The sequence below is a fragment of the Nostoc sp. genome (assembly GCF_036917315.1).
Classification (GTDB): Bacteria; Cyanobacteriota; Cyanobacteriia; order Cyanobacteriales; family Nostocaceae; genus Nostoc.
Genome location: NZ_JBALDR010000001.1, coordinates 1 through 115,343, shown reverse-complemented (window position 1 = coordinate 115,343; position 115,343 = coordinate 1). Strand labels below are relative to the sequence as shown.

The 115,343-nt window shown below is 41.8% G+C and carries 95 protein-coding genes and 1 pseudogene; 47 read left to right on the top strand and 49 right to left on the bottom strand.

Annotation, left to right across the window (positions count from 1 at the left end; all coding sequences use genetic code 11):
- Positions 1 to 190: 190 nt before the first annotated feature.
- Positions 191 to 382: a CbtB domain-containing protein gene (locus tag V7K84_RS00470; protein WP_334835353.1), complete on the bottom strand. Its 192-nt coding sequence runs from the start codon at positions 380 to 382 to the stop codon at positions 191 to 193.
- A gap of 702 nt (positions 383 to 1,084) precedes the next feature.
- Here V7K84_RS00470 and V7K84_RS00465 point away from each other — a divergent pair.
- The 5 genes from V7K84_RS00465 to V7K84_RS00445 all read left to right on the top strand — a co-directional run bounded on the left by V7K84_RS00465 (position 1,085) and on the right by V7K84_RS00445 (position 5,717).
- On the top strand, positions 1,085 to 2,110 hold the full coding sequence (locus V7K84_RS00465; protein WP_334835351.1) for a multicopper oxidase domain-containing protein: 1,026 nt from the start codon (positions 1,085 to 1,087) through the stop codon (positions 2,108 to 2,110).
- A 171-nt stretch (positions 2,111 to 2,281) separates the two neighbouring features.
- Entirely contained in the window at positions 2,282 to 3,319 is a 1,038-nt protein-coding gene (locus V7K84_RS00460; RefSeq protein WP_334835349.1) for a helix-hairpin-helix domain-containing protein, read from the top strand.
- 157 nt (positions 3,320 to 3,476) lie between these two features.
- The gene (locus V7K84_RS00455; protein ID WP_322663110.1) at positions 3,477 to 3,911 is read left to right on the top strand and encodes a ferritin-like domain-containing protein; all 435 of its coding nucleotides are present in this window, start codon (positions 3,477 to 3,479) and stop codon (positions 3,909 to 3,911) included.
- Between the two features lie 120 nt (positions 3,912 to 4,031).
- A complete protein-coding gene (locus V7K84_RS00450) occupies positions 4,032 to 5,000 on the top strand; it encodes an FTR1 family iron permease (RefSeq protein ID WP_334835339.1) in 969 nt (322 codons plus the stop codon).
- A 279-nt stretch (positions 5,001 to 5,279) separates the two neighbouring features.
- Positions 5,280 to 5,717, top strand: a complete 438-nt coding sequence (locus tag V7K84_RS00445; protein WP_334835337.1) for a hypothetical protein — start codon at positions 5,280 to 5,282, stop codon at positions 5,715 to 5,717.
- 717 nt (positions 5,718 to 6,434) lie between these two features.
- Here the strand turns inward: V7K84_RS00445 and V7K84_RS00440 are convergent.
- The 4 genes from V7K84_RS00440 to polA form a co-directional block, all read right to left on the bottom strand.
- Positions 6,435 to 7,052, bottom strand: coding sequence for a transposase (locus tag V7K84_RS00440; RefSeq protein WP_334835335.1), 618 nt, complete (start codon positions 7,050 to 7,052; stop codon positions 6,435 to 6,437).
- On the bottom strand, positions 7,049 to 7,381 hold the full coding sequence (locus V7K84_RS00435; RefSeq protein WP_334835333.1) for a helix-turn-helix domain-containing protein: 333 nt from the start codon (positions 7,379 to 7,381) through the stop codon (positions 7,049 to 7,051). Before V7K84_RS00435 ends, V7K84_RS00440 begins: the two co-directional genes overlap by 4 nt.
- Positions 7,382 to 7,679: 298 nt before the next feature.
- Positions 7,680 to 8,615, bottom strand: coding sequence for an ABC transporter substrate-binding protein (locus tag V7K84_RS00430; protein WP_334835331.1), 936 nt, complete (start codon positions 8,613 to 8,615; stop codon positions 7,680 to 7,682).
- Between the two features lie 117 nt (positions 8,616 to 8,732).
- The gene (gene polA, locus V7K84_RS00425; RefSeq protein WP_334835329.1) at positions 8,733 to 11,678 is read right to left on the bottom strand and encodes a DNA polymerase I; all 2,946 of its coding nucleotides are present in this window, start codon (positions 11,676 to 11,678) and stop codon (positions 8,733 to 8,735) included.
- A gap of 552 nt (positions 11,679 to 12,230) precedes the next feature.
- On the opposite strand from polA, the gene V7K84_RS00420 reads away from it, so the two are divergent.
- Both V7K84_RS00420 and V7K84_RS00415 read left to right on the top strand, forming a co-directional pair.
- Entirely contained in the window at positions 12,231 to 12,932 is a 702-nt protein-coding gene (locus tag V7K84_RS00420; RefSeq protein WP_334835326.1) for a PEP-CTERM sorting domain-containing protein, read from the top strand.
- 315 nt (positions 12,933 to 13,247) lie between these two features.
- Positions 13,248 to 14,099 carry a Cof-type HAD-IIB family hydrolase gene (locus V7K84_RS00415; protein ID WP_334835324.1) on the top strand — a complete coding sequence of 284 codons (852 nt, stop codon included), beginning with the start codon at positions 13,248 to 13,250 and terminating at the stop codon, positions 14,097 to 14,099.
- A 180-nt stretch (positions 14,100 to 14,279) separates the two neighbouring features.
- On the opposite strand, the gene V7K84_RS00410 is transcribed toward V7K84_RS00415, so the two are convergent.
- Positions 14,280 to 14,951, bottom strand: a complete 672-nt coding sequence (locus tag V7K84_RS00410; protein ID WP_334835322.1) for a DALR anticodon-binding domain-containing protein — start codon at positions 14,949 to 14,951, stop codon at positions 14,280 to 14,282.
- A 525-nt stretch (positions 14,952 to 15,476) separates the two neighbouring features.
- Between V7K84_RS00410 and V7K84_RS00405 the strand changes: the two genes are divergently transcribed.
- Entirely contained in the window at positions 15,477 to 16,196 is a 720-nt protein-coding gene (locus V7K84_RS00405; RefSeq protein WP_012412419.1) for a Crp/Fnr family transcriptional regulator, read from the top strand.
- Positions 16,197 to 16,275: 79 nt separating this feature from the next.
- Here the strand turns inward: V7K84_RS00405 and V7K84_RS00400 are convergent, their stop codons facing one another.
- The 5 genes from V7K84_RS00400 to V7K84_RS00380 all read right to left on the bottom strand — a co-directional run bounded on the left by V7K84_RS00400 (position 16,276) and on the right by V7K84_RS00380 (position 22,876).
- Positions 16,276 to 17,322 (bottom strand): PstS family phosphate ABC transporter substrate-binding protein, encoded by a 1,047-nt coding sequence (locus tag V7K84_RS00400; RefSeq protein WP_334835320.1) that lies wholly within the window; start codon positions 17,320 to 17,322, stop codon positions 16,276 to 16,278.
- Positions 17,323 to 17,614: 292 nt separating this feature from the next.
- Positions 17,615 to 19,012, bottom strand: a complete 1,398-nt coding sequence (locus V7K84_RS00395) for an ABC transporter substrate-binding protein (RefSeq protein WP_334835318.1) — start codon at positions 19,010 to 19,012, stop codon at positions 17,615 to 17,617.
- A 66-nt stretch (positions 19,013 to 19,078) separates the two neighbouring features.
- Positions 19,079 to 20,125, bottom strand: coding sequence for a substrate-binding domain-containing protein (locus V7K84_RS00390; RefSeq protein ID WP_334835317.1), 1,047 nt, complete (start codon positions 20,123 to 20,125; stop codon positions 19,079 to 19,081).
- 28 nt (positions 20,126 to 20,153) lie between these two features.
- On the bottom strand, positions 20,154 to 21,557 hold the full coding sequence (locus V7K84_RS00385; RefSeq protein ID WP_334835315.1) for a serine/threonine-protein kinase: 1,404 nt from the start codon (positions 21,555 to 21,557) through the stop codon (positions 20,154 to 20,156).
- 305 nt (positions 21,558 to 21,862) lie between these two features.
- On the bottom strand, positions 21,863 to 22,876 hold the full coding sequence (locus tag V7K84_RS00380; protein ID WP_334835313.1) for a LysR family transcriptional regulator: 1,014 nt from the start codon (positions 22,874 to 22,876) through the stop codon (positions 21,863 to 21,865).
- A 212-nt stretch (positions 22,877 to 23,088) separates the two neighbouring features.
- On the opposite strand from V7K84_RS00380, the gene V7K84_RS00375 reads away from it, so the two are divergent.
- The 4 genes from V7K84_RS00375 (at position 23,089) to V7K84_RS00360 (ending at position 28,186) form a co-directional block, all read left to right on the top strand.
- Positions 23,089 to 23,805, top strand: coding sequence for an NnrU family protein (locus tag V7K84_RS00375; protein WP_334835310.1), 717 nt, complete (start codon positions 23,089 to 23,091; stop codon positions 23,803 to 23,805).
- 607 nt (positions 23,806 to 24,412) lie between these two features.
- Positions 24,413 to 24,799 (top strand): thioredoxin family protein, encoded by a 387-nt coding sequence (locus V7K84_RS00370; protein WP_334835308.1) that lies wholly within the window; start codon positions 24,413 to 24,415, stop codon positions 24,797 to 24,799.
- 200 nt (positions 24,800 to 24,999) lie between these two features.
- Positions 25,000 to 27,099 (top strand): NAD(P)H-quinone oxidoreductase subunit 5, encoded by a 2,100-nt coding sequence (locus V7K84_RS00365; protein ID WP_334835306.1) that lies wholly within the window; start codon positions 25,000 to 25,002, stop codon positions 27,097 to 27,099.
- A 217-nt stretch (positions 27,100 to 27,316) separates the two neighbouring features.
- Positions 27,317 to 28,186: an effector-associated domain EAD1-containing protein gene (locus V7K84_RS00360; protein ID WP_334835303.1), complete on the top strand. Its 870-nt coding sequence runs from the start codon at positions 27,317 to 27,319 to the stop codon at positions 28,184 to 28,186.
- A gap of 266 nt (positions 28,187 to 28,452) precedes the next feature.
- Here V7K84_RS00360 and V7K84_RS34225 read toward each other — a convergent pair whose 3' ends face one another.
- Genes V7K84_RS34225 through V7K84_RS00350 form a run of 3 tightly spaced genes read right to left on the bottom strand, consistent with a single transcriptional unit; the run spans position 28,453 to position 29,202 of the window.
- The gene (locus V7K84_RS34225) at positions 28,453 to 28,662 is read right to left on the bottom strand and encodes a ParE family toxin-like protein (RefSeq protein WP_442940911.1); all 210 of its coding nucleotides are present in this window, start codon (positions 28,660 to 28,662) and stop codon (positions 28,453 to 28,455) included.
- Positions 28,659 to 28,889 (bottom strand): hypothetical protein, encoded by a 231-nt coding sequence (locus V7K84_RS00355; RefSeq protein WP_194000940.1) that lies wholly within the window; start codon positions 28,887 to 28,889, stop codon positions 28,659 to 28,661. The genes V7K84_RS34225 and V7K84_RS00355 overlap by 4 nt, the downstream gene beginning before the upstream one ends.
- Before the next feature lie 49 nt (positions 28,890 to 28,938).
- Positions 28,939 to 29,202 carry a hypothetical protein gene (locus V7K84_RS00350; protein WP_334835297.1) on the bottom strand — a complete coding sequence of 88 codons (264 nt, stop codon included), beginning with the start codon at positions 29,200 to 29,202 and terminating at the stop codon, positions 28,939 to 28,941.
- Between the two features lie 349 nt (positions 29,203 to 29,551).
- Between V7K84_RS00350 and V7K84_RS00345 the strand changes: the two genes are divergently transcribed.
- Positions 29,552 to 31,129, top strand: coding sequence for an NAD(P)H-quinone oxidoreductase subunit 4 (locus V7K84_RS00345; protein ID WP_334835295.1), 1,578 nt, complete (start codon positions 29,552 to 29,554; stop codon positions 31,127 to 31,129).
- 149 nt (positions 31,130 to 31,278) lie between these two features.
- Here the strand turns inward: V7K84_RS00345 and V7K84_RS00340 are convergent, their stop codons facing one another.
- The 3 genes and pseudogenes from V7K84_RS00340 to V7K84_RS34220 form a co-directional block, all read right to left on the bottom strand.
- The gene (locus V7K84_RS00340; RefSeq protein WP_334835377.1) at positions 31,279 to 32,256 is read right to left on the bottom strand and encodes a DUF4351 domain-containing protein; all 978 of its coding nucleotides are present in this window, start codon (positions 32,254 to 32,256) and stop codon (positions 31,279 to 31,281) included.
- Positions 32,257 to 32,283: 27 nt separating this feature from the next.
- Positions 32,284 to 34,884 (bottom strand): ATP-binding protein, encoded by a 2,601-nt coding sequence (locus tag V7K84_RS00335; protein WP_334835293.1) that lies wholly within the window; start codon positions 34,882 to 34,884, stop codon positions 32,284 to 32,286.
- Between the two features lie 39 nt (positions 34,885 to 34,923).
- Positions 34,924 to 35,061, bottom strand: a pseudogene (locus V7K84_RS34220) (IS982 family transposase); the annotation flags it as partial.
- A gap of 229 nt (positions 35,062 to 35,290) precedes the next feature.
- Here V7K84_RS34220 and V7K84_RS00330 point away from each other — a divergent pair.
- The 3 genes from V7K84_RS00330 to V7K84_RS00320 all read left to right on the top strand — a co-directional run bounded on the left by V7K84_RS00330 (position 35,291) and on the right by V7K84_RS00320 (position 37,242).
- Positions 35,291 to 36,013, top strand: coding sequence for a Uma2 family endonuclease (locus V7K84_RS00330; protein WP_334835291.1), 723 nt, complete (start codon positions 35,291 to 35,293; stop codon positions 36,011 to 36,013).
- A gap of 150 nt (positions 36,014 to 36,163) precedes the next feature.
- Positions 36,164 to 36,814: a hypothetical protein gene (locus tag V7K84_RS00325; protein WP_334835289.1), complete on the top strand. Its 651-nt coding sequence runs from the start codon at positions 36,164 to 36,166 to the stop codon at positions 36,812 to 36,814.
- 194 nt (positions 36,815 to 37,008) lie between these two features.
- Positions 37,009 to 37,242 carry a DUF433 domain-containing protein gene (locus V7K84_RS00320; RefSeq protein WP_334835287.1) on the top strand — a complete coding sequence of 78 codons (234 nt, stop codon included), beginning with the start codon at positions 37,009 to 37,011 and terminating at the stop codon, positions 37,240 to 37,242.
- A gap of 119 nt (positions 37,243 to 37,361) precedes the next feature.
- On the opposite strand, the gene V7K84_RS00315 is transcribed toward V7K84_RS00320, so the two are convergent.
- From V7K84_RS00315 to V7K84_RS00295, 5 genes are all read right to left on the bottom strand, one after another.
- Positions 37,362 to 38,450, bottom strand: coding sequence for a hypothetical protein (locus tag V7K84_RS00315; RefSeq protein WP_334835285.1), 1,089 nt, complete (start codon positions 38,448 to 38,450; stop codon positions 37,362 to 37,364).
- 443 nt (positions 38,451 to 38,893) lie between these two features.
- Entirely contained in the window at positions 38,894 to 39,112 is a 219-nt protein-coding gene (locus V7K84_RS00310; protein WP_334835284.1) for a BrnA antitoxin family protein, read from the bottom strand.
- A gap of 11 nt (positions 39,113 to 39,123) precedes the next feature.
- Positions 39,124 to 39,387, bottom strand: a complete 264-nt coding sequence (locus tag V7K84_RS00305) for a DUF433 domain-containing protein (RefSeq protein WP_334835281.1) — start codon at positions 39,385 to 39,387, stop codon at positions 39,124 to 39,126.
- A 13-nt stretch (positions 39,388 to 39,400) separates the two neighbouring features.
- Positions 39,401 to 39,676, bottom strand: a complete 276-nt coding sequence (locus tag V7K84_RS00300) for a LapA family protein (RefSeq protein ID WP_069068625.1) — start codon at positions 39,674 to 39,676, stop codon at positions 39,401 to 39,403.
- Between the two features lie 138 nt (positions 39,677 to 39,814).
- Positions 39,815 to 41,239, bottom strand: a complete 1,425-nt coding sequence (locus V7K84_RS00295) for a phosphoglucomutase/phosphomannomutase family protein (RefSeq protein ID WP_334835278.1) — start codon at positions 41,237 to 41,239, stop codon at positions 39,815 to 39,817.
- Between the two features lie 146 nt (positions 41,240 to 41,385).
- On the opposite strand from V7K84_RS00295, the gene V7K84_RS00290 reads away from it, so the two are divergent.
- From V7K84_RS00290 to V7K84_RS00275, 4 genes are all read left to right on the top strand, one after another.
- The gene (locus V7K84_RS00290) at positions 41,386 to 42,249 is read left to right on the top strand and encodes a PD-(D/E)XK nuclease family protein (RefSeq protein ID WP_334835276.1); all 864 of its coding nucleotides are present in this window, start codon (positions 41,386 to 41,388) and stop codon (positions 42,247 to 42,249) included.
- 97 nt (positions 42,250 to 42,346) lie between these two features.
- Positions 42,347 to 43,063 (top strand): hypothetical protein, encoded by a 717-nt coding sequence (locus V7K84_RS00285; protein ID WP_334835274.1) that lies wholly within the window; start codon positions 42,347 to 42,349, stop codon positions 43,061 to 43,063.
- Between the two features lie 64 nt (positions 43,064 to 43,127).
- The gene (locus V7K84_RS00280) at positions 43,128 to 43,823 is read left to right on the top strand and encodes a hypothetical protein (protein ID WP_334835272.1); all 696 of its coding nucleotides are present in this window, start codon (positions 43,128 to 43,130) and stop codon (positions 43,821 to 43,823) included.
- A 73-nt stretch (positions 43,824 to 43,896) separates the two neighbouring features.
- Positions 43,897 to 44,595 (top strand): hypothetical protein, encoded by a 699-nt coding sequence (locus tag V7K84_RS00275; RefSeq protein WP_334835270.1) that lies wholly within the window; start codon positions 43,897 to 43,899, stop codon positions 44,593 to 44,595.
- A gap of 87 nt (positions 44,596 to 44,682) precedes the next feature.
- Here the strand turns inward: V7K84_RS00275 and V7K84_RS00270 are convergent, their stop codons facing one another.
- A complete protein-coding gene (locus tag V7K84_RS00270; RefSeq protein ID WP_334835268.1) occupies positions 44,683 to 46,353 on the bottom strand; it encodes a transglutaminase family protein in 1,671 nt (556 codons plus the stop codon).
- 445 nt (positions 46,354 to 46,798) lie between these two features.
- On the opposite strand from V7K84_RS00270, the gene V7K84_RS00265 reads away from it, so the two are divergent.
- The 4 genes from V7K84_RS00265 to V7K84_RS00250 all read left to right on the top strand — a co-directional run bounded on the left by V7K84_RS00265 (position 46,799) and on the right by V7K84_RS00250 (position 53,185).
- Positions 46,799 to 49,657 (top strand): cation-translocating P-type ATPase, encoded by a 2,859-nt coding sequence (locus V7K84_RS00265; protein WP_334835374.1) that lies wholly within the window; start codon positions 46,799 to 46,801, stop codon positions 49,655 to 49,657.
- A 127-nt stretch (positions 49,658 to 49,784) separates the two neighbouring features.
- Complete coding sequence (gene recF / locus V7K84_RS00260) at positions 49,785 to 50,906, top strand: DNA replication/repair protein RecF (RefSeq protein WP_334835266.1); 1,122 nt, start codon at positions 49,785 to 49,787, stop codon at positions 50,904 to 50,906.
- Between the two features lie 643 nt (positions 50,907 to 51,549).
- On the top strand, positions 51,550 to 51,828 hold the full coding sequence (locus V7K84_RS00255; protein ID WP_442940910.1) for a hypothetical protein: 279 nt from the start codon (positions 51,550 to 51,552) through the stop codon (positions 51,826 to 51,828).
- A gap of 238 nt (positions 51,829 to 52,066) precedes the next feature.
- Positions 52,067 to 53,185: an acyltransferase family protein gene (locus V7K84_RS00250; RefSeq protein WP_334835264.1), complete on the top strand. Its 1,119-nt coding sequence runs from the start codon at positions 52,067 to 52,069 to the stop codon at positions 53,183 to 53,185.
- Between the two features lie 132 nt (positions 53,186 to 53,317).
- Here the strand turns inward: V7K84_RS00250 and V7K84_RS00245 are convergent, their stop codons facing one another.
- Positions 53,318 to 53,776 carry an MgtC/SapB family protein gene (locus V7K84_RS00245; RefSeq protein ID WP_334835262.1) on the bottom strand — a complete coding sequence of 153 codons (459 nt, stop codon included), beginning with the start codon at positions 53,774 to 53,776 and terminating at the stop codon, positions 53,318 to 53,320.
- 702 nt (positions 53,777 to 54,478) lie between these two features.
- On the opposite strand from V7K84_RS00245, the gene V7K84_RS00240 reads away from it, so the two are divergent.
- The gene (locus tag V7K84_RS00240) at positions 54,479 to 56,830 is read left to right on the top strand and encodes a putative PEP-binding protein (RefSeq protein ID WP_334835260.1); all 2,352 of its coding nucleotides are present in this window, start codon (positions 54,479 to 54,481) and stop codon (positions 56,828 to 56,830) included.
- A 33-nt stretch (positions 56,831 to 56,863) separates the two neighbouring features.
- On the opposite strand, the gene V7K84_RS00235 is transcribed toward V7K84_RS00240, so the two are convergent.
- From V7K84_RS00235 to V7K84_RS00190, 10 genes are all read right to left on the bottom strand, one after another.
- On the bottom strand, positions 56,864 to 57,682 hold the full coding sequence (locus V7K84_RS00235) for a hypothetical protein (RefSeq protein ID WP_334835258.1): 819 nt from the start codon (positions 57,680 to 57,682) through the stop codon (positions 56,864 to 56,866).
- Positions 57,683 to 57,732: 50 nt separating this feature from the next.
- Complete coding sequence (locus tag V7K84_RS00230; RefSeq protein ID WP_334835256.1) at positions 57,733 to 58,905, bottom strand: baeRF3 domain-containing protein; 1,173 nt, start codon at positions 58,903 to 58,905, stop codon at positions 57,733 to 57,735.
- Between the two features lie 229 nt (positions 58,906 to 59,134).
- A complete protein-coding gene (locus V7K84_RS00225; protein WP_334835254.1) occupies positions 59,135 to 59,791 on the bottom strand; it encodes a DUF1361 domain-containing protein in 657 nt (218 codons plus the stop codon).
- 185 nt (positions 59,792 to 59,976) lie between these two features.
- Positions 59,977 to 60,201, bottom strand: coding sequence for a hypothetical protein (locus V7K84_RS00220; RefSeq protein WP_334835252.1), 225 nt, complete (start codon positions 60,199 to 60,201; stop codon positions 59,977 to 59,979).
- Between the two features lie 78 nt (positions 60,202 to 60,279).
- Positions 60,280 to 61,479, bottom strand: coding sequence for a hypothetical protein (locus V7K84_RS00215; protein WP_334835250.1), 1,200 nt, complete (start codon positions 61,477 to 61,479; stop codon positions 60,280 to 60,282).
- Between the two features lie 149 nt (positions 61,480 to 61,628).
- Positions 61,629 to 63,536, bottom strand: a complete 1,908-nt coding sequence (locus V7K84_RS00210) for an iron uptake porin (RefSeq protein WP_334835248.1) — start codon at positions 63,534 to 63,536, stop codon at positions 61,629 to 61,631.
- Between the two features lie 223 nt (positions 63,537 to 63,759).
- Positions 63,760 to 64,236 carry a hypothetical protein gene (locus V7K84_RS00205; protein ID WP_334835245.1) on the bottom strand — a complete coding sequence of 159 codons (477 nt, stop codon included), beginning with the start codon at positions 64,234 to 64,236 and terminating at the stop codon, positions 63,760 to 63,762.
- A 169-nt stretch (positions 64,237 to 64,405) separates the two neighbouring features.
- Complete coding sequence (locus tag V7K84_RS00200) at positions 64,406 to 65,170, bottom strand: energy-coupling factor ABC transporter ATP-binding protein (RefSeq protein ID WP_334835242.1); 765 nt, start codon at positions 65,168 to 65,170, stop codon at positions 64,406 to 64,408.
- A gap of 65 nt (positions 65,171 to 65,235) precedes the next feature.
- Entirely contained in the window at positions 65,236 to 65,889 is a 654-nt protein-coding gene (locus V7K84_RS00195) for an energy-coupling factor transporter transmembrane component T family protein (RefSeq protein ID WP_334835240.1), read from the bottom strand.
- A complete protein-coding gene (locus V7K84_RS00190; RefSeq protein ID WP_334835238.1) occupies positions 65,882 to 66,805 on the bottom strand; it encodes an energy-coupling factor ABC transporter permease in 924 nt (307 codons plus the stop codon). Before V7K84_RS00190 ends, V7K84_RS00195 begins: the two co-directional genes overlap by 8 nt.
- 925 nt (positions 66,806 to 67,730) lie before the next feature.
- Between V7K84_RS00190 and V7K84_RS00185 the strand changes: the two genes are divergently transcribed.
- The 3 genes from V7K84_RS00185 to V7K84_RS00175 all read left to right on the top strand — a co-directional run bounded on the left by V7K84_RS00185 (position 67,731) and on the right by V7K84_RS00175 (position 73,825).
- The gene (locus V7K84_RS00185; RefSeq protein ID WP_334835236.1) at positions 67,731 to 68,969 is read left to right on the top strand and encodes a glycosyltransferase; all 1,239 of its coding nucleotides are present in this window, start codon (positions 67,731 to 67,733) and stop codon (positions 68,967 to 68,969) included.
- A gap of 102 nt (positions 68,970 to 69,071) precedes the next feature.
- The gene (locus V7K84_RS00180) at positions 69,072 to 70,931 is read left to right on the top strand and encodes a glycosyltransferase family 39 protein (RefSeq protein ID WP_334835234.1); all 1,860 of its coding nucleotides are present in this window, start codon (positions 69,072 to 69,074) and stop codon (positions 70,929 to 70,931) included.
- 365 nt (positions 70,932 to 71,296) lie between these two features.
- Positions 71,297 to 73,825, top strand: coding sequence for a mannose-1-phosphate guanyltransferase (locus V7K84_RS00175; RefSeq protein WP_334835232.1), 2,529 nt, complete (start codon positions 71,297 to 71,299; stop codon positions 73,823 to 73,825).
- Between the two features lie 146 nt (positions 73,826 to 73,971).
- On the opposite strand, the gene ileS is transcribed toward V7K84_RS00175, so the two are convergent.
- Complete coding sequence (gene ileS, locus V7K84_RS00170) at positions 73,972 to 77,121, bottom strand: isoleucine--tRNA ligase (protein WP_334835230.1); 3,150 nt, start codon at positions 77,119 to 77,121, stop codon at positions 73,972 to 73,974.
- Positions 77,122 to 77,797: 676 nt separating this feature from the next.
- On the opposite strand from ileS, the gene V7K84_RS00165 reads away from it, so the two are divergent.
- The 5 genes from V7K84_RS00165 to V7K84_RS00145 all read left to right on the top strand — a co-directional run bounded on the left by V7K84_RS00165 (position 77,798) and on the right by V7K84_RS00145 (position 82,603).
- Positions 77,798 to 78,166 carry a Crp/Fnr family transcriptional regulator gene (locus tag V7K84_RS00165; protein WP_334835227.1) on the top strand — a complete coding sequence of 123 codons (369 nt, stop codon included), beginning with the start codon at positions 77,798 to 77,800 and terminating at the stop codon, positions 78,164 to 78,166.
- Positions 78,167 to 78,333: 167 nt separating this feature from the next.
- A complete protein-coding gene (locus V7K84_RS00160; RefSeq protein ID WP_099101269.1) occupies positions 78,334 to 78,699 on the top strand; it encodes a Lin0512 family protein in 366 nt (121 codons plus the stop codon).
- Between the two features lie 566 nt (positions 78,700 to 79,265).
- A complete protein-coding gene (locus V7K84_RS00155) occupies positions 79,266 to 80,624 on the top strand; it encodes an aromatic ring-hydroxylating dioxygenase subunit alpha (protein WP_334835225.1) in 1,359 nt (452 codons plus the stop codon).
- Positions 80,625 to 80,890: 266 nt separating this feature from the next.
- Positions 80,891 to 81,229: a hypothetical protein gene (locus tag V7K84_RS00150; RefSeq protein WP_334835223.1), complete on the top strand. Its 339-nt coding sequence runs from the start codon at positions 80,891 to 80,893 to the stop codon at positions 81,227 to 81,229.
- A gap of 441 nt (positions 81,230 to 81,670) precedes the next feature.
- Complete coding sequence (locus V7K84_RS00145) at positions 81,671 to 82,603, top strand: polysaccharide deacetylase family protein (protein ID WP_334835221.1); 933 nt, start codon at positions 81,671 to 81,673, stop codon at positions 82,601 to 82,603.
- A gap of 236 nt (positions 82,604 to 82,839) precedes the next feature.
- On the opposite strand, the gene V7K84_RS00140 is transcribed toward V7K84_RS00145, so the two are convergent.
- Both V7K84_RS00140 and V7K84_RS00135 read right to left on the bottom strand, forming a co-directional pair.
- Positions 82,840 to 88,248, bottom strand: coding sequence for a translocation/assembly module TamB domain-containing protein (locus V7K84_RS00140; RefSeq protein ID WP_334835219.1), 5,409 nt, complete (start codon positions 88,246 to 88,248; stop codon positions 82,840 to 82,842).
- 708 nt (positions 88,249 to 88,956) lie between these two features.
- Positions 88,957 to 89,157, bottom strand: coding sequence for a hypothetical protein (locus V7K84_RS00135; RefSeq protein WP_334835217.1), 201 nt, complete (start codon positions 89,155 to 89,157; stop codon positions 88,957 to 88,959).
- A 643-nt stretch (positions 89,158 to 89,800) separates the two neighbouring features.
- Here V7K84_RS00135 and V7K84_RS00130 point away from each other — a divergent pair.
- Both V7K84_RS00130 and V7K84_RS00125 read left to right on the top strand, forming a co-directional pair.
- Positions 89,801 to 91,066, top strand: coding sequence for a DUF4912 domain-containing protein (locus tag V7K84_RS00130; RefSeq protein WP_334835215.1), 1,266 nt, complete (start codon positions 89,801 to 89,803; stop codon positions 91,064 to 91,066).
- Positions 91,067 to 91,151: 85 nt separating this feature from the next.
- Positions 91,152 to 92,078, top strand: coding sequence for a phosphodiester glycosidase family protein (locus tag V7K84_RS00125; RefSeq protein ID WP_334835213.1), 927 nt, complete (start codon positions 91,152 to 91,154; stop codon positions 92,076 to 92,078).
- A gap of 213 nt (positions 92,079 to 92,291) precedes the next feature.
- Here the strand turns inward: V7K84_RS00125 and crtR are convergent, their stop codons facing one another.
- Positions 92,292 to 93,353, bottom strand: coding sequence for a beta-carotene hydroxylase (gene crtR, locus V7K84_RS00120; RefSeq protein ID WP_334835210.1), 1,062 nt, complete (start codon positions 93,351 to 93,353; stop codon positions 92,292 to 92,294).
- Positions 93,354 to 94,091: 738 nt separating this feature from the next.
- On the opposite strand from crtR, the gene V7K84_RS00115 reads away from it, so the two are divergent.
- Positions 94,092 to 94,514, top strand: a complete 423-nt coding sequence (locus tag V7K84_RS00115) for a lysozyme inhibitor LprI family protein (protein WP_334835208.1) — start codon at positions 94,092 to 94,094, stop codon at positions 94,512 to 94,514.
- A gap of 232 nt (positions 94,515 to 94,746) precedes the next feature.
- Here V7K84_RS00115 and V7K84_RS00110 read toward each other — a convergent pair whose 3' ends face one another.
- The 6 genes from V7K84_RS00110 to V7K84_RS00085 form a co-directional block, all read right to left on the bottom strand.
- Positions 94,747 to 95,454: an actin-binding WH2 domain-containing protein gene (locus tag V7K84_RS00110; protein ID WP_334835206.1), complete on the bottom strand. Its 708-nt coding sequence runs from the start codon at positions 95,452 to 95,454 to the stop codon at positions 94,747 to 94,749.
- Between the two features lie 42 nt (positions 95,455 to 95,496).
- On the bottom strand, positions 95,497 to 96,201 hold the full coding sequence (locus V7K84_RS00105) for an actin-binding WH2 domain-containing protein (protein WP_334835204.1): 705 nt from the start codon (positions 96,199 to 96,201) through the stop codon (positions 95,497 to 95,499).
- A gap of 23 nt (positions 96,202 to 96,224) precedes the next feature.
- A complete protein-coding gene (locus tag V7K84_RS00100) occupies positions 96,225 to 97,772 on the bottom strand; it encodes an FAD-binding oxidoreductase (RefSeq protein WP_334835202.1) in 1,548 nt (515 codons plus the stop codon).
- 258 nt (positions 97,773 to 98,030) lie between these two features.
- Positions 98,031 to 99,998 carry a pentapeptide repeat-containing protein gene (locus V7K84_RS00095; protein ID WP_334835200.1) on the bottom strand — a complete coding sequence of 656 codons (1,968 nt, stop codon included), beginning with the start codon at positions 99,996 to 99,998 and terminating at the stop codon, positions 98,031 to 98,033.
- A 75-nt stretch (positions 99,999 to 100,073) separates the two neighbouring features.
- Entirely contained in the window at positions 100,074 to 100,277 is a 204-nt protein-coding gene (locus tag V7K84_RS00090) for a hypothetical protein (RefSeq protein WP_334835197.1), read from the bottom strand.
- Positions 100,278 to 100,358: 81 nt separating this feature from the next.
- Positions 100,359 to 100,589: a hypothetical protein gene (locus V7K84_RS00085; RefSeq protein WP_334835195.1), complete on the bottom strand. Its 231-nt coding sequence runs from the start codon at positions 100,587 to 100,589 to the stop codon at positions 100,359 to 100,361.
- 137 nt (positions 100,590 to 100,726) lie between these two features.
- On the opposite strand from V7K84_RS00085, the gene V7K84_RS00080 reads away from it, so the two are divergent.
- The 6 genes from V7K84_RS00080 (at position 100,727) to V7K84_RS00055 (ending at position 107,492) form a co-directional block, all read left to right on the top strand.
- Positions 100,727 to 100,912: a hypothetical protein gene (locus V7K84_RS00080; RefSeq protein WP_334835192.1), complete on the top strand. Its 186-nt coding sequence runs from the start codon at positions 100,727 to 100,729 to the stop codon at positions 100,910 to 100,912.
- Positions 100,913 to 101,283: 371 nt separating this feature from the next.
- Complete coding sequence (locus tag V7K84_RS00075) at positions 101,284 to 103,161, top strand: NAD(P)H-quinone oxidoreductase subunit F (protein ID WP_334835190.1); 1,878 nt, start codon at positions 101,284 to 101,286, stop codon at positions 103,159 to 103,161.
- A 51-nt stretch (positions 103,162 to 103,212) separates the two neighbouring features.
- On the top strand, positions 103,213 to 103,926 hold the full coding sequence (locus V7K84_RS00070) for a carbonic anhydrase (protein WP_334835188.1): 714 nt from the start codon (positions 103,213 to 103,215) through the stop codon (positions 103,924 to 103,926).
- 133 nt (positions 103,927 to 104,059) lie between these two features.
- Positions 104,060 to 105,556 carry an NADH-quinone oxidoreductase subunit M gene (locus V7K84_RS00065; protein ID WP_334835186.1) on the top strand — a complete coding sequence of 499 codons (1,497 nt, stop codon included), beginning with the start codon at positions 104,060 to 104,062 and terminating at the stop codon, positions 105,554 to 105,556.
- Positions 105,557 to 105,592: 36 nt separating this feature from the next.
- Positions 105,593 to 106,183, top strand: a complete 591-nt coding sequence (locus tag V7K84_RS00060; protein WP_334835184.1) for a CDP-alcohol phosphatidyltransferase family protein — start codon at positions 105,593 to 105,595, stop codon at positions 106,181 to 106,183.
- Position 106,184: 1 nt separating this feature from the next.
- On the top strand, positions 106,185 to 107,492 hold the full coding sequence (locus V7K84_RS00055; protein WP_334835182.1) for a CO2 hydration protein: 1,308 nt from the start codon (positions 106,185 to 106,187) through the stop codon (positions 107,490 to 107,492).
- 256 nt (positions 107,493 to 107,748) lie between these two features.
- Here the strand turns inward: V7K84_RS00055 and V7K84_RS00050 are convergent, their stop codons facing one another.
- The 4 genes from V7K84_RS00050 to V7K84_RS00035 form a co-directional block, all read right to left on the bottom strand.
- Complete coding sequence (locus V7K84_RS00050) at positions 107,749 to 108,966, bottom strand: glutathione S-transferase family protein (protein ID WP_334835180.1); 1,218 nt, start codon at positions 108,964 to 108,966, stop codon at positions 107,749 to 107,751.
- 489 nt (positions 108,967 to 109,455) lie between these two features.
- Complete coding sequence (gene chrA / locus V7K84_RS00045) at positions 109,456 to 110,676, bottom strand: chromate efflux transporter (protein ID WP_334835178.1); 1,221 nt, start codon at positions 110,674 to 110,676, stop codon at positions 109,456 to 109,458.
- Between the two features lie 2 nt (positions 110,677 to 110,678).
- The gene (locus V7K84_RS00040) at positions 110,679 to 111,113 is read right to left on the bottom strand and encodes a beta-lactamase hydrolase domain-containing protein (protein WP_334835175.1); all 435 of its coding nucleotides are present in this window, start codon (positions 111,111 to 111,113) and stop codon (positions 110,679 to 110,681) included.
- A 50-nt stretch (positions 111,114 to 111,163) separates the two neighbouring features.
- The gene (locus tag V7K84_RS00035) at positions 111,164 to 111,316 is read right to left on the bottom strand and encodes a hypothetical protein (protein WP_334835173.1); all 153 of its coding nucleotides are present in this window, start codon (positions 111,314 to 111,316) and stop codon (positions 111,164 to 111,166) included.
- A gap of 377 nt (positions 111,317 to 111,693) precedes the next feature.
- On the opposite strand from V7K84_RS00035, the gene V7K84_RS00030 reads away from it, so the two are divergent.
- Positions 111,694 to 112,236, top strand: a complete 543-nt coding sequence (locus V7K84_RS00030; RefSeq protein ID WP_334835170.1) for a GNAT family N-acetyltransferase — start codon at positions 111,694 to 111,696, stop codon at positions 112,234 to 112,236.
- Between the two features lie 58 nt (positions 112,237 to 112,294).
- Here V7K84_RS00030 and V7K84_RS00025 read toward each other — a convergent pair whose 3' ends face one another.
- Entirely contained in the window at positions 112,295 to 113,557 is a 1,263-nt protein-coding gene (locus V7K84_RS00025; RefSeq protein WP_334835167.1) for an RNA polymerase sigma factor, read from the bottom strand.
- A 172-nt stretch (positions 113,558 to 113,729) separates the two neighbouring features.
- Here V7K84_RS00025 and V7K84_RS00020 point away from each other — a divergent pair, with 172 nt between their 5' ends.
- From V7K84_RS00020 to V7K84_RS00005, 4 genes are all read left to right on the top strand, one after another.
- Positions 113,730 to 114,089: a YciI family protein gene (locus tag V7K84_RS00020; protein ID WP_334835165.1), complete on the top strand. Its 360-nt coding sequence runs from the start codon at positions 113,730 to 113,732 to the stop codon at positions 114,087 to 114,089.
- Positions 114,090 to 114,124: 35 nt separating this feature from the next.
- Positions 114,125 to 114,568, top strand: coding sequence for a YybH family protein (locus tag V7K84_RS00015; protein WP_334835162.1), 444 nt, complete (start codon positions 114,125 to 114,127; stop codon positions 114,566 to 114,568).
- A gap of 22 nt (positions 114,569 to 114,590) precedes the next feature.
- Positions 114,591 to 115,001, top strand: coding sequence for a VOC family protein (locus tag V7K84_RS00010; protein ID WP_334835160.1), 411 nt, complete (start codon positions 114,591 to 114,593; stop codon positions 114,999 to 115,001).
- A 92-nt stretch (positions 115,002 to 115,093) separates the two neighbouring features.
- Positions 115,094 to 115,252: a VOC family protein gene (locus V7K84_RS00005; RefSeq protein ID WP_334835158.1), complete on the top strand. Its 159-nt coding sequence runs from the start codon at positions 115,094 to 115,096 to the stop codon at positions 115,250 to 115,252.
- The last annotated feature ends 91 nt before the right edge of the window (positions 115,253 to 115,343 follow it).

Genomic DNA, 115,343 nt, shown 5'->3' with positions numbered 1-115,343 from the left:
TGTGCATCTTCATACAGAATTGGTATCAAGTTAAGGTGATGTAGAGATGATAAACAAAGCATCTCTACAAAACCTAAAAGTTATTTCCCAGCAAAAAACTGGCGCGAAATTTGCACTATTTTAGCGTCGTAACTTTGTTATGTGATGTCGCAAAGCTTCATGCACCTAAAAATCTTGGGATTATGATAATTTAGTGACATGCAACGCCTAATGTGTGGTGACGCGCTGAGTGTGCTGTGTTATGAACTGCAGGATAGGTGGAGAACAAAACAGTCCAGATAACTAAAGAAGATAGCATCATATAAAGTGTTACCTGCACAGGTTTGGATAAGGTAATACCTGCGGTCTTCTGCAATAGTGAAATATGAGAAAAATTAGTCATTTTTGACCTCCTAATAATAAATTTCGGTAGTTCATCAATCAAAAGGCATAACGCCGCTTGATTGCAAAAAGATATACCATCAACTTTGTATTTGACAAGTGTGTATCAAATGTATTGTGTAATTCGACTTTAGTGAATACTATACTATCCTTTGACATCGGCCGATCGCGATGCAGAAATCTACACATAAAGTCCATACAAATAACAAAAGAATGACACATGATTTTGAGTGACGGCATTTTCAGCGCTGCTAACACGAAGGTAACAGATAAAAATTAAAAATTAAAAGTTCTTACGTTGCCAAGCATTCAAAAATCCTTGAATAAAGGTAACTTATGTTATCTCTAAACCAATTCAATACACTAGAGATTAGCAATAGTTTTTTGCTTGTGTCCATATTCAAGGTGTTATTATACTCATTGTTTATACTGTAAGTATTGCTGAAGCAATAAGTATATCAGGAATATGTATGAAACAGCTAGTTTTGTGTGAAGGTTATTTATACATAACTAAGCGTATAACTACAGTTAAAATCACGAAAATATTGCGATAGTTTTTAGAGTTCGATCTAGATTCAACAACTTAACTGGCAATTTAGAAGCACTGAAAAATTATTGACAATGATTATTAATTCCTCTAATATCTAAAAGCAATTGCAAATCTTTTGCAATTCTTTTTTGGCGCTAACTGTAACTAAATGTCATGCCCAACAACTTCGCTCTAGGTAACGGAAAACCTTGGAGCCGCCGTCAATTATTGCAGCTGGGACTAGCCGGTGCTGGAATAACTGGTGCAGCTGGACTTTGGCAGATGCTAAATCTACCAAGTAAGTCAATCGTTAAAGTGCCACCATTCGATAGGTCAGCACCAGACGATGTTACTAACCCAATGAAGATGTTGAGAGATTTTGATTATGGGACGGTAAAGCAAGAAAATGGGCGGACTATCCGGGAATTTCAGTTAACTGCTGGTTCTTCCATCATAAAACTCAATAGTGCTGTCTCTTACAACATCTGGGATTTAAACGGTCGCATACCAGGGCCAACGCTACGGGCAAAACAGGGCGATCGCATCCGGGTACTATTTCTCAACAACGCGGGACATTCTCACTCTTTGCATTTTCATGGCGTTCATCCAGCGGAAATGGATGGTGTTCGCCCAATCAGCAATGGTAATGCCACAATCTACGAATTTGATGCTGAACCTTATGGCGTTCATTTATACCACTGCCATATTGAACCAGTGACCCGTCACATTGCCAAGGGGTTGTACGGAATGTTTATCATCGATCCACCGACTCCCCGTCCCCCAGCTGATGAAATCGTACTAGTGATGGGTGGGTATGACGTGAATGATGATAGCCATAACGATTATTACGCCTTCAACGGTCTGCCCCACTATTACATGCATCATCCCATTGGCATTTACAAAGATCAGTTGATTCGGCTGTATGTCCTCAACATCATTGAATACGATCCAGCTGTGACGTTTCATCTCCACGCCAACTTCTTTGATGTCTATCGCTATGGCATGACTATGACTCCTAGCGAGAAAGCAGATGTGATTACGATGGGTGTCGCAGAAAGGCACATCTTAGAATTTGCTTTTCGTTATCCAGGTAAGTATATGTTCCATCCCCATCAAGATGCGATCGCAGAAAACGGTTGCATGGGTCAATTTGAAGTACTTGCTGAAAGTAACTCTCAAAATAATGTTAAACATTCCTGACAATATTATTAGTAATTTGTAATTAATTTATTAAAGTTTCCGTAAGTAGTTGATAAAAAATCTCATTATATGCAACAGTAAAATCTATGACAATCTGTCAAACAAACTACTTTCTAGATAATAGTTTGAAATGTTTCAATTAATACCTTTTAATTAGTGTGAGGAGCAAAAATGATAAAACTTCGTTATATATGTTTAGCAGCAGCAGCAGCGGTAATAGTTACCTTGAGTTCCTGTAGTAATACCCCAACCGCAGAAAATCCATCAGCACCAGTTGCTAGCACTCCAGCTACAGAGGCAGTAAGTAATAACAGTCATAGTGGTCACAGTAGCAAGGAAAAAATTAACATTAATAGTGCTATCTTGTCAGAATTAGATAAGTTTGAAGCCAAACTTGGTGTTCCAGCTTTATCTAACAAAATCCAGGCAGGTCGTCCTTATGGAAAACCAGAAGATTTAGTTACTAAAAAAATAATTACTCAAGAACAGTTCGACCAAATTAAAGACCAGGTTGGCGTTCAGGAAGTGGTACTCACAGGTGAGGCAAAAGATGTTGATTATATGTCTAAATTAGGCTTAATGAAAGGGCATCTTTTGGTAGCCAAAGAACTGCTAGATCAAAATCAGCCGAAACAGGCAGAACCTCATATTGGTCATCCAGTAGAAGAGATTTACGTTGATGTGGAAGATCAACTTAATGAACGTAAAGTCAAAGAATTTAAGACAACTTTAGTAAGTTTGCAAGATTTAGTGAAATCTAGTCCGAAGGATAGCAAAGTTAAGACTAATTTTACTTCTTCAATGCAAGCAGTTGATGGAGCGATCGCAGCTTTGCCAGAAGCTCAACGCTCAAAACCAGGATTTACACTACAGGTAATTAACGAACTATTAGATTCAGCCAACTCCGAATATGGCGCGGCGATCGCAAATGGTAAAGTAACCGCGCCAATTGAGTATCAAGACTCCCGTGGTTTTGTCTTTTACGCCAATGAATTATACAAAGGAATTTCTAGTCAAGTAGCTCAAGCAGATCCCGAAGCACACAAAGCGATCGACACTAGTTTTGCTGAACTAATAAAAGTTTGGCCCGCCGCCATCCCACCAGCAAAAGCAGTAAAAATTCCTAATGATGTTACCAAGCTAGTGAAAACCATTGAGGAAAACTCTCAAAAAGTGGTTGACAAATCCAATACCCAAGCACAGCGATAACACTTTAATTTAATGGGAAGTATAGGTTAAAGAGTTTAAACTAGTAGGAGTTAGGAGTTATGAATTATGAGTTATGAATCCCAAAATACTAACTCTTAGCTTCCAACTCCTCACTCCTAACTAATTACACTCCCTTCGTTACTTTAACTAACAACTGATGCAAGAACTTGACCATAAAAAGACTATTGACCTGCTGAACGCCATCATGGAATTTGAACTAGCAGGAGTAGTGCGCTACACACATTATTCTTTGATGGTAACTGGCCCTAACCGTATTCCAATTGTGGCTTTTTTCAAAGCACAGGCAAGTGAATCTTTACTTCATGCCGAACAAGTGGGAGAAATTCTCACCGGTTTAGATGGGCATCCCTCCCTGAAAATCGCCCCAATGGAAGAAACCTACCAGCATAAAGTCAAGGATATCTTGGAAGAAAGTTTATCCCATGAAAAAAAGGCATTGGATCTGTATAAAAAATTGCTCGAAACCGTCACCAATGCCAGCATTTACCTTGAAGAATTCGCTCGCGGTATGATTGGACAAGAAGAGATGCATAATCTCGAACTGAAAAAGATGCTACGCGATTTTGGTTAATAGTCATTAGTCATTAGTCCTTAGTCATTAGTCATTAGTCAAAAAGAAATTCAAAGGACAAAGGACAGATGACAAAAGACAAAGGACTAATGACAAAGGACAAAAGACAAAGGACAAAAGATGAATTTTAGTACTGCTCTACCTACTTTTGTAATAACACTTCGAGAAGGAGTGGAAGCTGCCCTTGTTGTTGGCATTGTGCTAGCTTTGCTGAAAAAAGCTAAACAATCCCGACTCAATTCATGGGTATATGCTGGTGTCGGCGTTGGCATTGTCGTCAGTGCCTTAATAGGCGTGTTATTCAGTTGGATAATTCAAGTACTGGGAGCCGCGAATCCTCAATACACCACCGTAGTTGAACCAGCGCTAGAAGGTGTATTTAGTGTATTAGCGATCGCAATGCTCAGTTGGATGCTAATCTGGATGACTAAACAAGCCAAATTCATGAAAGCTACAGTTGAGGGAGCAGTAACAGAAGCACTGACACAAAACTCAAATGCTGGCTGGGGTGTTTTTACTTTAATTTTAATTGCCGTTGTCCGCGAAGGGTTTGAAACTGTTCTCTTCGTTGCAGCTAATTTTCAACAGGGATTAATGCCAGCCTTGGGCGCTATTGCTGGTTTAGTAGCGGCATCTGCCATTGGAGTGCTGCTATTTAAATGGGGTGTCAAAATTAACATCCGCCAGTTTTTCCAGGTAATGGGCGTTTTATTAGTGTTGATTGTCGCTGGGTTGGTAGTTTCAGCCTTGAAACACTTTGACGAAGCAGTAGCTAACCTTGCCCTTAGCAGTCGTGCCACAGAAAACCTTTGTTTCTATTACGAACGTTTTACAAAAGTCCACTCCTGTATTTTGGGGCCTATGGTTTCCAATACTTCCACAATCTTACCTGACGAACAGTTTCCTGGGATTATTCTCAAATCTTTATTTGGCTATAGAGACAACCTCTATCTTGTGCAAGCAGTGGGATACGTGGGATTTTTACTCACCATTGGAGGACTGTATTTCCGCAGCCTTGGGGGTGCTTCTTCTGAAGGTAAAAAGAATGTCCCTTTTGGTCAAAAACCAATTAGTTCTGCAAAAGATTAAAAGCACAGTCAGTTACCTTGTTTGCAGTCTCCCTTATTCCCAGTCTATGGCTGGGAATCGCCTTTGGATAGCTACACTAATGTCGATTTAGAAGTAGCTACCTTAGTTAAAACCACAGTTAATATTTTTGCCATTGTAATTGAATACAAATATTTTCAAGTAATACCAATTTGAAAAAATAATGCAACAAATCAACTATTTGTAGAGACGCGATTCATGGCGTTTTTAGCCAAGAACGTGTTGCAATCACTAATTGAATTGGTGTCATCAAAAAAGTAAATGAGCAAAGTTTTTATATTAAATTCCTTATTGTTACTTTCTCAAATACCCAATCAAGAAACAAAATTTTTAGATTTAAAAAATAAATTAGAAAATAAAGGATTTCAGGTAATCATTGCACTACCACTAAAGCGAGGAGCCTATGGTTTACTAAGAGAAACTGACAAAAAAATCTGGATTAATCCCGTAGTGTTTGAATTACATATTGGAATTCAAACACTAATCCATGAAACTGTTCATGCAGCCCAGGTATGTGCCGGAAAAGGAAAAATAAAAACTTTAGGTTTAGACATTCAACCAAGCAATTATGCTCGACCATTTTTTAGGCGCTATACCGATGTCAAACGACAAGATTTAGAAAAAGAAGCTTATGCAGTGCAAACTCAACCTAATAGTTTTGAATTAGCTATATCTCTTCTTCAACAACACTGTAAATAGCTAGTTTAGTAGATGCAAAAGCTAAAGCGCCTTTCTTTAACTGCTTTCTAATAGAAAGTGTTGTTGAGTAATAATATTGAGTACAAAGAATGCTTTAAAACACGAATTTATTAATGATTTTTTAATACAAAATAACAATAAAGATGCTTTGCAGCAGTTTCAAATTAATTTGAATGTTGAAGTAATCATAGTAATTGTCAAATTCATGTTGTCTTACTATCTATCGAGTACACGCATTTATTAAGACGGTTTGGAAAACTAGGTTCTCTAGTATTAACTTGACACTCCTTTTTTCCAACTTTCCTGCTGTTTTTGATAACTCCTATAAAAATTCTCTCTTGTTGTAACTCAAATCGGCAAATAGCGTCATCAGAAGTGATGAAACTCGGTTCAAAGTTCTCATAAACACTAAAATTTTTATCATTTGGACATTCTACTCGCTCAACAAGATTAATATGATTACCTAGAGCGAATTGTACGATAAACACAAAAAGAATGAAACAACCAAAAAATCCTGTTACTAGAATACTAAAAAATTTTAGCAAGTCTTCTTTGAACAAAAAGCTATTGATAAATAGTAATAAAGGTGTGATATAAAAATATAATGTGGTAATTTTATTGAATAGGTCAAACTCAAAAATAATTTTGCTTGACCAATTTAAATGCCAGTTAAAAATGAGCGGTATTAGACTAATTATAATACAGCATCTACGGCTGTTATGAGGTACAGTAGCAGCAACTAGCAAACCAGTTTCTTAAATGTTGAGGATTTATTAATTGGAGTGCAACTGAGATTAATCTATCAACCATTTCTGTTGTAGTTGGAGCAAAACTGCGTAAAAAAGATTTAAGTTGTGACCACCATAATTCAATTGGATTAAAATCGGGGGAGTATGAGGATAAACAAATAACTTTCGCACCTACAGCTTCAATCATTGGCACAATTGAATCTAATTTATGTGCGGATAAATTATCCATTACTACTACTGCTCCTGACCATAAATGTGGCACTAAAAACTTCTCAATAAATAATTCAAATGCAATGCCATCCATTGAACCATTCATTGTCATTAATGCAACTACTTTTTTAATACTAATTGCTCCAATTACTGTAACTTTTGAGCCTCTATAGAAGGGGTTAAGAGAGTAAGCTCTCGTTCCCATTTGTGAACGGGCATGAGTCCTCGTTAACCCAAGTAGGACACCAGTTTCATCCAAAAATACTAAGTTTTCTGGCTCTATATGTTTGACCTTTTCCCAATAATCTAATCTTAAATTTAGGACTCTCTCTGTCCCCGCTTGGGTGCTCCGCTTTGTTTTTTTTTCCGATTTCATCCTAATTTCTGTAACGCACGGCACATTGCACTTTGACCTACCGAATTTCCAGTCTTGTCTGCAAATAATTCACATAACTCTATCAATGTTGCATCTGGATGTGATTCAACTAATTCTCTCAACTCTATATCAGCATTTGTTAAATGGCTAAATTGTGGCTTTCCTCGTGGCTTGGATTGTAAATTACCTTCAAGTTTTTGTTGTTTTACAAGCTTTTGCACTAAACTCTTTGAAACGGAAAAAATGTTAGCTACTTTCCTGATTGAGATGTTTTTCTGAAGATGTGCTGCAACTATTTTTTCTCGAAGATCGATAGAGTAGGACTTCATTTAAAAATATTTATCTTTTAATCTAGTGTACCTCATAATAGACGCAAGTGCTGTAACCACTAAGTTGTCTGAAGGTCTATCAAGTCTACTTATCAATAACAAACGAATCCATCGCAAAAAGTTTTTGAGAAGTTTCGCAATCTGCATTTTGAAATACTGGTATCTATAAATAATACTCCTTAATATAGCACTGAGATTTTATTTTTGACAACATACTGAAAAGCCTGTTTGATCGGGGTTTTATCTAAAATTACCTCCGATAAATGCATCCTTGATTGACTGTTCTCCCAGTATCGAGCTAAGTACCCTGTGGTGCAAATAACGCTTGCTTAAGCTGCTGACAAGCCTTTTCTATTGCATCTATACTACCTGGATTCACCAAACCAAAATAATCAAACACATAGACTCGGTTATTTTTAGTTGCTTGTAGTTGCTGCCAAAAAGCTTCTTTTTTCAACGAATCTAAAAGCGCTGCTTCCGAATTTCCTTGTGGAGGATTAACCAAAATTATCACTTCTGGATTTGCTTCTAAAACTTTCTCAGCCGAAAGCGTTACATAGCCACCAACTGGACTTTTACCTTGTAAATCTGCTGCTATATTTTTCGCCTGAAACTTCGCCAGCAAATCCCCTGCCCAACTATTTTTGTTTGGCGCTAAAATTGGTTGACGACTGACCAGTGCTAGAGTAGAAGGACTCTGAGTTGGCTTATCTGGCAAAAAAGTTTTATAACGGTTTAACAAAGGCTGAGGATCGGCATTAATTAACCCAGCCAGTTTTTTAGTAAGTTCTTCTAGCGATTCCCAGTTATTCACCTTAGTGAGCAAAGTCGCAATTCCTAGCTGCTGAAGTTTTTGAATTGGAATGTTAGAAAAACCTTCAGCACCAATAACTAAATCTGGTTTGAGTGCTACCACTTTCTCTAAATTTGGCGGACTTTGTCCTTCACTAACGCGGGGAATATCCTTGAATCTGGAGTCATTCTTAAATAATCTACTCCCAGTAATTCCAACAACTTTTGTTGACTCGAGTCGAGAGATAATATCAGCAGAAAGAGAAGAAAGAGCAACTACTCTTTTTACCGATCCTTTTGGTAATTGCTGAGAGTTCGTGTTAGTCGCCTCAGTGGTATTTTCCACTTGGGTTTGTGGTTGCTGAGTAGTTACAGTGGTGCAAGCAACTAAAACTATACTCAACAAAATTGCTAAAGCAGATAGGAGCCAACGACGATACATATTAAAATTCCTTCTGGGGTAATAATGGTATAAAATTGATATAGAGTAGGGCTGTTGTAATTACTAAGACAAATGTACACCCATACTAATGTAATTCTTCCAATCCCCCAGTTAAACTTATTTGGTCTCCATCCAATTTTCACCGACACGTGCATCTACTAGTAACGGTACACTCAACTGCACTGCATTTTCCATCACTGACTTAATTTGTAGTTGTAATTCTTCCCACTCATTAGGGGGAATTTCAAACACTAATTCATCGTGAACTTGCAACAACAAACGCGCCTGATATTTCTTCAAAACCTCGTGCAATCTCACCATTGCAATTTTGATAATATCAGCGTTAGAACCTTGAATTGGTGCATTAGCTGCAGAGCGTAATAAACCCGCATCGAAAGCACCCAAATTCTTCAATTTACTCAGATCGATATCTTCTGGGTTACTGTCTTTTAATTTGCGTAAACTGTTATTAGTAAAGTCAAAATAACGACGACGACCGAAAATAGTTTCTACATAACCAAGAGCGATCGCTTCTTTTTTCACTCGCTCCAAATATGCAAAAACTTTCGGATATCGTTCATTAAACCGCTTAATGAACTCGTTGGCAATGTTTTTATCTATCCCAGTTGAGCGCGAAAACCTGAGAGAACCCATTCCATAAATCACGCCAAAATTGATAGTTTTTGCCATCCCTCGTTCTTCGGAGGTGATATTTTCTTTTTCAAACACTAATCGCGCGGTAACAGTATGAACATCTTCATTTTGCTGATATGCTTGCACTAATATCGGCTCTTGACTCAAATGAGCCAAAATTCGTAATTCAATTTGTGAGTAATCAGCAGCCACCATTAACCAACCAGCTTCAGGCAAAAATGCCTTCCGAATTTGGCGACTAAAAGCTGTACGAATGGGGATATTTTGCAAATTCGGATTAGAAGAAGATAACCTACCCGTTGATGTTGCTGCTTGATTAAAATCAGTATGCACTCGCTGGGTATCTGGACGCACCAATGCAGGTAATGCATCAACATAAGTAGACTTTAATTTAGATAGGGTGCGATACTCAATTATCGCCTCAACAAACCCAGTGTTATCATCTTCTTGAAGTCTTTCCAGAGTTGCTGCATCTGTAGAGAATCCTGTTTGAATTTTACGAGAATGTCTAGTACTTAACCCCAATTTTTCAAACAATATTTGGCTCAATTGCTTAGGAGAACCTAGGTTAAAATTTTCTCCAGCTATTTCAGTTGCTTCCTCTTTTAACCTGGCTAACTCTGTTTCTAAATGCTGCGAAAGTTCTTGTAAATAAGCTGAATTAATGCGAACACCTGTGTATTCCATTTCGGCTAAAACTGCTTCTAGTGGCTGTTCCACTTCTGCTAATAGCTTAGACAAAGACGGAACTTTCTCCAGATCCTCACGCAATTTTGCCACTAAACCAAAGGTAGAATAAGCATCCATCCCACAGTAGTCAGCTACGGCGGGAATATCTATATCAGCGATGGTTTTGCCTTTAGGAACTAAATCTAAGTAACTTTTGGCCGTCAATCCTAAATATCGCTGCGACAAATCCATCAAATTATGGCTTGAATCTGGATTTAGAATGTAACTTGCCAGCATGGGATCAAACACTACTCCTGCCAAGTTAATTCCTTGACACCTGAGAACTAAGCGGTCAAATTTGGCATTTTGTAAAGCTTTGGGGTAATCGGCACTTTCAAGAATTGGGCGTAATGCTTCTAACACCAAATCTTTATGCAAATTTTCTCCAGTTTTGTGCCCCACAGGAATATAGGCTACTTCATCTGGTTGCGTTCCCCAACAGCAACCAATTCCTACTAAATCAGCATCTCTTGGTTCTAATGCGGTGGTTTCAGTGTCCCAAGCAACGGGTGTTTCTGGGTTAGTAAATTTTTGCAAAAGTTTCACTAACTCACTGAGTTTGGCTTCGGTATTAATGATGCGTGGTGTAATTGGAGAAGTAGATTGTTGTGGAACTGCGGCTGTATCACTGGCACTGAAAAACCACAAATCATTATCTTCATCAGCGCTGAATTCTAAGTTATTAGAGTTGGGATTATTTGCGTCTGTTTTGGTTTCTTGATTTTCTTCAATTTTCCCACCAAAACGTTGCTGAAGGTCGTTGATCCTGCCTAAAAAAGACTTAAATTCTAATTTTTCTAAAATTGGTGATAAGACGCTTGTATCAAACCCTTTTAATTTGCAATCTTCTAAATTAAATTCTATAGGAACATCTAAAACGATGGTTGCCAAATAGCGAGACTTCTCGGCATCTTCTTTACCGACTGCAAGTTTTTTCTGAGTTGCGCCTTTAATTTCATCTAACGCAGCATAAACATTCTCAAGTGAACCATAGGTATTCAGCAGCTGCACTGCTGTTTTTTCCCCAATTCCCTTGACACCAGGAATATTATCCGATTTATCACCACAAAGAGCTTTGAAATCAACAATTTGTGAAGGTAAAACGCCCATCTTCTCTTTAACTTGTTCTGCTTCAAATTCCGTGATGCTATTTGTAGAGCGCTTTAGGGCATCTGGACTAAAATTGAGAACAGTGATTTCTTTCTCAGAGTCGATTAGTTGAAATAAATCGCGATCGCCAGTCAGAATTTTCACCCTATAACCAGCCGCAGTGACTCGCTGTGCTAAAGTTCCCAAAACATCATCAGCCTCAAAACCAGGGGCAGTGAAAAAGGGTAGATTGAAGCCATTTAGCAACTCATGCAGGTTTTCTAAGTCGGGAATAAAATCTTCTGGCGTTTCTGGGCGATCGGCTTTATAAGTCTCGTCTGCTTCGTGGCGAAAAGTTGCCTCAGCCAAATCAAAAGCGATCGCCATTGCTTGAGGCTGTTGTGTTGCCATTACCTCCAACAGGCACTTCACAAAACCAAAACATATACTCGTAGGAATCCCTGCTTTAGTACGCAGTCCTCCATCTCGCCCTTTGGCGAAAGCAAAGTATGAACGATAAGCCAGCGAGTGCCCATCTACGAGGATGAACGTGGGGCGTGTTGCAGTTGCAGAAGTGAAAGTTTCAGACATAGCCCTATTTTAGCCAGAAGCTTTGTCACATAGTTAGCAATTTCAGATGCTTGTTCTGCTTGGCTTTGGTGACAATAGCCCAGTTTTTGCGTACCAATTGCTCTTGAGTATGATTTTAGACAAATTTATATTTACGCATTTGCAACTTTAGTACGGAAGGCAAGTAGAACCAACTTTTGGCAGAGATACCAGCTCAATTAAGTACGTGAGTATAAGCATAGTAACCGGATAGTAACTCAATCCTCAACTTATCACCAGAAGCCGGGAATCTATCTCCTGAGCGTTTTATGTTTAATTAGGTTGACCTAGCTTACATCTCAGGAACCAACAAAAACTAGCTTAATATTTCGACATAATATTACTACCATCAAAACCTCTTGCCTTAATAAAACTTTATATGTACCAATCAAAAAGTCTATTTATCGAAGGAATTTGAACATAATAACTTTACATAAAGTTACGTGTATTTATCAAGACTACAAGCAAAGTTTCAGAGTTAGAAATAGGTTAGTAATCCCGTAATGATTCGTTTCAGAAAAGCATATTCTATCCATGACAACAAAACTATTCAACACTCTAGCTGCTGCCACAACCTTGGCAGGAATTGTTGCAACATCTGGAGCAGCTAATGCAGCTTCTTTCTCCTACGCTAGTTCCACTAATTACGATTTCACAAATATCATTGATGCACCTCTGAGCGTCCAAAAATTTAACTCATCTCTGGGTACACTCAAGGGTGTAACGATAAGTTTTACTGGCGACATACTTGGAAATGCAGGTTTTGAAAACAGGAGTCCAACCCCGACTCAGGTGACAGTAAATCTTGCTAGTCAACTCAGCTTAAAACTAAATAATCAGTCTCTGTTTGCGCTCAATCCACAAGATATATCGAGTTATCAAGCTGCTAAATATGATGGTACTACTGATTATAGTGGCACCTCTGGAAAGACTATTTCTAACTTAACTGCCACACAATCTGCAACTCAGTCTTTCACCAATACCCAATTCTTGCAGTCTTTCACTGGTAATGGCGACATAGACTTTTTGTTCTCAGCTTTAGCCAATTCAGTAGTTACGGGTTCGGGCAACATGAGATCCTATATTGATACATACGCTAAAGCAGGTATCAAAGTAACTTATGACTACGATGCTCAAGCAGTACCGGAATCCTCTACAACACTTGGAATTGGTTTAATTGCTGGGCTTTGTCTGTTGTCACAACGCAAAAAAAGCTGGCTCAAGGTGTCCAACTAATAGACTTTCTTGAATAGATAGGTTTTTCTCATCCTATCTATCAGGCTATCTAATTTAAATAAGAAACCCGATTCTCGAAAAAATCGGGTTTTTTATTGCGCTATTAGCCATAATTTTTAAGACTTTTGAAGTAAATCCAAAATCCTCAAAGCAAGTGTATTGCTCGCTGGGGTCAATCTAAAATCTAAAATTGTGTAAGTCAACATCCTCACCGTAAGGATATTGGATTGACTAGAAATGCCAATTTTTTCTACTACTCCCCACTGGTCGCTAGAGCCTGTTAACCTCTTACTGGAACTTAAAATCTAGGAAATCATGCAGAAAGCATCTACTGACAATCAGGCTGCTGCAAAAGACATTAAACTACTAGTTTTGGATATAGATGGCACGATCGCTGGACACTCTAACACTATCAGCGAACCTGTAAAGCAAGCAATCCTTGCGGCGCAAGCACGAGGAATTCAAGTGGCGATCGCTACAGGTCGAATGTATCGTTCAGCCTTGCGCTTCCACCAAGATATCGGCTCTACGCTACCATTAATGGCCTATCAGGGAGCCTGGATTCAAGACCCGAACACCCAAAAAATTCATCGCCATTGGGTTGTTTCCAGGGAAATCGCCCACCAGTTACTCGACTATTTTGAAAAGCCTGAGTTGCGATCGCTTCTATCTGTTCACTTTTACATCAACGATCGGTTATACGTTCGTGAGTTAACTAAAGAAACCAAAATTTATGCAGAACGTTCTGGTGTTATCCCAATTCCCGTGGGTGATTTGCGTCAAGCCTTAACGAATGAACCGACAAAAATTCTTGCTTTGTCTGATGACATTGACGTAATCGATAAGCTATTGGGAAATTTGCGCCGCCAATACACACCTGCTGAACTTTATCTCACAACATCTGTTGCTACCTTTTTTGAAGCAACTAACGCCTCTGTGAATAAGGGGACTGCTGTCCGTTATTTAGCTGAAGAATTGTTGGGATTAGAGTTAGCCAACGTTATGGCGATTGGCGATAACTTCAATGATGTGGAAATGCTGGAGTATGCCGGTCTCGGTGTAGCTATGGGCAACGCACCATCTGGAGTGCAAGCGATCGCTAAGTGGGTAGCTCCTAGCGTAGAACAAGATGGGGCAGCAGTAGCAATTGAAAAGTTTTTGCTATAGTCAAGGCATTTTTTCAAATCTAACCCATACAAATCAGAAAGGACACCGACGACTGGCCGTGTTTCGTCTCGGTGCCCTAGCTGGTTCGCTCCTCACACACCTGCTAATGTATCCGAGGTGGTGCATTGAGTCAATAGCTAGATAAAAAGTTTTTATTTTTGCCTAAGGGACATTACCGATTTATAGCTCCAAAGGCGCAAAAACCCCCAGATTTTCCTCTAGGACAAATTTTAATACTGACTGAGTAGCCATGAGCAATCCGAGTCTTGCTTGAGCCAGTTCTGGTGACGTAATTTTCACCTCACCCCAAATCCGGCAATTAGACCAAAACTTTTCAAAAGCTTGGCTCAAATTCAGCGCTACTTTTTCCCATTTCACAGAACCGCTAACATCAGGGCACTCTATGGTGTCTACCACTTGTATTAATTCGCCAATTAAACGACGCTCATCTGGGTGATTTAGTTGTAGTGTTCCGTCGCAATTAAGCCAAGGTAGTGGGTTAGGAGAGATAACATCCCAAAAAGCTGGACTAGTATTTGGAACTGGTTCTTTCAGTTTAATCAATCCCTCTCGATGAGCCAGAAGCACTAGCGAACAGCAGCGTGCATGAGCATATTCAACAGCAAACAATGAATTGGGCATTGGGGATTGGGCATCAATTGTCTCCTCTGCTCCCCTGCTCCCCTGCTCCCCTGCTCTCCCCAAACTCTCCACTACGAGACTTTGTAACCAAGTCGCTAAGGTTGAGTGAGTTAATTCAAAATGTATCCAACCAGGGGGAACTATTTGGATGCTAAAAACGTCCTCACAAATCCCTGATAAATCTGAAGCGATCGCACTGGCAAGCTCCATCGCTTTTCGATTCTGAGATTTTGATAGTTGCAGAGACACACTTGAGGTATAGAAAAATCTATTACCATATCTACCTTTATATAGAGGAATTTTTTCACCTTTTATGCATACATTTTCTTGATTATAAGTATCAATGCTTAGTGATTTTATTAGATAACTATACAATAGCTGTTTTATTGACGTATATTTGCTAACTGGTAATTTATAATGCACGTAATATTATTTAAATAGTCATGTAAAATATATTTGTTACATTTCTGTCATCTGTCTTGCGGTATAAATTTAATTTAGATGAAGAAAAATGAGAAGAGGATAAAATTTGATGAATAATCGATGAATAGTAAGTAAACTTTACTACCACCATTGTACAGTAGGAAGTATAACAAAAGAGTAGAGAGTAATTTGCTTTCTATTCTTTGGATTGGCTGGCGCTGTTAGGCGTTAAGCCTGCCTCGTCAACACAAAGACACTCCTTGCACCCTTTTATTTACGTCTTTGTCTTCAGCCGAACGCTCTTTGTTACCTATGCAATCTCCATCCTCCTTTTCTGAGGCATCACGGCCTTTTTTGACTTGGCAACGCATTCTTGACTGGGCTCAAGAACACTATCGCTGCCGCACCTTTAGCAAAGATGAGCGCATTCCAGCCCGGCCTGGATTGCTGTATTTGGTGCAAAGGGGTGCGATCCGCATGGTAGGAACCGCCCAAGTTAGTGCGACTGCTAGTCAGCTAACGTCTCGACGAATCAACAGAACCCCAGAAGAAGCGTTCTTGGGTTTTGTAGGAGCGGGACAGCCATTTGAAATTGTTGCCCAATCACCATTCACACTCCAGGCTTACGCCCATGTGGATCAAACTGCGGTGCTGTGGATGTACTGGCACGATTTAGACAATTGGCCTCACTTCCGTCGCGAAGTTATGGATGCCTTTAGGTATCAGCACCAGCGTAAGCTGCTGTGGTTGAGTGCCTTGGGACAACGCCGCACAATTGACCGACTCTTAGGATTTCTCACATTGTTAATTGAGGAATATGGAGAGCCAGCAATGAGCGACACCGATCCTGATGTGATTCGCGGTTATTGTCTGCCCTTTCCCCTCACTCATGCCCAAATTGGTAGCGCGATTGGTTCCACTCGTGTCACCGTCACCCGCTTGATGGGTAAGCTGCGTCAACGTGGTTTAATCTTGACTCAAGGGGATAATCTCATTTGCTTGCCAGCAGAGTCGATTAATAGAGCTGGTTAAGGTACAGTTCAGAGCGGCGATTTCCGCCACTCTGTCTTGAGTGCGATGGGCTACGCCCCGCCGGAGGCGATCGCAGGTGTCAGCGAATTTTGACAAATCCCGCTTGGGTAATCAGCTGCTGTCCCTGCTCAGTCAGCAGTAAGTTGGCGTAAGCGACACCTGCTTGCTGCTCATTCTGACCATTCTGTTTGACCACCACAAACAGATTGCGGGTAATCGGGTATTTTCCTGATTGGAAGGACTCAATGTTCAACTTGTTCCGTTTACCAGGACATTCAGACGGGAGGACAGAAGGTTCTTGGTATGGAGCAATGTATTGTCCTTGCGTGCGCCCCAACGGCAAGGCCTTGATTGAGCATTGAGGAATCACCTCTGGGGCAGAAGCGTAATAGATGCTACCAGGACTATCAGCCAATTTTTGCAAGGCTTGGGTGGTTGTGGAGATAAATTCTACATTGGAGCTGAAAGCTTGACCACCCAAGATGTCTTGGACAAAAAGTTCGACAGTACCGCCATCAGCAATGCGGCGGGAATAGGGCTTGATCGGGATATTGGGGCCGCCCACCTGGCTCCAATTATTGATTTTGCCTGTGTAAATTGACTTTAACTGTTCTACTGTTAGTCCTGGAATATTCAGGTTGGGGTTAACTGCAACCGCTAAACCATCAATTGCCACAGGAATTTGTTTCAAACTGAACCCACGCTGCTGGGCACGGCTTAATTCCTGATCTAGAACTGGTCGGGAGGACTGGGCAAAAGCTAGTTGACCGTCTATCAAGGACTGAATGCCAGTACCAGAACCAGGCGATGCATTGCTGGGTTCTACATAGCGCAGCCGTAACTCTGGCCGCGCGGCTTGAATTGCTGGATCGACTACTAGTCGAATCGGTGCCCAAGATGTACTGCCTCCGTAATTGAATAATCCTGTAGGAACATCCTTTATTGAAGTGAAAGTATTGCCACTAGGTTGTTCCGATCCGGGTTGGAGCGTTTTGGTACTACCAGGATTAATTGTATTTAAATCGACACCAGATTTTCTCGTAAACCACCAAAAACCGCCAGCTATTAGCCCGACGGTAATGAGGATGGATAATACAAGAATAGTTGTTTCATTTTTTTGGGACATAGTATAATTACCCGCGCGTCCATTCAATATAAGTGCTTGACTTGACAAGTGCTTGCTACTTGAGATTGTATTTGGAGGACGGGGATTTTGTTAGCAAATCCTAACTTCTGAGTAATTTAGAAATCAAGGTATAATAAATTTCATTTCATCTGGATTATTCGTCTCTTATCTCAAGGTTTGAGTGGTGATAAAAATAAATTGACAGTAAGATTTTTCCCCATAAAATTCAATTTCCCATCTTGAGAGGTTTTCCAGGTTAAGTATTGGTTAATTTTTAATTTTTTATTGCTGATTAACGCACTGGTTCAAAGTCATAACCAGTGCGAGAGCGAGAACCAGGAACAATTTTTACAAGTTGGACTGGCGCATTGCGATCGCCTGATGCTAAAAACCGAATTGTACCAGAAGCGCCAGTGGCAGAAAAGTCAGATGACACTAATGCTTGTTGGACTCCAGCTCGCGTGGGATTACGTCCTAATGTCGCAATTATAGCTACAGTGGCATCATAGCTGAGGGCACTTCGCCAACTCACATCACCGCCCCATAACTGCCGCGATTTCTGGGGAAAATCTGACTTAGGATCGCTATCAATATGCCAGGGAACAGCTACTACCATCCCCACAGCTTGTTCTCTGCCAATTTCCAAAGTTTTAGCAGTGTAAACATCATCTCCCGCCAACAAAGTTAACTTTTTCTGATTAATCTGAATTACTTGCAGCGCTTTATCCAAAGTTTCAGTGTTAGCAGCCAACATCAACACTTCTGCACCTTGTTTAGTTGCTTGTTCTACACTTTTAGCTGCACTAAAATCCGCCTTGGATAAGTCAAATTCGCTGGCTACTTGTCCACCCTCTAGGGAAACAGATGAAACAAACTCCGACTTTAAAGACTGGCTATAGTTACTCTGAGAATTAAAGAAAACCACTGCATTTTTTTTCTGCAAGGTTCTCACCATATAGTTGGCTAAACTTCTCGCAGCCATAAAATCACTGGGAACTGTCCGAAAAACGTAGCGGCTAAAGTTAGAAATTTTGACAGATGTACTAGTCGGAGATATAGCTACAAGTTGTCCAGAAGTATAGACAGCACCAGCGGCTAAGGTGGAATCGCTAGTATTCGGCCCGACTACACCTAATACTTCGGAATTGCTGACTAGGGTAGAAGCGATTTGCTTGGCTATTTCTGGATTGTCGTCGTCATTAGCTATCCCTACCCTCAAAAATACTCCCTTGATTCCTCCAGAGCTATTAACTTGATTTTGAGCTTGGGCTATCCCACGTAAAATTTCTAAAGCAGCATTGGGGTCAGTGCCGAATGGTACAGAAGCCATGATAGTGTAGCTCTTGGAAGAACCGATGCGGGCATTGTTAAGAAAAATTAATGCTTCTGGATCGTTACGGTTGAGTTTTAGAGCAGCTGTGAAATTGGCGATCGCTTTATCATAACTTTTAGCTGCGATCGCCTCTATTCCTTCTTTTTTTACTGGAGAAATATCACCTGGAGTAAAAGATTTTTCCCCAAAACTAATACGGTCTTGCAAGGATGAATTGTTGCCTGGTTGTTGATTTTGAATGTTGGTATTACCAATTCTGACCCCATTGTTAGTAAACCACCAAAAACCACCGCCAACAATGCCAACTGTCAGCAGCAGGGCCAAAGCTAAAATTGTGGTTTCATTCTTTTGTGACATGAACAAGTTTCAATAAAGTAAAAATATTTATATATTTGATTATTTGGCTACATATAACGATTTTGCTCATTTAATTCTAACGAATCCAGCTTTTTCAATCAGTTCTTGACCTTGAGGTGTCAGCAGCCAATTTGCATAAGCTTCGCCAGCTTGCTGATCTGTTTGACCATTCTGTTTAACGATTACAAATAAATTGCGGGTAATTGCATAGTCTCCACTACGAAATGCTTGACTATTCAACTGGTTACGTTTCCTGGGACATTCAGATGGAGATACAACAGGTTGTTGGTAAGGAGGCACAAATTGACCGCTGATTCGCCCTAATGGTAGCGACTTAATAGTACATTGTGGTACAACCTCTGGGGCAGAAGCATAATAAATTGCGCCACTATTCGCGGCTACTTTTCGTACTGCTTCTGTGGTTGTGCCAACATAACTAACGTTAGTACCAAAATTTTCTTTATTTAAAACATTTTCGAGAAAGAATTCTACTGTACCGCCAGCTTCTTTGTTGCGAGAATAGATTTTGATTGGTAAATTTGACCCACCCACTTGTTGCCAATTAGTAATCTTGCCAGTGTAGATGTCTTTAAGTTGGGCGACGGTTAAACCAGGGATATTGAGATTGTAGTTAACCGCGATCGCAATCCCATCAATCGCCACAGGAATTTCTTTCAAACTAAATTCTTTTTGTTTAGCTTCGGTATTTTCTTCAGCTTTAACTGAGCGGGAAGATTGAGAAAAAGCTAGTTGATTATCTATCAACATCCTAATACCAGTTCCAGATCCTGCTTGACCTGAAGCAGGTTGAGTATACCGTAAAGTAAATTGAGGACAAAGGCTTTCTAGTACGGAGTCTACGTCTTTACGGATGGGTGCCCAGGTTGTACTACCACCATAGTTGAATGTCCCTTCTGGAAGGTTTGGGACGTTGCATCTGTTGTTGACAAACTGGTTTATGGGATTACCTGTGTTACCATTTCCGGAAGTTTTAGCAACAGTTCCAGTTAATTGCGCCCATCGTTCCATAAAAAACCATAGACCACCAAAGATTAAACCAATAGTGATGACAACGGCTAAAAAAAGACTAAGTGTTTCGTTTTTCTGAGACATTTATGTAGCTGTTAGCACCAGAAGTTTTTTAAAGTAAGAGAGATAATAATTTATAAATAAGTCGAAATACGGCTGTCAATGAAATAGCTACTAAGCCTGCTCCAACTGCTAAAATGACAACTGACGGAAGGTCAAGACCTCCCCGTAAAAAGGGAACAAAAAAAATAATTGCAAAAGTAATTGTGGGAATAATTAATAAATCGAACTTTTCAATCCACCGCCTGGTTTGAGCAAAAATTAGTATACCTAAAATCAGGGCAGAAGTAGTCAAAGTAACTATTGGTGATTTTACTAGACTGAAGAGAGCGATCGCGATCAATGCACCCTCAAATCCACTAAATCCCGCCCCTCCCAATAATTCCAATGTCGAAAACGCTGGTTGAGTTGATGGACGACGGGGAACAACAGGGTTAGAACCTTGGGGTGGTTGTGGCGGGAGGGTTACAGAGGGCGAATTAAGTTGTGTAGCGACTTGAGCCGCCTGTGAGTTAAGTGCGCGTAGAACTTCCTGGGCTGACTGGAAGCGCTGATTAGCCGCAGGTAATAGCATCTTGTCTAAAATGTCAGCAAGGTGAGGGTTGATATTTACTTGAGATCGCCATTTCCACTGGTTACTATAAGCATCAAATAGTTGAATTGCTTCCTTATTTGTTAACAAGGTAATCAGAGTTACAGCTAAAGCGTATAAATCCGTAGATGGAAATACTTGCCCCCCAGCCATCTGTTCAGGCGGTGCAAATCCCATAGAATAAATTCCTGTGGAAGAAGCCGCAGAACCAAGTGCAGCATTGGTTACTTGCTTCACTGCGCCAAAGTCTAGTAAGAAAAGTTTACCATCACGACGACGCATAATGTTTGAAGGTTTGATATCTCTGTGGATAATGCCTCTGTCATGAACAAACTCTAGTACCCTCAGAATTCCTTGTAATACTTCTAATACTTGTTGTTCAGAAAACTTGCCTTGTTGAGCTAATTCTTCTTCTAGGGTTTGCCCATTGATGTATTCTTGCACCAAGTAAAAAAATTGGTCTTGCTCTCCTGGTTGCAAGCTATTAACTATTACTGGAAAGAAAGCAAACAAGTCAGGAATTTGCTCGTGATCGTTACCAAGCTGTGCTAAAACTTCTGCTTCTCTTTCAAACATTAACTGCGCTTGTTGCAGTTGAGTTAAGGTTAAATTTCCCGATGGTTGAAACTGCTTAACCACGCATTGACGCATTCCTGGTATTCGGCGATCGCGTGCCAAAAATGCTGCTCCAAACCCGCCCCTTCCCAGCAGTTTACTTGGCACATATCGACCATCTAGCATCAATGGCATACCACAGGTAGTGCAATACTTTTGCTGGGTTGTTTTTAGTGTCGTAACATCATCTAAATCGGCAAAATAGTTTTGTGGGCGTGGACAACGCGGACGAGTGCAGTAAACTTCCATTTTCCTGATTAGTCAAAATAATTCGCAATTGATAATACTTGCCTTCTCTACGAGATGCTACGCGAATGGCAAGAAGCAAGCTACGTAATTCGTAATTAGTTCAGGTTACAGAGAAACTAAATTTGTTAATGAGGAACACGAAACTTTTTTCCTGATGTCAAACCCTTGGCTTGCCTACAGCACCCTGCACGAACACAATGGGTTCATAATTACGAATTAAGTTAGCGACAGAGGAGCGTGATTACGAATTATTTGGTCATTTACAAAAAACGAAGGACAAATGACAAGGGACTAATAACCTGATTTTAGTCTTCGCCAGATGACGTGGGTGTTGCTACCTCCAATGTAGTTAACACCAGACTTTTTTGTGTTAATTTTAACACATCTTGATTCCATCCTGGGTTAGCAAACTGGGGCAAAATTTCTTGACTAAAGGCTTCTGCGGCCTTGGATCTATAGCGATTGGGATTACAAATCAGCCACAGCGTCCGTTTGACGACAACGCCTTCAATGGGAGTACGGTGCAAAACGCCCATTTGTAACTCTTTAGCGATCGCACTAGTTGAGACAAAAGCAGCCCCTAAACCAGATTGCACGGCATTTTTAATCGCTTCAATGGAATTCAATTCCATTTCAACTTTAAAACGTCTGGTATCGATTTCACAGCGTGCTAGCACTTGGTCAATGACTTTGCGGATAGTCGATTGAGAATCTAGAGCAATGAATTGTAATTTATATAGGTCTTCTTTCTGGATTTTTTCAAGTTTGGTAAAAGGATGAAAGACAGGTAAAATCAGCGCTAGCTCGTCCTCAGCGTAAGGAATCACGTCTAAAGATTCTGACAGTTCGCCGGGAATTTCACCACCGATAATTGCCAGATCGACTTGTCCGTTAGCAACACTCCAAGCAGTCCGCCGGGTAGAGTGGACGTGTAATTGCACTGCCACATCTGGATATTTTTGTCGGAACATACCGATCATTCTGGGCAAAAGATAAGTGCCGGTGGTTTGAGAAGCACCGACAATCAAAGTACCACCTTGGAGATTTTGTAAATCCTCGATCGCGCGGCAGGTTTCCTGACAGAGACTGAGGATTTTTTCACCGTAGTTTAAGAGTAGATGCCCGGCTTCGGTTAATTGGGCGCGTCGTCCTCCGCGATCGAATAAGGGGACATCGAGCTGCCGTTCGAGATTTTGGACTTGCAAACTAACAGCGGGCTGGGAAACGTAAAGACTATCAGCGGCACGCTTGAAGCTTCCTTCTTGAGCGATCGCTTTCAGGATACGTAACTGATCTAAAGTGAAAGGAAGGTCAGACATAAGGCTCAACCCACAAACTTTTAAAGGAGCAGATGCACGTAATAAATCCGGTTTGGCAGCAATCAGCCGGACATGATTTGTTGCATATTAAACTTGAAGGCTTGACTCGAAAAAGACAGTAGCACAACATCTTGACTAAAGTCCCCTTTTGAATACTTTGTGGTATTGGTTGTACTGAATTCAGTTTTCTTTAAATTACTTCACCTGTGTATATGCTGCTGATTTCTTGGTTGACACCCAGTCATTTTGTCATACTGGGGTTACAAATAGTTTTTGCGATCGCTCACAGTGGAGGCGCTGCTTTACGCCCTTGGGCAGAAAAATACATTGGCCCAAGGTTTTATCGCATTCTCTTTGCATTAGTCAGCCTACCGTTGGCTGTGATATTAATTATTTACTTTTTTGGGCACCGTTATGATGGTTTGCAAATTTGGCAGGTACAAGGGGTGCCAGGAGTCCGAGAATTTGTTTGGCTGCTATCAGCAATCTCGTTCTTGTTTTTATATCCTGCTACCTTCAATCTACTAGAAATTGCTGCTATTCAAAAGCCCCAAGTTCATCTCTACGAAACAGGAATTATTCGGATTACCCGTCATCCCCAGATGGTGGGACAAATAATTTGGTGTGTTGCCCACACTCTCTGGCTGGGTACTACCTTTACCCTTGTGACTTCCATTGGATTGATATTGCATCACTTGTTTGGGGTTTGGCACGGGGATCGCCGCCTGAGCGATCGTTATGGCGAAGCTTTTGAAATTGCCAAACAGCGGACTTCAATTATTCCCTTTAAAGCAATTATTGACGGGCGTCAATCTCTCAAATGGCAGGAATTTCTCTGCCCTGCCTATTTGGGAGTTACGATTTTTATCGCTTTGCTTTGGTGGTCACACCCTCTGTTACTGGAAGTAACTAGTAGGGTAGGATGGTAACTTTAGACGATCCCCAGTGTCAGGAGAAAATCCGAAATAGATGGAAATTTCAGCTTATCAATTGCCCCAAATCAATGTAGGATAAATTCAAACATGTATTCAGTGGAGGGTGCGTTCAGTCAGCTTAAGATTTTATATTGGTAGTTGTTGGTCAGTTGCCTTTCCTTGAAAGAAAGTGGCAGATTCAGTCAAATCCTCAGGCAGTCACGGCAATCAAGAGTTTAAGATCCAAAAAAACCAACGCGACTTCTAAAGTGGCTTTTCTGTCAGAGACACATTAACGCGCTCAATTTTTGCCAATTATTCTGTGTCCTGAATATTTGTGTCCTGAATCCATCTATCGGCAGTTACTGACTTGCCAATCCTGCACTGAAGCAGTAGCTGAGTCCTGAGTCCTGAGTAAAAGCAAGCAACTTAGTATTCATTGCTTGGCAATTAGTCCCAATCCCCGCTTTGCTCTAAGAAGAAAAAGAAACGAGTTCCTCATTCAATCCGCTAACTTTTAGTTATGGACTTCTACTCAGCAACCAGAACTCGGAACTCAGCACTACTCAATTCAGTACTGATAGCTAGTTTGATATAAAAACCTTATAATCCAAGAGGCGTCATGGTGTTCTCGGTTAGTGAGCGGACATTTACTCAAGAAGTTTTACAATCTCCTATTCCTGTTTTAGTTAACTTTGAAGCACCTTGGTGTGGCTTGTGTCGAGTTATCCACCCGCTCTTGTTGGAATTTCAGTCCCAGTGCGGGGATGAAATTAAATTAGTCGGGGTTAACGCCGATCAAAATTTTAAATTGTCTACTACCTATAGGCTAAAATCACTACCCACTTTACTATTGATTGAAAATGGCACTGTTCGCCATCGCTTGGAATGCTTTCGCGGCAGGGAAGATTTACGTCTAGCTTTAGAAGAGATAAAGTCCAGCTACAGCAATTACCCCAAAATCTACAAAAATTCAAAAACAGTGGATTTAGAGTATCGGTCAGCCTGAAGAGAGTACCCAGTCGTGAGTAATAATTAAACTCAGGACTCAGCACTCAGCACTCAAAGGTATTCTAGGCAAATCTAAAACCATGCTTAATACCCCACCCAATCAGTCTTGGGTGGGTTATTTTATCCTAAAGGGTGTGTGTCACAATTATTAACAGTTTCGACACGCTAAATCAAGAATTCTAAAAGTAGGCGTCAGTGATGGAAGTAATCTATCAGTATGCCTGGCTGATTCCGGTGTTCCCTCTTTTTGGGGCGATGCTGGTCGGTCTAGGGTTAATCTCGTTGAATCAGGTGACAAACCGCCTACGGCAGCTTAACGCTGTGGTGATTATCTCCATGATGGCAGCTGCTATGGGGCTGTCGTTTGCCTTGTTGTGGAGTCAAATTCAAGGACATGCGTCTTATATTCGCACCTTTGAGTGGGCGGCAGCAGGTAATTTCCACCTGAGCATGGGCTACACTATTGACCACCTGACAGCCCTAATGCTGGTGATTGTCACAACGGTAGCCTGCTTAGTCATGGTTTACACCGATGGCTACATGGCTCACGATCCCGGTTATGTGAGGTTTTACGCCTATCTCAGTTTGTTTGGCTCCTCAATGTTAGGTCTGGTGGTCAGCCCCAACCTAGTACAGATTTATATATTCTGGGAACTTGTGGGGATGTGTTCCTACTTGCTGGTCGGTTTTTGGTACGATCGCAAGTCAGCAGCAGATGCCGCTCAAAAAGCGTTTGTAACCAACCGCGTGGGCGACTTTGGTTTGTTACTCGGCATTCTGGGGCTATTTTGGGCGACAGGAAGCTTTGATTTTAATATCATGGGCGATCGCCTCGCCCAACTCGTAGAATCAGGTTCCATCAGCAATTTTCTCGCTGTCCTGTTTGCGATTTTAGTTTTCTTAGGGCCAGTTGCAAAATCAGCCCAATTCCCTCTCCATGTCTGGCTACCAGACGCAATGGAAGGCCCCACCCCCATTTCTGCCTTGATTCACGCGGCAACGATGGTGGCAGCGGGGGTTTTCCTGATTGCGCGGATGTACCCAGTATTTGAAGACGTTCCAGCCGCAATGAATGTCATTGCCTTTACTGGGGCGTTTACGGCGTTTTTGGGGGCAACCATTGCCATTACCCAAAATGACATCAAAAAGGGCTTGGCTTACTCCACCATTTCCCAACTGGGTTACATGGTGATGGCAATGGGAATAGGTTCCTACAGTGCTGGACTATTCCACCTGATGACCCATGCCTATTTCAAAGCGATGCTGTTCTTGGGTTCAGGTTCCGTAATTCACGGTATGGAAGGTGTTGTTGGACACGACCCCGCCTTAGCTCAAGATATGCGCTTGATGGGTGGACTGCGAAAGTATATGCCCGTCACGGCAACTACCTTTTTGATTGGTTGCTTGGCAATTTCTGGTATTCCACCCTTTGCTGGTTTCTGGTCAAAAGATGAAATTCTGGGTAAGGCTTTTGAGGCTAACCCATTTCTCTGGTTGATTGGCTGGCTAACTGCCGGGATTACAGCTTTCTATATGTTCAGAATGTATTTCATGACATTTGAAGGCAAATTCCGGGGTACTGACGAGAAAATCAAGGAAAAACTCAAGAAGGCGGCGACAATTGTTCTGGAGTTAGAGTCAGAAGAACTAGCCCCGAATTTTGGGCCTGGGGCAATGAAGAAAGGAGAATTGGCTGCCACTGGTGAACACCATGACTCTCATGACTCCCACGGACATCACAGCGACTCGCCTCACGAATCGCCGTGGACAATGACTCTGCCATTAGTATTTTTGGCTGTGCCTTCGATTTTCATTGGTTTGGTGGGAACTCCCTACGCCAATTATTTTGAAGAGTTTATCTTTCCTCCTAGCGAAACTCTCACCGAAGTTCTAGAAAAGGCTTCCGAGTTCAATCCGACGGAATTCTACATTATGGCAGGTGCCTCAGTGGGAATTTCCTTGGTTGCGATTACCTTAGCTTCGCTGATGTATTTGCGCCGTAAAATTGACCCGGCTGCGATCGCTGCTAAAATCCAACCACTTTACGAGTTATCCCTCAACAAGTGGTACTTTGATGACATTTACCATCGGGTTTTTGTCCTCGGCTTGCGTCGCCTAGCTAGACAAGTTATGGAAGTTGACTTCCGCGTTGTTGATGGTGCTGTTAACCTCACAGGCTTTTTCACCCTTGTTAGCGGTGAAGGTCTGAAGTACCTAGAAAACGGTCGCGCTCAATTCTATGCCTTGATTGTGTTTGGGGCGGTTTTGGGCTTAGTGATTGTTTTTGGTGTTACCTGATTTTAATCGGGGTGGGCGCTCGTCCACCCCTAGATTATTTTTTGTCTAAGGCAGAGGCGCAGAGAGGAATTGAAAGCTAGGTCTAAAAAGATGATAATATTTTTTAATACAAACCATTTATAGGACTAATATTTGATTTTTGGAAAAATCTCAGTAGGGTGTTTCAAAAATCAAATACTAGTGATAATACGTTTACTTGATATTGGTTAATCTTAATATGAATCTCTCTGGAAAACAGCTTAACGAAGTATATGAAGCTTTAATTGATGCTTATCCCAATAAGTTTGCATTACAACAATTGTTAAGATTTAAATTAGATAAAAACTTAAACGCTATAGCAGGTGAAGATACTTTACAAAATATCGTTTATAGATTAATAGAAACAGCGAGATCAGAAGGATGGCTTCAAGATTTAGTTTCTAAGGCTTATCAATATAATTCTGGGAATTTATTATTGAAGGCTGTTGTTCAAGATTTACTAATAATAAATACTCAAGTAGAATCGTCAACACAACCTGTTCAGCAGTATAAAGTTTTGATTTTGGCAGCGATTCCTGAAGGTCTACGTTTGGATCTTGAAATGCGTAAAATTAGAGAAGCTATTGAACGTGGTGCAAGACATGAAGTATTTAAAATTGAAGTAAGAACTGCTGTACGTTCTCAAGATATACGTCGTGCAATTGAAGAGGAGAAGCCTCAAATCGTTCATGTTTGTGGACATGGGAGGAAAGATGGCAGTTTGTTGTTAGAGGATGATGGAGGAAACAGCATACCTGTATCACCACAAGGATTGGCATCATTGTTTAGATTGCACATGAATTATGTTAAATGTGTCTTGCTTAACACTTGTTATTCAGAAAAATCGACTATTGCTATTAGTCAATATATTAATTATGTGATTGGTATGAACAATTCAATTCAAGATAAAGCCGCAATTGCATTTGCTCAAGGTTTTTATGATGGTTTGGGTTACAAAACTGCGGACACTCAAGATGTATTTCAACGAGCCTTTGATGAAGGGATGATTGCTATTGAAATGGAACATAGTTCACAGGAATCAATACCATTTTTTAAAATAAAAACATAAAAATGATAACACACGATAATAACCTAAAGTTTATTACTTTAATACACATTTCGCATTCTACATATAGCGTTTCTCGACCTAGTTAGGTACACCCGGAAAGGCACGGCAGTGCCCCTACACCTAGCGATATAATGTTGTACCGCATCTGAATGGGAACCGCTATAACAATTATCAAGTTATATTTAAAAAATAGGTGGCTTTAACCAATATGAGTTTATCTGGAAAACAAATTGAGGAAATACATCATGCTTTTTTGGATGCTTTTCCTAGTCACCTTCCAAAACCCCAATTGCTCGATAATTGCGAGTTATTCTGACAGACCAAATATTCTCCTCGTTATTTATACATTTGAAATGCAAAGACGGATGAAAAGGATTTTCTCTCCATAAGTGATAAGCTTTTCTTGCACTCTGTCTAACTTGCTTTTCAAGAGACTGATATTTATCCCAAAAAGAAGGAAGAGTTGCAGACTTCATAAATTTTCATAGTTCATTGGTTTTGCAAGTCCTTCTGCAATCTCTCTTTTAGCAGATTGGGCAGATGCAATCAATTGTTGTTGAGTTTTCTTAAATGATTTATTCCATTTCAATTCATCTTGCAAATCTTCTAGGTACTCTCGGAGATGTTCTGCAACTCTTTCTTGCACATCTTCAGATAAAGATTCCATCATCTTAATTACAGTAGCGATCGCTGGAGATGACATAATCGAATTTTCCTTATCAATTTTCCCTATCTATTTTACTAAAAAAAACTCAATCAAATCGCTTACTGTAGTCCCAAAGCTCTGAAACTGGGAAGGTTTGTCCTACTGCTGCTTGTCGCACTGACTCTTGCAAATCGGCTAATATTTGTGCTTTTGGCTCTTGTTCATTAATCCAAGCTGAACCACTGACGTTATCAGAATTTATGGAACTTATAAGCTGTTGCCAAGCTTCTACAGGGACGAGTACATCTGTTGTTTCTCCATTTACGTTGGTCACATAACGAATCTGACTTTCAATTTGTGCGATTATCATAGTGTTATTTCTCCTGTGATGCTTTTTTGTACCGAATCAACACTAAACAGCATCTTGTATTTTTAGAGATGCGGTAGGCTACGCGTAGACGCGGAGCGGCTTGTCGTAGACATCGCACCACTAAACTATAATTTTACCGGCTTTTTTAGGGTAAATTTTTAACTTGACCGCGAGTATCACAACCCACATTCCGCACACCCAAAGGTCAAAAGAGACTCCCAACAGCAGAAATGGGGGATTGCTAATTTAATTAAATCAACCTAACGAGGAAGACGAAATCCCCAAAAAGCTGTTACTTAATAACTAGTGACTTTTTGCCAAACATGATTTTGATAGCAGACGAATTGTGATGAATATAGCTAATTTTCCGTGGCTGACGACGATTATTCTGTTTCCGATAGCCGCGTCGCTACTTCTTCCCGTCATTCCTGATAAAGAAGGCAAAACAGTGCGCTGGTACTCCCTTCTCGTGGGGCTGATAGATTTTGCACTAATTGTTTATGCTTTTTATACTGGGTATGATTTCTCCAATCCAGATTTGCAGTTGGTGGAAAGTTACCCTTGGGTACCACAATTGGGTTTGAATTGGTCAGTAGGGGCAGATGGCTTATCCATGCCCCTAATTATTTTGACTGGATTCATTACCACGCTGGCGATTCTAGCAGCTTGGCCTGTCACCTTCAAGCCCAAGCTATTTTACTTCTTGATTTTGGCGATGTATGGCGGTCAGATTGCCGTGTTCGCCGTCCAGGATATGCTGTTGTTTTTCCTGGTGTGGGAACTGGAACTAGTACCGATATACTTTCTGCTGTCGATTTGGGGAGGCAAAAGACGGCAGTATGCAGCGACTAAATTCATTTTATACACAGCAGGCGGTTCGCTGTTTATTTTGCTGTCTGCCCTGACAATGGGATTTTACGGCGATACGGTGACGTTTGACATGCGATCGCTCGCCTTAAAAGATTTCGCCCTGAATTTCCAACTTGCCCTCTATGCTGGCTTCCTAATTGCCTACGCCGTCAAGTTGCCGATTATTCCCTTGCACACGTGGCTACCTGATGCCCACGGTGAAGCTACAGCCCCCGTACACATGTTATTAGCAGGTATTCTCCTGAAAATGGGCGGTTACGCCTTAATTCGGATGAATGCCCAAATGCTCCCCGATGCCCACGCTTATTTTGCACCAGTGTTCGTGGTTTTGGGGGTAGTTAATATCATCTACGCTGCTTTGACATCCTTTGCCCAGCGCAACCTGAAGCGAAAAATTGCCTACTCCTCAATTTCTCACATGGGCTTTGTGATGATTGGTATTGCCTCCTTCACCGATTTGGGATTGAGTGGGGCAGTATTGCAAATGGTTTCCCACGGGTTAATTGGGGCGAGTTTATTCTTCCTGGTTGGTGCAACTTACGATCGCACCCACACCCTAATGTTGGATGAAATGGGTGGTGTCGCTAAGAGAATGCCGAAGATTTTCGCCATGTTCACTACCTGTTCAATGGCTTCTTTGGCATTGCCAGGGATGAGCGGTTTCGTGGCAGAATTGATGGTATTTGTGGGCTTTGCTACTAGCGATGCTTATAGCTCTACCTTCAAAGTGATCGTCGTGTTCTTGATGGCAGTGGGAGTGATTTTAACTCCGATTTATCTGCTGTCGATGTTGCGAGAAATTTTCTACGGTAAAGAGAACGAGGAATTAGTTTCTCACCAAGCTTTGATAGATGCCGAACCCCGTGAAGTATTTATCATTGCCTGTTTGTTAATTCCAATTATTGGTATTGGTTTTTATCCCAAATTGCTGACTCAAATGTACGACGCTACAACTGTACAATTGACGGCAAGATTGCGTGATTCCGTGCCGACATTAGCACAGCAACAAGACGACGCACTAAAGGTTTCTTTGAGTGCGCCGGAAATTGGTAATTAAGTTGCGATCGCTAGTTTAGTTGAAATATTTATTGCTTTGAGGGTGGGTTTTGTACCCGCCCTTTTTGTTACTCACTGAACTAAGTTAAAAAAATACTGTATGGGGTAAGCGAGTAGAGGTGTTTTTTACAATTTTCATAAAAATAGATTTTAAGCTGATTGATTTGTTTGCAACCAGTTAAGTAAATCTTCCATAGCAGTAAAATCTAACAAAGCTTCGCCAAGGGTTTCTAATTGATTTAAAGAAAGAGATTGGATGCGCTCTTGCAATTCTGGTGATAATTCTCCCACTCGTCTTTGTAGTAATTTTAAAATCAGCTGTTGTTCACCTTCTTTTTTACCTTCTTGTTTACCTTCTTGTTTTCCGCGCTCATAGCCGATGCGCTCACCTGTAGTTACATATCTCATAGTCTGCTCCTGCTCAAATTGTTTAAATTCTTCCCAAAACTGATTTTCTAATGCCTTTGGTAATATCATAACCCAATCAATAAATCGATACAGGTTGCGAATATCTTGCTCTTCTAAGCCCAAGTCATATAGTCTGCGAATTAAGCTAAATTTCCATATTTTGCGTTGTTCGGGTGATGAGCGTGTCTGTTGTGTTTTCAAATGCGCCATGACAACAGTTGCAAATGGATTATCACTATTTTCTAACTCGTGAAAGCGATTTTCGTAATCTAAAAGTTTAACACTACCAAATTCAAAATTTAAGCGAGTATTGGGATAATTGTAACTGTAATTGCTTGGTCGCCATTCGCGGTTTGGATCGCAGAGAATTGCAAGGCTAATCGCTGGTCGATCGAAGCGGTCAAATATGCGAAAGTTGTAAGTAAACATCCGCTTAGGAAAGTTATCTTCTTTTTGTGCCTGAATTTCAACATGGATTAATAACCAAAGTTCTTCCCCTTGGGTTTGCCAAACTTTGACTAATTGATCGGCATATCTTTTGCCCTGTTCAGCTTCACGAGCTATTTGTTGAAATTCTTTATCTAGAAATTCATAAGGACGTTCCCAATCAATTAATGCATAAGTTTCTGGAAAAAAGAAATACATTGCTTGGGGAAAATAAGCTTCTATAATTTCCTTCCAAGGGCTATCAAAATCAGCGCGTTCGCTATCACTAGTCATGTCATTTTTCATTTTTCCAGAGTAGCATCAAATTCTGGATAGAGTCGCAGTACTCGCAGTAGCTAGTTTAGAACTTTGATTAATCGGAATCTCAACCCAAAATTCTGCTCCTTGTCCGGGTTCTGAAATACACCAAATAGCTCCGTTGTGTTTTTCTGTGACTATCTGAGCGCTAATTGCTAATCCTAATCCAGTGCCTTTACCTGCCGCTTTTGTGGTAAAGAAAGGATCAAATAATCTTTGCTTAACTACTTCGTTCATACCAGGGCCATTATCCGCAATTTGCACAGTTATACGATCCAAGTTGCGTAACTCAGTACGAATTACAATCTGGCTGGGTTTAGCTTCTATCTCCTCAATAGTTCGCTTACTGTTATAACTATCCAGGGCATCAATGGCATTACCAATCAGATTCATAAATACCTGATTTAATTGTCCGGCATAGCATTCTACTAAGGGAATATCACCATATTCCTTGACTATTTCAATTCCGGCATTTCCAGGCGTTTGTTTAAAGCGATTTTGTAAAATCAGTAGTGTGCTATCAATACCTTCATGAATGTTGACAGGCTTCATATCCGCTTCGTCAAGTCGAGAAAAATTCCGCAAGGAAAGAACTATTTCACGGATGCGATTAGCTCCCATTTTCATTGAAATTAATATTTTAGGTAAATCTTCAGCCATGAAGTCAAGGTCGATCGCTTCTATATGAGCTTCTACTTCAGGTGTTGAATGAGCATTAGATTGTTGATAAAGTTCTACCAGTTCCAACAAGCCCAGTGTATATTCACTTACATGGGTCAAATTCCCGTAGATAAAGTTAACTGGGTTATTGATTTCGTGAGCTACTCCAGCCACTAATTGACCTAAGCTTGACATTTTTTCGGTCTGAATCAGTTGGGCTTGGGTTTCTTTGAGATTGTGCAGAACTTGGTTAAGTTGTTCCGCCTGAGTAGTCGCAGCAGCAGTAGCAGCGCGGCTTTGATTATACAATTGGGCTTGGTCAATGGCGATCGCTAACTGGTCAGCCACACCTCGAATAATTTCCACCTCATCATCACTCCAAGGACGAAGCTCTCTACTATGTTCGCAGACAATCACACCCAAGCGACCCGACTGAGTTTGAACTGAAACTGTTAGTAGAGACTTAAAGCCCAATGTCACCAATAAATTGCGACTTTTGAAATCAAGCCATGAATCTGTCGCAATGTCATCAAAGCAAAGCAAATTCCCTTGGATAGCAGCTTCACTCAAGGCTTCCACGTTCTGGATAGGAGAACAGCCTAAAGGTTCTGTTAAATCGGGAGCGCAAGCTTGCTGACTCAGTTCCAAGGTAGTAGATTCATCTTCTTGATGACACCAAAAAAACTGGCATCGATCGATCTGTAACAATTCCCGAACTTCAACTACTACTGTACTCAAAATCGTATTTAGATCCAGCGAGTTGCGAATTTGACTAGATAGACGAGTTTTAAGAATTTTTTCTCGCTCAACTAGCTTTCGCAATTCAAGTTCAGATTGCCTTAACTCTAGCTGGGCCATATTACGATTGACACTAGCTCTTGCTAGTAGCCAAGAACCAATGCCAGTTAATCCTACTAAGCCAGCATATAGCAGTAGCAATTGACTCAAAAATCGGTTTGATTTGGTTGTCAGCGTTTCTGGTGACACCCATGAAACAATCTTCCAGTGATAGGATTTAGTATCAATTTGATTTTGGCTTGGTGCAAAAGCCTGTCCTGCTCCGGTACTAGATTTTTGCCCTTCGACAAGTGGGTAGACTGTAGTAAAAGTGAATATTCCTTCAGCAGTTTGGAATTGTCCCGATTCTTTTTGAGAAATCTGCTGCCATGCTTGGGAAAAAGCTTGGCCAAAAGTGCGGTTTTTGCGATCGGGAAACATAAATCCCCATTCATCCTCAGGCTTCGCCCCTTTTAACCAGTAGCCATCGGCATTCAGTAACATTCCCTGGCTAGAGGCGTTAGCGAAAGCTTGATTAAAATTGTCCAGCAGTTTTGTGCCGAAATAATTTAACACTACAATGCCTCGTTTCTCTCCACGGCGATCAAAAACGGGAGTGCCAAAGCGGATCATTGGCTTCAAAGGTTGTTCAACCTGACCTCGTTCGATATTGAGGTCAAGGGGAGAGACAAATACTTGTCCTTGGTTTAGCTGCAAAGTGTCATTAAACCAGTAGCGCTTGGCTTGAACTTGCAGTTTTTCTTCGGGGACAATCGCAGGTTCACCCTTATTAAAGTTGACTCTGACAACTTCCTTACCCGATCGATCCAAAAAGCGAATTTGGTCGTAAAGTTTTTTATATCCAGAAAATAATAAAAATTCTTGGGAAAGTGCCTGTTGTTGTCCATTTACTCCCTCTAAAACTCTTTGTAGCTCGTTTTGTTTAGAGATAACCATCAAATCTGAGACAACCGAGTGAAAGTCTCCGCTAATGACTTTAGTTTCTAAATCTACCTTACGGAGTTCATTTGTTTTGAGCAGAACTTGCTCGGTTTGTACCTGTTGGTAATAGATAGTCCCAATAACAACCCCAACTAACGCTGACAACGGCAAAAAAACCGTTAGGAAGTTTTTGATTAAAACTCGTGAATGGATCTGTGGTGACATATCGGATACTTAGGTACAACTCAAAGATCGGGCTGGAAATTAGCTAATTTCCAGCTGCGCCACGTTTTCTGAGTCAGGGTTGAGAAAAGACTTTTTCTCCTGGTAGGTATAGGTAATCAGCCCAGCTACCAAATTCACCATGAAATTGAATACTCTGCGACTTCTGGAATGTTCTAGTTAAACAATGTTCCGCCCTTTTTTGCTATTGTCAGTTAGACACTCTGATAATCAGTACCGAAAAACCACGAATCTGATGTAAAGATTTTACACTTATAAGTATTTTGATACTGAGAAGAGAAACATCAGGCGATGTCTACGCTAAAAATGGTTTTTCATTCTTGCGCTGCAATCGCACATCAATAGATTACGTACAATCTATCTAGAATCAGATTTGGCAAAACCGCTCATGTTAAACTACAATCCACTCCATTGTTTGCCATCTTCCGAAGAACTACCCGACTCAGATGATACTGCTGTGGATAATGAACTCCAAAATTTAATTTCCGGCTTGCTAAAAACGATACTAGCTTTGGTTTGGTGCGATCGCTGGGATTGGTTCTTTGGTGTTGACATGGGTATTTATTATCACCCAGACAAACCAGCTATTGTCCCTGATGGGTTTCTCAGTTTAGAAGTTAAACGCTTCGTTGATGAGGATTTACGCCTAAGTTATGTGCTGTGGGAAGAAAAGCAACTGCCAATTTTAGCGCTAGAAGTTGTTTCCCAAATATATCGAGAAGAATATAACATCAAGAAAGAATTTTATGCCAAAAATTTAGGAATTTTGTATTACGTTGTGTATAGTCCCCTGCGGCGTAAAAAGTCGCCTTTAGAAGTGTATCGCTTAGTCGATGGGGAATATATCTTAATGTCAGGAAATCCCGTTTGGCTACCAGAAATTGGTTTAGGAATTGGGCGAGAACGAGGAATTTATCAAGGTATAGTGCGGGAGTGGTTGTACTGGTATGACGAAGAAGGACAAAGATTGCTGACACCAGAAGAACGCATTAGGGAAGCGGAAGAACGCACAGCTTTTGAAGAACAGCGACGGGTGGAAGCAGAGCAAAAAGTGAAAATGTTAATTGAAAGGTTAAATGCGCTAGGTGTCGATCCAGAAACTTTGTTATAGATTCACAAAATTTTGTAATTCTTGCTGCCTTAATGTTAATTAGCTTCCTGGCTGGGGAATTATATATATAAAGTAACTCAGAGCTTGACGGTACAAATCGTAAAAGCTGGTTGCCTCAATAAATATATTTACCAAAACCTACATCAAAATATGGAAGTTAAATTAGGATTTGGAGCAGTCCCAAAACCTCAATATGTCTTTGTCAGCAAAGAATCCGATCGCTGTTGGTATATGCTTGCTGAAGATGAAAAACGCATCCCAATATATGATAGAGCTTTGACTGGGGTAATTACAGAGATAGAAGTTAATAAAAAGGTTGAAACTAAATTCGGGCCAGTTGAAAAGAACGATTTATATATTTTGGCAGACAAACCTTATATTATCCGTTCAGGTAGCGACTCCTTCTTTTCCAAAAGTTTATTGTTATCTTTAGATGCCCTTACTTATAAAGAATTGTGTAATCCACTAACGATAGCCGTTAGCCCTGGAGAGAGTAATGTAGTTTTTTGCAAAATTTACGATCCAATAACTTATCGTTCTGTAGGTGTTAGTTGGGATGGACATAAGGAATTAGATTGGCAAGCTTTAGGACAAAGACTAAGTTTAAAAATTAATAATATTCATAATTTTAATCAAGATAAAAATCAATCTCAATCAGAAGCAAGTGACAATATAAAAATGCCTGAACCGCGTGATGTTTTTATAGCTAAAACTGACACATATTTAGCTCAATTAAATTGGACTCCAGAGCAGGGAAGGGAGTATTTGCAGCAGAAATATGGTAAGCGATCGCGTCTATAACTCACTGATACAGAAATTCTGGATTTTATTGATTATCTGAAGCTACAACTAACCCAAAACTACTCAACTTAACTGCTGTTGGGTTAGTGTGCGATAACTGCGATCGCCTTTTTGCTACACTGAGATGCTAGGCTGGAATAATTGCGATCGCAGAATTAGAGTTAAATAAAAGTACCCGATATTAAAATACTTGCATGAACTCAAGGGTTGATTTGTTAACTCGCATTACTCAAACTCCTGGTCAGTGTGGTGGTCGTCCTTGTATTCGAGGCATGAGAATTCGTGTGAGTGACATTTTAGAAATGTTGCCTGAGAATGTCACTGTTTCTGAGATTTTAGAGGATTTTCCCGATCTCGAACTCGAAGATATCCAAGCCTGTCTATTGTTTGCAGCACGGCGAACAGACTTTCCTCGATTGACAGCATGAAAATTTGTATTGATGCTCAGTTAGTTGAAGAACAACCTGTCATACTAGAAAATATAATTAACACCAATATAATTACAAGTTTTTTGGCATAACAAAAATAATTTATGTTATTTTTCATATTAAATTCCTATTTTTTTTAAAATACTAGGCATTGCAACTTTTAGTACTTCAGCTAGACCAGTATTTCTATGATGTTCGCATATATTTTTTAACAAAAATACTTGCTCATCAGTATATGGTGATTTGTTTTCATATCTTTCCAATAGCTTGGTATGCAAGTCAACAACAATTTTAATGTGTTCTAATGCCCAAAACTCTTCTGGATAGGTTTTAACTAAATCTGGTGATTCTCGCTGCCATAAACCAACTATCATTTCGTTTGTTAATCCTATGTCTATCTGTGAAATATCATAATATAGTTCATCTGCCATCATTTTGATTGAATAAGTAAGATTATTACGCATATTTGAATGAAATTTATCGTCATCTTTAAAACTACGAATATCTGGATATGAAATGTTTAACCATTTTTGGGAATCCCAACTTCCAAAAACACGATAAAACAAGATTGATCTTCTCTCATGTTCTCCCTTTCCTGATTTTCTGTTATCTTTTATATGAATATAATTTCCATACTCTTTATTCTCAACAAACCAAACATCTCTTCTAACTGCTTCTCTAATTTCTTCTACACCTTGATTATCAAAAGTTGATTTTACTGAATCAGCTAATAAATCGTCTCCAGTGTTTTTATTTAATACTTTTAATATTTCATTTCTTACTTTTTCAAGTATTTGAATATTTTTATTTTTTATTTTTTCATGTTTCACTCTCTCTGTCACAGTGTAATTTCCTTTAAATTGTGCAGATAAAAAAGAACCATAAGAGAAGAAAATCGCATAATAATACATTTGCATAATTTGAGTAGTCAAATAAGATTGTCTTCCTAATAAAATGCCAGCAAAAAACCACTGCCAAGCATTTATCATTTGCAAAAAACTGACTGTAAATGACCATTTCTTATAGGCTGCAATAATTTGTTCATCAAAAATTTTATTCTCTACAGTATCATAATTTTCTCCTAATAATTTCATTTGTTGTAATTGACTAGCCAATGCATCATTGTTTAAGTTGTAATATCCTTTGACTTCATTAAAATCACGTAATAATGTTTTGAAAGTAAGAATTTTTTCTTGATATTCAGGCATATATATTTTATGTTTGCAAAATTTAATACTTATATATAAAATAAACTTAGCGATAAGTTAAGTATATTACGGCAACTTGCAATATTACTTAATGAGGCGGTAGCCGCTTATCTAGAAATGTATCAGTCGCAAACTGAAGAAATTAAAAACAGCATTTTTGAAGCTGATGCTGGAGACTTTGCCAGTGATGAAGAAGTAAAAGCGACTTTTGCAAGACTCACAAATGCAGATTAATTGCCTACGTTATGAGACTTCTTGTAAAAATCCTTATTTGCGTTCTCTTCTCTGCGCCTCTGCGTGAGCAAAAAAATATTTATGCAAGAAGTCTATTTCCTCACAACCACAATTACAGTTATTAAATATCGCTTACTTCCGGTAGCCAGTCTTCATCTAACACTAACTCTAAAAAATATGGGCACTCTTCTAGAAACTTAAAATCTGCTTTATAAGTTGCGCTCATAGCCTTTATCGATCTGCTGAATGTACTCACGCAAGGTATCGTTAATCAAAGTTTGGTAATTTCCCCCACCTGTTGAGTGAACTTGGTCACGAAACCATGCTAGTACTTGATCATCTAGGCGAATTGTAATTCTAGTTTTGCCTGTTGGTGTTGATTCAATGACTCCCCGCTTACCCTGGCTAAAATCATACTCAGCTTCCATAGTTTTTAAATCTAATACAGTGTCAAAACTCCCAAGTTTGGATTGTTGTCAAAAGCTTGCATTGTCAGCATTTGCCGTTCTCGATCGGCTGCATAGCTTAGGCAAGCCAAAATATCCTCTTGTGTCAAATAAGGAAAGTCATCAAGCACTTCCTCGTAGGTCATCCCAGAGGCAAGATAAGATAAAACATCGTATACAGTAATTCGCATTCCTCGAATACAAGGCTTACCACCTCGTTTTCCTGGTTCGATTGTAATAATGTTTTGATACTGCACAGCTATTCAAACCTCAAAAGTCTTCATCATCAACGAAAAACTCCGCATCGTCTTCCAATCGAGAATTGCGCTGCCCAATGCCAGCAAGTCCCCACAGAGGTTGCAGCAGTGCCATACCAATTAACCCGACAACGGCACTAAAAGCTAGCACTAAACCCATTGGTATCTGAATCGATTGGAATGTTAAGAATTTTAACGATACGGGCGTAGCATTTTGGACTGAAATAATTGCGATCGCAATTACCCAAACCGCTACAACTAGAGATGTCAAAAAAGGAGCGATTTTCATATTTTGATCGAAATGAGAAGTTAGAAGTTAGGAGTTATATTTTGCTCGAAATTAGAAATCAGGAGTTAAGAATTGTTAATTTACAACTCTTAACTCCTAATTCATAACTCTTAACTTTTAATTCCTAACTCTGACAGATTAAACTGCTACTGTCTCTAGTTTAGCAATGGCACTCTCCAACTCTTGGGCGATTTGGGTGAGTTTTTCGGGAGTGTTGGTTTCTAGGTAGACGCGTACCAGTGGTTCTGTACCGGAAGGACGCAGTAATACCCAGCTACCTTCTTCTAAATACAGCTTAATACCGTCTTTACGCCCCACTTCCTTGACTTTAATTCCTGCTACCTCTGTAGGTGGATTTTTAGTAAAGGAGTCGATGACGGCGATTTTGTGCGCCTCTGTAAGGTGCAAGTCTAGGCGGTTATTGTAAAGTGGGCCATCGGCTTCGGCGATCGCTTCTTTGACAAGTTGACTTAGCGGTTTGCCTTCATAAGCGATCGCTTCTGCCACCAGCATATCGGCTAATACCCCGTCTTTTTCGGGAATATGCCCAATAATACTCAAACCACCTGATTCCTCTCCACCGATTAATACGGCAGTTTCCCGCATTTTTTCGCCGATGTATTTAAAACCAACTGCTGTTTCGTAAATTTGCAGCCCATTTTTAGCAGCGAAATTATCCAGCAAGTGGGTTGTAGCAACAGTGCGGACTATGGCGCCGGTTTTACCTTTGTTTTTGATTAAATGACGTGCCAGAAGTAGCAGCACAGTATTGGGAGTGAGGACGTTTCCTTGTTCATCAACGATACCAAAGCGATCGCTATCTCCATCTGTCGCCAAGCCCAAATCAGCGCGATCGCGAACTACTGCTTCTGCTAACTCAACTAATTGTTCTCCTTTGGGTTCAGGCATTCCACCCCCAAATAAAACATCTCTCCAATCGTGGAAACTTTCTAGGTGAACGCCACTATGTTGCAAAACTTCATCTAAATAGCCGCGAGAGGTAGAATACAAAGCATCGTACTTTACCTTTAAATTAGCGCTTCTGATCTTTTCTATATCAAGTAGAGTGTAGATAAATTTCAAGTAATCTGGTTTCGGATCGAAAATTGAAATTGAACCTGATGGGTTGTTCCCAGGCAACTCATCCGATGCACCTTCTATATTTGCCACAATAGTATCAGTAATCTCTGGAGTGGCAGGCCCAGCATAATCGGGTATATATTTAATTCCACAGTAAGGTGCTGGATTATGGCTAGCAGTAAACATTAACGCCCCAGCGGAATTTAGGTGACGGGCATTGTAGGCAATTACTGGTGTAGGGCAATCCCGAACGGTAATTTTTACAGTCCAACCCAAATCTGCTAATACTTGGGCCGCTGTTTGGGCAAACTGGTCAGCTAAAAAGCGAGTATCGTAGGCAATAAGTACTGGTCTATTTTTTGTGTAGGCTGTATCCAAGTAAGTGGCGATTGCCCTTGTTACTTTTCTCACATTGGGGAAAGTAAAGTCATCGGCAATAATCCCTCGCCAGCCATCGGTACCAAATTTTATCTTGCTAGACATTTTTGCCACTTGCTCCGGTACATTATCAGTACTATAAAAGCTTCCCGCAAAGCTTGTGTAGCAGCAAGTATCCTCCGAAGTTCTTTCCTAAGCAAGCCTTAGTTTAAACTTCTCCCCACCGTATTTTCTCTCACTGTTTCTGAGCAATGTCAACCCCCGATAGACCTTTTGCCAGTTATCACCTTTGGTCTCTAGTTGCCCCAGCGACTGGGCAAGAACGCTGGCATTGCCAGATGAGACGGGGGTTTATCAAAGCACGGCAACACGAACCACAAGTCAAAGCGCTTTTAACGCAAGCCACCGCGCCTCAGCGGATTGGTATCCTAGCTCAAAAAGGCGTTTATGAGTTTCATCATCACACGCATCTGTTGAAGCAAGCAGATGGTGTAGAAAGAGTTGCCCAGCTACTAAAGTTAGGCAACTCAAGCGTTCAAGTCCAGCAACGCGTGCTGCAAATTTTGCAAAAATATCACGATGCGCCGTTGCTTTTGGATAAAGATATTATCCAATTAACACCGGGTGATGAAGGCTTTCCTAAACCGATAGTAGTTGAACAAGAGGATTATTGTTTTCGCTTATATGCGGCTATGGACTGCGTTTTCATTGAGTCTGATAGCACTTTACATATTTTGGATTTCAAAACTGGTAAGTCGGCTTTTGACCAACGACAGGCATTAGTTTACTTGTTAGCGGCTCGTTATCTTTACCCCGGACGAGAAGCTGTTGCATCATTTTATAATTTAGAAATATGTAAAAAATCTGACTTAATTAGCATTAATAATAGTGAGTTAGAATCCTTAAAATTTGAGTTAGCGAATATTGCTCATAAACATCAGCACGATTTGCAAAAATATCAAGAAGAAAATACTAATTTTAGTAAAATATTCCCTCCTAATCCTGGCTCTCACTGCCGCTTTTGCCCATTTAACTCCATCTGTGAGTTTGCCGATTTTAAGCAGCATCAATCGTATCCACTGCCTAGTTTAAGAAGTTTGAGAATTAATAGCTAATTAGTTTACCTATTTGTCTTGGTTAAATTTTCAAAAAAATCTACTAAATACTCGTATTTTTACTGGACTGATTCTCTTCTCCTACCAGACAACCTAGATGTCAGATACATCGATTCTTATCTTTGGTTGTAAGGAGTTAAGATTAGTGCGGTTAACCACAAATAAATCTGTATTTAGATTAGTAGGAATTTCGACGTTTATTTTACTTCCAATATTTAAGGGGATTTTACCTCAAACTATTTATACATTGCTGTCGTCTCTAGACGCTTGTGCTATTCAACCTGAATGTGCCGCTGCTGGTTCAGAATTAGCTCCTACTGCGAAGGCTGCAATTAGCACAACTAAAGCTCAAAATGAGCAGGTTCCAAATAAAGCTCAAGAGAGATATTGTTCTTTTTATCCACTTAATTTAGTTTGTGGGCCACAAGGTCAATCTTCAGTTCTTTATAATTACAAATTCCACCAAACAGTACATTACAGGAGGTCTGGTTCTCCTGACAAATTTGTAACTCATCATTTTCAAAGTTGGCGACCTGCGCCAGGGGCAATTAGAAGTTTAGCTCAACCTCCAAGTATTGAATTTGGTGGTGGTTATCCTCCATCTGGTGATTATATAACCTGGATTTATTTAAATGATGGAGATGGTAACAATCAAACTCGTGGAGTCGTTTATGAATACTCAACTGGCGACACCATGACATGGGATGATTATGCAAATTATTCTAACAATAATATTGAGGGAGAATGGATTAGCGATGTGGTTCGTGCTGATATACTGCCAGATAATTCATCCCCTCATGATAGGAAAGATTGACTTCAATAAAAATGCGATGTGGCTGTTCAATTACTAAATCTTCACCAAATTAGAGGTTGCTAGCATGAAAGAGCTTTTTACGCTTCTCCAAAAAATTAAAGAAAATCCAGTTATCTACATAGACAAGCCATCAATTACTTATCTTCGTTCATTCTTAAGTGGGTACATAGATAGTCTAATTACACTCGGATTTACTGACATAAACTCTTGTGGAATTGAAGGGTTTCAAGAGTCGGTACAAGAAAGAGCCAAAACTAATTTGACTCAATCTTGGGCTGGAATACTTATATTTTCCTGTGGTAGTGACAGAAATGCTTTCTATAGTTTTTTTGAACTATTTGAAAAATTTATAAAACAGAAAAATGATTCAAAAATTCAAGGAAGTGAAGACGTTTTAAGGCTTCGTCAGGATTTGATGTTTCCTCGGTTTGATATTTACAAGGAGATTCTAGGTGCTATAAAGAAAAGACCAGGAATGTTTTTAGGGACTAATTCAATCACTAGACTTGATATGCTTTTGCGAGGATATAATCTGGCTCGAAGAGAAGTTGGCGTACCTCCAACTGAGCCAGAAAGGGAATTTGAAGGTTTTCAATTATGGGTTGAAGGAAAATATGGAATTAACTCAGGTCAGTCATGGTCTAAAATAATTCTTTTCTATTCTGTAGACGAGCATGAGGCACTACAGAAATTTTTTGAATTGTTTGAAGAATATTTGAATAGGAATAAGAGTTTACAAATAGAGGAAAATTGTGGTTAAGGAGGGAGTATTAAAGTGGATTAGCTTACGGCATAACACACCCTAGCCCCTAAATTAAATTGGAGTAATCAATATGAGGAATCTATCTAGACTTCTTCAAGATATTAAAGAAAATCCAGTTATGTACATAGATAAGCCATCAATTACTTGCCTTAGTTCCTTTGTAAGCGGGTGGTATTTTAGTCAAATAAATCACTTCGGATTAAATCCACAAGGCTACCCAATGCAAGGATTTGACGAGTGGATGCAAGAAAGAGTAAAAACTACAGTTTCACGATCGTGGAATGAGATAATTCTGTTTCTTTGTTGGACTGAGAGAAATGCCTTCTACAGATTTTTTGAAGAATATGAGCAGTTTCTAAAACACAAAGATGATTCCAAAATTCAAGAAAGTGAAGAAAAAGCTAGCCCTACTGAAGATAATTCAAAGTTTCGTCAATTTGATATTTACAACGACATTCTAAAGGGCATAAAGAAAAGACCGGGTATGTACTTAAGAACTAGTCCAATCACTGAACTAGATATGCTTTTGCGAGGATTTAGTCTGTCTCGAAGAGAAGTTGGCGTACCTCCAAGCGAGCCAGAAAAGGAATTTGAAGGTTTTCAATCATGGGTTGAAGAAAAATATGGAATTAACTCAGGTCAGTCATGGTCTAAAATAATTCTTTTCTATTCTGTAGACGAGCATGAGGCACTACAGAAATTTTTTGAATTGTTTGAAGAATACTTGAATAGCAACAAGAGTTCAGAAGTAGACGAAATTTGTGGTTAAACAGAGAATATTAAGGTGCGTTAGCCTACGGCATGACACACCCTACTCATTTTCTCAGGGTCTTTCTCCAATAACCAATGCCCTAATTTAAAAAGGCGGTAATTCTTTAAGAATTGTGAACCGGATATGATTAATCGCCAAATCACCGATGGGGATATCTTGTTTGGTTAGCCGCGCACCTTGACTTGTCACGGTTTCAAAGGTAATACCTTTGCCAATTTCAATGTGATACCAGCATAAGCCCATAAAAAAGCGCGTCGGATAAGGGCCACCTTCACCTATATCGTCAGGATTTGATTCCATTGGCAACCAACCAAAATTCGGGACGTAGAACTCCAGCCAAACATGATTAAAGTCGGGTTGTAGCGGTACTCCTATGAAGTCACTATGGGGAGGACATTTGTACCTGCCTACGGTGCGGCAAGGGATACCATTTAAACGGGATAGGGCAAGTAAAACACCTACATATTCGCCACAGGAACCAACACCTCGCTCTAAAACCGTATCTGGTGTGTCAATGTAAGGTTTAATACCGTAGGACAACTCATCATAAACGTAGTTGCGGATGCTGTGCATTTTGCGTAGCACATTGGTTTCAGAACCAATCGCTTCTCTGGCAGCACGGCGAACAATGGTGGTATCCATTGCTAAATCGTCGTCGTCCACTAAGTAACGTGTTTGCAATTCTGGGGATAGTTCAGGTATATCTTCTACATCTCTGGGTGTAATCCGATATTTAATCCCTCGAACTTCCAAAAGTGCTTTCCAGCCAAATATATGCCGTTCTCCTGGTGCAAGAGAATCAAATTTAAAGACTGCTACACGTTGCCCCTCTATCACTTCTTCGGTAAAGGGTATACCAATTGGTTCAACGTGTTTCACCTTTTGACGCTCAGTTTCCGATGGTAGGGCGATGCGCCATTCCACATCGGGTAAAGAAACCTCGTCTAAGGGTGCAATTTCCTCAGCATAAGACATTTCAATCAGATAGCCGTTAGAGAGGGCGTAACGCTTATCTGGCTGGTAATGATAATACAGAGGATGAATAAAAGTGCGATCGCGGAATGTTAATTCATGACTCGGATCGGCATTGGGGTTATCCCGAATATAAGGCTCCTCTGAGGCGTAGGCGACGTAAATACTTTCTTTGCCTGTTTCGGCATTTTTATGGATTGCGATGCCTGTGGGACATTCAAAGGGTGTCAGGACGCTAAATTGCAACTCTCCCGTGGCTCTGTCCATCGCGTAAACTGATTGTTCGGTGCGATCGCAAATCCATAGCATTTCTTGGTTGACTGCCAAATTCTCTATGCCAACTCCAGGGGCATAAAATCTGGTAATCTCTTTTCGCGTTTCGCGGTCAAAAACCAGAATGTAGCCCAGCCTTTGGCAACTGACATAAACTGTTGTTTCCCAAACAGCAACGCCATCAGCCGGATAAGGCAATGTTACAAAATGTTCTAGATCCAAAGCATCGAGCTTGCACGAGTAAACACTATTTTCTCGGCTCACCCAGAGGGTATCATCCCACGCCGCTAAACCAGTGACATCGGTAAATTCTTCAACTTGATGGGAATTGATAATTTTACTGTTGTCAGAGGTGGGATCGATCTCTAGTAGATGCCCTTTGATACTGTCAATAGCAATCAGTCTATCTTTGATGAAAGTAATGCCACACAGGGCAGCAGCAGTCAGCGGTCGAATTGTTTTTTGCCCAAACATCTGGCTAACGGTCAAAGTGGGGAGTGCAAAACTCATAAAACCTTGTGGTAAGTGTAAAAAACCCTCACCTTTAGGTAGGGGAGGAAACATGACTCAAGCGGTTTTACCGCCGTCACACCAATTGCTGGATATGGAAAATCCTAGTCGAGCAATGGCTCCCCTAATTGGGGTAGATGAAGAGTGGTGAGTTAAAAGACTGCCCACAATGGGCGTTGCTCTTACCAAGTACATCTAGTGGTTCTCGATCGCCACGTTTACAGCGAGGTACTAATAATTATCGGTACAATGTGTTCCGATAAACTCTTTCGTGAGAAATAATACTATGTCAAAACAGGAGGAATTTACAAATGTTAAGAATTACATATACACTCATACAACTGGGCGATCGCCTTAATGTAACTTTAGAAGATGGAAGAAGATGGAATTCCTGCCATCACTAAATTATGATCGAATTTTGTAACCATTTGCTGTGACCTACACGATGTCTGCTAATTCTCTGCCTGAAGGTGCCGCCGTTTGGCATAGTTTAGAAGTTGATAAAGCGCTAGACCTGCTTGATAGTAATGCAGACAGTGGCTTAACACCCCAAGAAATTCAACAGAGATTGCAAAAATACGGCCCCAACGAACTTGAAGAAATTGCTGGCCGTAGTGCTTGGGAAATTCTGTTGGATCAGTTCAAGAACATTATGTTGTTGATGCTGATTGGTGTGGCTCTGATTTCTGGGTTTTTAGACCTGATGGCTTTGCGATCGGGCAGCTTGAAGCCCGGTGAAGTGCCATTTAAAGATACAATCGCGATTTTAGCAATTGTCATCCTCAATGGCATACTCGGCTACGTCCAAGAAAGCCGCGCCGAAAAAGCCTTGGCTGCTTTGAAAAAAATGACTTCTCCCTTAGTGCGAGTCATCCGCGACGCTAGACTGGTGGAGATAGCAGCTAAAGAACTAGTTCCAGGGGATGTAATGCTGCTAGAAGCGGGGATGCAGATAGCCGCAGATGGACGCTTGATCGAACAGTCTAATTTACAAGTGCGTGAGTCGGCATTAACTGGTGAAGCCGAAGCGGTGAATAAACAGGCATCACTAAAATTGCCGGAGGAAACATCATTAGGCGATCGCCTCAATGTCGTCTTTCAAGGAACTGAAGTAGTCCAAGGACGTGCCAAGGTTCTGGTGACGAACACTGGCATGACTACAGAACTGGGTAAAATTGCTGCGATGTTGCAGGCGGTAGAAAGTGAACCTACGCCTTTACAGCAGCGAATGACTCAACTGGGTAATGTCCTAGTTACGGGTTCTTTAATTCTGGTGGCGATCGTTGTCGTTGGCGGTGTCATCAAGGACGGAGGTTTTAAAAATATTCAAGAACTCTTGGAAGTTTCCTTGAGTATGGCGGTTGCTGTAGTTCCAGAAGGTTTACCAGCTGTAATTACCGTCACCTTGGCACTGGGAACCCAGCGAATGGTTCGCCAAAATGCCTTGATTCGCAAATTGCCAGCAGTGGAAACGTTGGGTTCTGTAACGACCATCTGTTCTGATAAAACTGGCACCCTGACACAAAATAAAATGGTGGTGCAATCGATTTCCACCAATAATAAAACTTTTCGCGTCAGCGGCGAAGGTTATGCTCCCACAGGAGACTTTCAGTTAAATGGTCAAAAAATTTCCCTGGAGGAATCTCCAGAAATCTCCGCGTTATCAGTAGCCTGTGCTGTTTGTAATGATTCAGTATTGCAAAAAGAACAAGGTGAATGGGCAATTTTGGGAGATCCGACAGAGGGGGCATTACTCACCCTGGCGGGAAAAGCCGGAATCGAAAAAGACCAGTGGAACAGTAAGTTACCTCGCGTTGCGGAGTTCCCCTTCTCCTCGGAACGGAAGCGGATGAGCGTGATTGCTAAAGTGGAGGGAATCGCCACAGGTGAAGCATCTTCGAGGGGTATCGATCCGGCGATCGCCGGTTTTCTCCAATCGGAACCTTATTTAATGTTTACCAAAGGTTCTCCAGAGTTAACCTTGGCACGTTGCACTCAGATTCATTTGGGTAATGACACGGGTACTGTAACCGAAGCACAACGCCAGAAAATTTTGGCAGAAAATGACCTGATGGCGAGTAAAGGTCTACGGGTACTAGGTTTTGCCTACAAACCTTTGTTAGAGATTCCACCGGAAGGTTCAGATGAAACATCCGAGCAAGGCTTAGTATGGCTGGGATTGGTGGGAATGCTAGATGCGCCACGCCCAGAAGTCAGGGCAGCGGTGCAAGAGTGCCGAGAAGCTGGTATTCGCCCAGTGATGATTACTGGCGACCACCAATTAACAGCACGAGCGATCGCTACCGATTTGGGAATTGCCCAAGAAGGCGATCGCGTTCTCACAGGTCAAGAATTGCAACGGATGACTGACCAGGAATTAGAGCAAAACGTTGACCTGGTGAGCATCTATGCCAGAGTTTCCCCAGAACACAAACTGCGAATTGTCCAAGCACTGCAACGCCGGGGTCGATTTGTGGCGATGACAGGCGATGGTGTCAACGATGCTCCAGCTCTCAAACAAGCTGACATTGGTATCGCAATGGGTATTACTGGCACTGATGTCAGTAAAGAAGCTAGTGACATGGTGTTACTTGATGACAACTTCGCCACCATTGTCAGCGCCACCAAAGAGGGTAGAGTTGTTTACACCAACATCCGCCGCTTTATTAAATACATCTTGGGCAGTAACATTGGTGAAGTTCTCACAATTGCAGCCGCACCCTTAATTGGTTTGGGAGGCGTTCCTCTTACTCCTTTACAAATTTTGTGGATGAACTTGGTGACAGACGGTTTACCAGCCTTAGCATTAGCTGTGGAACCTCCAGAACCGGATGTCATGCAACGTCCGCCTTTTAGTCCCCGCGAAAGTATTTTCGCTAGGGGATTGGGTTCTTATATGATTCGCATCGGCATCATCTTTGCCATTATCAGTATTGCCTTGATGTGGTGGGCTTATCAACATACCCATGCTGCTGGGTATCAGGGCGATCCCGAAACTTGGAAAACAATGGTATTTACCACCTTGTGTATTGCCCAAATGGGTCATGCGATCGCGATTCGCTCCAACAACCGACTGACCATTGAGATGAATCCCTTCTCTAATATCTTTGTACTGGCGGCTGTTGTCGTCACCACGATTTTGCAGTTGATGCTAGTTTACGTCCCACCCCTGCGAGATTTCTTTGGTACTCATTACCTGAATATGCAAGAGTTGGGGGTTTGTATTGGTTTCAGTGCCTTAATGTTCGTCTGGATTGAAGCGGAGAAGATATTTCTGCGGATTATGGGCAAGAAGGCTGTGTAAATTGGGCATTGGGGATTGGGATTGGGCATTGAAAAGAGGCTAGAGGGAAAATTCTTCTCCCTTGCTCCCTCCCCCCTTGCTTCTTCCCTAGCGCCCAGTCCCTAGTCCCCAGTCCCCAATCCCCACTATGTACCTAAAAACTCTAAACCTCCGACAATTTCGTAATTATCAAGACCAGAAGGTTGAGTTTACTGCTGCCAAAACAATTTTGGTAGGTAATAATGCTCAGGGAAAGTCAAATTTGTTGGAGGCGGTGGAGTTACTGGCGACATTGCGATCGCACCGAATGACCCGCGATCGCGATTTAGTTCAAGAAGGGGAAGCCATAGCCCAAATTGATGCCACCCTTGAGCGACAAACAGGTGTTAGCGACCTGACCTTAACCCTGCGCCGCAATGGTCGCCGTAGCGTTGCTCTCAATGGCGAATCTATCCGTCGTCAAATGGATTTTCTCGGCGTTCTCAATGCAGTCCAATTTTCCAGTTTAGATTTAGAACTAGTACGCGGCGGCCCGGAAGGTCGCCGCAACTGGTTAGATACACTTTTAATTCAACTGGAACCAGTTTATGCTCACATTTTGCAGCAGTATAACCATGTGTTACGCCAGCGCAATGCCTTTTTAAAAAAAACTCAAGACTTAGCACTGGATACAGACCAATCAGAACTAGCGGTGTGGGATGCACAGTTAGCGACTACAGGAACTAGGGTAATTAGACGACGCGATCGCGCTATCCAAAGATTAGCTCCCATTGCTACCACCTGGCACGGCAGTATCAGCGGCAGTACAGAAGTTCTACAAATCAAGTACGTGCCGAATATTCCTTTAGAGGATAACCAGCCAGAAGAAGTGCAGCAAGCTTTTTTAGCAAAAATTCAGCAGCGAGCCGTAGCTGAAATGCACCAAGGCACGACTCTTGTCGGCCCGCATCGAGACGAAATAGAATTAACTATTAACCAGACACCCGCTCGTCAATATGGTTCTCAAGGTCAACAAAGAACCCTGGTTCTAGCTTTAAAATTAGCCGAATTACAATTAATTGAAGAAGTCGTCAAAGAGCCACCATTACTATTATTAGATGATGTTCTTGCCGAACTAGATTTATCCCGTCAAAATCAATTGCTTGATGCCATTCAAGACCGCTTTCAAACCCTGATTACTACAACGCATTTGGGGTCTTTTGATTCCCAATGGTTGAATTCATCCCAAATCCTTTTGGTGAAAGCAGGAGAAATAATCCCAAATTTATAAGAATTGCAGTTGAATACCTGCTACTTTTTGTCGAGGATAAATTGCTGATAAATTTTAAGTTATAAAAAATTAATCCCATCATATTATTGCAAACATTTATTTTTCTCATAATGATAGGACTTACGCGAAATAATGAAAAAACGAACCGCCAAGGACGCATTCGCGCAGCGTCTCGTCAGAGAAGGACGCAGAGAAATAAGAGTTTTAGAGAGTTATTGCATAAGTCCTGAATGATTCTTTTTATTCAGTTTTTTCGCTGAGTGTATGTACCTCAGCTTAATACTATTAATTATTATTTAGCTTTATAGGACTTACGCAAAACTACGTGATGTAGGGGCAATTCATGAATTGCCCCTACCTGAAAATTAACGTGCGCCTCCGTTGGAAACTCACGTTAGATTAGGGTTTCGGCTACTGTTTGCGTAAGTCCTGTTTTAGTGAAATCTTCAAGCAACCAGTTGTTTTGTACTAGATCAGAACTTAGGGACTTCCAAATAAAAAAATATTCAATTATTGATTGTGGGGCAGGCGAGACGCCATTGGTGTCAAGTTAAGAAAAATAGAATCTTGTCAAGAGGGTAAAACTCAATAGTTAAACTCAACACAAGGGTGTTGAGGGGTCGGGGGCGTTAACGGTGTACAAATGCAGTTGTACGCTACTTGGATTTTTTATGCTGTTCTCAATGATTTGTGCGCTGATGTTGCTGTAGCTTTACAGCAGCCTTTAGAACGTATTTTCGTAGAGATGGTTTTTCGCAGTTTGTACTTTTTTCACCGCGCACTCTTGCAAAACCCACAACTACAACTTATTCCTTGGTTGGTTGAGCATCAACGCTCTATGGGCTTGGGAAAAGCCGTGCGTCAGCGACACCGACGCACTGCTGCTATGTCACTTGACATTTGGGCATCTGCCTTAACTTGATACCAATGGCGTCTCGCCCGCCCCACAAGATTGGATAATTTATTTCTTGGAGTTCTCTTACGTTACACACAACCGAAGTAGCGGTAATTCATGAATTACCGCTACGTCAGAATCAAGTTTTCAGTTAAATCTTACGTAATATCCTGTAGATATACCTCTTTTCAGGGTATATGACAGTTCTGGTACGGAAGATGCGATAATTCAAAATGTTCTGTTAAATCCTCCTTAAGAAAGATTTGTGGAAAAATCCTTAAAACCTTCACCTGGAAATAATCCAGAACCTTTGTCCGGTGTGAATGCTCACTCAAAATTTTACATACCATCCCTTGATGGAATTAGAATTGTTGCTTTCATGCTTGTTTTTTTCTCCCATACAGGAATTGCGAAGGTTTTCCCAGGAAGTTTCGGCGTAACAATATTTTTCTTTCTCAGTGGTTACTTAATTACAACTCTTCTGAGGCAGGAGTACGATCGCAATGAGACTATTAATTTTAAGCTCTTCTATCTAAGACGAATCCTGCGTATTTGGCCGCCATTTTATCTAGTCTTGGGCTTAGGAGCGGGCTTAACTGTCTTAAAATTACTTGATGGAGAAATTCTCCTACCAGGCTTTTTGTCTCAGTTTCTACACTATGCTAATTATTATCAAATTTTTGTTGGCAGGGCTGGAGAAACTCTTGGTAGTTCAGTATACTGGTCTCTCGCTGTCGAAGAACACTTTTATTTACTTTTTCCACTGTTTTATTTAGCTCTACGTAAACTTCGTGTCAGTTCACGCAGACAAAGATTAATTTTTTGGGGATTATGTTTAGTTGTCTTACTTTGGCGGTGTGTTCTGGTTTATGGTTTTCATGTGCCTGAACAACGTATATTTTTTGGAACAGATACCCAGGTAGATAGTATTCTTTTTGGTTGTGCCTTAGCGGTCAGTGGTAATCCAATGCTGGATACCCAAGATTACTCTAATAAACTCTGGAAGTATTTCTTGTTGCCTCTAGGAATAATCGTGATTCTTTTTACATGCATATCTCGCTCACCTGAGTTTCGATCGACCATTCGTTATACCATACAAGGATTTGCCTTATACCCAGTCTTTATTACCGCTATTAGTTTTCCCAACTGGGGATTATTCGCAGCGCTAAATTTGAAGTGGATGCGCTTTCTCGGCATACTTTCTTATTCACTTTACCTTACCCATTATACTGTGATATTCACTGTTTGGAAGTATTTACCCAACTTGCCTAAAGTTCTCCAAGCAGGAATTGCTCTATTAATTTCTTTTGGATTAGCCTATCTCATTTACAAGTTTATAGAGTTTCCATTGGGACAGCTACGCAAAAAGTTTTCACGGGCATAAAAGACAGTCTTTGCTGAAAACAGGGCTGTTTAATTCCCTAGAGATAGCCTGAATTACAAGGGTTATTAGCAAAAAAATCAGGTGATTAAAAATTTATGTATAAACCTAAAATCCTAATCACCTCCTAATTTACTATGGACGTTTTTCAAACCTTTTAAAAACGCTGAGAACAAAAAAAGTCAGCATAGCACCGATTAATCCTAACTGCCATAAACCACAGCCAGCAGCAATTCCCAATGCAGAAGAAACCCAAATAGCCGCTGCTGAGGTGAGTCCGTGAATTTCAAGTTGCTGTGACTCTTGGGAAGATTGGCGCACAATTTCTCCAGCACCGAGAAATCCGACACCAGCTGCAATCCCTTGAATCACACGGCTAAGTGCATCAGGACTAGATTGCAGTCCTCCTGGTTGCATGATTATTAAGGTAAAGAAGGCTGAACCTAAACTCACCAGCATATGAGTTCTTAAACCAGCTGGTTTGCGCCTAATTTGACGTTCTAAGCCGATCGTTGCTCCAATAAGCAATGCAATACATAGCCGGAAGCTGATATTCAGCCAATCATCGGTTGCAAGGTAGTAAGTGTTTGACAATGTTTAGTCTGATATGGAGAATTTTATATACTAGGTTAAATTGTAATATTTTTATAAAAAAGTACAAAACTATTCTAATGTTTTATTAATGGAGTTCGATCCAATGGGTATAGTGCAATAGCCTACCTCAATATTTGGAATCTATCAATTCAGGAATGGTTTTGAAACGGAGAATTAATATTTTCCATTATTAGGATTATTTTTCAACAAGATAATATTATTCTGGTCAATAAATGGAGATTTGCATTGTTAAATTGTGGCAACGATCGTCATTTTGGCAGACTAGATGAATTTTAAGTTTATTAAATAGTTGTTTGACTATTTAAAATGACTGAGCCACAAAATTATACCTTAAATTGTTAGATTTAACCTATATACTCAACAATTAAATACGATCCGACCATGTATAAGTAGAGCAAATCAGCTATACAGCGTATTTAAAGTTATTGAAGTACACAACGATTCGTCTCAAAGCCAGGTATAAAGCCTGTTTTACTTCTGATTTCTGACTCCTGTTAGCGCAGCGGGGCGTAGCCCATTCTGAATTCTCCTCTATCTGCTTCAAAACCCGTAACTTTGTAATTCATCCAAAAGAAAACTGCTGTCAGCCCTGAGTACTTTTTATTCAGAAGTCAGTAGATTAACCTGATAACATACCAAAAAGAAATGGCTGTGGCTACAAATAGACAACTAACAAATTGAGTGAATAAACTCTACTGGCTAGATCAAATTAAACTACAAGACCGCGCCAAAGTAGGTGACAAAGCCTTTTACTTGAGCAAAATTATCCAGCGTGGCTATCCAGCGATCCCTGGTTTTGTAGTTTCGGCAGAAATTTTGCGGCAATTTCTCGAAAATCTCAATAGTTCAGAATCATTAGTGGCTGACTTACCCCATTCTTCGCTACACCTGGATGTCACTAATTGGCGGCAACTTCAGCAGGTGGCTAGTCGCTTGCGCCAAGAAATTCTGACTGCGACTGTAACCCAGGAGTGGGTGAGTCCAATTTTCCAAGCCGCGAGAGAATGGCAAACTAGCTGTTTAATTCTTCGACCTTCCTTGACAGTATCAACTGCTACTCCAGGTATAAACAACAATATATCGGGTTTACTGGAGTCGGTATTTTGCCAGTGCGAACCGGAAGCGATCGCACTGGCTCTAAAGCGTACCTGGAGTCAAATATTTCGGGCCCGGAGTCTATTATATTGGCAGCACTTAGGGATTAATCTGCAACAAATTAATCTCGCAGTTTTGGTGCAACCTGTTGAAAATGCGATCGCCAGTGGCTCGCTCACAACCAATGCCTCTGGGTGGGAAATTGAAGCTACTTTGGGATTAGGAATTGCGATCGCACTTGGCGAAGTACAGCCAGATGTTTACTACATTCAACCGGAAACTGGGGTTGTGCTTGAGCAGCAACTAGGCAATAAAATGCTAGCTTATGGCGTTGATGATACAGCGCCTAAAGTTTTTTCGCAACCCTTGCCGAACTCAGCGTTAACACCAGATCGCACCTGTCTGATTACCTATTTAATTCCAGAAGCGCAACAAAAACAGTACTCTTTACAAGAAGAATACTTACAACAAATAATTGCTCTGGGAACTCAACTGGTAAGCGAACTAGGTAAAACTTTTACCATTAAATGGACTATTGCCGGGCAAACTACATCTGGCAAGCTCTATATCACACAAGTTAGTCCTTCGCAATCTATAATTCCCCACTCACACTTGATTCGAGGACTAGGAGCAGCCGGAGGACGGGTTGCAGCCACTGCCTTGGTAATTATTAATCCGCAACAAAAACCCGAACAACTACCGAAGGGAGCCATTTTAGTAATACCAACGATTACACCTGATTGGTTGCCATTCTTACAACAAGTTGGTGGTATTATCACAGAACAAGGGGGATTAACCAGTCACGCGGCAATTCTAGCTAGAGAATTAGGTATCACAGCAGTAGTAAACGCAACATCTGCCACAACTTTAATCCAAACTGGCGAACGATTGCTGCTTGATGGCGACAGAGGAGAAGTTTATCGCATCAAAGGAGACTCAAAGGAGGAGATGGGCAAAGGAAGAGAAGAAAATCTTCTTTCCTCCCATCACCCCAACCCGAAAGCGCCTCATCCCGCTGTTACGTCTCATCTACCTATGATTGCTACCCAACTGCTGGTTAACTTGAGTCAGTCCACTTTAATAGAACAAGTGCAAAACCTGCCTGTGGATGGAGTGGGATTGTTGCGTTCCGAATTGATGGTACTAAATATATTAAACGGGCAACATCCCAATACTTGGATTTTAAGCGGGCGTCAGGCAGAATTGTTAGAGCTATGGTCTGAGCAGATTATGCAGTTTGCCCGTGCCTTTGCCCCAAGACCAGTTTTTTATCGTTCTTTAGATTGGCGATCGCAAGATTTACCATCATTGAGTGATAGTTTAGAATCTTCGCCGCAGTTGATGTTGGGTGAACGTGGCACTTTCAGCTATTTACGAAATCCCGCAGTCTTTGAGTTAGAACTGCAAGCTTTAGCGAGTGTACAGCAAGCTGGCTACAGCAATATCAATTTACTGTTGCCCTTTGTGCGGACTGTGGAAGAATTTGTCTTTTGCCGTCGCAAAGTTGAGCAAGCCCTTTTAACTGAGGTGTCGCAGTTTCAATTGTGGATGATGGCAGAAGTGCCAAGCGTCCTGTTTTTACTGCCCGAATATGTGAAAGCAGGTGCAGCCGGAATTTCTATTGGTACAAACGATCTAACGCAATTATTGCTTGGAGTAGATCGAGAACAAGGACAGCTAGCAAAAGTATTTAATGAACGTCATCCGGCAGTTATGAGTGCGATCGCTCAACTGATCCAGATGGCTCAAAGTGCTGGTATCCCTTGTTCAATCTGCGGTCAAGCACCAGCCCTCTATCCAGAAATCATCGATAAGTTAGTGGAATGGGGTATAACTTCCATTTCTGTTGAACCGGAAGCAGTCGAGCGAACATATCAAGCGATCGCTCGTGCTGAACAACGTCTAATTTTAGCAGCAGCAAGACAAAAACTTAATTAGTTATAAGTTATAAATTAATTGCTTCCTGCCAATTTATTTAATGTAGCCAGTTTCGCGCAAAAACTTACGTAAATCGGCGAAGAATTTGGTGCGCTCGCTTTTTTTATAAGCTTGTTGCACTCGCTTCCAACCATCTTCTCCTTGACCTAGCAGATATTTATCTGCCAAATAAGCTGCTAAAAAGCCTTTGCCATCATCGCCTTGTTGTCGTGCTTGGGTATAAGTTTGCCATAGCTCTGAGGCATGATTGAAGATTAATTTGGGATAGCTACGAGTCACATCAACCATTTTACCTTGGCGATAACGCCAAATTTGCAGAGGGTAGGCAGAATCAGCATAAGCTGTAAAAGCATAGGCAAAGCGATCGTCTCGGCTATCAAACTCTGGCAGTCCATCTTTATCTAAATCTTTAAGTTGATAGCCACCATTGCCCCATTCGTGACGAATCTTAATATACTTTTGAGATTTGCTGTCGTAGCGGTAAATTAATGAATAAGTACAACAATGCGCTCCACCTGTAAAGAAATCGGCAATTATTTCTGGTTCTTTGTTACCGTCCAAGTCTTGGACTGGTAAGTTATTTTCTTGTCCAGATATATTCCCTAAAGGTCTATCATATTCATTTTCTTGCGGCAGTTCTCGATCCAAAACAGTTTTATCCGCTCGGATAATTTTCAACCGGACATTTTTATACTGATATTCCTCTGGTTTTTCGTAAGATATTTCTGCCCGCACATTGCCCAATTCTCCAGTTATTGTTTCTGCTGTTGCAGTCTGGGTAAATATAGCCGTTGCGCTCAAAAGAGCTAAACCGATTAGAGATTGACTGCTAAAGGAGCGAATAGTAATCATCGTTGGTGTTGTATATAGCACATTTAACTTTATACAACACCACCAAAATGTCAATATCGGTAAATTGCCGCAACGGCTGTGCTATATGGAATCTCTTCAAAGGGAACAGCGTAAACCGTGCCACCGTTTAATAAAGTATGAGCAGCAACAAAATCCAACAAATCCTCATCACCAGCTTCTTTTTCTGGGTGCAAATAAACCGTTTCTGAGGTTGGATCGAATAAACCCCACTGTTGCTGACCAACTGCAACTAGTAATGAATCCACTCGTTGGTAATAAGCGGCTGAGATAACTTCTTGGAGGTTGTTAGATGCTTTACCAGTATCACCACCAAACAATTCGTGAAATTGCTCCAAAACTGCTTGCTGTGACTTTTGGAAATCAGCCTCGACAATCGGCCAAGCTTGGTCATGTAACTCTTGGGCGCTGAGAATTTCTGGATTACCAGCGATCGCTTCATCCATCAAATGCTGGTAAGTATTTGCTTGTCTATACACAGGCAAGAGATACTCTACCCCAGCCAGCACCAAAGGTGCTTTTTGCAATTTCAGTTTCTCGTGTAATGCGCGATCGACAATTTGAAAGAATTGGAGGATATCTTCTTGGCGTCTATCCCTGTCAGGGCTTCCCTGTCCGTGAAACGAACCTGGTTGCGAAAAAGGATTGGAGGTTCCCCCTTTTGATGTTGCGATGCGAAACTGACCTTCTTTAGCAGTATCGTCTCTTTGCAGAGCTTCATCTAGACTTTTAGGGAGATTTTCTACTTCCACTTCATTAATGCTGTAGCGTGTTCCTTCAAAGAACCTGACATCTTGTTGACTCAAAGCCAGTATATAAAAGCGACCATTGCCATTTAAAATTGGCAGCAATGGTTTGATGTGAAATCGGTCTGTAACCACGACCAACTCTTGAAAATCAATTGGTAGGGGATAGTAACGAAAAATATTTTCAGAAATAAAAATCGCCAGCCCTTGTTCTCCCATTTGCTCCCAAAACTCTTGGGTATCAATTTCCTGGGATTTTTCCAACAATGCGATCGCATCTTCCTGTGTCAAACCCGCATCAATTAAACGAGCCTCTGCTTCCCTGACCAAATTTTTAAAGCGAATTGGGTCTTGTCGCACTTCTGGCCCAGCTGGGTGCGTTGGCATATAAATGGAAACACAATTTCCTTTTGGCTGTTCTATTAATGTCTTGATTTCCTCTTTCGAGATTAATTGCATATTATATCCCTCCTATCAACATGACTAGATACATCAGAGCAGACCATCGATATTCAAGGGTCCGATCGGACGTTATTTTCAGGTGATGGCGGTTGAAGTTCAACCGTTTGCTTCTGAGTTTATTTCACCTCAAGGAGGGTTTAGTTGCATCTTTCTTTTGATAGGCAATATTCATCAAGTAAATTACTAATTAAAACCCCAAAATTAAGAGCCAAAATTGCCACGTCGATCAAATGTTTGGCGTATTAGAGTTTGTGCGTCCTGAGTTTATCCCTATTCTGCCATTTGATTGGCTAAGACCTAAAGTTACTCGTTTCATAATCCAGTACAAACCTGCAAGTACCACAAAGGTGATAGCAATAATCACCAGGGGCTGTTTTCCCAGAATTTCTTCTACCCCTTTGGTTATTACGGCATCGGGTTGAGTAATAAAATCCCAACTGTTGAAACGCAAAAATCGTCCCCAATAAACACCAACAGCACAGAGAAAATGTGTAATCGTCTCAACGCGCCAAATCCATTGGCTCTTACCGATGCGATGTAAGTAGTGACCCCAATTAATTAACGATATTACATAAGCTTCAAATCCACCGAGAATTACTAGCAAATACACAGGAATAAGTACTAAAGTAATCATCCACACCGATTGAATCGTGCGGATATCATCTATCAAGTGAATTACATCAGTCAACAAATACGGTGCATTTGGTAAGAAAGCATAGAAAACTAAGAATCCTAGCCACCAAAGCCAAGTGCCACCACGCCTCATGCGAAATAGCCAGACACTCAAAGCCAAAGGTATAAAAGCCAGAAACAAATTCCAAGTCATCCAACTCATATTAATTCGCAAGACTTGCACGACTCTGGCTATCAATTCTTCTTTCATAGGTGCTTACTCGGAAGATATTTGATTGATGTATATTCACTCTGTAGTGTTAGTGTTAACCTTAGCGATCGAGTTTTTGTAGCCTCCAATAAAATTAATTTTCTCCAAGATCGGACAAGATTTTTATGTCAGTTAAAAGTAAATGCATACTGATATATGTCCAAAATTTAGAGTTTTTGTATATTTTATGCTGGAGGATGAAATTTATCAATCAATCGGCTTAAGTCTACTAGTATAGCCAGAAAATCATCAGGGTAAAACATACTACCGAAAGGTAGTCTGAGCAACGAAAACGCTACGAATAAGTGATGGTGGACTTTTTTAATTGCAATGTATGCCTCTGTGCTAACTATTATATTGATTTCATTTTGCCCTGCTAGAGTTCCAGAAGCATTCAAAATTTTGGTCAAGTTAGCCTTTACTTAGGGGCGGACGAGACGCCCACCCGACAAAAAGTAGTTGGATATTTTTTATTGAAAAGTCCCTAACTAACGCAGTAGCACTCGACTACGAGGGCCGATCGCTTGTTTGGGTGAAGTTATTGTACAACTCTTGGCAGAATCTTGCGAACAAGCAGCTTGAGCAAGGGTTGCAGGGTTGACAACTACTTGATTTACCTCTAGGAAATTACCGTTACTCAATTCCATATTAGGTGTAGTAGAAAGTGATGGAGAATTAGACCCAGATGTATACGTTGTAGGTGTCGAGGAAGCGCCACCATCAACTATTGGTGTAACAGTGAATGTGTCTCCACCACTAACTATTGGCGTAACAGTGGATGTGTCTCCACCATCAACTATTGGCGTAACAGTGAATGTGTCTCCACCACTAACTACGGGTGCAGGAGCGATCGCACTACCATCAATTACTGATGGAGGAATGGGTGTACTACCACCACTAATTACTGGCGGGGGAGTGGGTGTACTACCACCGCTAATTACTGGTGGGGGAGTGGTTGTACTACCACCACCAGTAGTTGGTGTAGGAGTTATGAGAGTTGCAGTTGCAGGTACTTTGATTTGTATTCTTGCTAGGGGTGAGTTAGTCATTTCCAAAGATGTCACCTTTGGCGAACCTGGGAGATCGGATTTGAAATCAAAGACTGTGGGGGTGGCGCTACCATTGCGATCGCTATATCTGACTCCATATCCACTCACTTCAAAAGTACCCTGATACTGGTTTCCAGTGTTTGGATCGGTGACAATACCAGTGTATAAGGCTTTGGTGAGATTAAATTCATCCTGAACTACTCCTTGAAATGTGGTTCCTGCCAATTGTCCCTGGTATTTATAGGGTGTCAACTCACCGCCAGAGAGAATCGGCGACGTGAGAACGCCATTAAAGGAGACAATCGGAATGCCTTTAAAGTCAACAAAATAATGCAGACTACCATCACTACGCGTTCTTACCTGCACATAGTCTGACTTGTATACAGGAACGTAATTAGGATTATTGTTAGTACCTAAGTTCCGAGAGTAAGTTCCTGCATCGTCTGTATCAACACGAGTAATGCTTTGATTGAAATTGGGATTATTTCTGGGGAGTTGGATAGTACCGGATAATGTGCCAGTGCTTTGAATTGTGATTTGAGCAGAAGCACTTGTTCCACCTAAACCGATGAAGACTGCGGCTAAACTGCTGCTGCTAACAAGAAGACAACCCAACTTAACTGATGAATTTAATTTCATGAAAAATTTGCTCCTTTAATCACATATAAAAAAAATACGCGTATGTTTACGCATGACTTTTCCTTGCTCCTAATGGATCGTGAAAGTATCTAATACTGAACTCATCAGTATTTAAATAGCGTATTTATAACCTTTACATCAGTACAAAATTAAAACCGGAAACTTGCTCTTAATGTCCCAACGATTAAGGCATCGTTAGCAGCATTGTGATCGGGATTGAAAATAACGAATAAGCCTGGAGTCAAGGCGATATTGTCGCTCAGTTGGGCGCGGTAAAAAACTTCTACGTGAATTGATGTGTCACTACGTCCACCTGCTGTCCCCCCATCAGAAAAGTTGGGAAAATTGAAGCCGTCGGGTAAAGTACTGGAAGTAATTTTGGGCGGTTGTCCAACGAGAACGCCCCCTAAATTCCCAGAACGCAGCAAATTAGGAAAAGCTGCGAATACCATCCAGTTAGTAGTTTCTACACTTCCAGAAAGGTTGGATGGCTTGGAGGAAGTAAAGCCACCCCAACCGCCCAAATGCAAGTTAGGGTTAATTCGCCAAGCAACGGTAGCGCCAATGGCTTGGGTATCGAAAGCTGTAGGATTTGCAAAAGGTGAGATCAGTTGAGAATCGCCAATACCACCTCCCAGTAAGCCATCTGGGGAGTGGGAATAGAGATAATGTACGCCGATATCGATGTTATTTGTGGGTGCTAAACTTAACTGAGCGCCAGCAGTATATCTACCGCCAAATAGTCCGCCCTGCTTGGTGTCGCCAGGAAAACTGGGTATTTCGGCACTATAAACGCCTTGCAAACTGATGCGATCGCTAATTTGCCAGTCAAAGCCTATACCACCAGTGCCGTTACCAATACTTAAAATCGGGTTGCGCTGACCAAATAGAGAAATTGCACCATCGCTAGAACCTTCTAAAGGGCTAATACCGCGAAAGGTGTTGATGGGGTTGACTCCCGCCGTACCGACGACAATTCCCAAGTTATTCGAGGCGAGAAATCGATAAGATAAGTCACTAACAACTAGATTGTTGTCTGTATTTGACTCGAAACCCAACCGCCCCATATTGGTAGATAACAACGATGCATTAGAACCCAAATTACCCGCAGACAGCCCAGTTAACAGCAAATCTCGCCCTGTAAATGAAGTTGCTAAGGTTAGTTGGGCGCTACTTGTAAAAGTCAGATTGGTTTTTCCCTGGCGTTCAGGTACTCCATCTCTAGGAAACAAATCGACATCGGGGCTATTGGTTCCCTGCACGCTAAAAATTGCTTGACCAAATAATCTAGTAGTTGTGGAAAACCGATTTCCTTGTAATTCACTAGTCTGCTTTTCCACAACTTCGACGCGCTGCTGTAATTGCTGCAACTCTGCTTTGAACTCACCTTGTAACCTTTGCAGCGAGATTAAATCTTCATTATTAACAGTATTAATTTTATTGTTAGCGTAGGCGTAGCCCGCACTTCGGCTGCGCTCAGTGACCACCGCAGGCATCGCATAGTTAATCTTCTCTAAGCAAGCATTTAAACCAGCCGCAAATTCATAACGGCTGATACTGCGATTCCCCAGATAAGTCCCATCAGGGTATCCCGCAATGCAGCCATAGCGTTCTACTAAAGACTGCAAAGCACCAAAAGCCCAGTCGGAGGGTTGCACGTCCTGGAGTTGCGATACTGAGGTGACTTGAGACATTGGGTTGTCTGAGTCTGGAGGATGAGGAGATTGGAAAAATTCTTCTGTACTTTCCTGGTTCTGTACAACTTCTGTTACAGGTTGAGTATCTTTTAATTCAGGTAAGTTAGGTGAACTGATAAATTGAATTTTGTCTCTACTTTTTCTCAGTATATTCTCGTACTTATTTTTTATCGCTGACGAGGTAGTTATATCTGGTTGAACGAATTCAGGTGGTGTAATATCAGCAGGTGAGACAACTTGAGACAAATTATCCTGTGTTGACTGCTGCACCGGGTTTCCTGGCAGAATTACGGACTTTTCTGGTAAATTGATCGCAGATATTGGCACTGTTGTCAGCACACTCGCCATCAGTAGACTCATATCACTCCTGGTATTTCATTTGACTTGCACCAATACTTCTTTTGACAGATAAAGTTGGTGTATATCAGGAAATTTTTTAAAAAAAAAGTGATAAAAGTTACTGTCTATCTGAGAGGGATCACCGTGTCAGTGGGAGAATGAAAGAGCAGAGGAGAAGTTGCAGTAAGTTTTTCCCCTCTGCACCTCTGCCCCTCTGCCCCTCTGCACCTTTGCCCCAGATAGATTATTCTGGCTCGCTACAATACTTATTCATCTGATTCACTAATGTATCTGACTGTTTGCCAAGAGTTGTAGCTGTTGTCAGTGCTGAATCAATTTCGACTTTAGCCTTTTGGATTTTTGCTCTCCCAGATTCTGAGGCTTGTGCTGTCTTGGTTGCACCAAGCGCCCTACCAGCCTTGGCGATCGCTTGACTGAGATTTTGAAAAATCTTCACAAAACCGCTTTGAAATTCTTTCAGCTTCGGATCTGTTAGCTTCAGTTCTCCAATGGATTTAGTCACAAAGTCTAAATCTTTAGATAACTGTATGCTAGTTATCACTTGCGTTCCTTTATTTTTATCAATTAGAGAAGTTCCAGCATTCACAACTCGAATCAGTCGCTGGCACTGGGAAACTTTATTGTCACTGCAACTAGTAACTAACAAAGCAATACTTAGGCTCACAGGAGCAAGAACAGTATATTTACGTAAAACAGACATTAACACCCCAACGGCAATTCAACCCACAATATAGTATCCAATATTACGGGGAAATGGGAGAATTGGGCAGAAGAGGCAGGGGGCAGGGGGCAGAGGGGCAGAGGGGCAGAGGGGCAGAGGGGAAAAACTTACTGTAATTTCTCCCCTGCTCCCTTGCCCCATGCCCAAATCACCAATCTATCGGCAAACCCAACTGGTCTAAAGTAGCACCATCTTGCAAAAGTGGTTGAATATCGCTGTCTATTTGAATACGACCACCAGACAACACCAAAGCGCGTTGAGTAACTCTGCCTAACCAATGTAGGTCATGGGAGGCAATTAAGATCGCTTGCACGGGTAACTTTAATAATACTTGCGCCAAATGACGCCGCCATGCTGGATCGAGACCGTTAGTTGGCTCATCCAAAATTAGAATTGTTGGTTCTAGGGCTAAAATCGAGGCTAAGGCGGCTAGGCGTCTTTGTCCACCAGAAAGTTCGTGGGCGGAACGATTGGCGTAGGCTTCTAGACCAAAATCAGCTAATAACTGGCGGGCGCGATCGCTAGCTTCTGCTGCTTTGATCCCATAGTTACGCGGCCCAAAGGTAATATCTTCCAAGATGGTGGGCATAAATAGTTGGTCGTTGGCATCTTGGAAGCTAAAGCCAATTTGACGACGCACTTGGGGTAAAGTTTGCAGTTCTACAGGGATGCCATTAATGGTAATTTTCCCTGCTTGCGGTTGTTTTAAGCCGATTAAGTTCTCCAATAAGGTGCTTTTTCCAGAACCAGTTGCTCCCATCAATGCGACGCGATCGCCTTTGTTCAAGGTAAAAGATATTTCCTGTAATACTGGCTTCTGGTGGGAATATGCATACACCAGGTTCTCAACCTCGACTACAGCTGCATGGGGATTATTGGTTGATAATTGGGGATTAGAAGTTAATGATTTCAAAATTTACAAACTCAATATGTAAGGGAATTGAGACGCGATGAATCGTGTCTCTACTGGGGAGTGGGTTAAATTTTGTAAGAAGTTAGGGTTACGCTAGCAGCGATCGCCCAAGCTATTAATAGGGCAAAACGTTCTTTTGGTCTGAGGGTAGAATCTATGGGTAATTGCCCGTTGTAACCACGAGCTACCATTGCCGCATAGACTCGCTCGGCTCGATCTAGACTGCGGAGATATAAAGCTCCAATCATCGCAGCACTGGCATAGCGCAACCATCCCGTAGTTCCATTCAGACCGCGTAGTTGGGCGCTGCGCTGCATCCGTGTTACTTCTGAGAGCAAAATTTCCATATATTGCCCAGCTAACAACAAGTTTTCCTTTAAAGGTGCTGGTACTGGTAATGTTTTCAGGGCAATGCCGAAACTGTGGGGCGGTAAAGTTAACAAAAAACTATTCATCGTCACCAGACAAACCAGCGAACGAACTAGCAAAAAACTGGCTCGTTCCCATCCCAAAGGCAATGCTAGCAATGACAAAAAAATCAATTCTGTGCCGAGTAATCCTCCCAATTGGCGAATTGGTACGCGCAAGAAGCAAGCCCAGAAAAGTGCGATCGCGCCATATACACTTAGTCCATACCAGGCATGATGCTTTAATAAAGCTGCTCCCACCACGATCGCTAGAGACAGTTGTAAGCGTAGCGGTAAGGAAAGTTTAAGCATTATTCGGTTTCACTACCTTGGCAATTCCAAAGGCAACAGCAAAGCAAACCGCAGCTCCCACCAGTCCAGCGATACTAGTGCCAATTGGCCCCAAACCCTCAATTCCATAGTCAGCTAAGGGAGTCGGGACAATTATCCGTACTTTCTCGGCTAAGTTAATGAAGCCAGTGTTTTCGGCAACTTTCTCCAGACCATCGGGCCAGGCTGAGGCAAAGAGTGACAGCACTCCCGCAATCAAAAAAATGGTGACAATAGGCACTGACCAGCCGCGAAACTCGTGCTGTTCGCCTGGTAACAAATCTGGTCTGGCTCTGGCCAGATAAGTCAGCACACCTCCGGTAATCATTCCTTCGCCAATACCAATCAAAATATGCACGCCAGTCATGGCTGGTAAAACTATCGCTACCGGTGCAGTTCCAGAGAGGGCTAATTCGATGGCACAAGCGATCGCAGCTACCACTACACTCACACCAGCTGCGATCCCAGCAGCCAAGGGTAAGCGCCCTTTAGACCCACCAAACAACCGTTGTAAGGTTTCGGTTAAAACCCAGCCAACCCAAACCCCAACTACTGCCATGTTAAAAATATTTGCTCCCAAGGCTGTAATGCCACCATCAGCAAATAACACGGCTTGAATAATTAAAACTGTGGCGAGACACAACGTTCCAGCCCAAGGACTGCCTAAAACGATCGCAGCTAAGGTTCCCCCTAACAAGTGACCACTAGTACCTCCTGCTACTGGAAAATTGATCATCTGGGCAGCAAAAATGAAGGCGGTGGTTAGTCCCAATATCGGGGCACGACGAATACCAAAAGCCTCTTGCGATCGCCCGAAGGCAACAAACAGCGCTGCCGCACTTGCTAAACCAGTAGCCCCTGCCACCGGAATAGAAACAAATCCATCAGGAATATGCATGATCTACCCTGTATTTTTAGAGGTTCATTTACTCAAAACAAGCAATAAAACTAAGTCATCTAATTTAATAACAAACAAAATTTTTCTCTTTTTTGCAATGCCCTATCGGGGGATTTTACAGTGTTACTTTTGACATATTTTCAAGCCAGTGTCTACTAAATAGTATACTTATTTAGTAGCATATTAATTTTTATTAAGCTTTTTTTTGATATTGCTAAACGTTGACAAATCTTCCAAAACGAGACTGTACATATCTACTCTCATTTGGTTCATCAAATTACTCCTAAAAACAGGTCAGAACGAAACATTAACTGCCTCTTATCTTATGGAGTAGTTCGTTATTTCAAAAATAAAATAGGAATTTATAACTGCTTTTATGGTTAAGAAATAGCTATAACTATTTATCAAAGAAATATTTTGATTTTTCTTTGTTTTATAGTGTTTAATTAATTCAATACTTATTGCATCAACAAATAAGTTTTGACGGGTGTAACAAGCTTATGTAATCAGCATTTGCACTTTCTTCTTACCTTGCTGTAAAAACAGTAATGTATAAGCATACTACCAAAATTTCCGATACTCCATATTAAAATAATATTCCCCGTGTATCATTAAAAAATTATAAAAATATGCTGAATAAACTGTATATTTGCTGACTTAGTTTACTTAAAAGTACAGGATGTTTTGCTAAAAAATACGTAATTTTTCGTATAATATCATAAAAACAAGGGGTAAGATGTAAAATTTAGATGAATTTAGGAAAATAGTGGGAATCGAAGTACGGGAATTACTAAACATTCAGGGCAACTAACTGTAACAAAAGGATTCCTCAACTTTTGAGCAACTAGGTTTAGTCAATAAAGTCAGCAGATGTTTGATTCTATTTTCCACGGACTTTACACACCCTCGTTTTGCAATTTGGAATATGAAAACAAACTCATCTAACTCGTTGTTAACAGTATCAACTGGCCCGCTAAAGATTTCAGAGTTGCCCCCCAACCCCGTGGGTACAGATGATAATTCTATTCATCTTTCTCTAGTAATTCCTACCTATAAAGAGCGTGACAACATCAAGAATGTAGTCAGCATATTGAGTCAATTACTGGATGAATCTATTGCAGGAAACTATGAACTAATAGTAGTAGATGATGATAGCCCAGACCGAACCTGGGAGATAGCGCAATCTTTGACGACAGAATACCCCCAGTTGCGAGTGATGCGACGCCAACAAGAACGGGGGCTGTCCTCAGCGGTGATTCGTGGGTGGCAAGCAGCTACGGGGAGTGTGCTGGGGGTGATTGATGGAGATTTGCAGCATCCACCAGAGGTACTAATACAACTGTTGCATAATATTGAGCAGGGAGCAGATTTGGCAGTAGCTAGCCGTCATGTAGAAGGAGGCGGTGTTAGTAGCTGGAGTATTGTTAGGCGTTTCTTGTCTCGTGGCGCTCAGTTGTTAGGCTTGCTGATCTTACCGGGGGTATTGGGCAGAGTTTCTGACCCGATGAGTGGTTATTTTATGGTGCGCCGGAGTGCGATCGCAGGTACAACACTCAATCCAGTTGGATATAAAATTCTCCTAGAAGTAATTGGCCGGGGAAAAGTAGACCAAGTTGCCGAGGTTGGGTATGTATTTTGCGAACGCAAAGAGGGCGAGAGTAAGGTGACATGGAAGCAATATATAGATTACATCCACCACTTAGTGCGATTGCGGCTTTCCACAGGGAAAGTAGGACGATTGAGTAGAAAAGTCAATTTTCCCGTCGGTCGATTTGTCCGTTTTGGGTTTGTTGGCTTTAGTGGTGTGTTTGTGGATTTAACGGTGTTTCACTTGCTGCGTACTGTAATTCATTTAGGTTTAACTCGCAGTACAATTCTTTCGGCCGGAGTGGCAATCGTAAATAATTTCTTATGGAATGATGTATGGACTTTTAGTGATATTTCTCAAGGGCAACGCGCTTTGCATCAACGTTTCAAGCGATTCTTGAAGTTCAGTGCAGTCTGTTTGGCAGGAGTTATATTACAAGCTCTAATAATTAACTTTCTCTATAACGTCTTGGAAATAAATCAGTATTTAGCTAAGTTGATAGCGATCGCAGTTGCTACCATCTGGAATTTCTGGGTTAATTTGAAACTTAGCTGGCGCGTCACAGACGTGAAATAATCACAACGAGGGATTTGAGCTTTAGATTTTTGTTTTTAGATTTTAGAACGAACTTAAATCTCAAACGTCAAATCTACAAATCCATGACTGTGAGGCCCGGCAATGAGACTTTTTTTCCAAGGTGCATTTTATTTTTACAAACAAATTATCTCGTTGCTATCTGCATCTGCTACCCATTTCCAGCCTCTGGCAGATAAAAACTCTGGTTCACAACGCAAGCATTGGCATAATTGGCATCGCCTTCCTCCTTCCTGGGTTAATCCCTTGCTGATCTTAGTGTGGTTGATTGTCGGCATCAGCTTGCGCCTAGTCAACTTGACTGCAAAGCCTCCTTGGACTGATGAGTTTGCCACCTTGGTATTTAGCCTGGGGAATACTTTTTTATCAGTTCCCCTCGATCGAGCGATCGCACCTGATATCCTATTACAACCACTGCAACTAAACCCAGCGGCTAGTATTGGTAATGTCATTCATAACTTAGCGACGCAAGATAGTCATCCACCACTGTATTTTGTGCTGGCTTACCTGTGGATGAAATTATTTCCCAGCGATGGAGGATTAGTATCGCTGTTTGGTGCGCGATTGCTACCAGCGATAATCGGCGCTGCCTCTATACCGTGTGTTTACGTATTAGGTAGAGTAGCCTTTCATTCGCGCTTAGTGGGACATTTGACTGCTGCGATGATGGCAGTATCACCTTATGGCGTATTTTTAGCACAAGAAGCGCGTCATTACACTTTGGCAATCTTATGGGTAATTGGTTCCCTCACCTGCTTAGTAATTGCCACACGTCATATTCAAAACCGCACACCTTTACCTATATGGGTAGCACTTTTCTGGATAGGAATTAATGCTTTAGGTATTGCTACTCATTATTTTTTCACTCTTACCCTTTGCACAGAAGTCGTAGTTTTGATTTTTCTGGCTTTGCTTCAATTGCAAACGAGCAGCAAATTTTCTCTCCTCTTCTCTCCTCCCTGGCGGCGTATCTATGCCGTTGCTATTGGTACTTGTGTGGCGGGTTTAATTTGGATACCAACCTTGTTAGAGAATGAAAATCGTGGTGCTTTGACCGAGTGGATTCGAGGTTCGCGCGTTGGACTAGATTGGTTAAGCCCCATTTTTCAAGCTTTAGGAACATTGATTGCAATGATTTCCCTATTGCCAGTTGAATCTTCTCAAGCTTTGGTTGTGATTCCTTCTGGGGTAGTGATGCTGACTTTCTTTATTTGGGCAGTACCAATTTTGCTGCGTGGGATTAAAATTCAATTACAGCAACCAGAAAGTCGGATGATGATTCAGGTACTTGCTGGAGTAGTTATCAGTGCGATCGCAATATTCTTTATCTTTACGTACTTTTTGGGTATTGACCTCACCAGAGGTGCTAGATATAACTTTGTTTACTTTCCCGCGATCGTGGTTTTACTAGGGGCAAGTCTCGGAGTTTGTTGGCATCCTCCCCAGATGGAAACAGAGCAAGGGAAAAATGGGATAACAAGTATAGGTAAATGGGGAATAAACGGGAAAAAAGCCGTAATGTTAATTTGGTTAATGGGATTTTTCAGCGCAGTTACAGTAATCTGCAATCTCGGCTATCAAAAATATTATCGTCCTGACCTGTTTGTGCAACTAATTCAACAAACATCCCCAACACCAGTACTGATTGCCACCACCCACAAGACTTATGTACACACTGGGGAAATGATGGGAGTTGCGAGGGAGATTAAACGTGCAAATTCACTCCAAAATCCTCTATTTCTCCTAGCTCATCAAGATCGAGATCCGAATGCTTCCACCATTGCTCTGGAAAATACTTTAAAACAATTACCACGACCTTTTGACTTGTGGCTGGTAAACTTTCACGCACCCGTAGCAGAAACCGTGAAAACATGTATTACATCTGATACTCAATCTTTGCCAACCGTAGACGGCTACGAATATGAACTTTATCATTGCCAATAGCTGGGAGCAGGGGAGCAGGGGAGCAGGGGAGCAGGGGAGCAGGGGGGCAGAGGAGCAGAGGAGAATAGGACTTACGCAATAAGTCTCTGAAACCCTTATTCCTTTGTGTACTTTGCGTACTTTGCGGTTCGTTTTTCATTATTTTGCGTAAGTCCTGGAGAAGTTGCAGTAAGTTTTTCCCCTCTGCACCTCTGCCCCCCTGCCCCTCTGCCCAATCCCCAATCCCCAATCCCCAATCCCCAATGTATATGCATCTTGTGGAAGTTCCTCAAATATCAATATCCATAGGAGACTAGAGAAAGAATAACAAAATCTATCTGATACGTTTTCAAGCAGCAAAAGCTGTAACTAGTTAAGGAGGATTTATGCGTGCAGTACTGATGGCAGGGGGTTCGGGAACGCGGCTTCGCCCGTTAACTTGCGATCTGCCGAAACCGATGGTGCCGATTCTAAATCGACCAATTGCCGAACATATTATCAATCTCCTCAAACGACATCAAATTACAGAAGTTATTGCAACATTGCATTATTTACCTGATGTCTTGCGAGACTATTTTCAAGATGGCAGCGATTTTGGCGTTCAGATGACTTATGCTGTCGAAGAAGATCAGCCTTTGGGTACCGCTGGCTGTGTAAAAAACATTGCCGAACTTCTTGATGAAACTTTTTTAGTCATTAGCGGCGATAGCATAACAGATTTTGACCTGACGGCTGCGATCGCATATCACAAACAAAAGAAGTCAAAAGCTACTTTGATTTTAACCAGGGTTCCCAATCCGATTGAATTTGGAGTGGTGATTACCGATGAGGAGACACGGATTCGGCGATTTTTAGAAAAACCCTCTAGTAGTGAAATTTTTTCTGATACCGTTAACACTGGTACTTACATTCTCGAACCAGAAGTTTTGGAATATCTGCCAGCAAACGTTGAATGTGACTTTTCTAAAGACTTATTTCCCTTACTGCTAGCAAAAGATGAGCCAATGTATGGTTACATTGCTCAAGGTTACTGGTGTGATGTCGGTCACTTAGATGCTTATCGTGAAGCTCAGTATGACGCCTTAGATCGGAAAGTGCAATTAGATTTTGCCTACAAAGAAATTTCCCATGAGTTATGGGTAGGCCAAAATACTTACATCGATCGCACGGCTGTGATTGAAACCCCAGCAGTGATTGGTGACAATTGCCGCATCGGCGCAAGAGTCCAAATTGAGGCAGGAACCGTAATTGGGGATAATGTCACTATTGGTGCTGATGCTAATCTCAAACGTCCCATCGTGTGGAATGGGGCATTTATTGGCGATGAAGCACATCTTTCTGCCTGTGTAATTTCTCGTGGCACTCGTGTAGACCGCCGCGCCCATGTATTAGAAGCTGCTGTGGTGGGTTCGCTTTCCACAGTGGGAGAAGAAGCCCAAATTAGCCCTGGTGTACGTGTTTGGCCCAGTAAAAAGATTGAGTCAGGGGCAGTTTTAAACATTAACTTGATTTGGGGAAACACCGCCCAACGGAATTTATTTGGGCAACGTGGTGTCCAAGGATTAGCGAATATCGACATCACCCCAGAATTCGCAGTGAAATTGGGATCTGCTTACGGTTCAACTTTGAAACCTGGCTCTAAAGTAACGGTTTCTCGCGACCAGCGTAATGTTTCTCGGATGGTGACGCGATCGCTGATTGCTGGTTTAATGTCTGTAGGTATTGATATTCAAAACCTCGATGCCACAGCTATCCCCATTGCCCGCACAGTTATACCCACAATGTCGGTAGCTGGTGGTATCCACGTCCGGGTACATCCCGATCGCCCTGACTACATTCTGATTGAATTCATGGATGCAAAAGGCATTAATATCTCCAAAGCCCTGGAAAAGAAAATCGAAGGGGCTTACTTTAAGGAAGATATGCGGCGGGCGCTAATTCATGAAATTGGCGATGTGTCTTATCCCAGCCAAGTCATGGAGCGCTACTGTACTGCTTTTGAGAAACTGTTGCATGTGCATACACTCCGCAACAGTCGCGCCAAAGTGGTGATTGATTATGTTTATGCAGTATCGGGGGCAGTTTTACCCCAAATGTTGGATAAATTTGGCGCTGATGCAGTGGTACTGAATGCCAGTGTCAATAAAACGGCGATGTCAATCACCGATCGCGAAGGATTGCTGACGCAGTTAGGTCATGTAGTGGAGGCATTGAAAGCTAACTTTGGGGTGCAAGTATCCGCTAATGGAGAACAGCTAATTTTAGTTGATGAATCAGGCTACCCAATTCGTGGGGAAATGTTAACAGCACTGATGGTAGACATGATATTAACTGCTAACCCCAGAGGGACAGTAGTTGTACCAGTTCATGCTTCCAGTGCTATTGAACAAGTTGCCCGTCGCCATGATGGCAGAGTGATTCGCACTAAAGCCAACCCTACAGCTTTAATGGAAGCTTGTCAGAAAAACCCGAATGTGGTGCTAGGAGGTAGTGGAGAGACTGGTTTTATTTTCCCGCAACTGCATCCGGGATTTGATTCCATGTTCTGCATTGCGAAGATAATTGAGATGTTGACTATCCAAGAGCGATCGCTTGCTGCTGCGCGGTCAGAATTGCCCCGTGTAATTCACAAAACTTATACAGTCCGTTGCCCGTGGACAGCTAAGGGTGCTTTGATGCGTTACTTGGTAGAAACTCACCCAGCCCAAAATCTAGAATTAATTGATGGAGTAAAAATTTGTCAACCCTACGATGACAGTTGGCTGTTAGTTTTACCAGATGCCAGCGAACCACTGGTGCATTTGTATGCAAATAGCAACGATCGCGAATGGGTAGATGAGACTGTGAGAAACTACCGCACCCGTGTTCAGTCGTTTGTGGAAAGACAACAAGAATATCAACCAACCGAAGTGTAATTCGTAATTAACCGCCTATAGCCAGAGGCGGGCAAGATGCCCGCCCCACAAGATTGGATAATTTATTTATTGGAAATCCCTAAGTGCATTTAGCCATTTTTAGTTAGGTTAGTGATTTCTAGTCTGTTAACGTGGGATTTTTGCTTTTAAAACTCTCCAGCTAAGGCTGCAACACACCGTTCGCAAATTAGGGGATGTTCTGCTGATTCTCCCACATGAGTAGAGTAGTTCCAACAGCGATCGCATTTTTGACCATCTGCATTCAGAACATCAATAGTTGTTATTTTCTCAGTACCCAACAATTTAGCTACTTTTATCTGTTCTTCTGCTTCTTTAGCAGGGGATTCTGCCAATTCAACCTCAGATACTAGAAATAGATAACGTAACTCATCTACACCGTTACTTTGCTCAATTGAATTAGGGTTAAGTGCTTGTAACTGTTTACGCAGTTCCAAATCAGAGATATATAATAACACCTTAGCTTCTAGAGAAGACCCAATTTCCTTGGCTACTCTCCTTCCTTCTAAAACCTTGTTGACCTCAGTACGGATTTGTCGGACTTGTTGCCAAAATTCCGCTAAATCTGGATTACGCCATTTTTCCTCAACCTGCACCCAACCGGCTTCAAACACCGATTTGTAAGGTGTTTTGTAAGGGAGATATTGCCAGATATCTTCGGCAGTGTGAGATAACACTGGTGCGATCGCTCGTGCTAAATTATCTAAAGCTATTTTCAGCACTGTTTGACAACTGCGACGGCGGAAAGCATTTTTTGCACTGATGTACAGCCTATCTTTGGCCACATCTAAATAAAAGTTGGATAAATCCACCACGCAGAAATTCTGCACTGTTTGGAAAAAACGGAAGAATTGGAAACTTTCAAAGGCTTCCGTTACTTCCTCAAACACTTCGGCGATCCGGTGCAGCATATAACGGTCAAGTTCTGGCAATTCCTCAAAGGGAACTGCATCTTTTTCTGGGTCAAAATCATCCAAGCTACCCAACAAAAACCGCGCCGTATTGCGAATCTTACCTCTAACATCATTCATTTGCTTGATGATGTTTTTGCCAATGCGAACATCGCCTGAGTAGTCAACCGATGATACCCACAATCGCAATACATCTGCACCGTAAGGCGGTTCTACTTTTTGATTTTTTCCGCCTTCAATGATTGTATTGGGGTCAACCACATTTCCTTCTGACTTACTCATCTTTCGCCCTTGTTCGTCTAAAGCGAAGCCGTGAGTTAGCACAGTTTTGTAAGGCGCAATGTCATTTACCGCTACGCTGGTGAGCAAACTGGATTGAAACCAACCGCGATGTTGGTCGGAACCTTCCAAATATATATCAGCAGGGTAGCGTAACTCTGGACGCTGTTGAACGACAGCCGCCCAAGATGAGCCAGAATCAAACCATACATCCATTGTGTCTGTACCCTTGCGGTAAGACTTGCCATTCTGGCGATAGGATTCGGGTAATAACTCCTCAACTGATAATTCCCACCAAGCATCAGAACCTTTTTCGGCGATGATTCCTTGGACGTGGTTGATAATTTCTTCATTCAGTAGTGGTTCTCCCGTGGCTTCGTCGTAGAAAACGGGAATGGGTACACCCCAAGCACGTTGACGAGAGATACACCAATCGGAACGTTCCGCTACCATTGGCGTGATGCGATTTTCACCTTGGGCTGGAATCCATTTTACCGTGGCGATCGCCTTCAATGCTTCTTCTCTAAATCCTTCCACGGAAGCAAACCATTGTTCAGTGGCGCGGAAAATTGTCGGCTTCTTCGTCCGCCAATCATAAGGATATTTGTGGGGATATGGTTCTTCCTTCAACAAAGAACCAGCCGCAGCCAGTGCATCAATTACTGCTTGATTCCCATCACCCAGCACATTCAATCCCGCAAATTGTCCCGCTTCTTCGGTAAAATTGCCATTGTCATCCACTGGTGCAAGGATGGGCAAACCGTAACGCTGACCAACAATGTAGTCTTCTTGACCATGACCGGGAGCAGTATGTACTAACCCAGTACCCGATTCAGTAGTAATGTAATCACCGCCGACGACAATCGGACTTTCGCGGTCATATAGAGGATGACGATAAGTAGTATGTTCTAAATCATTCCCTTTGAATGTGGCTTTTACGGTTAACTGAGTTGACAGGGTTGCTGATAGACGTTCCACTAAATCTGATGCAACTATCAGGTATTTGTGAGTTTGCTTTTCTTGTGCGTGCTTTTCAAGTTCATGCAAAGCTTGGATGTAGTCAGCATCTTGACCAAATTTATCTTGTTGTGGACTGCCTTTTGCTTCCCAGATTTCTCTTGCTTTACTTTCAACGTCTTGGTGTGTAAATCCGCGTTCAAGTTCATGCAAAGCTTGAATGTAGTCAGCATCTTGACCAAATTTATCCTGTTGTGGTCTTCCTTTTGCTTCCCAAATTTCTCTTGCTTTACTTTCAACGTCTTGGTGTGTAAATTCCTTTTTAGTAGAAACCACTGCATAATTTAAATCTGCATTTACCGCCACAGCCAAATTCCCTGGAATTGTCCAAGGTGTAGTCGTCCAGATAGCCACGCCCAAATCTGACTGATATTCCGCCAGCAGTGGTTTTACAGTTTCAGCCAAACTTGTGATTGCAAAAGCTGCATAGATACTGCGGGAAACGTGACCTTCTGGATATTCCAACTCAGCTTCAGCCAAAGCGGTTTTAGAACTGGGACTCCAGTGAACCGGTTTCAAACCGCGATAGATGTAGCCTTTTAAGAACATCTGACCAAACACGCCAATTTGAGCCGCTTCATATTCCGGCTTCAGAGTTAGATAAGGATGTTCCCAATCACCCCAAATACCGTAGCGTTTAAAATTATTGCGCTGGTCGTTTACCGTCGCTAGACCAAATTCTTTCGCTTTTTGCCGCAGTTGTAAAGACGTTAAATTTTGCCGTTCTGCTGACTTCATGTTCTGCAAAACTTTTAACTCAATTGGCAATCCGTGACAATCCCAACCAGGGACGTAGCGAACTTTACGCCCTTGTAACATTTGGTAGCGGTTAATAATATCTTTGAGAATTTTATTTAAGGCATGACCAATATGGAGTGAGCCATTAGCGTAAGGAGGCCCATCGTGCAGTATAAATAATTCGCCGGGGTTACTTTCAAAGAGGCGATCGTAAATTTTATTTTCTTCCCAAAATTTTTGGATTTCAGGCTCGCGCTTGATGGCGTTTGCCCGCATATCAAAATTAGTCTTGGGTAGGTTTACAGTATCTTTGTAACTTCCTGATTCGGTCACAGTCTCATGCCTAGAATTAGGTGTGCAGGTTTTACTAATTATAGAAGATAGCCTGAAATCCAAAATTCACTATTTGAACCTGAGTTTGATAAGTATTATTTGACCTCTCCCAACTTTGCGACGGTGACACACAAGTCAAATTACCCCCCTTAATCCCCCCTTATAAAGCTACGGTGCACACACAAGTCTTCTAGAGTTGCGCCACAGGCTTTTGATCCCCCCAGCCCCCCTTTGGGGGGCAAAAAGCTCTCAAAGTCCCCCTTTTTAAGGGGGATTTAGGGGGATCTAGGACGATTTTGGTTTTCTAGAAAGATGTGTGTACACCGTAGCCTTATAAAGGGGGGAAACAAGAAATTTAGTTCCCTCCCCTTTATAAGGGGAGGGTTAGGGTGGGGTAAAACCTTGGTTAATCAGCTATTTCAGACTTGTGTGTACACTGTAGGCTTCGGAGAGGGGAGCAAAAAGCTGAATTTCGTTCCTGTCTCTCCCTCTCAGACGGGCGAGAGGAACGGTTTTGTTTAGTAAAACCAGGGAGAGATATCTAGGCGATTAAGAGACTAATCAGGAATTTTGCGGAGATTGAGAGTTTATCAGCAGAAAGTAGTATACTTTTTTGGGTTCGCCTAAAGCTATCAAAAGATTTCGTTCAAAAACAAAGAATTTCGGGGTTGCTCTAATGTTAAGTCCTGTTATAACAGTCGGTATATTTCAAAAACAACCCGATCCTAAAGCATTTTCAGCAGGCCAAGTCATCTTTGAAGAAGGACAGTCTGGTGATGAAATGTATGGCATTCTCGAAGGAGAAGTAAATATATTGGTCAATGGCAAGGTTGTAGAAACCATTGAAGCGGGTGGAGTTTTTGGTGCTGGGGTACTTGTGGGAGTAAAAAGTAGAACTTACACAGCTATTGCTAAGGTGGATAGCAAACTGGTTTTCCTTGATGAGAAAGGGTTTCTGTTTGCCGTTCAGGAAACTCCTATGTTTGCCATAGAGGTGATGAGAAGTTATTCAGACCGTCTAAGTCGCTTGCAGCGTCTACTGTGAAATTAGGGAGCAAATAAGAGGTAAGAGGGCGCGAGTAATGTCTGGCTCTCATTGCAGGACTCTGTGGAAAGGGTCTTGTAGAGAAGGGATGCAGTATTAGTTTTGGCTCTTGCCCCCAGAATAGCTGCTTTTCTTGGTGAAAGGTGCAAAATTTACCGGAGTTAGCAATGGCGCGTAAACGCTTGATTATCGAAATGGGCATGGGAATAGATCAACACGGACAAGAACCAACTGTAGCAGCATCTAGGGCAGTACGAAATGCGATCGCTCACAATGCCTTACCTGGTGTTTGGGAGGTTGCAGGTTTAAGTCATCCCAATCAAATGATTATAGAGGTTCAGGTAGCAGTACCATACCCAGAACAAGTTAGAGAAGAAGAAGTACTCGCTGTATTACCATTTGGGCGAAAAACCCTCACCGTAGAATCTGGAGGGATGATCGTTCAAGGGCGGGCGATTCCCGAACTCAATGATAAAAATGACGAAATGTTGATTGCGATCGCTGCTGTTACAGTTCTAATCGAAGATGAGTAGCTGAGGTAATTATTCTATAAACAAATCACTAAGTTATCAAGTTATTCGATCGCCGACTTCATTTGTGCAGGCGCGATTTTCAATCGTCAAGTATATTTACTGATTACTTTATCAAAAAGCCTCATTTCTTTATAAAAATACCCGTTTACTTTCTCAAAATACTTAAATGCTTTCTCAAAATGAGGTTTGACTTATTCAAAAGCTGTGTTTGCTTTCTCATTTTGGTGTTTTCCGCAAGCAAAATGACTTTTGACTTATTCAAACCCCAGTTTGCTTACTCATTTTAGTGTTTTCCGCAAGCAAAATCACCTTTGACTTATTCAAACCCCAGTTTGCTTACTCATTTTGGTGTTTTCCGCAAGCAAAATGACCTTTGGCTTACTCAAACCCCAGTTTGCTTACTAATTTGGGTATTTTCCGCAAGCAAAACGATCTTTGACTTATTCAAAATGCTTGAATGCTTTCTCATGGTTAATCTTTGAAGTTTTACCCTAGAAATGTTCTATCTATAGGACTAAAGATTTGCTAATCCAAAAGTCTAAAATAATAGAAACCTAGAGATAAATATGTCATTAGAAACAGAAACCCTACAGGCGATACCACCAACTTCTACTTTTGAGAAACTTGAGGAAAAGCAAGAATTTAACTGGAGGCAATGCTGGTATCCCGTCACCTTCGTCAAAGACTTACCTGCCAACCGCCCTCATAGCTTTTCCCTGTACGATGAACCTTTGGTTTTGTTCAAAGACAAAGATGGACAATTGATTTGTTTAGCAGATCGTTGTCCTCACCGTACAGCCAAACTTTCTGAAGGACAAATTATTGACGGCAAAATTGAATGCTTGTATCACGGTTGGCAGTTTGGCAGTGATGGGCAATGTCTGCACATTCCTCAATTAGCAACAGATGCAAAAATTCCAGCCAATGCTTGCGTGCCATCCTTTAAAGTTGTGGAACGTCAAGGGATGATTTGGGTGTGGGCTGGCGAAAAAGAAACTGCTGTTGATGAAATTATTCCAATTTTGCCAGATTTAGATAAGTCAGGATTTGTGTGTGCAGACTTTATATTGGATCTGCCTTACGATCAAACATATCTAGTCGAAAATGTCATCGATCCTGCTCATGTTGCTATTAGCCATAATGGCACTAGAGGTGGTGGTAATCGTAAAAATGCCCAACCGCTAGAAATGGAAGTGCTAGAGAATTCAGTTCAGGGGGTTAAAGGCAGGTGGCGGGGAGCTAACAAATCAAATGAAGCCTGGAAGTATGTTGATTTTGTTGCTCCAAGTCTTGTGCTGAACACTGCTTATATTGAAAAAAAAGATTGGACATTTGGACTAGCTTTGTATTCAATTCCTTTAGGTAAAGGGCGATGCCGTCTTTTAGCTAGAGGTTATCGTAATTTCATGACTTGGGGAGTTAAGCTGAGGCCGCGCTGGCTCGATCACTTGAATACGAACAAAATATTGGAGCAGGATTTGCCTCTGATTGCGGGACAACAAGCAGAAATTGAACGCTTGGGAAGAAGTCTCAAAGAATTATATCTGCCGCTGAAAACATCTGACACATTAGTGATTGAGTACCGCAAGTGGCTAGATAAATTTGGGTCATCTTTGCCTTTTTATCAAGGCTATTCTACATTTAAAAATGTTGAGAATGAAGAGTTGAATTCAAAGCCAATTTTGCCAGACAGATTCACGCGACACACACTTATTTGTAGTTCTTGCAATCGAGCTTACCAGGTGACAAATAGGGTTAAACAAGGTTGTATCGGAGTAGCGATCGCTCTATTTGCTGTAGCAATACTTGCAGATGATTTTAGAATCAAAATCGCAGCAATATCGGTTGCTATAGCAGCAATTGTCATCTCTGTTATGGCTCATACACTCAAAACTCACTTTGAGCATTCCTACACTCGTCACTAAAATAGGTACTAGAAACAGTTCGTAGTAAGGACTTAAGTCCTTATTTTCTAAGCACTTTAGTGCTTACTACGAACTTTTCATTACTAGCTTAGACATTTTACTGATACAGGTGAAGAAAGTTTGCTTACCTGAAACGATTTGCTCAAACCCCTTGTGTGGTTAAGTCACGATCGATTTAGTGGCTCTGCGCTAAACTAAAAAATATTGGGATAAAAATCTCTGGCAGTAAGTTCAATAGACCATTAATCTTTACCACTGCGGCGATCATGTCTCAAGAGCAGAACGAATCACTCCAAATTCAGGAAATCACCAAACTCAAACCGAAACACTTTGCTGATTTAGTCAGATCGGCACAACTGGTTTTCGACCCCACAGCCGGAGTTTCGGGAAGACATATAACAGTTGACTGGGAACAATTTGGAATTCCCAGTGATGTGGCGGACAATCTCAAATCACTTGGTCAACACTACCAGTATGCATCTCCTCACATCCCTGTTGAAGACATTTGGAGTAAATTAACTCCAGAAACTCGTATTTGGTTCGTTGAAAATAAAGATCGGTTGTGGGAGCTTGAAGAAGCTTTCCCAGCCCTTGACGAAGATTGAACAGGGCAGGAGGTAGGAGGTTGTCACCTTCTGCCTCTCTACAAGGATAAGCAAAAACTGCGATGGCGTAACCGCCCCCTGGAAGCGATCGCAAGCAAATAACGAATATTGACATCGACTCTATTGGTCAACGACTACCTAGCATTTCTCCAAGTTACGGTTATACTGCTATCATTGCTGGCTCTACTGGTCAGCTAAATTTACTGAGTATTATTTTATTCGGTTTAATACTGGTAGCAAATTAGTACAGAATAAATTGAGACGTCCTTTCGCTGGAATGTTTCAAGGTATTTTATTGCTTTCTTTTTTCTTTCAGCAGTAAGTATATTAATTACATCAGGCTATGAGTAATATCAAGTCCGGGTAAAGGTATGGGAACATCAGGGAAAAACCAATCCACAATAACTAATAACTAATAACTAATATTTGAGGAGATTTAATGTGTCTAGTCGGAAATTATCTTTATTACTGAAAATAATAATTGTTATATTGGTTACTAGTGCTAGTAGTTTAGGTATCAGCTTGCTTTTAACCACAAGCGGATTTGAGCATTTGTTGGAAATTCTCAAACCAAAAAGCGAGAGTGCTAAAGCGAGTCATAACAAGCTGATGAGTGCAGATGCACAGAATATCAGTCCAGCAACAGACCAGATGAATGAAGTGCCAAAGGCATTTCAGGGAACAATCGTTTATCAAGGAAAACTAAAACCGAATGAGAAAGTTATTGCCCTAACTTTTGATGATGGTCCCGGCCCCAAAAATACGGCACAGATTTTAGAAATCTTGAAGAAAAATGATGTCAAGGCGACATTCTTCATGATTGGGCAAATGGTCAAATATTTTCCTCAAGTTGCCAAGCAAGTGGCTGCTGATGGTCACATAATTGGTAATCACACATGGCATCATTCGTATCGCCAGATGGACTTAGCTACTGCGGCTAGTGAAATCGATCGTACAGCAGAGATCATCTACAAGACTACCGGAGAGAAAACTACTCTATTTCGTCCTCCTGGTGGCTTTCTGAATAATGGACTAGCCGAATATGCCAGAAGCAAGAAGTACGCTGTCATGATGTGGTCAGAACAATCGGGAGATGCTGAACGCCGTTCGCCTCCAGTTACGGGGCTGGTCAAAAATGTGCTGAAATATGCAAAACCCGGTGCAATTGTACTGCTGCACGATGGGGGCGGCAACCGTTCCAAATCTGTCAAAGCTTTACCAGAAATGATCGCAGGTTTAAAAGCCGAAGGCTATAGATTTGTGACGATTCCCCAACTACTGGAAATACAAGCCCAAGAAAAAAGTGTGGAGACAGAAGTATCACCTGTGGTAAAAAATCAAGAACATCCAAACCAACAACTTAATCATCAGTGATATCCCAATACGGTTCAGCTCGTCAAAGACGCGATAAATCGCCGTCTCTACAATAGTCCTTTGTAGAGACGGCGATTCATCGCGTCTCTTGCTTGCGATTCATCGCGTCTCTTGCCTGCGATTCATCGCGTCTCTTGCCTTAACCAAACAGTATTGAGTGATATCCCGTCCCGGTAATTAGTTAGTTTATTAGCCAGCAATGCGATTGTGCCGACTAACAATGCCAATGCACCAATCTAAAATCTGGTTTCATACTCAACTTGAAGTTGATTGTCATCCCCCACATCAGTTGAGCCTCGCATCAGAATTTCGTCATTGACTCGATAGAGGACATTGAAACGGAAAGAGTCATCGCTAGAAAGAGCGCGTGATAAAGAGGCAGAGAAATTTTTATTAATATCAAACACACCTTCCGCTGATAAATTAAGAATTGAAGCTCTTGATGCTTTTGATTCTTCATTATTAATAGATGGAGTCGGAAATATCCGAAACTCACTGAAACCAACAGCCTGTCCGATCGCAGTGATAGTTCCTTGTAAACTACCTAAAATGGTAGAACTAGCGAAATTAGTCAGCCCTTGGCCTGCATCTGCTTGACCGAAAGAACCCAGAATTGAGCCACCCAGCAAAGCAACTATTTCTCCCTTGCTACGGCTAGGTTCGCTCGTCAGTTCTAGATTGTCGCCCAATTTACTAGCTGGCCCGTTCACCCTAGCTTGAACGGTAACGCTACGTAAAGTCCCAAAGTTGTTTACAGAAACATCACTGACTTCAGAAGACAAGGGTGATTCCAAAGTTTGAGTGTTCCTTGCTGATGCTTCCGGTACAATTGCCGTAAGTCGGACATCCAAAGTCGGGTCAAGTCCTTGACTTGGAATAAACCGCGCAGTTTGTTCATAGCCCCGCGCCAAGGTAAACTCAGTGGAAAATAAGCTCAGTCGTCCTCCTGTCAAACGAATGACTCCTTCAGGAAGCGGTTTGGCTAATGTACCATTAATGGTCAAGTCGCCTGTTGCGTCAAATCTCAATAGGGGCTGACTTAATGCCGCTCCTCCTGGTACAAAGCTGAGTAGGGACTGAGTTCCAACTCGAATATTTTTGCCTAAAATCAACTTTAAATCTGCAAACTTTACAGGTAAATTGGGTGGAGTTGCGGCGCTAGTGCTTGCGTCTGTTGTCGCCACTGGGTTAGTGCTTGCGTCCACTGTAGCTACTGGATTAGCGTTATTCTCTGCTGTCGGTGTGACGTTAGGGTTAACTTCTTGTCTATCTAGATTTATGACCTTAGTATTAGCCTCTGCTGTCGCTGCTGATTTTTTAGCAGTAGCAGGCGAGTTGCCAATAATTACCTGACCATCACTCAGTTGAATCTCTCCACCAATTACAGGTTTTAACGCTGTGCCGCGAATCACGACATCGCCGCCGACACCACCTTCATACAGTCCTGCAAGCTTAAAATTGAGTTTGTCTGCTATTGATATTGTCAGGGGATTCGCTGCGGTTTGTTGAGCATCAAAAATTGGCAAGATGCCTGATGCAGTTACTTGCCCTTGATTGTAATTACCTTGGATATTTTCAACGCTTACGGTAGTACCATTAAATAGCGCTGTTCCTGTGACATTCGTTAAAGGATCGGATAAGGCTTGAGCGCTAAAGGTAGCATTATTAAGTGTGGCGTTGCCATTGATAATTGGTTCGTTTAAAGTACCTCGAACATTTAAATCTACTTTTCCTTGACCGTCTACCCAAGCGACTTGATTGTTAGTAAGCAGATTTAACAGTGCCAATCCTTCATTTTGCACATTGGCGTTGATGCTGATTTGATTGCTATCAGGTTGCACTTTGGCAAAAGGTAACGGTGCAGGTACGCTACCTGTAATTGCAACTGGCTGCGTTCCTGTTACTAGTAAGGTACTATCAAAATTCAAGCGAGCTTTGTTGTAATCAAAGTTCACTAGTCCTGTTTGTACGGGTTGTTTGTTAAGAGTCGCATTCGCTAACGCCACTTGCCCTTGAACTCTGGGGTCTTGCAAACTACCTCCCAAGGTGGCATCAGCATTTACATTACCAGTGATATCTACGGGGTATTTTTCGATAAAAGGCTCTAAAAGTGATAGAGGTAGACTGGCTACATTCAATTTTCCAGATAGTTGCTCAGTTCCTAACTGTCCTGAAAAGGCCACTAGTCCTCGATCGATCCCCACACTCAAGGGCGAAAGTGTGACGATTCCATCGGCAAAAGTACCTTGAGCAACAACTTGATTGATGGAATAATTACCCCATTGCCAGTTAGCACCTTGAAAATTAAAGCCAACATTCAACCCAGATTTTAACGAGCCATTGGCTGTAATTGCTCCGTTTAAAGCACCTGTTAATTCTGCAAGACTGGGCAAAGATGGGGTTTGTTTTGTTTCTGCTTGCTGTTCTTTTGCAATTGCTGTTGTAATATTCGAGAAATATGCTAACTGTGTTTTCAAATCTGCATCGGGCAAACTGATAGATTCAGTTGGAAGTGCTTCTGCTCCAGCTAATGTTGGAGGCTGCAACCCAGTACTAAGGTCTTGAAAGTCGAAGATATTAAACGCTTGTAAAAGTCTCTGGATTTTGGCTTCGGCAAAATTAGCTTGGAATTGAAATTGTGGGTCATTCCCTGCTTGCACATTACCACTGAGAGCGATGTTGGTATCGCCAATCCGCAATTGACCATTAGCCAAGCTAGCTGTACCATCAGCATAATTGATGCTGCCGCGAAATTCATCGGCTGCAACTCTGGCAACACGAGGCCCTGCGATCGCCACATCTCCCGCAATGGCATAATTATTTAGATTGACAACTAAATTACCCGATAATTGCCCGCCCAGTGGTTTCAATTGATTGTTAGGTAAAAAGCCGCCAACAAGAGCGATGGGAAACTGCTGGGCGTTAACGATCAAGTTATCTCCCTCAGTTCTACCCGTAGTAACTGCCTGATCGCGTTTAACTAAAAATGAGGTGGGACGATAATCTGCACCTAAGTTAAGCGCAATCCGATCTTGTTTCCCAGCTAATCGCAGACTTCCTCCTTGTCCCCCTTGAAAATTCACATTTCCGGTTAAAAGTGGGTCAAATGCTAAGTTACTGACATTGAAATTCCGCAGCCGGATATTCCCATTCGCTTGCGGTACATCTGGAGTACCTGTAACTTTGCCATTAAAATCAAGTCGCCCTGCTATTGCTACGTCCCCAGGAACTTTAAAACCAGTATTTTGTAAGTTGAAATTTCGCGCCAGTACATTTAAATCAAATCCGGCAATTTGGGGTGCGCCAGTTGGGGGAGACTGAATAGCGATCGCACCATTAGCACTAAATCCTGCGGTACTTGCGTTTTCAACGATAATCTGCTGTCCATTCCACTGAAATCTTGCAGTCAGCGGTTTTGCCAGTTGCGCGACTCCTTGGGGAAGGCTAATTTGTCCGGCGGCGCGAATATCCGCAAGCTGGAAAGATTGGGTTGTGCCAGCTAACTGAATATTACTATTCAGCCGTCCTCGCAGTTGTGGTGAGAAACGGCTGAGTTGAATTTGAGAAGTTTTGACAGATCCTTGCCAGCGTTGTTGTGCAAGTTGACCTGTGGCTCTGATTGTTCCACCTGCGACGTTCACAACCGCATCGGGAAAGACGATATTCTCTCCCTGTTTGGTAACAACAACTTGTCCGCTAGTAGGATAGGTGGCACTAGGCGCTTGCACCCGCGCTACTGTTTGCAGATTGCTCAGAGTGCCGGAAATATCGGCATTTGCCGAGACATTCCCAATGGTAATGGAGGGTGAGGAATTGTAGGCTTTGGCGATCGCATCCCCTGGTATATTTTTTGCTTGCACATTCAATGCCACTCTACCTTGAGGTGCAAGCTGAACTCGTCCGCTAGCTGTGACTTGCCCTCCCACCTCTGGATTTGCTTGAACGCGAGAAATATTGACGTTTAACGGTGTACCCAGAGAACCACTAATTTTAGCGTTCGCAGATATACCACCAACATTAATCGGAGTTGAAATACCGTAACCTTGAGCGATCGCATTTCCTGGGATACCTTGAGCTTGAATATCTACGCCTACCTCACCTTGGGGAGCGAGTTGAATTTGACCATTAGCTGTGATTTGCCCCCCGGCTGGTGGCGTTACCCGAACATTGGAAACATCAAGTTTTAAAGGCTGTTTGCGAAGTGAGCCAGAAATTTGGGCTTTTGCTGAAACATTCCCCACTGCGATCGGTAGAGTAACGCCATAACTTCGTGCTAGTATATCTCCTGATATACCATCAGCTTGAGCATTAAATATTACCCCATCTTTGGCTCCCAGATTAGCTTGACCGCCGCCGATAATTTGACCGCCAGCTGCGGGGACTATTTTCAGATTAGAGACAGTAAGTTGAGATGCAGTTTGAGATGCATTCAAGCGGAAATCAGTGTTGATGGTTTTAAATTGAACGCGATCGACTTGAATCGGTTTGGTGTTACTTACTGTACCACTGACGACTGGTTGCTGAAGTGCGCCTAGTATTTTAATATTTGCTTGAATTTCGCCACTTGCTGGGACTGACGAATTTACTTTCAGGGTATCTAAGATATTTTTCGCAGTAACAGGTTTTATCTGAGCAGAAACATTAAAACCTGTTTGAGTATTAATTGTTCCATTTGCCAGAATGGGAACTTTGCCAAAGTTCGTACTCAGATTATCTAAAGTAACTGTCTGACCCTGAAATAGAAATTTCCCATTAAAATTAGAAATCGGCTGAGGAAGATTTGGAATTTTAGCGGTGACTTGATTAGCTGTAGCTGTTCCCGTAATTGCGATGTCTGAAAGTTTGGGTGGAATCTGAACCCCTAAATCAGCATTTAAATATCCTGCTTGTAGAGCGATCGGTAACTGAATTAATCTAGCGATCTCAGATACTTGTAAATTTTGTGTTGAAAGTTGGAGGTTAGTTTGTTGAGCTTTTAGTTGGGTTTCGCCAACAATTTTAACAGCCCCTCCCCTAGTGAGTTGAGTATTGAAGTCATAACCGATCCTTTGATTTCGATCGGAAAATCGGGCAATACCACCAACTCGATCTAATATTACTGAGCCTTTGGGTTTAGTCGGTGCAGCGAATGGCATCAACTCTATATTGCCATCTTGGATTTGAAGTGACTGCAACTCAGTTTGAATAAAGCCTTGTCCCTCCCCAGCCTTAACTTGGGCTGTCACCCAACGCCCATCTTTATCCTGTTGAACGTAGACGTTGGGTTGAATTAAGGTGACATTTAATGCTAGTTTTCGGCTCAGAAGGAGTTGCAACGGCGAGAACTCCACCTCTAAAGCTTTTGCTACTACCCGATCTGCATCGCTAGCAGTTGCTGGTATCGATAGAGAGCTAAATCTCAGACTAGAAAGCGAAAAACGTTCAACGTTCCCAACTTTGACTGGACGCCCCAGCAATTGCTCAAGATTTTGCTGTACTAACGGTGCTAAATCTTTGTATACATAGTTTCTAGCCCACCAAGCACCAACTATAATTCCAATTAGCAAAACCCCACCCAAAGCCAAACTGGTACGTCCTAAAAGCAGGAGCCACAGACGACGATTAGATGGTTCCTGATTGTTTTCTGAATTTGGCGATCGCGTCATGATTGTTAGTACTACCAGTAATTTTTCTGGAGTGAGGCTAGAGACAAATTAGTTAGTTGTATCAGCAAGTTACAATTTATGGTTTCACAATATCAGGACTTACGCAAGAACTTTGTGGCAAGTTGCTTCTATTCATTAGACGAGACTGCACCAATAAGACGCATTTGCGGTGCGTCTATGTTATTTCATAATTTCGCATAATTCCTGAATTGATTTCGATTAATAATTTATCACCATACATCAATTTTGTTGGCTTTTAAATTTATAAACTTTGCTGGTATTATGAAGATTATTTAGAATTTTATGTGCGTCTTCAACAGAATTGGTGTGGATATTATCTTTCAGAAATTAGGTAACATTTTATGATTAAATTACTTTGCGATCGCACGTGTATATACGACTCTGGTTATAAAATTTAACTTTTGTAAAATCTAACTTAGTATAGATGACAATGGTAAATCATCTTAAATTTGCAAGTAATGTAGAGTAGAAAGTCACTTCTTGAAGCTGGATTTAGATCCCCCCTAACTCCCCTTAAAAAGGGGGGAACTGGAATCAAAGTCCCCCTTTTTAAGGGGGATTTAGGGGGATCTAAAACGTTTTGCTACTAAGAAAAGGACTTTTCAAACATCCTCTAAATACCAAAATTCCCGACTTCTCTAAAAGGTCGGGAATCTGAGCTTTTTGATTTCTCCTTTGCAAACCCAATCAATCATTATCAGCTGGATCGTCAATCATTTCTGGTACTAAAGCTGGGTTACTTCTACGTTCTTGTGGTGATTGCTCTCGAATAACATCGTCTATTCTCGCAGGGTGTTTGATTTTGTCCAGTACCTCTGGACTTAATTGTGGCGCATCACCTTCTGGATTAGACTTTTCAGCCTGACTAGGAACTGTTTCCTTATTCATAATTATTTCCCTAAACCTAAACTTATACGCCAAGCTTAAGTTCTTCGATGGTCGGGTACACACTATCTGGGGACTTAATTTCACATAACGGTGGGAAGAAAGGCGATCGCTAAAGTAACGATTAACTAAGTTTGCCCCACGTTTTGGTTTGCGATCGGTATTGGCCAACTAGGAATTTAGCGGTGGGTTCAATGCCCAATCCCTTTGAATCCTACTCCTTTGTTTGTGAATTGTGATTTTTGGCTAACCAAAAGAACAATGTCATGAAAAATTGATATTATTGCTATTGCTTAACGTGTAATTCACTAGAAATGTTATGAAACCATGATAATTAGATCCCAGAAGGGCTGATAAATTCGTGAAACAGCTAAAAAACCTCCTCTGACCCCTTGATCCCTAGATATGCTTAGTGGTTAATATTGACTTAACAAATAAAAATCCTCCGATCCCAAAGAAATGCTAATTTTGGCACAATAAGGAATTGAAAGGGTGTTGGCTCAATTTAAAAACAGATTAAAAAAGTTAAAAACTGGGCAAAACCAGGAGTCAGGATAAGAAATTCATCTGGAATGGATGAGATTTTACATAGCATTCTTTAACCAGGGGAAATCATTTACCGCTTAAACTACTGGAGGCCAAATTAATGGCAAAAGAACGCCCGCCACTAGAGGAGATGACCTTACGCCAACTACGCAAAGTTGCTAGCGAATATAGCATCTCTCGCTATAGCCGAATGCGTAAATCACAACTACTGGCATCAATACAAGAAGTCCAGCGTAGCAGAACTTTACTCAGTCCATCTCGTTCATTGGAGGCACAAGAAACCGTGGAAGCTGCAAAGTTTGAATTAGGTCAGGAAGATCGTACTGGCGGATCTTTGGCTGATGTTGATGAAGGACTGGCAGATTTGCCCTCTGGCTATGGTGAAAGCCGGATTGTACTTTTACCGCGCGATCCTCAGTGGGCTTACACTTACTGGGATATTCCCAATGAACACAAAGAAGAACTGCGTCGGCAAGGCGGACAACAACTGGCACTACGGATTTATGATGTCACCGACATCGATATCGAATACCAAAGCCCACATAGCATTCAAGAATATCCTGCTGATGAACTAGCTAGAGAATGGTATCTACCAGTTCCAGTTAGCGATCGCGATTATACGATCGATATCGGCTATCGTGCTGCTGATGGTCGTTGGTTAGTACTAGCTCGTTCTAGTAGAGTACACATTCCTCCCGTCTATCCTTCTGACTGGATTGAGGATGTCTTCATCGCTGTAAATTTTGAAGAAGATTTACGTGGCAAAACTCAGTACGAACTAGTTCCCCCTGCCAAAAAGATTGCAGCTACCGCCAATGGCAATGTTGGCAATGTTGGTAATAATGCTGTGAATGGCAACCCCATCTATGACGAAATATTTGGTTTAGCAGAATCTGCCGAATCACTACGGGTTGCTGGTTCTATCTTCGGCTCCCAACAAGGTGCAGCGCGTCCTGAACAAGCTATTAGCTCCTACATTTTCCCATCGGGTGTGGGTCTGTGGGCAACTCCTACCGTATCTGGCTTAACCGCTTCCGGTGCAGGAATGTCAGGTGTTGGCTTCTCGGCTTCTGCCGTACCAGTGCGTCCGCGCCAGTTCTGGTTAATTGCCGATGCTGAGTTGATAGTCTACGGTGCAACCGAACCCGATGCTACTGTAACCATTGGTGGCCGTCCGATTAAGCTAAATCCAGATGGAACATTCCGCTTCCAGATGTCCTTCCAGGATGGTTTAATTGACTACCCAATTTTGGCTGTAGCTGCTGATGGTGAGCAAACCCGATCGATTCAGATGAAATTTAATCGTGAGACACCATCTCGGAATACTAACACCAAAGAAGAAGCTGTTGTAGAATGGTTCTCTTAAGTTTTGGCTCTGAGATTGACTCCAGACTGAAATTTTAAATTATTCCCCGCTATAGTAATTCTGTAGCGGTTTTTTTTGTATTATTATGTCTACAAAAAAGTTATTTTTGTTATTTATCTTGATAATCAGTGCAAGCTTATTATCAGGTTGCCAAAAGATTGAAGCAAATTTAGTCCCAAAAGCGTCTAAGAGTTGCCCTGGCAAAGATGCCAAGTTCAGTATTGATTTTTTTAAAACCAATAATCAAGGTAAAAAAAATCCTAAAGGTATTAACAATGTAATTATTTTTAATCCCAAATCAGCTGAATTAGATTTCAAAGTTAATGTTGGTCTATCTCATAAACTCTACGCCAAAGATAGTAGAGGTAAACTGCGTAAAGAATATGTAGCAAAACAGTTTCATGAACTCATCGCTGATGAGAATGCCAAGTTAAACGGACAGCTACCCATTGCTGCAATTAATGCGGACTATATAGATACTGAGGATAAACCCCAAGGCTTAAATATTTCTCGTGGCGTAGAGTATTCAGGAGCATTTAAAAATAAACGTTCTTCCTTTGGGATATCAGGAGGTACACCCCAGCAGCGACAGGCTACTATTCAAGCTGGCAGAAGAACAAACGATATTCTCAATTACAATTTAGTGGGCGGTAATGGCAGATTCTATCGTCAGGGTAAGTTTAAAGATATTTGTCAAGATTTGGGAGAATTTGCTTGTAAAAATGCAACTAATCGCTCTCTGGCAGCTATCACTAATCAAGGCTATGTAATCTTATTAGTTAATGACTTGAAAGCTAATTCCGAGATTGAATTATCTCAACTTAATCAAGAGTTACTGCCAGATATGTTTGATAATGTCCTAGAAGGTATTGCTAGCAATAACTGTTTAGGTAAGATTCAAGAAGGTATTTTATTTGATGGAGGTATGTCTCCAGGATTGTATTACAACCAGAAAACTTATGTAGAAAACCTTGGGCCGATTGGTTCAGTTTTTTTGATTTACAAAAAATAAAATAGTTATAATTCCCACATTTATTGCACCCCTCCCCGATGTTTTGACCGTCCGCATAATTAGTTATGCTAACCACAGTCATTGCACCCCACCCCTTAATCCCCTCCCCGCAAGCGGGGAGGGGAGACAAAGCGTAGCTTTGGCGGGGGTGGGGTGATTCGGGTTTAATAAGCAATCAAGCGGACATGATATAACTAATTCACGAGTTAATGCTTATTTACGATTTTGGGATTCATCATGATTTTTACTTTTTTGATGAGAAAAGCGAATTCCTACAAAGATATCGTAAATAAACTCTAAAAAGTCTTTCTTTTGTAGTAACCCTGAAGTTTGATAACAGCCTTTTTCATCTAACAAAGGCTTCATCAGATAGTATGTAGACTGATATTTGTACCAGGGAATACAAGTCCATAAATGATGAATTAAATGGTAGTTCTGACCTAAAATTAGGATGTTAAGAATTGGGCTAGGGTATACACGAGCATTTTTCCAGCGATCGCGTTCAACAAAGGGACGATGGGGCAAATAATCAAAAAACAAGCCCAGTATTAATCCCACGATACCAGAAGGTACAACCCAAAAATTGAGAACGTACATTAAAAAATGATACTGAACTGAGATATAAACAATTGCAACAACAATTGAGCGACTAATTAACCATTCCCATAGTTCATATTTGCGCCACAGTCGCCGTCGAAAGAAAAACACCTCGTGAGACAAGAATCGAAATGCAATCATCCACAGCGGGCCACCTGTAGAAACAAAATGATCTGGGTCATCTTTAGGATCGTTGACATGAGCGTGATGCTGCAAATGTACTCGTGTAAACACTGGGAAAACGAACCCTAGCATCAGGGCGCTACCATGCCCTAATATGGCATTAATGACTCGATTGCGGTGGGCAGATTGGTGACAAGCATCATGAATTACTGTTCCAGAACAATGCAAAGCAATAATATTAAAACTAAAACACAGCCAGTCTGGCCATTGCCAAAGCCAGTAACCACAATGAGATGACACCAGTACTGTCACAGATGCAAAAAACAGTAGTAATGTAGGATTGAAATCACCAGGAGGCGCTAACAATTCTTTTGGTGGAGCTTTCAGCAGTTTTTGTGCTTCTGAATTTACTGTTCTTACTTCTGTATCTACTACGTCTTTAAATATGACTTCCAAGTTGTTGCCATTTAGCTTTTTATAGTCATCAACGGCTGGGTCGATGATGATTAGGCTTTTGTCCGGGATGTCAAAAAAATTAGGATCTAAAGAGGTCATAATTTTCCTGGTCTTGATTCGTTGATAAAATGGGTTTGAAATCCCAAACTCAGCCAGCACAGAATAGATTTCTTGCCCCGATTAGAGAGATGAAAAGATTGAAAATTTAGCCAATACTCTTCTCTATTCAAATTAGGTATGGACTGTAAGAGATAGGGAATAGTAAAAATTTTGAATTCCTTGTTACACTACACACATAAAATAAAATATTTGATTTTTCATTTTGAGAGTTGCTCCTGTTACTCATCATGCCAGCGACAACGGCATACATAGATTTTGGTTTGATATCGACATTTATCGATTTGCCCAGTCAATCTTTTTTGCGATGTGCTGAAATTGTGCTTTGTTATTGATTTTGTGAAAAACAATTTTCAACAATATAAAGAATACAGTTATTTTAACAATCAATGCAAGAGTTTTATCGGAATTTGGCTGTATAATAAAAATATTTTAGACACAGATATCATACTTCAAACAAAAATATATATTTTATTTGCTTAAATAAAAATTTCATCCCTTTTTCGGGATGATGCAATAAGTATATATACTAGCGATCGCTTATCCGATTTCGTGCAGTTGCTATCTTCTTCTTTTAAGCAAAACTCCATCGCTGGGGTGTACTGGTAGCCAGAATGAAGCATGAGACTTCTTTGTGGAGCATACCACTTCCTACTCTGATTCTGAGTTCGAGGCTACCAAAAATATCAAATTTCTATACTTAACAACAAAGATTTTGCTATGCGTCAATTATTACTAGTTTTTTCCAGTATACTAACCCTCAGCAGTTTAAATACTCCTGCGATGACAATAGCAGGTACAACGCCTGATTTATCTGAGATGCGCTTAGTTCAAAAGTTAAACTGCAATAATCCTCAAACTCAAGCAGCAATTAATGAATGTACGAAGTTATCTTATCAGAATGCAGATAGAAAACTGAATCAAGTTTATCAACAATTGATATCTACATTAGAAAGGCCTAGAAAACAGAAATTGATTGCTGCACAACTTGCATGGATAAAGTTTCGAGATACCAATTGTGAGTTTGAAAGAAGCAGATATGAGGGCGGAAGTATTGCCTCTACCATTTATTTTGGTTGTTTGGAAGATACTACAAAACTGCGTACCCAACAATTACAAGAATATCTGAAAACTGACCCTTAAGCTGAAGGCAGGCTAGAAGACGCTTTTAGAGATTAGACTTGTTGCATGAATTTAAAGCCCTCACCCTAAATCCCTCTCCCAGGCTTGGGAGAGGGACTTTGAGATTTGCATTTGTGTAAGAGGTATGTTGAGTTAGAGACTCAATGAATGCATTCCCAGGCGGCAGCCTGGGAACGAGGAAAGTTAACTACTAGTTGTCACTGGGAACTAAAGTAATTACCTTTTTCTGAGATTAACGCAAACCTAAAATTTCGGAAATTGCCGTTACAATATCCAAATAAAAGTTGCCTTTCACTGCCCGAAACAACTCAAATTTAGAGTCAGGCGCACCAAAAAACGGTCTGAGAAACCATCCTAATTGCATACCAACAAAGGCATAAAGCAATAACCAGGATCTTAAAATAGTGGTACGGGTTTTTTTACCAACTTCATCTTGTTGAGAAAGTAATTGCATTCCTTCATACAGGAACTTTACGCCAAATACGCCTGTAATGCCAAAAATAAATACATTCAGCAGTTTAAAAAATTGATAAGAATCGGGTGTAGTGATTAGAAAAAATAGCGTAACTGGTGCCAAGCTAAATAAAAGTACGCTAATCACTGATACAGATGTAAGTAATACAACGAAATGCTGTAAAATACTGCTCCGAGAACCAAACAAAACATTAAAAAAGAACAAAGTTGGGAAACAAATAATCAGCGTGATTAAATAGAATACCGGAAGTTTAATTGCACCAGATAATGCCTGTGCCCAACTGTGGGATGCACCGATAATTGCTCCATAAAGGGCGAAGAATATAGAACTAGTTACGAACAGAGAACTGATTTTATTTTGTAATCTGATTCCCAGACGAATTTCTTCTAAGAATGACTGGCGATCGCGCAGTAAATTAACCAAAACACCAAATTGTTGAATTCCGCGATTTTGCTTTTTCAGCATAATTTTATAGTTGGTATATTTTGGGCAATTGCTAATGACTAATTAACGGAATCCAAAGAGATAGCTAAGAGATTTAATCACGCTTAAATAGAAATTACCTTCTCTTTCGCGGAATAGTTCAAACACAGAACCAGGTGTGCCAAAAAACGGTCTGAGAGTCCATCCTAATTGACTGCCTACGAAAGCGTAAAGAAATAGCCAAAATTGTAAAATCTTTTGGCGTGTCTTGGTACTTTCATCATCTTGTTCTAAAACTAAACTCGTGGCTTGATATAAAGACGAAATACCAATAAATCCAGTGATGGCAAAGATAAAGACATTTAACAGAATTAGAAATTGGTAATTATTGGTGGTAATTAAGAAAAACAGTGTGATTGGAGCAAAGCTAAATAAAAGTACGCTGGTGACTGAAACCGCAGTTAAGACTAATGCTAAATGCTGGGCAAAAGTCCGCTTGGAACCAAAAATAATATTTGCAAAGAACAACGTCGGGATACAAATCAAAAGTGTGATTAAATAGAGGGCTGGGAGTTTAATGGCGGAAGATATAGCTTGCATCCAACTATGGTATGCACCAATAATTGCACCATAAGCAGCAATAAATAAGGAACTGCAAACCAGCAGCGAAATGATTTTATTTGGTAATCTCGTACCTTGGCGAATTTCCTCTAGAAATCCTTGGCGATCGCGCAGGAATCCAATCAGCACTGCAAAGTATTTGATTCCTGATGATTTCCGTTCCATCATGTTATCCTCACACAGGTAAAATTCTAAGTTTCATCTGAGTAATCACCGCCAGAACCATACTTCCAAGCATCAATGAAACGATGCCAATAATATTGTTGTTCTTTTGGTTGATTCTTAATCCATGTTTCTAGCATTGGACTTAGCGAAAACAAGGCAGTGTATACACCTAAATTACTGTAATGTAACATCCAATCTATCAAACTTGCCAAACCTACTTGCGGAATTATCTTGGCAACTATTCCAGGATGATATAAACCAGTTTTTAACAGTGTTTGCGTCAGTGCCGAAAATTGCACTATATCTTGTAAAAATGGTTTTAGCACTGGTGTACCCAACTGTTGCATTTCCTGAAATACTGCTGAGAGTAATTGATTAATTTGATCTGGGGCAATTTTCTGATTTACACCAACACTCATCGCCCTTTGAAACAACCAGGTAACAGTCAAACTTGGCTGATAGGGTTGCAGGAGTGTTAACGCTTTTGCTGATAATTGTTCTGTTTCCAGTGCTTCGGAAATGCCATAAGTTAAACGCTTTAGGTGACGCACCATTGCCCCAAAACCACCAAAACTCAAAGGAGATTGATTACCACTGCTATCTCCTACTGGTAGAATGCGACTCCAAGGGGTTTTTAGCGGACTTTGGCGATAGGTGGGAAAGAAACCAAACAATGCTCGCTGAAATTTGAGGTTGCTCAACTCCACTCCCTGATATTCTGGAAGAAGACGCAGATATTCCTCAAACATCGCTTCTAAACTCAAACGTTGCGGTTCTGCATCCATGTAGGTAAACAAGTAAGTGGTTCTGCCATCCCTGGCTGGGAAAGCTTCCCAGAAGTATTGGCATTGATTTTGCAAGGATGTGAAGGATAATAATAAATCGCCTGAGTTATTTTCTGGAAAACCTTGAGCGCAACTTCCTACAACTAAGCACAGCGCGTCTGGTTTTTTGCCTTGTCGTGCTTGTTGGGTGATGGGTGAAAAATGTCCCATTGCATCGATTAATAAGCGAGTTTTGAATTGGTTATTTACCATCACCCCATCGGGATGAACTACCGCTTCGGTAAAGGGTGTGTTTTCTAACAAGTTCCCACCTGCGGCGAGAAATCGAGTTTTCAAGGTAGCTAGTAGATAAACTGGATCTACGCCGATATTCAAGACATCTTCTACCCAAACTTCTGTACCGCCAGCAAAACTAACTCGCGCTGGGTTATATTGAGTGGCGATCGCACTTGCTAATTCTTCCTCAGTGAGCAAGTTTAATTCCACAAATACATCTAATTCTTTGCGAGAAATGTTCCACTCTTGTTCCCTCCCCCGCAAAATTCCCCGTTCCAGCAACGCTACCCGCAGTCCCTTCACCGCCAAGGCGCAACCAATTAAAATACCCAAAGTGCCACCGCAGATAATTACATCGAAGTCTACAGCGCCTAAAGGCTGTTGACTTTCTGTAACTAAGGTTGGTACTGGTGCAGAGTTTTCGCGCAGAGATGTGAGAATGCGATCGCCTTGGCGCAATCCTCCTAAAACATCGCCGGGTAATTGGGAAAGAATTTCTTCAGTTAAAGACATTTTGGAAAAACTCAACTCTACATTCCAAAACTACCTGAGAATGAAGAAAGTAGATGCAATCGTGGCCAGGTAAATCGCAATTGAAATAGGACTGACGCAAGAGAGATCCCCCCTAACCCCCCTTAAAAAGGGGGGAACCGAAATCAAAGTCCCCCTTTTTAAGGGGGATTTAGGGGGATCTAAAACGTTTTGCTACTGACCAAAGAACTTTTAAAACATCGTTTTAAGGATTTTTTATTTAAAAGACCTCACGTTAAATTATCCCAAACCGAATAATTTTGCGATCGCAGGTAATAATTTATTAGTCGATTCAACCAGAGAAGCAACAGCAGGTAAGCCTGTAAATATGCCTTTCAACATGGTGATTGCAGTTTTTGCCGTCTTCTGCTTGGTGGATTCTTGAGGATTTTTACCCGCTTCTGCCAAAGTGTTCACCTGTTCTAGCGCTTCGGCTTTGTCTTCTTCTGACAAATATGTGGATTGGACGATCGCATCTTGCAACTGCGACAATAATTCTTTGATTCCTGGTTTTTCGGCATCGGTTGCATCGGGTAACTCATTGAGGGCAATACTCACGTTACCGCTAATGGTTCCTAGATTAGCAATAGAATTATTGCCAGCGATACCGCTAACATTACTGCTGCCTTCAATATTGATGCCGCTAATATCTGACATATTTGTATCTCCTTGTGTATAAAATTTTGGCTGCTTGAGAGCAGTATCTACCATATTTTCTAAACTAATAATGCGCTTATCTTTTTCTATCAGTAATAATTGCTGACTCTGCGATAAAGCTTTGAGTTGATTATAATCATCAAAATATTCTGCACTCAGTTGAGATTTATCGCTACCTGCGGCGGTTTTGGCTCTGAGCAAGATTTTATCATCGCCGCGTTTCTCCATTGCCACGATTTCTAACTCAGCTTCGGGATGGTTTTCGGCAAGGTTTTTGAAGGCTATGGCAACAGCGCGAGGGTCAACGCCTTGATTATGGTAAAGGTCGAGGGTGTCAAAAATTGGCTGGATAAAGTCGGAAAAGTCGCCGTCTGCAAATACCTCTTGTTTATTATCAGGTTTGCGGAGCGGGTCGGGGTCTTCTTTGGTGGGTAAACGCATAAAGACATATTCACACCTCACCCCATGCAATTTAGTTGTATTTGTAATGCCCCAATCTTCAATGTACGCGCCGGTGAGGGTTGCACCTGTTAAATCGGTTCCGTCTAGTTGCGTTTGCTTCAGCTTTGCTCTTGACAAATCGGCATCTTGCAAGTTTGCTTCACTGAGGTCAGCGCCTATAAAGCTGGCATCTGCTAAATTTGCTGATTGTAAGTTGATACCCCGCAGGTTTTCACGGTAAAAATTCTTATCCTGTCCCTGTCCTGTAACCAGGAGTTGACGTACTTGTGAGTTTTGCAGATAAGTTGAGCCAGGACGAACACGGTCAAGCATTTTGGTTTGATGCCAACGGCTACAGATAAGAATAGTGTTTCGGAAATCTGTACTTTTGAGTGTGGCTTGGGTGAAATCAGCATTGGTTAAATTAGCGCCACGAAAACTTGTACCTCCTGTTGCAGCAAAGGCGATCGCAATATTGCGAATTAAGGAGTGCTTTTGATCTCCTTTCATAGCTCGCCAGCTGATGTAGATACTAAATAACGTTCCGGCTCCGGCGACGGCTCCGGCGAAGGCTCCGGCGACGGCTAAGGCGAAGGCTCCGGCTCCGGCGAAGGCTCCGGCGACGGCTAAGGCGACGGCTAAGGCTAAAGCGACGGCGAAGGCGATGGCGACGACGACGGCTCCGCTGAAGGCGACGCCGACGGCTCCGCCGGCTCCGGCGAAGGCTCCGGCGAAGGCGACGGCTCCGGCTCCTAAACTAGCTATTATTCCTTGGCGAATCGTGATGAAGAAAAAGGCAATCAATGTGATTAGAGCAACCCAGCCCGCACTCTGGTCATCACTGGATGAGTTAAATATCTGCGACACCAAGTAACCATTGAAAGTCCAGAGAAATCCTGACAGTCCGGACAATAAGAATGAGATAATAACTAAACTAATTACCCAACGTCGTTGCAGTCCAGCTTTGGCATGACTGAAGTTTGTCCCTGTCAGGTTGGCTTTGGTGAAGTTTGCCCCTCGGATGTCGGCATAGCTAAAGTTTGCACCCGCAAGGTCTTGTCCTTTGAAGTTGCGTCCTCGAAGATTTTGACCGGAGAAGTCTAAAGCCATGTTTCACTTTACGGAGGTGAGCAAATTTTACTACACGCTCACCCCTGTAAATTCAGGAATGGTTAGATATATTTGTTAGTTGAGCTTCAAAGGTGCAACTTCGAGGATAAAAGCCGCAACTTCGAGCCTCAGAAGGTCAAAGTTGAGCCTCAGAAGGTCAACGTCGAGCCTCAGAAGGTCATCGTTGAGCCTCAGAAGGTCAACGTCGAGCCTCAGAAGGTCATCGTTGAGCCTCAGAAGTTCAAAGTCGAGCCTCAGAAGGTCAACGTCGAGCCTCAAAGGCTCATTTTTCCACTTACTTTTATATTAAAACTCGATGTGCGACTTAATATTCTGACCTCTCTCCAAACCTCTCTCCTTTTAGGAGAGAGGCTTTGATTTTTGCTCCCCTTCCCATGTAGGGAAGGGGTTGGGGGTTAGGTTTGCGTCTAAGTTGGCAGTTAGAGAACCGTGAGAGACTGCGCCGATGAAGTCTGCAAGAGGATCGCTGCTTTGGGTACGTGCAAGTTGTTGAACATACTGCAACACGTCTTTTAGGTGTTGCTCTGGCAGTTGTTCAATAGCGTCAAAGATAGCTTGTTTCGTTGTCATGGCGATCGCTCAATGTCGCTTTCAGGTTGTTAATATTTTATCTGCTAAACTGCGGTTCGCTCACGCCTACAAACTATAGCCAAGTCTATTATGTGGATATAGACACTGCATAACAACCTGCATTACAGGAAATACTGATGGAACGCTCGAAAATAATTGCCATTCTTACAGGTGCGATTTCGGTCATTTTAGCGATCGCCTACCTCATCGTAGTCCAACTCTTAGACTACCGAGACATGAAACCCGCCCCCATCAGCCAAGTTGACTCACCACCTGCCATTACTATCTCTCACTGGCAGGTTGACAAAATCACCAAAATATAAATTACATTTAGTCGATTTCTAGAGACGCAATCAATCGCGTCTCCTGTCATTTATATGAATTGATAAAACTAATGATAACTATTGATTCATCCCTCATTCAATGCATAGAGTAAGAATAAATACTTATTGTTTCTTGCGGAAATAGTTGATTATATAAGAAATAATTAGAGTTATTATCCTAAATTTATTTAATTAACTAATTCCCTTTTGACAGATATAACGGTAAGCTGTTTCTAACAAAATTAAATAAACATAAATTTGTATGTTCTGCGTAGGCGTCGTCCGTCGTAGATCATCGCTGGGTTAACTGGGATCAACGCCAGTTGACTCAAAACCACAAATTTTTAATGACAATTATAGAGGTGAGTTAGATGGCTCAGTTTCTACTAGAGACTGTTTGGCTAGTTCCGTGCTATGCCTTAATAGGTGGCTTGTTAGCTGTGCCTTGGTCGCCAGGGATCATTAGGAAAACAGGGCCAAGACCGGCGGGTTACGTAAATTTGGTAATGACATTTTTGGCGTTTGTGCATAGTGCGATCGCCTTACAAGCAACTTGGAATCATCCAGCCCAAGAAGTCTTTATTCCTTGGTTATCTACAGCTGGTTTAGACTTAACCATTGCTTTGGATATATCCTCAGTCAGTGTCAGCGCTTTAGTTGTGATTACTGGCTTGAATTTGCTGGCGCAGATTTATGCGATCGGCTATATGGAAATGGATTGGGGTTGGGGACGCTTCTATTCTTTATTGGGATTATTTGAAGCCGGATTATGTGCCCTTGCTCTGTGTAATAACTTGTTCTTCAGCTATGTAATTTTGGAAGTTCTCACACTGGGAACCTATCTACTAGTCGGCTTATGGTTTAGCCAGCCTTTGGTAGTTTCAGGTGCGAGAGATGCGTTTTTAACCAAGCGGGTGGGAGACTTATTCTTGCTGATGGGCGTGTTGGCATTATGGCCTTTAGCTGGAACTTGGAATTATACAGAATTAGCTGAATGGGCGGCTACTGCTAATGTCAACCCGACAACTATGGCATTGGTAAGTTTAGCTTTAATTGCTGGGCCGATGGGTAAATGTGCCCAATTTCCCCTGCATTTATGGCTAGATGAAGCGATGGAAGGCCCGGTTCCCAGTACGATTTTGCGGAACTCGGTAGTAGTAGCTAGTGGTGCATGGGTGCTGATTAAATTGCAACCTGTGTTAACCATCTCGCCCATAGCTTCCTCGGCGATGGTTGCGATTGGTGCGGTGACAGCCGTGGGTGCTTCATTAATTGCGATCGCTCAAATCGATATGAAACGCTGTCAATCCTATTCTGTCAGCGCATACATGGGTTTAGTATTCATTGCGGTGGGAGTGCAACAAGACGAAGCGGCGCTATTGTTAGTACTCACCCACGCCCTATCCGCAGCACTATTGGTGATGAGTACGGGCGGAATTATCTGGAATAGCATCACCCAAGACGTAACCCAAATGGGTGGATTGTGGAAGCGTCGCCCGATTTCTGGAATCGCCTTTATTGTCGGCAGTTTGGGATTAATTGGTTTTCCACCACTGGGTAGCTTTTGGGCGCTGATGGAATTAGCAGATGGGCTGTGGGAAACTCAACCTTGGTTAGTGGGAGTAATAATCGCGGTAAATGCTTTGACAGCGGTGAGTTTGACCAGAGAATTCGTTTTACTTTTTGGCGGTAAAGCTACTCAAATGACACAGCGATCGCCTGAAGCTCACTGGCCGATGATTCTGCCAATGATGATTCTACTTGGCTTTAATCTAAATCTTCCTTTCATCTTGCAAAATTTATCACTTTTACCAGATTGGGCAAGCCTAAATAAAGATGTCGCACTACTTTTAAATTTGTCAAGTATTTTCGGTTGCGGTATCACTGGTGTGATTTATTTCAGCAATATTCCCAAACCGATTCGCCTGCCTTGGAAAGGTTTACAAGACTTAATCGCATACGATTTTTATACCCCCAAACTCTATAAAATGACCATAATTTTTGGAGTTGCCAAAATTTCCCAACTTGCCGATATGATTGACCGCTTTGTAGTCGATGGCATCGTTAATTTTGTTGGTTTATTTTCGCTATTAGGTGGCGAAGGTCTCAAATACAGCAACTCTGGGCAAACCCAGTTTTATGCACTCACTGTTCTTCTAGGAGTGAGCTTTTTAGGAATGTGGGTAACTTGGCCATTTTGGGGAATGCAATTTTTAAATATGGTTTTTCAAATCTCGACAATTGGATAGCAGTAACTATCCTACTAAAAGTTAACAGTTTAATATTGTGAGGAGAATTTCATGAGCAGACAATATCCCCAAATCAATCTTTCCAGAAGAGGTCTATTGAAGTTTGGTGCAGGTGCGATCGGTACAGGTGTATTGACAGCCGGACTTAGCTCAAACTTACTTGCAGCCGAAACAAAATCAGCACCAGATGATATTACCCCCGATAAGGCACTGCAAGAGTTATTAGATGGAAATGATAGGTTTGTTAAAGCAAAACGTCGCAATCCTAACCAAACTCAATCACGTTTAATCGAAGTTGCCAAAGGTCAAAAGCCCTTTGCTTCTATTTTAGGCTGTGCAGATTCACGGGTTCCTTCAGAGATTGTCTTCGATCAAGGACTTGGAGATTTATTTGTCTGCCGGATAGCTGGTAATATTGCCACAACACAGCAAATTGGTAGCTTAGAATTTGGCAGCTTAGTATTAGGTACTAAAGTCATCATGGTAGTAGGGCATGAAAGATGTGGTGCGGTACAAGCGGCGATAAAAGGCGATCCAGTGCCAGGGCAAATTGGAAGTTTACTTGAAGCAATTAAACCAAGTGTAGAAAGCTCAAAAGATAAATCAGGAGATAAGTTAGAAAATGCTTGTAAAGCAAATATTTTAGCGCAAGTTGAAAAATTGAAATCATCGACAGTTTTATCTGAGTTAATCAAAGCAGAAAAACTGAAAATAGTCGGTGGTTATTACGATTTAGATACTGGAAAAATCAGCTTAGTTAGTTAGCTTTTTTGTCCTTTGTCATTAGTCATTGGTCACTTGTACTGAGCGTAGTTGAAGTATTGGTCATTGGCTAAGAGTAAGTCATAAAGGACAAAAGACAAAGGACGAAGGACAAAAGACAAAGGACAAAATTACCATGTTAAGTGTATTGATTTGGCTCCCAATTTTTGCTGCTCTTCTCATAGCAATATTACCTCTAAGTTTCCCTAAACATCGCATTCGTTTAACGGCATTAATTTTTTCTGGGATAGTTCTTTTCTGGAACCTGTTTATCCTACTAAAATTTGATATCAGCAATCCAGGAATGCAATTTAAAGAGTATTTACCCTGGAATGAAACCCTTGGTTTGAGCTATCAAATAGGTGTTGATGGGCTTTCTATCTTGATGTTGGTGTTAAATAGCCTGCTTACCTGGATTGCTATTTACAGTAGCAGTAAAGAAACTGAACGCCCCCGGCTGTTCTACTCCATGATCTTATTAGTTAGTGGAGGAGTTGCAGGTGCTTTTCTAGCAGAGAATTTGCTGCTATTCTTCCTATTTTACGAACTAGAATTAATCCCCTTCTATTTGCTAATTTCCATTTGGGGAGGGGCAAAACGGGGTTATGCTGGGATGAAATTCCTGATTTATACTGCTGTATCGGGAGCATTAATTCTGGCAACATTTTTAGGTATGGTATGGCTGAGTGGTTCTACCAATTTTGCTTTTGATGCCGTCTCTACAGAAAATCTGTCAACAGCAAAGCAAATCCTTTTACTAGCAGGAATAGTAGTAGGTTTTGGCATTAAAATTCCCTTAATTCCTTTCCATACTTGGCTACCCGATGCTTATGTTGAGGCTTCAGCACCAATTGCCATTCTTCTCGGTGGCGTGTTAGCAAAGCTAGGAACTTATGGATTACTGCGATTTGGGTTGGGTATGTTTCCCCACGCTTGGAGCATTATTGCACCGACTTTGGCAATTTGGGGAGCCATCAGCGCTATTTATGGGGCAGTAGTTGCGATCGCTCAAAAAGACATCAAGCGCATGGTAGCATACAGTTCCGTTGGTCACATGGGCTATATCTTGCTAGCTGGTGCCGCCAGTACTCCCTTAGCACTCGTTGGTGCAGTCGCCCAAATGTTCAGCCACGGTATCATTCTGGCGATTCTCTTCCACTTGGTGGGAGTTGTAGAAGCCAAAGTCGGTACACGCGAGTTAGATAAACTCAATGGTTTAATGAGTCCCATACGCGGTATACCCTTAATTAGCGCCTTACTAGTTTTAAGTGGGATGGCTAGCGCAGGTATTCCCGGTTTAACAGGATTCATCGCCGAATTTCTCGTCTTTCAAGGTAGTTTCTCTGTTTTTCCCATCCCGACAATTTTGTGTATAGTGGCTAGTGGATTAACCGCAGTTTATTTTGTCATCCTCCTCAACCGCACCTGTTTTGGCAGACTCGATAACTTCGCCTACTATCCCAAAGTCCTTTGGCCTGAAAAAATCCCCGCTTTAATTTTGGCAGCTTTCATCATCTTTTTAGGAGTACAACCTACATGGTTAGTGCGTTGGAGTGAATCCACAACTACAACAATGGTGGCTGCAATTCCCCCTTTGGAAAAAACCGTAATCTCTGAAGTCGCGCTGAAGTAATCAATAAGAGAGTTACGCATCGATAAAGGAGGAAGGATGAATCTCACATTAATTCCCAGTAGTCTTGTTTTATTTCGCTTTTTGATATCTCCATTCCTCCTGTTAGATGCCTGGGATGGCAAAACCAGTATTTGGTTCATCGTCGGTTTTGTCGCAGCCTTTCTCTCCGATATTTTTGATGGCATTATTGCGCGGCGACTAAATGTCAGTACTGCCCAATTGCGCCAAGCTGACAGTTGGGCTGATGTCTGCCTTTTTAGTTGTATTTTCGTAAGTGCGTGGATAGTTTATCAAGATATTCTCGTTACTTATAGCGTCCCTTTGCTAATGATTGTTTTTGCTCAATTGCTGTGGTGGGTGGTGAATTTAGTGAAATATGGTAAACCCGCTAGCTATCACACCTACTCTGCAAAATTTTGGGGAATCACTCTTTTTATTGCCGTTATTGCCCTGTTTGGCTTTGATTACGCCGGAGTTACCGTATGGCTGACTTGTATTGCTGGTACAATTCACAGCGTCGAAGAAATTGCTATGACGCTAATACTCCCAGTTTGGACACATGATGTTTTAAGCATTTTTCATGCCCTGAATATTCGTCAAGAATCACTAACACCAATTACTAAATAATATGACAGCAATTAAAACAGCAATTAAATTACCACCTTCAACGCACGAATTTGCCGATGTAATTCATCGCTTAGAAGCAGGCGGTGCAATGTTACCCGATACTCCAGAAAATTTGATGCAAATCATCGGTTTATATAAAGCTTATGCTGTACCGATGGATTTTTACTGGCGTGACCTACTTTATATTGCTGAAAATGAATTTTTAAACCCGGTTCCTTTCTTTAAATACTTCTTACCCAAAGAGTATTTAGAACTGCATAATCATTACGCTGGCGACGATGCCGATTTACGAATTTGGCGCGGCGAAGCTACTGCACATCCAGAACTTTTGGCATTTATTGAGAAGGGTGAAACTTTCAAAATGCCAAAGTTATTGCATCACTTATTCCACGATCGCATTAACATGGAATTTGCGGAAGCTTGTATGCGGGCGATGTTGTGGCACAGAGGGATGGGTGGACAGTTTGACCCTTATCTAGATTCTGAAGAATACAAAGCCAACGCTGACCGGGCAATTAAAGCTTACTTCCAAGGGAACCCAGTCATGCTGGGAATGTACAAGCTGTTCCCCGATATGTTTTTGGAACAGTGCCGCCAGATGTCATACTACGCTAATCTGGGCTTATTCTGGGAAATCATGGCCCCAGTATTCTTTGAAATGTCAGACCGCTATGACGAAGGTACTATTACCAGCGTCCCAGAGGCGATGAGCTTCATAGTTAATGGTATATTTGCGATCGCAGGTCGTCCCATTTACCATCACGTTTATATTCGTGGTGAATGCTACGAAATTATCCCCAAATCCAAGGGTTTCATGTGGTTATATGAAGCTGCATTACCTTATGTAGAAGCAGTTTTCTACCGCACTGCACCCTTCCGAGGCACAAAATCTTATAATGCTCAAGCGCGTCAAGTACCAGAAGACCAGAAAGACTTTCACTTTGGTATTCTTTACGCTGATGTATTTCCAGTGGGTACTGCTGGCATTCCCCCGACATTATTAATGCAAGATATGTTACATTTTTTGCCACCATATCTTGTTGATTACTACAGCAAACATTGCCGGGGTGAAGAAGATATGTTGATTCAGTTAGGAGTGAGTTTTCAACGCTCAATGTATTGTGTTACTTCTGCGGTAATTCAAGCTTTGCGAACTGCTCTTTTATATCCTTTAGATGACCAAAATCCCAAGCATTTACAAGCTAATCGAGACTTTTTTGAAATGCAGCTAAATCGCTTTACTCGTGCTGACTACAATATTCGTGATGCTGCTCGTTTAGGAAGCATTCAAAGTCAAGATTATCGTTGACATCCTCACCGCCGTGAACGCACTCTTAAGAAGGAGTAATGAGTAATAAGTAATAAGTAATGAGTAAATACCCATTTTTCATCCATTCATTACTCATTACTCATTACTCATTACTTTAAAGCCGTGCTGGAAACACGGGGTTTTAAACCCATTTTTCTGATAAGACATCTCCATCTAAAACCTTTGTAGAGACGTATCACTGCTACGTCTCTACATTCTTTTATACCAGATTGCAAATGACTTGGAAATGCGATCGCTAATAAAGAGATGCCAACACTTTATCAGCTGCTGCGCGGAATGCAGTTGCAGCACCAGCACTCATATCCCGTGGCGCACAGATGCGATTTCTCACATAGGCCAGTGTAATAGCACCAACCGCAGCCGCAGTGGGGTCGGCATTATCTTTACCACCCACGCGCCCCCACGGTAATGCTGCACCATTACCATTGATGAGATAGTCAGCCAGCAATCTGAGGTGAAAATCAACCGCTTCTTTAACGGCTGTTGTGTCGCCATTAACCGCCAATGCTTGCACCCCGGAGTTTTTCAGAATATCTCCTAAAGCAACTTCTCGGTTATCAGTCAACCTTTCAGCCGCTTCTGCCCGAAATTGGATTTCTTGGCTAACAGCCGGGTCAGGTGGCAAAGGATTGCCGATTGGTGTTACGCCCCACCGACGACGCAAAAGTAAATTGTTGGTGGTATCATCCGATTTGACGCGGTGATAAGCGGGACGTTGTTTGAGCGCTTCAAACCAAGCGTTGATCCGAGGATAGCGGGGATTTCCTTTGAGTTGATATCCGCGATAAACGGGTAAGTTCGCCGCCAATCTGTCTAAATGGGGACTATAAGTAATATCTACCACGCTAAATGTTGATAAAAAGTAGGGACCGGGATACTTTCCGAGAAGTTGCTCTAGCTCGTCTAATTTCGCTTCAAAAGCTGCCTGTAAACTTGCTAATTCATTCGGATCTTCTGGGGGTTGTCTGAGAAATTGGTAGGCGATATCTCTCACACCATTGGTTTCAGCATCATCAAGCCACTGCCTAGCAACAGCGTTTTCTTTTGGGTCTTCAGGAAGCAAGGTTGGCCCAAATCGTTCTTCTAAGGCTAACAGAATATCTTTGGATTCATAAACTAACTTGTCCTCAATTTTCGCTGCTGGGACAAGTGTTGTGGGAACTAAATCGGTATACCATTTAGGCTTGTTAGTCAAGTCGATAAACTCTGTTGCAAAAGGAATTTCTTTTTCTTCGAGAGCAAACCAAACCCGTTCGCAAAATGGACACCAAGAGTTAGTATCGCGGTAGAGCAGTACTGGCGGTTCTGTATCTGGTGCCAGTTTATGAAGACTGCTAGGAATAGGAGCGGTAGAAGGAGATTGCCCTGGTCTACGCACCCGCCGAGCCGGGGTATTTTTTTGGGCAATTTCTAACAGTTGTTCCCAATTATATACTGTGTCTTGAATTGACATATTTCACCTTAGTTTAGGTTAACTTGATTTCCACAAATGAGTCAGAGTGATTTATAAAGTAAATATAAGTAGTGGCGTAGCAAGGCTAAATTATTGCAAAAAAATTGTAGGTTGGGGAGCCACTGCGTTGGGCGGCTATGCCGACTTGTAGCACGTGGCGTTTAAGAAACGAAACCCAACACTCCGATCGATGTTGGGTTGAGCAAAGCGAAACTCAACCTACATCTATTTAAAAATAGATAAAAAGCTAAATTTTTGAATTTCGACCATTAACTACTGTAAATAAGTGTATTTACCGGAGTTAATAGTGATTATTACATGAAAATACTTTGAAAGCAAGATTTAATCTATCTATTTTTTGACTTACTTAAGCCGTCAAAATCAGAAAAATCTCTATCAATTCGAGTCATAGACAGGATAAAAAGCTTAAATCAAAAAATACACTTAAACGAATAAGTGTATAAAGTCAAGCTTAAAATACTTGCAATTTCATCGAGTGTAGCCCAAGAGTGAAGCACCCCATCCAATGAAGGCGCTACCAAAGACTAGCCATCCAGCATTGATGCGAAAGTGAATGGCTAAAATGGCTGAGACGATCGCGATCGCCAAGCCGAGAAAATCTACAAATGGGGCTTGTGGTAATGTTAAAGTCGCTGTCCCCAGTTGCAGAGTAGTCACAACCATTAAGGCTACAGCACTAACATTCACAGCATCCAAAAATGCTCTAGTCCAAGAAGAGGCTCGTAAGCGTGGAATTAGGGGATTTAGGGCAGCAACAAAAACAAAAGAAGGTAGAAAAATTCCAATAGTGGCAACAATTGCCCCAGGTATGCCAGCAATCACATAACCGATAAACGTAGCAGTGGAAAGTACTGGCCCAGGGGTAAATTGACCAATTGCGATCGCATCTAATAACTGCTGTTGTGTCAGCCAGCCGTATTCTTGAACTAATCCCCCTTGCAGAAAAGCCACCAAAAGGTAGCCACCACCAAATAAGACACTACCGACTTTGAGAAAAAACCAACCCAACTGCCATAAAGAAACGTTGGCTACAGTAGATGCAGTAGCTATCGATGTAGCAAGTACAGCTGATGCTTTCAAGGTTGCACCTGTGCTGAGACTAGCAATCAGAAAGTTGGCTTTATCTCCTGGTTTGTCGTTTTTCTCGCCAGAATGTAACCAAACCATCCCCAGCAATCCCCCAATTAATAGGGCAATTACTTCATTTAATTTGAATAACAATGTCAGCAATGCCACAGCGAAAGCAATTACTAACAATTGGCGGGTTTTTACAGCCTTTTTTGCCAAGCCCCACAGGGCATTGATGATGATTGCTAAAACAGCTGGTTTAATGCCATAAAGCAAAGGAGCAATTTGGGGTAGAGTACCGTAGGCAACATAAACCCAAGCAAACCCACCAGTAATTAGAACCGCAGGTAAGACAAAACAGACGCCTGACACAATCAGCCCCAGCCATCCTGCATAGATGTATCCTATATGGATAGCCATTTCTGTAGAATTTGGCCCGGGAATTAGGTTAGTTGCACCCAGCAAATCTAGAAAATTCTCCCTTGTCAACCACTGACGCCGCTTAACCACTTCATCTTCAATCATGGCTATATGGGCAACCGGCCCCCCAAAGCCAATGACGCCCAGTTTAAAAAACAGGTTGGCGAGTTCGCCCAAACGACTTGGTGCTGAGTTAGTCATTTTTACTTGGCAATATACTTTTCAAGTAGGAATTGCTTGAGGTGGGGTTGTTCTAAATTTAAACCAAGCTCTTGAGCTTTCTGACTAATTTCCTCATAAGTCAGACCTTCACTAATTGCATTGGCAATCAAGGCGATACCACCAGCCCTTGCTCCAGCAGCACAGTGAATTAAAATTGGTTTGGGTAACTTCTCAATCTCCTGAATTGCTAACTCTGTTTGCTCTTGATTTGCTTCTGAAGGCTTTAATGGGATATTGGCATATTGCAGTCCAGCTGCTTGAGCTTGCTGCTGTTCGTCACTGAGAAAACCGGCTTCATCAGGAAAACGCAGGTTCAGCACTGACTTAAATCCCTCTTGGGCTGCCTGTTTTAACTCTTCAGAAGTTAGTTGTCCAGAAGCGCTCAAGTCGTCACTAACTTTTTTAGTGTTACTCATAATCTTTAAAGACACTATTCCGATAGTTTTATCGTAGTTTATTATGTAGATTATTTATAGAGCAATTTTTGTAGGGTGCTTTCGCCTAAAATGCAAATGCCTTGACCGAGGAAAGAATACTGACGCAAAGCAGCTTCTATTTCTTGAATCACATGAAAATCACGGTTTTCTCGCAGCATCAATTTTCCCAGTCTTGCCATCATTATTTCAGCACTAGCACTACTGTATAAATAATCGATCGCTTCAACGAAATAATCAGACTCAAAAGACTACGATCGATCTGCTTAAATTTAAAAAGCCCTGATAAAAGTTCAGGGCTTTGATTTATATACGGTTTATTAAATGCCAGCCTAAAATTTTTGCTAGCGCTTTTCTATAGAATTAATCATCCCTGAATCGCTTGCTTAAAGATAGCGGAGAACTACCCATTTTTTACCTGGGTATCTACTTAATAAAGTCTTTAGATTTGTATATATTTCTACTCTGCGATCGCTTCTTGGTAAAATTCCTCTGTCCTTTGGTATTTGGTTACACCACGGTAAATATGAGTCGGTAAGTGCTAACTAACCTGAGTAAAGCCATGAACTATAACGTACCACCGCCGATGAGGATAAATCTCCGTCCTGCTACCTTTGCTGATTTGGATCTGCTGCGACATTGGGATGAGCAACCTCACGTAGTAGACTCCGATCCTAACGATGACTGGGGCTGGGAGACAGAACTTGACCGCACTCCTGAATGGAGAGAGCAATTGATTGCTGAAATTGATGCTCGCCCCATCGGATTTATTCAGATCATCGATCCTGCACGTGAGGATAGTCACTACTGGGGTGATGTTCCGGCGAATCTTCGCGCTATTGATATCTGGATTGGGGAAGAGAGTGATTTGGGCAAAGGCTATGGAACCCAAATGATGCAGCTTGCACTTGCTCGATGTTTTGCTGACCCGCAAGTGATAGCTGTACTCATCGATCCACTTGCTAGCAATACCCGCGTCCACCGCTTTTATGAACGTTTTGGTTTCCAATTTGTCGAGCCTCGACGATTTGGTGACGATGACTGCTTCGTTTATCGTATGAACCGAGTAGATTGGCATCATGAAGGTGTCACGACAGTACATTGATACGGTTTCAATACTGTTCGGTTAAGCATTTTTAACTTGGAATTGGGCTTTGGGAAAATTAGGGCTGAACTGAGCGCAGCCGACGCTCCAGAAAGCGGCGTTCGCTGTCATTTGTAACCAGCATGAGCGCGATCGCGTAGCTCTCTGCGGCTGACGCTGAGGCTCCGATGCGGCGTAGCATCTCGGCACGGGTGGCGTGAAATAGATGGTAGTCATTAAGTTGGGGAGCAAGCCCATCAATGAGTTCGAGAGCTGTCTGAGGAGTCTCTATCATTGAGATTGCCACCGCCCGATTCAGCGAAACAATCGGCGAGGGCTGCAAGCGTTCGAGCAAATCATAGAGGCGGACAATTTGTAACCAGTCCGTTTCTTCTGCTTGTGCTGCTTGACAATGTAGTGCGGCGATCGCTGCTTGCACTGCAAACGAACCAATTTCGCCCCGCAATGCCTCTTCAACGAGCGGTAGCGCTTCAGCAATCTGTTGTTGATTCCAGCGACTACGATCCTGATCTTCGAGCAACACCAGATCGCCCGCCTCATCCAAACGGGCATCGCGTCGGGAGTCGTGCAGCAACATCAGCGCCAAAAGTGCAGTCACTTCTGAGGGCGGTTGCGGTGCCATCAACATCCTCACGAGGCGACCCAGCCGAATCGCTTCTGTGCAGAGGTCAGCCCTCACCATCGTCTCGCCCCTAGTCGTCGCGTAGCCCTCATTGAAAATCAGATAGATCGCCGTCAGCACTGCGTCTACCCGCACAGACAGATCGGTTGTGTCCGGCACTTTATAGGGAATACCTGCATCCCGAATCTTGCGCTTGGCACGCACCAGTCGTTGCGCCATCGTTGCCGTGGGCACGAGAAACGCCCGCGCAATTTCATCTGTTTCCAGTCCGCCCAGCAGCCGCAGCGTCAAAGCAACCTGCGCCTCGATCGCCAGTGCTGGATGGCAGCAAGTAAAGATCAGCCGCAGCCGATCGTCTGGAATTTCGTCTGTATCGTAAGTTGGCTCCTCGCGGGTTGGGATTAACCCGGAGGCGGCGTACCATTCCAATTTTTCCGTCAGCCGTGTCCGCCGTCGGAGGCGATCAATGGCTTTGTATCGGGCTGTTTTGACGATCCACGCACGGGGGAGATCGGGTACACCGCTCGACTGCCATTGATTCACAGCCGCTATAAAGGCTTCCTGTACCGCTTCTTCAGCTACATCGAAATCCCCCACCAACCGGATGAGGATAGCGACGATCCGCCCCCATTCAGCCTGATAAAGGGAGGCGATCGCTTGCTTTACGTCTGTTTTTCCGTTTGGGATTATACCTGACATAAAAAATTTTTGGCGAGGTGTCGATTTGAGTTAGCACCGTTCGACTTACTAACAAAGGGAAACAAGGGAGGTATACCCAGATCGTACTAAACGATAAAAATTTTTGGTGGAGTGTCGATTTGAGTCAGCACCGTTCGACTTACTGACAAAGGGAAATAAAGGAAACAACCCCATGAAATATTTGCTGCTGATTTACCTGGAGGAAAATGCCCTGAGCCAAACTGAACGGGAACATTGTTATCTAGAATCCGCGCAACTGGCACAACAACTCAACTCGAAGGGGCAGTATCTCGCAACCGCCCCACTCCATTCTGTGGCCACTGCAACCAGCGTTCGGGTGCGCGACGGCAAACCACTAATAACTGACGGGCCGTTTGCAGAAACTCGCGAACAATTAGGCGGTTTTTTTCTAATTAATGCTCAGGATCTCGACGAAGCGATCGCGATCGCCGCGCGGATTCCAGGCGCGCACGTCGGCACTGTTGAAATTCGACCTGTAATTGAAGTTGCAGGCTTGCCAGAAAATTCGTAACTGCATTCAACCTCAACCCAAAAGGAGAGATGACAATGACAACTAAAAGCGCGATCGCAACTAATGAAGTTCAGATTCGCCAACTAATTGCCGAGCAACAACGCGCTATCTGTGCCAAGGATGTTGAGCAAATCATGTCCCACTATGCCAAGGAGATTATCGTCTTCGATGTTAAACCTCCTTTCCAAACCCAAGGAAAAGATGCTTGGCGTCAAGTGTGGTCAGAATGTTTGCCTTACTTCCCCGACACCTTTGAGATTGAAACACGAGACCTGAAGATTACCGTCAGTGAAGACTTAGCGGTTGCACATTGGCTATTTCGCTTCACAGGAAGCCAAGACCATCCGGCAATGCAGACCTGGATGCGCGTCACCGCTGTCTGCCAGAAAATTCAAGGCGAATGGCAGATATTACACGAACATCTCTCGATTCCATTCGATCCGGAGACTTCTCAAGCTGTATTTACGCTCAACCCATAGCCCAATCTACTGAGTCAACACCATGAAACTCAATCCTTATCTCATGTTCAACGGCAACTGTGAAGCCGCGTTCAAGTTCTACGAACACTGTCTTGGCGGCAAAATTGTCATAATGATGACCCACGGAGATGCGCCCTCAGCCGAGCATATACCTGCTGAATGGCATGACAAAATCATGCACGTCTGCCTCGATTTGGGCGATCGCCTCTTGATGGGGTCTGACAGCCCGCCTGGGTATTTTGAAACACCCCAAGGCTTTTACGTGCAAATCAGCGTTGACGAGCCAGCGGAGGCAGAACGCATCTTTCATATCCTGGCAGAAAACGGAAAAGTGAAGATGCCGATCGATCAAACCTTTTGGTCTGTCCGCTTTGGTATGTTGGTCGATCAATTCGGCATTCCCTGGATGGTCAACTGCCAGAAAACTCCTTGACTTGTGGGGAGGCGCTTATGGGCGTCTTCCCTGTAAAACCTCAGCGCTTTTTCGTCGAGCTTTGACTGTGCAATAATTCAAAAGAAGAACCCATGAGTACTCAAATTTTCGTTAATCTACCAGTTAAAAACCTCAATCAATCGATCGAGTTCTTTACTCAACTCGGCTTTGAGTTTAATTCTCAATTTACTGACGAAACTGCCACCTGCATGATTGTGTCCGAAAACATTTTCGTCATGCTCTTGACCTAAGCTGTTGCGCCTACAATTTGCATATAATAAAGATGAATATAACTTCGGGTACAGGTTGTTATGCCGGCTATTGGCTTTCTAAGTTTAGAAC

What these genes read in the sequence shown, in the direction of transcription:
- V7K84_RS00470 (WP_334835353.1), bottom strand. Translation starts at nt 382, where the DNA reads ATGACTAATTTTTCTCATATTTCACTATTGCAGAAGACCGCAGGTATT.
- V7K84_RS00465 (WP_334835351.1), top strand. Translation starts at nt 1,085, where the DNA reads ATGCCCAACAACTTCGCTCTAGGTAACGGAAAACCTTGGAGCCGCCGT.
- V7K84_RS00460 (WP_334835349.1), top strand. Translation starts at nt 2,282, where the DNA reads ATGATAAAACTTCGTTATATATGTTTAGCAGCAGCAGCAGCGGTAATA.
- V7K84_RS00455 (WP_322663110.1), top strand. Translation starts at nt 3,477, where the DNA reads ATGCAAGAACTTGACCATAAAAAGACTATTGACCTGCTGAACGCCATC.
- V7K84_RS00450 (WP_334835339.1), top strand. Translation starts at nt 4,032, where the DNA reads ATGAATTTTAGTACTGCTCTACCTACTTTTGTAATAACACTTCGAGAA.
- V7K84_RS00445 (WP_334835337.1), top strand. Translation starts at nt 5,280, where the DNA reads ATGAGCAAAGTTTTTATATTAAATTCCTTATTGTTACTTTCTCAAATA.
- V7K84_RS00440 (WP_334835335.1), bottom strand. Translation starts at nt 7,052, where the DNA reads ATGAAATCGGAAAAAAAAACAAAGCGGAGCACCCAAGCGGGGACAGAG.
- V7K84_RS00435 (WP_334835333.1), bottom strand. Translation starts at nt 7,381, where the DNA reads ATGAAGTCCTACTCTATCGATCTTCGAGAAAAAATAGTTGCAGCACAT.
- V7K84_RS00430 (WP_334835331.1), bottom strand. Translation starts at nt 8,615, where the DNA reads ATGTATCGTCGTTGGCTCCTATCTGCTTTAGCAATTTTGTTGAGTATA.
- polA (WP_334835329.1), bottom strand. Translation starts at nt 11,678, where the DNA reads ATGTCTGAAACTTTCACTTCTGCAACTGCAACACGCCCCACGTTCATC.
- V7K84_RS00420 (WP_334835326.1), top strand. Translation starts at nt 12,231, where the DNA reads ATGACAACAAAACTATTCAACACTCTAGCTGCTGCCACAACCTTGGCA.
- V7K84_RS00415 (WP_334835324.1), top strand. Translation starts at nt 13,248, where the DNA reads ATGCAGAAAGCATCTACTGACAATCAGGCTGCTGCAAAAGACATTAAA.
- V7K84_RS00410 (WP_334835322.1), bottom strand. Translation starts at nt 14,951, where the DNA reads ATGGAGCTTGCCAGTGCGATCGCTTCAGATTTATCAGGGATTTGTGAG.
- V7K84_RS00405 (WP_012412419.1), top strand. Translation starts at nt 15,477, where the DNA reads ATGCAATCTCCATCCTCCTTTTCTGAGGCATCACGGCCTTTTTTGACT.
- V7K84_RS00400 (WP_334835320.1), bottom strand. Translation starts at nt 17,322, where the DNA reads ATGTCCCAAAAAAATGAAACAACTATTCTTGTATTATCCATCCTCATT.
- V7K84_RS00395 (WP_334835318.1), bottom strand. Translation starts at nt 19,012, where the DNA reads ATGTCACAAAAGAATGAAACCACAATTTTAGCTTTGGCCCTGCTGCTG.
- V7K84_RS00390 (WP_334835317.1), bottom strand. Translation starts at nt 20,125, where the DNA reads ATGTCTCAGAAAAACGAAACACTTAGTCTTTTTTTAGCCGTTGTCATC.
- V7K84_RS00385 (WP_334835315.1), bottom strand. Translation starts at nt 21,557, where the DNA reads ATGGAAGTTTACTGCACTCGTCCGCGTTGTCCACGCCCACAAAACTAT.
- V7K84_RS00380 (WP_334835313.1), bottom strand. Translation starts at nt 22,876, where the DNA reads ATGTCTGACCTTCCTTTCACTTTAGATCAGTTACGTATCCTGAAAGCG.
- V7K84_RS00375 (WP_334835310.1), top strand. Translation starts at nt 23,089, where the DNA reads ATGCTGCTGATTTCTTGGTTGACACCCAGTCATTTTGTCATACTGGGG.
- V7K84_RS00370 (WP_334835308.1), top strand. Translation starts at nt 24,413, where the DNA reads ATGGTGTTCTCGGTTAGTGAGCGGACATTTACTCAAGAAGTTTTACAA.
- V7K84_RS00365 (WP_334835306.1), top strand. Translation starts at nt 25,000, where the DNA reads ATGGAAGTAATCTATCAGTATGCCTGGCTGATTCCGGTGTTCCCTCTT.
- V7K84_RS00360 (WP_334835303.1), top strand. Translation starts at nt 27,317, where the DNA reads ATGAATCTCTCTGGAAAACAGCTTAACGAAGTATATGAAGCTTTAATT.
- V7K84_RS34225 (WP_442940911.1), bottom strand. Translation starts at nt 28,662, where the DNA reads ATGAAGTCTGCAACTCTTCCTTCTTTTTGGGATAAATATCAGTCTCTT.
- V7K84_RS00355 (WP_194000940.1), bottom strand. Translation starts at nt 28,889, where the DNA reads ATGTCATCTCCAGCGATCGCTACTGTAATTAAGATGATGGAATCTTTA.
- V7K84_RS00350 (WP_334835297.1), bottom strand. Translation starts at nt 29,202, where the DNA reads ATGATAATCGCACAAATTGAAAGTCAGATTCGTTATGTGACCAACGTA.
- V7K84_RS00345 (WP_334835295.1), top strand. Translation starts at nt 29,552, where the DNA reads ATGAATATAGCTAATTTTCCGTGGCTGACGACGATTATTCTGTTTCCG.
- V7K84_RS00340 (WP_334835377.1), bottom strand. Translation starts at nt 32,256, where the DNA reads ATGACTAGTGATAGCGAACGCGCTGATTTTGATAGCCCTTGGAAGGAA.
- V7K84_RS00335 (WP_334835293.1), bottom strand. Translation starts at nt 34,884, where the DNA reads ATGTCACCACAGATCCATTCACGAGTTTTAATCAAAAACTTCCTAACG.
- V7K84_RS00330 (WP_334835291.1), top strand. Translation starts at nt 35,291, where the DNA reads ATGTTAAACTACAATCCACTCCATTGTTTGCCATCTTCCGAAGAACTA.
- V7K84_RS00325 (WP_334835289.1), top strand. Translation starts at nt 36,164, where the DNA reads ATGGAAGTTAAATTAGGATTTGGAGCAGTCCCAAAACCTCAATATGTC.
- V7K84_RS00320 (WP_334835287.1), top strand. Translation starts at nt 37,009, where the DNA reads ATGAACTCAAGGGTTGATTTGTTAACTCGCATTACTCAAACTCCTGGT.
- V7K84_RS00315 (WP_334835285.1), bottom strand. Translation starts at nt 38,450, where the DNA reads ATGCCTGAATATCAAGAAAAAATTCTTACTTTCAAAACATTATTACGT.
- V7K84_RS00310 (WP_334835284.1), bottom strand. Translation starts at nt 39,112, where the DNA reads ATGGAAGCTGAGTATGATTTTAGCCAGGGTAAGCGGGGAGTCATTGAA.
- V7K84_RS00300 (WP_069068625.1), bottom strand. Translation starts at nt 39,676, where the DNA reads ATGAAAATCGCTCCTTTTTTGACATCTCTAGTTGTAGCGGTTTGGGTA.
- V7K84_RS00295 (WP_334835278.1), bottom strand. Translation starts at nt 41,239, where the DNA reads ATGTCTAGCAAGATAAAATTTGGTACCGATGGCTGGCGAGGGATTATT.
- V7K84_RS00290 (WP_334835276.1), top strand. Translation starts at nt 41,386, where the DNA reads ATGTCAACCCCCGATAGACCTTTTGCCAGTTATCACCTTTGGTCTCTA.
- V7K84_RS00285 (WP_334835274.1), top strand. Translation starts at nt 42,347, where the DNA reads ATGTCAGATACATCGATTCTTATCTTTGGTTGTAAGGAGTTAAGATTA.
- V7K84_RS00280 (WP_334835272.1), top strand. Translation starts at nt 43,128, where the DNA reads ATGAAAGAGCTTTTTACGCTTCTCCAAAAAATTAAAGAAAATCCAGTT.
- V7K84_RS00275 (WP_334835270.1), top strand. Translation starts at nt 43,897, where the DNA reads ATGAGGAATCTATCTAGACTTCTTCAAGATATTAAAGAAAATCCAGTT.
- V7K84_RS00270 (WP_334835268.1), bottom strand. Translation starts at nt 46,353, where the DNA reads ATGAGTTTTGCACTCCCCACTTTGACCGTTAGCCAGATGTTTGGGCAA.
- V7K84_RS00265 (WP_334835374.1), top strand. Translation starts at nt 46,799, where the DNA reads ATGTCTGCTAATTCTCTGCCTGAAGGTGCCGCCGTTTGGCATAGTTTA.
- recF (WP_334835266.1), top strand. Translation starts at nt 49,785, where the DNA reads ATGTACCTAAAAACTCTAAACCTCCGACAATTTCGTAATTATCAAGAC.
- V7K84_RS00255 (WP_442940910.1), top strand. Translation starts at nt 51,550, where the DNA reads ATGCAGTTGTACGCTACTTGGATTTTTTATGCTGTTCTCAATGATTTG.
- V7K84_RS00235 (WP_334835258.1), bottom strand. Translation starts at nt 57,682, where the DNA reads ATGATTACTATTCGCTCCTTTAGCAGTCAATCTCTAATCGGTTTAGCT.
- V7K84_RS00230 (WP_334835256.1), bottom strand. Translation starts at nt 58,905, where the DNA reads ATGCAATTAATCTCGAAAGAGGAAATCAAGACATTAATAGAACAGCCA.
- V7K84_RS00225 (WP_334835254.1), bottom strand. Translation starts at nt 59,791, where the DNA reads ATGAAAGAAGAATTGATAGCCAGAGTCGTGCAAGTCTTGCGAATTAAT.
- V7K84_RS00215 (WP_334835250.1), bottom strand. Translation starts at nt 61,479, where the DNA reads ATGAAATTAAATTCATCAGTTAAGTTGGGTTGTCTTCTTGTTAGCAGC.
- V7K84_RS00210 (WP_334835248.1), bottom strand. Translation starts at nt 63,536, where the DNA reads ATGAGTCTACTGATGGCGAGTGTGCTGACAACAGTGCCAATATCTGCG.
- V7K84_RS00205 (WP_334835245.1), bottom strand. Translation starts at nt 64,236, where the DNA reads ATGTCTGTTTTACGTAAATATACTGTTCTTGCTCCTGTGAGCCTAAGT.
- V7K84_RS00195 (WP_334835240.1), bottom strand. Translation starts at nt 65,889, where the DNA reads ATGCTTAAACTTTCCTTACCGCTACGCTTACAACTGTCTCTAGCGATC.
- V7K84_RS00190 (WP_334835238.1), bottom strand. Translation starts at nt 66,805, where the DNA reads ATGCATATTCCTGATGGATTTGTTTCTATTCCGGTGGCAGGGGCTACT.
- V7K84_RS00185 (WP_334835236.1), top strand. Translation starts at nt 67,731, where the DNA reads ATGAAAACAAACTCATCTAACTCGTTGTTAACAGTATCAACTGGCCCG.
- V7K84_RS00180 (WP_334835234.1), top strand. Translation starts at nt 69,072, where the DNA reads ATGAGACTTTTTTTCCAAGGTGCATTTTATTTTTACAAACAAATTATC.
- V7K84_RS00175 (WP_334835232.1), top strand. Translation starts at nt 71,297, where the DNA reads ATGCGTGCAGTACTGATGGCAGGGGGTTCGGGAACGCGGCTTCGCCCG.
- V7K84_RS00165 (WP_334835227.1), top strand. Translation starts at nt 77,798, where the DNA reads ATGTTAAGTCCTGTTATAACAGTCGGTATATTTCAAAAACAACCCGAT.
- V7K84_RS00160 (WP_099101269.1), top strand. Translation starts at nt 78,334, where the DNA reads ATGGCGCGTAAACGCTTGATTATCGAAATGGGCATGGGAATAGATCAA.
- V7K84_RS00155 (WP_334835225.1), top strand. Translation starts at nt 79,266, where the DNA reads ATGTCATTAGAAACAGAAACCCTACAGGCGATACCACCAACTTCTACT.
- V7K84_RS00150 (WP_334835223.1), top strand. Translation starts at nt 80,891, where the DNA reads ATGTCTCAAGAGCAGAACGAATCACTCCAAATTCAGGAAATCACCAAA.
- V7K84_RS00140 (WP_334835219.1), bottom strand. Translation starts at nt 88,248, where the DNA reads ATGACGCGATCGCCAAATTCAGAAAACAATCAGGAACCATCTAATCGT.
- V7K84_RS00135 (WP_334835217.1), bottom strand. Translation starts at nt 89,157, where the DNA reads ATGAATAAGGAAACAGTTCCTAGTCAGGCTGAAAAGTCTAATCCAGAA.
- V7K84_RS00130 (WP_334835215.1), top strand. Translation starts at nt 89,801, where the DNA reads ATGGCAAAAGAACGCCCGCCACTAGAGGAGATGACCTTACGCCAACTA.
- V7K84_RS00125 (WP_334835213.1), top strand. Translation starts at nt 91,152, where the DNA reads ATGTCTACAAAAAAGTTATTTTTGTTATTTATCTTGATAATCAGTGCA.
- crtR (WP_334835210.1), bottom strand. Translation starts at nt 93,353, where the DNA reads ATGACCTCTTTAGATCCTAATTTTTTTGACATCCCGGACAAAAGCCTA.
- V7K84_RS00115 (WP_334835208.1), top strand. Translation starts at nt 94,092, where the DNA reads ATGCGTCAATTATTACTAGTTTTTTCCAGTATACTAACCCTCAGCAGT.
- V7K84_RS00110 (WP_334835206.1), bottom strand. Translation starts at nt 95,454, where the DNA reads ATGCTGAAAAAGCAAAATCGCGGAATTCAACAATTTGGTGTTTTGGTT.
- V7K84_RS00105 (WP_334835204.1), bottom strand. Translation starts at nt 96,201, where the DNA reads ATGATGGAACGGAAATCATCAGGAATCAAATACTTTGCAGTGCTGATT.
- V7K84_RS00100 (WP_334835202.1), bottom strand. Translation starts at nt 97,772, where the DNA reads ATGTCTTTAACTGAAGAAATTCTTTCCCAATTACCCGGCGATGTTTTA.
- V7K84_RS00095 (WP_334835200.1), bottom strand. Translation starts at nt 99,998, where the DNA reads ATGGCTTTAGACTTCTCCGGTCAAAATCTTCGAGGACGCAACTTCAAA.
- V7K84_RS00085 (WP_334835195.1), bottom strand. Translation starts at nt 100,589, where the DNA reads ATGACAACGAAACAAGCTATCTTTGACGCTATTGAACAACTGCCAGAG.
- V7K84_RS00080 (WP_334835192.1), top strand. Translation starts at nt 100,727, where the DNA reads ATGGAACGCTCGAAAATAATTGCCATTCTTACAGGTGCGATTTCGGTC.
- V7K84_RS00075 (WP_334835190.1), top strand. Translation starts at nt 101,284, where the DNA reads ATGGCTCAGTTTCTACTAGAGACTGTTTGGCTAGTTCCGTGCTATGCC.
- V7K84_RS00070 (WP_334835188.1), top strand. Translation starts at nt 103,213, where the DNA reads ATGAGCAGACAATATCCCCAAATCAATCTTTCCAGAAGAGGTCTATTG.
- V7K84_RS00065 (WP_334835186.1), top strand. Translation starts at nt 104,060, where the DNA reads ATGTTAAGTGTATTGATTTGGCTCCCAATTTTTGCTGCTCTTCTCATA.
- V7K84_RS00060 (WP_334835184.1), top strand. Translation starts at nt 105,593, where the DNA reads ATGAATCTCACATTAATTCCCAGTAGTCTTGTTTTATTTCGCTTTTTG.
- V7K84_RS00055 (WP_334835182.1), top strand. Translation starts at nt 106,185, where the DNA reads ATGACAGCAATTAAAACAGCAATTAAATTACCACCTTCAACGCACGAA.
- V7K84_RS00050 (WP_334835180.1), bottom strand. Translation starts at nt 108,966, where the DNA reads ATGTCAATTCAAGACACAGTATATAATTGGGAACAACTGTTAGAAATT.
- chrA (WP_334835178.1), bottom strand. Translation starts at nt 110,676, where the DNA reads ATGACTAACTCAGCACCAAGTCGTTTGGGCGAACTCGCCAACCTGTTT.
- V7K84_RS00040 (WP_334835175.1), bottom strand. Translation starts at nt 111,113, where the DNA reads ATGAGTAACACTAAAAAAGTTAGTGACGACTTGAGCGCTTCTGGACAA.
- V7K84_RS00035 (WP_334835173.1), bottom strand. Translation starts at nt 111,316, where the DNA reads ATGATGGCAAGACTGGGAAAATTGATGCTGCGAGAAAACCGTGATTTT.
- V7K84_RS00030 (WP_334835170.1), top strand. Translation starts at nt 111,694, where the DNA reads ATGAACTATAACGTACCACCGCCGATGAGGATAAATCTCCGTCCTGCT.
- V7K84_RS00025 (WP_334835167.1), bottom strand. Translation starts at nt 113,557, where the DNA reads ATGTCAGGTATAATCCCAAACGGAAAAACAGACGTAAAGCAAGCGATC.
- V7K84_RS00020 (WP_334835165.1), top strand. Translation starts at nt 113,730, where the DNA reads ATGAAATATTTGCTGCTGATTTACCTGGAGGAAAATGCCCTGAGCCAA.
- V7K84_RS00015 (WP_334835162.1), top strand. Translation starts at nt 114,125, where the DNA reads ATGACAACTAAAAGCGCGATCGCAACTAATGAAGTTCAGATTCGCCAA.
- V7K84_RS00010 (WP_334835160.1), top strand. Translation starts at nt 114,591, where the DNA reads ATGAAACTCAATCCTTATCTCATGTTCAACGGCAACTGTGAAGCCGCG.
- V7K84_RS00005 (WP_334835158.1), top strand. Translation starts at nt 115,094, where the DNA reads ATGAGTACTCAAATTTTCGTTAATCTACCAGTTAAAAACCTCAATCAA.